At 64.7% G+C, this 91,641-nt stretch carries 68 protein-coding genes and 1 pseudogene (1 of these 69 running past the window's edge); 38 read left to right on the forward strand and 31 right to left on the reverse strand.

From position 1 onward, the window contains the following. Positions 1-294: the 3' portion of a superoxide dismutase gene (locus ABXH26_RS09550; RefSeq protein ID WP_353566831.1), read on the forward strand. The gene continues 327 nt to the left of window position 1, outside the view; only the last 294 of its 621 coding nucleotides appear in the window; its start codon lies beyond the left edge, outside the window; the stop codon is at positions 292-294. Positions 295-452: 158 nt separating this feature from the next. Continuing rightward, positions 453-1,439, forward strand: coding sequence for an alpha/beta fold hydrolase (locus ABXH26_RS09555; protein WP_353566832.1), 987 nt, complete (start codon positions 453-455; stop codon positions 1,437-1,439). Positions 1,440-1,442: 3 nt separating this feature from the next. Here ABXH26_RS09555 and ABXH26_RS09560 read toward each other — a convergent pair whose 3' ends face one another. From ABXH26_RS09560 to ABXH26_RS09570, 3 genes are read right to left on the reverse strand one after another with little or no spacing between them, the layout of a single operon-like run. Then, positions 1,443-1,847 carry a cupin domain-containing protein gene (locus tag ABXH26_RS09560; RefSeq protein WP_353566833.1) on the reverse strand — a complete coding sequence of 135 codons (405 nt, stop codon included), beginning with the start codon at positions 1,845-1,847 and terminating at the stop codon, positions 1,443-1,445. A 57-nt stretch (positions 1,848-1,904) separates the two neighbouring features. After that, positions 1,905-3,089 (reverse strand): hypothetical protein, encoded by a 1,185-nt coding sequence (locus tag ABXH26_RS09565; RefSeq protein WP_353566834.1) that lies wholly within the window; start codon positions 3,087-3,089, stop codon positions 1,905-1,907. 34 nt (positions 3,090-3,123) lie between these two features. Then, complete coding sequence (locus ABXH26_RS09570; protein ID WP_353566835.1) at positions 3,124-4,038, reverse strand: alpha/beta fold hydrolase; 915 nt, start codon at positions 4,036-4,038, stop codon at positions 3,124-3,126. Between the two features lie 148 nt (positions 4,039-4,186). Here ABXH26_RS09570 and ABXH26_RS09575 point away from each other — a divergent pair, with 148 nt between their 5' ends. The 5 genes from ABXH26_RS09575 to ABXH26_RS09595 all read left to right on the forward strand — a co-directional run bounded on the left by ABXH26_RS09575 (position 4,187) and on the right by ABXH26_RS09595 (position 9,317). Continuing rightward, positions 4,187-5,788 carry a SulP family inorganic anion transporter gene (locus tag ABXH26_RS09575; RefSeq protein ID WP_353566836.1) on the forward strand — a complete coding sequence of 534 codons (1,602 nt, stop codon included), beginning with the start codon at positions 4,187-4,189 and terminating at the stop codon, positions 5,786-5,788. 75 nt (positions 5,789-5,863) lie between these two features. After that, positions 5,864-6,556 carry a PEP-CTERM sorting domain-containing protein gene (locus tag ABXH26_RS09580; RefSeq protein WP_353566837.1) on the forward strand — a complete coding sequence of 231 codons (693 nt, stop codon included), beginning with the start codon at positions 5,864-5,866 and terminating at the stop codon, positions 6,554-6,556. Positions 6,557-6,677: 121 nt separating this feature from the next. Then, positions 6,678-6,821, forward strand: a complete 144-nt coding sequence (locus ABXH26_RS09585; RefSeq protein ID WP_353566838.1) for a hypothetical protein — start codon at positions 6,678-6,680, stop codon at positions 6,819-6,821. A gap of 82 nt (positions 6,822-6,903) precedes the next feature. Continuing rightward, entirely contained in the window at positions 6,904-8,124 is a 1,221-nt protein-coding gene (locus ABXH26_RS09590) for an MDR family MFS transporter (protein ID WP_353566839.1), read from the forward strand. Positions 8,125-8,231: 107 nt separating this feature from the next. Continuing rightward, entirely contained in the window at positions 8,232-9,317 is a 1,086-nt protein-coding gene (locus ABXH26_RS09595; RefSeq protein WP_353566840.1) for a PEP-CTERM sorting domain-containing protein, read from the forward strand. 222 nt (positions 9,318-9,539) lie between these two features. Here the strand turns inward: ABXH26_RS09595 and ABXH26_RS09600 are convergent. Next, positions 9,540-14,339: pseudogene (locus ABXH26_RS09600) on the reverse strand (CotH kinase family protein); the annotation flags it as partial. Positions 14,340-14,357: 18 nt separating this feature from the next. Here ABXH26_RS09600 and ABXH26_RS09605 point away from each other — a divergent pair. After that, entirely contained in the window at positions 14,358-15,071 is a 714-nt protein-coding gene (locus ABXH26_RS09605; RefSeq protein WP_353566841.1) for a PEP-CTERM sorting domain-containing protein, read from the forward strand. Positions 15,072-15,180: 109 nt separating this feature from the next. Next, positions 15,181-16,263, forward strand: a complete 1,083-nt coding sequence (locus tag ABXH26_RS09610; RefSeq protein ID WP_353566842.1) for a serine hydrolase domain-containing protein — start codon at positions 15,181-15,183, stop codon at positions 16,261-16,263. On the opposite strand, the gene ABXH26_RS09615 is transcribed toward ABXH26_RS09610, so the two are convergent. The 5 genes from ABXH26_RS09615 to ABXH26_RS09635 form a co-directional block, all read right to left on the reverse strand. Next, positions 16,235-17,698, reverse strand: a complete 1,464-nt coding sequence (locus ABXH26_RS09615; protein ID WP_353566843.1) for a M81 family metallopeptidase — start codon at positions 17,696-17,698, stop codon at positions 16,235-16,237. The genes ABXH26_RS09610 and ABXH26_RS09615 overlap by 29 nt on opposite strands. Before the next feature lie 4 nt (positions 17,699-17,702). Then, on the reverse strand, positions 17,703-19,028 hold the full coding sequence (locus ABXH26_RS09620) for a sulfatase-like hydrolase/transferase (RefSeq protein ID WP_353566844.1): 1,326 nt from the start codon (positions 19,026-19,028) through the stop codon (positions 17,703-17,705). 4 nt (positions 19,029-19,032) lie between these two features. Beyond that, complete coding sequence (locus ABXH26_RS09625; protein ID WP_353566845.1) at positions 19,033-21,036, reverse strand: S46 family peptidase; 2,004 nt, start codon at positions 21,034-21,036, stop codon at positions 19,033-19,035. A 15-nt stretch (positions 21,037-21,051) separates the two neighbouring features. Further along, positions 21,052-22,869 carry a hypothetical protein gene (locus ABXH26_RS09630; protein ID WP_353566846.1) on the reverse strand — a complete coding sequence of 606 codons (1,818 nt, stop codon included), beginning with the start codon at positions 22,867-22,869 and terminating at the stop codon, positions 21,052-21,054. A gap of 109 nt (positions 22,870-22,978) precedes the next feature. Next, complete coding sequence (locus ABXH26_RS09635; RefSeq protein WP_353566847.1) at positions 22,979-23,605, reverse strand: trimeric intracellular cation channel family protein; 627 nt, start codon at positions 23,603-23,605, stop codon at positions 22,979-22,981. 120 nt (positions 23,606-23,725) lie between these two features. Between ABXH26_RS09635 and ABXH26_RS09640 the strand changes: the two genes are divergently transcribed. The 17 genes from ABXH26_RS09640 to ABXH26_RS09720 all read left to right on the forward strand — a co-directional run bounded on the left by ABXH26_RS09640 (position 23,726) and on the right by ABXH26_RS09720 (position 40,737). Continuing rightward, a complete protein-coding gene (locus ABXH26_RS09640) occupies positions 23,726-25,066 on the forward strand; it encodes an ammonium transporter (RefSeq protein WP_434783423.1) in 1,341 nt (446 codons plus the stop codon). A gap of 142 nt (positions 25,067-25,208) precedes the next feature. After that, complete coding sequence (locus tag ABXH26_RS09645; protein WP_353566848.1) at positions 25,209-25,625, forward strand: hypothetical protein; 417 nt, start codon at positions 25,209-25,211, stop codon at positions 25,623-25,625. Positions 25,626-25,821: 196 nt separating this feature from the next. After that, the gene (locus tag ABXH26_RS09650; protein ID WP_353566849.1) at positions 25,822-26,238 is read left to right on the forward strand and encodes a hypothetical protein; all 417 of its coding nucleotides are present in this window, start codon (positions 25,822-25,824) and stop codon (positions 26,236-26,238) included. A gap of 550 nt (positions 26,239-26,788) precedes the next feature. Further along, complete coding sequence (locus tag ABXH26_RS09655; protein WP_353566850.1) at positions 26,789-28,303, forward strand: transposase; 1,515 nt, start codon at positions 26,789-26,791, stop codon at positions 28,301-28,303. 109 nt (positions 28,304-28,412) lie between these two features. Further along, a complete protein-coding gene (locus ABXH26_RS09660; protein WP_353566851.1) occupies positions 28,413-28,775 on the forward strand; it encodes an SdpI family protein in 363 nt (120 codons plus the stop codon). A 71-nt stretch (positions 28,776-28,846) separates the two neighbouring features. Continuing rightward, on the forward strand, positions 28,847-29,494 hold the full coding sequence (locus ABXH26_RS09665) for a TetR/AcrR family transcriptional regulator (protein ID WP_353566852.1): 648 nt from the start codon (positions 28,847-28,849) through the stop codon (positions 29,492-29,494). After that, positions 29,491-29,919 carry a VOC family protein gene (locus ABXH26_RS09670; protein ID WP_353566853.1) on the forward strand — a complete coding sequence of 143 codons (429 nt, stop codon included), beginning with the start codon at positions 29,491-29,493 and terminating at the stop codon, positions 29,917-29,919. The genes ABXH26_RS09665 and ABXH26_RS09670 overlap by 4 nt, the downstream gene beginning before the upstream one ends. Before the next feature lie 6 nt (positions 29,920-29,925). Further along, positions 29,926-30,381 carry an SRPBCC family protein gene (locus ABXH26_RS09675; protein ID WP_353566854.1) on the forward strand — a complete coding sequence of 152 codons (456 nt, stop codon included), beginning with the start codon at positions 29,926-29,928 and terminating at the stop codon, positions 30,379-30,381. 4 nt (positions 30,382-30,385) lie between these two features. Further along, complete coding sequence (locus tag ABXH26_RS09680; RefSeq protein WP_353566855.1) at positions 30,386-30,820, forward strand: SRPBCC family protein; 435 nt, start codon at positions 30,386-30,388, stop codon at positions 30,818-30,820. Further along, positions 30,820-31,296 (forward strand): VOC family protein, encoded by a 477-nt coding sequence (locus ABXH26_RS09685; RefSeq protein WP_353566899.1) that lies wholly within the window; start codon positions 30,820-30,822, stop codon positions 31,294-31,296. The genes ABXH26_RS09680 and ABXH26_RS09685 overlap by 1 nt, the downstream gene beginning before the upstream one ends. Positions 31,297-31,301: 5 nt before the next feature. After that, on the forward strand, positions 31,302-31,670 hold the full coding sequence (locus tag ABXH26_RS09690) for a DUF1428 domain-containing protein (RefSeq protein ID WP_353566856.1): 369 nt from the start codon (positions 31,302-31,304) through the stop codon (positions 31,668-31,670). 185 nt (positions 31,671-31,855) lie between these two features. Beyond that, positions 31,856-34,597 (forward strand): hypothetical protein, encoded by a 2,742-nt coding sequence (locus ABXH26_RS09695; protein ID WP_353566857.1) that lies wholly within the window; start codon positions 31,856-31,858, stop codon positions 34,595-34,597. A 154-nt stretch (positions 34,598-34,751) separates the two neighbouring features. Then, positions 34,752-35,387, forward strand: a complete 636-nt coding sequence (locus ABXH26_RS09700; protein WP_353566858.1) for a DUF2238 domain-containing protein — start codon at positions 34,752-34,754, stop codon at positions 35,385-35,387. 246 nt (positions 35,388-35,633) lie between these two features. Beyond that, positions 35,634-36,671 carry a DNA polymerase IV gene (gene dinB, locus ABXH26_RS09705; protein ID WP_353566859.1) on the forward strand — a complete coding sequence of 346 codons (1,038 nt, stop codon included), beginning with the start codon at positions 35,634-35,636 and terminating at the stop codon, positions 36,669-36,671. 200 nt (positions 36,672-36,871) lie between these two features. Beyond that, positions 36,872-37,468 carry an outer membrane protein gene (locus ABXH26_RS09710; protein WP_353566860.1) on the forward strand — a complete coding sequence of 199 codons (597 nt, stop codon included), beginning with the start codon at positions 36,872-36,874 and terminating at the stop codon, positions 37,466-37,468. A gap of 680 nt (positions 37,469-38,148) precedes the next feature. After that, positions 38,149-39,897 (forward strand): RICIN domain-containing protein, encoded by a 1,749-nt coding sequence (locus ABXH26_RS09715; RefSeq protein WP_353566861.1) that lies wholly within the window; start codon positions 38,149-38,151, stop codon positions 39,895-39,897. Between the two features lie 162 nt (positions 39,898-40,059). Then, on the forward strand, positions 40,060-40,737 hold the full coding sequence (locus ABXH26_RS09720) for a hypothetical protein (protein WP_353566862.1): 678 nt from the start codon (positions 40,060-40,062) through the stop codon (positions 40,735-40,737). A 60-nt stretch (positions 40,738-40,797) separates the two neighbouring features. On the opposite strand, the gene ABXH26_RS09725 is transcribed toward ABXH26_RS09720, so the two are convergent. The 7 genes from ABXH26_RS09725 to ABXH26_RS09755 form a co-directional block, all read right to left on the reverse strand. Next, entirely contained in the window at positions 40,798-41,451 is a 654-nt protein-coding gene (locus ABXH26_RS09725; protein ID WP_353566863.1) for an alpha-ketoglutarate-dependent dioxygenase AlkB family protein, read from the reverse strand. Positions 41,452-41,456: 5 nt separating this feature from the next. Next, positions 41,457-42,569, reverse strand: coding sequence for a bifunctional DNA-binding transcriptional regulator/O6-methylguanine-DNA methyltransferase Ada (ada, locus tag ABXH26_RS09730; protein WP_353566864.1), 1,113 nt, complete (start codon positions 42,567-42,569; stop codon positions 41,457-41,459). 180 nt (positions 42,570-42,749) lie between these two features. Further along, complete coding sequence (locus tag ABXH26_RS09735) at positions 42,750-43,082, reverse strand: MGMT family protein (protein WP_353566865.1); 333 nt, start codon at positions 43,080-43,082, stop codon at positions 42,750-42,752. A gap of 85 nt (positions 43,083-43,167) precedes the next feature. Continuing rightward, positions 43,168-43,815 carry a hypothetical protein gene (locus ABXH26_RS09740; RefSeq protein WP_353566866.1) on the reverse strand — a complete coding sequence of 216 codons (648 nt, stop codon included), beginning with the start codon at positions 43,813-43,815 and terminating at the stop codon, positions 43,168-43,170. Further along, positions 43,815-46,946, reverse strand: a complete 3,132-nt coding sequence (locus ABXH26_RS09745) for an HsdM family class I SAM-dependent methyltransferase (protein WP_353566867.1) — start codon at positions 46,944-46,946, stop codon at positions 43,815-43,817. The genes ABXH26_RS09740 and ABXH26_RS09745 overlap by 1 nt, the downstream gene beginning before the upstream one ends. Before the next feature lie 288 nt (positions 46,947-47,234). After that, the gene (locus ABXH26_RS09750; RefSeq protein WP_353566868.1) at positions 47,235-47,942 is read right to left on the reverse strand and encodes a hypothetical protein; all 708 of its coding nucleotides are present in this window, start codon (positions 47,940-47,942) and stop codon (positions 47,235-47,237) included. A gap of 1,574 nt (positions 47,943-49,516) precedes the next feature. Next, complete coding sequence (locus tag ABXH26_RS09755) at positions 49,517-54,193, reverse strand: PQQ-dependent sugar dehydrogenase (RefSeq protein WP_353566869.1); 4,677 nt, start codon at positions 54,191-54,193, stop codon at positions 49,517-49,519. 459 nt (positions 54,194-54,652) lie between these two features. On the opposite strand from ABXH26_RS09755, the gene ABXH26_RS09760 reads away from it, so the two are divergent. The 7 genes from ABXH26_RS09760 (at position 54,653) to ABXH26_RS09790 (ending at position 60,805) form a co-directional block, all read left to right on the forward strand. After that, a complete protein-coding gene (locus ABXH26_RS09760) occupies positions 54,653-55,063 on the forward strand; it encodes a GNAT family acetyltransferase (RefSeq protein WP_353566870.1) in 411 nt (136 codons plus the stop codon). Between the two features lie 105 nt (positions 55,064-55,168). Further along, positions 55,169-55,639 (forward strand): GNAT family N-acetyltransferase, encoded by a 471-nt coding sequence (locus tag ABXH26_RS09765; RefSeq protein WP_353566871.1) that lies wholly within the window; start codon positions 55,169-55,171, stop codon positions 55,637-55,639. Between the two features lie 222 nt (positions 55,640-55,861). Further along, complete coding sequence (locus ABXH26_RS09770; protein WP_353566872.1) at positions 55,862-56,356, forward strand: DUF5069 domain-containing protein; 495 nt, start codon at positions 55,862-55,864, stop codon at positions 56,354-56,356. 117 nt (positions 56,357-56,473) lie between these two features. Further along, entirely contained in the window at positions 56,474-57,514 is a 1,041-nt protein-coding gene (locus ABXH26_RS09775; protein ID WP_353566873.1) for a serine hydrolase domain-containing protein, read from the forward strand. A gap of 26 nt (positions 57,515-57,540) precedes the next feature. Then, positions 57,541-58,089 carry a GNAT family N-acetyltransferase gene (locus ABXH26_RS09780; protein WP_353566874.1) on the forward strand — a complete coding sequence of 183 codons (549 nt, stop codon included), beginning with the start codon at positions 57,541-57,543 and terminating at the stop codon, positions 58,087-58,089. A 179-nt stretch (positions 58,090-58,268) separates the two neighbouring features. Continuing rightward, a complete protein-coding gene (locus tag ABXH26_RS09785; protein ID WP_353566875.1) occupies positions 58,269-59,597 on the forward strand; it encodes a TolB-like translocation protein in 1,329 nt (442 codons plus the stop codon). Positions 59,598-59,689: 92 nt separating this feature from the next. Next, on the forward strand, positions 59,690-60,805 hold the full coding sequence (locus ABXH26_RS09790) for a hypothetical protein (RefSeq protein WP_353566876.1): 1,116 nt from the start codon (positions 59,690-59,692) through the stop codon (positions 60,803-60,805). A 55-nt stretch (positions 60,806-60,860) separates the two neighbouring features. Here ABXH26_RS09790 and ABXH26_RS09795 read toward each other — a convergent pair whose 3' ends face one another. The 6 genes from ABXH26_RS09795 to mutS all read right to left on the reverse strand — a co-directional run bounded on the left by ABXH26_RS09795 (position 60,861) and on the right by mutS (position 74,499). After that, positions 60,861-61,502 (reverse strand): hypothetical protein, encoded by a 642-nt coding sequence (locus ABXH26_RS09795; RefSeq protein ID WP_353566877.1) that lies wholly within the window; start codon positions 61,500-61,502, stop codon positions 60,861-60,863. A gap of 258 nt (positions 61,503-61,760) precedes the next feature. Next, positions 61,761-67,685: a LamG-like jellyroll fold domain-containing protein gene (locus tag ABXH26_RS09800; RefSeq protein ID WP_353566878.1), complete on the reverse strand. Its 5,925-nt coding sequence runs from the start codon at positions 67,683-67,685 to the stop codon at positions 61,761-61,763. A gap of 20 nt (positions 67,686-67,705) precedes the next feature. Continuing rightward, the gene (locus ABXH26_RS09805; RefSeq protein ID WP_353566879.1) at positions 67,706-69,148 is read right to left on the reverse strand and encodes a hypothetical protein; all 1,443 of its coding nucleotides are present in this window, start codon (positions 69,146-69,148) and stop codon (positions 67,706-67,708) included. Between the two features lie 215 nt (positions 69,149-69,363). Then, a complete protein-coding gene (locus ABXH26_RS09810) occupies positions 69,364-69,891 on the reverse strand; it encodes a DUF421 domain-containing protein (protein WP_353566880.1) in 528 nt (175 codons plus the stop codon). 93 nt (positions 69,892-69,984) lie between these two features. Then, positions 69,985-71,874 (reverse strand): alpha-amylase family glycosyl hydrolase, encoded by a 1,890-nt coding sequence (locus ABXH26_RS09815; RefSeq protein ID WP_353566881.1) that lies wholly within the window; start codon positions 71,872-71,874, stop codon positions 69,985-69,987. Between the two features lie 129 nt (positions 71,875-72,003). Continuing rightward, positions 72,004-74,499, reverse strand: coding sequence for a DNA mismatch repair protein MutS (gene mutS / locus ABXH26_RS09820; protein WP_353566882.1), 2,496 nt, complete (start codon positions 74,497-74,499; stop codon positions 72,004-72,006). A 95-nt stretch (positions 74,500-74,594) separates the two neighbouring features. On the opposite strand from mutS, the gene ABXH26_RS09825 reads away from it, so the two are divergent. Continuing rightward, entirely contained in the window at positions 74,595-75,005 is a 411-nt protein-coding gene (locus ABXH26_RS09825) for a cytochrome b562 (protein ID WP_353566883.1), read from the forward strand. 82 nt (positions 75,006-75,087) lie between these two features. On the opposite strand, the gene ABXH26_RS09830 is transcribed toward ABXH26_RS09825, so the two are convergent. The 4 genes from ABXH26_RS09830 to ABXH26_RS09845 all read right to left on the reverse strand — a co-directional run bounded on the left by ABXH26_RS09830 (position 75,088) and on the right by ABXH26_RS09845 (position 78,965). Next, the gene (locus ABXH26_RS09830; protein ID WP_353566884.1) at positions 75,088-76,350 is read right to left on the reverse strand and encodes a porin; all 1,263 of its coding nucleotides are present in this window, start codon (positions 76,348-76,350) and stop codon (positions 75,088-75,090) included. After that, entirely contained in the window at positions 76,347-77,045 is a 699-nt protein-coding gene (locus tag ABXH26_RS09835) for a DUF4956 domain-containing protein (protein WP_353566885.1), read from the reverse strand. Before ABXH26_RS09835 ends, ABXH26_RS09830 begins: the two co-directional genes overlap by 4 nt. Continuing rightward, positions 77,002-77,775, reverse strand: a complete 774-nt coding sequence (locus ABXH26_RS09840; RefSeq protein ID WP_353566886.1) for a polyphosphate polymerase domain-containing protein — start codon at positions 77,773-77,775, stop codon at positions 77,002-77,004. Before ABXH26_RS09840 ends, ABXH26_RS09835 begins: the two co-directional genes overlap by 44 nt. Before the next feature lie 197 nt (positions 77,776-77,972). After that, positions 77,973-78,965 carry a 2-hydroxyacid dehydrogenase gene (locus tag ABXH26_RS09845; protein ID WP_353566887.1) on the reverse strand — a complete coding sequence of 331 codons (993 nt, stop codon included), beginning with the start codon at positions 78,963-78,965 and terminating at the stop codon, positions 77,973-77,975. 144 nt (positions 78,966-79,109) lie between these two features. Here ABXH26_RS09845 and ABXH26_RS09850 point away from each other — a divergent pair, with 144 nt between their 5' ends. Next, entirely contained in the window at positions 79,110-80,153 is a 1,044-nt protein-coding gene (locus tag ABXH26_RS09850; protein WP_353566888.1) for an alpha/beta hydrolase, read from the forward strand. 24 nt (positions 80,154-80,177) lie between these two features. On the opposite strand, the gene ABXH26_RS09855 is transcribed toward ABXH26_RS09850, so the two are convergent. From ABXH26_RS09855 to ABXH26_RS09865, 3 genes are all read right to left on the reverse strand, one after another. After that, positions 80,178-81,047 carry an alpha/beta hydrolase fold domain-containing protein gene (locus ABXH26_RS09855; RefSeq protein WP_353566889.1) on the reverse strand — a complete coding sequence of 290 codons (870 nt, stop codon included), beginning with the start codon at positions 81,045-81,047 and terminating at the stop codon, positions 80,178-80,180. A gap of 1,368 nt (positions 81,048-82,415) precedes the next feature. After that, on the reverse strand, positions 82,416-84,470 hold the full coding sequence (locus ABXH26_RS09860; protein WP_353566890.1) for a DUF455 family protein: 2,055 nt from the start codon (positions 84,468-84,470) through the stop codon (positions 82,416-82,418). Between the two features lie 63 nt (positions 84,471-84,533). After that, complete coding sequence (locus tag ABXH26_RS09865; RefSeq protein WP_353566891.1) at positions 84,534-85,601, reverse strand: App1 family protein phosphatidate phosphatase; 1,068 nt, start codon at positions 85,599-85,601, stop codon at positions 84,534-84,536. Between the two features lie 202 nt (positions 85,602-85,803). On the opposite strand from ABXH26_RS09865, the gene ABXH26_RS09870 reads away from it, so the two are divergent. The 3 genes from ABXH26_RS09870 to ABXH26_RS09880 all read left to right on the forward strand — a co-directional run bounded on the left by ABXH26_RS09870 (position 85,804) and on the right by ABXH26_RS09880 (position 87,803). Then, the gene (locus tag ABXH26_RS09870; RefSeq protein WP_353566892.1) at positions 85,804-86,079 is read left to right on the forward strand and encodes a helix-turn-helix domain-containing protein; all 276 of its coding nucleotides are present in this window, start codon (positions 85,804-85,806) and stop codon (positions 86,077-86,079) included. Next, on the forward strand, positions 86,080-87,387 hold the full coding sequence (locus ABXH26_RS09875; RefSeq protein ID WP_353566893.1) for a type II toxin-antitoxin system HipA family toxin: 1,308 nt from the start codon (positions 86,080-86,082) through the stop codon (positions 87,385-87,387). A 209-nt stretch (positions 87,388-87,596) separates the two neighbouring features. Next, positions 87,597-87,803, forward strand: a complete 207-nt coding sequence (locus ABXH26_RS09880) for a hypothetical protein (RefSeq protein ID WP_353566894.1) — start codon at positions 87,597-87,599, stop codon at positions 87,801-87,803. Between the two features lie 1,059 nt (positions 87,804-88,862). Here ABXH26_RS09880 and ABXH26_RS09885 read toward each other — a convergent pair. Both ABXH26_RS09885 and ABXH26_RS09890 read right to left on the reverse strand, forming a co-directional pair. Beyond that, on the reverse strand, positions 88,863-90,044 hold the full coding sequence (locus tag ABXH26_RS09885) for a hypothetical protein (protein WP_353566895.1): 1,182 nt from the start codon (positions 90,042-90,044) through the stop codon (positions 88,863-88,865). Positions 90,045-90,068: 24 nt separating this feature from the next. Then, positions 90,069-91,004: a serine/threonine protein kinase gene (locus ABXH26_RS09890; RefSeq protein ID WP_353566896.1), complete on the reverse strand. Its 936-nt coding sequence runs from the start codon at positions 91,002-91,004 to the stop codon at positions 90,069-90,071. Positions 91,005-91,641: the final 637 nt, after the last annotated feature.

A 91,641-nucleotide genomic window follows, 5' to 3' on the forward strand; every position in this document is an offset into this window, starting at 1 on the left:
TCCTTCGACAAGTTCAAGGAGGAGTTCGCCAACGCCGGTGCGACCCGCTTCGGCTCCGGCTGGGCATGGCTGGTGAAAAAGGACGACGGCAGCCTGGCCGTCTGCTCCACCGCCAATCAGGACAGCCCCTGCATGGGCGAGTCCGTGGCCGGCTGCTCCGGCAAGCCGCTGCTCGGCCTCGACGTCTGGGAGCACGCCTATTATCTCAACTACCAGAACCGCCGCCCCGACTACATTTCCGCGTTCTGGAACGTGGTGAACTGGGACGTCGTCGCCGAGCGCTTCGCCGGCTGAGGGCTCCGCTCCTTGCTTTTCGCAAAAGGCCGTCCGGGAATGCCCGGACGGCCTGTCTTTTTGGGGGGAAGCCGGCCGGGAGGGTGAGGCGTGGCCGATCTCGCAATCGCCGCTCCGCAGGTTGCGGGGCGGGGTGGCCGCGGCATGTTGCGGGATTCATGAAAGCGACGCTCCTCCTCTCCGCCTGCCTGGCGGTCACCGCGGTGGCCCAGGATTTTCCCGCCCTCGATCAGCGGCTGACGAACTACGACTACCCCTTCGAGGTGCAGATGCACGCCTTCGCGTCGCAGGGGCAGGACCTCGAAATGGCCTACATGGACGTGAAGCCGGAGAGCCCGAATGGCAAAGCGGTGCTGCTGCTGCACGGGAAGAACTTCTCCGGTGCCTACTGGGAAAAGACGGCCAACCTGCTGGCCAAGGAAGGCTTCCGGGTGATCATCCCGGACCAGATCGGTTTCGGGAAATCGAGCAAGCCGCTGGCGTTCCAGTATAGCTTCCAGGAGCTGTGCACGGACACCAAGGGACTGCTCGACGAGCTGCAGATCCCGGGCGTGTCGGTGGTGGGGCACTCGATGGGGGGCATGGTCGCCACGCGCTTCGTGCTGATGTTTCCCGAGCGCTGCGAGAAGCTGGTGCTGGCCAACCCGATCGGCCTCGAGGACTGGAAGCGCATGGTGCCCTACCAGCCGATCGAGGAAGCGGTGGCGGCCGAAATGAAGAAGGACCCGGAGGCGGTGAAAAGCTACATGAGCCAGGCCTACTTCGACGGCAAGTGGGACGAGGCCTGGAACGACCTGCTGGCCATCCAGGCCGGCTGGACGAAGGGCGCCGACAAGGAGCACATGGCGAGGATCTCGGCGATCACCGCCGACATGATCTTCACCCAGCCGGTGCTCTATGAGTTCCCGGACATCACGGTGCCGACGCTGCTGATCATCGGCGAGCGCGACCGCACCGCGATCGGCAAGAACCGCGCCGACGCGAAGACGGCGGAGAAGATGGGGCTCTACGATCGCTTGGGCCAGAAAACGGCCAACGCGATCCCGAACTCGACCTACGTCGCGCTGCCGGGAATCGGGCACGTGCCGCAGGTCGAGGCGTTTCCGCAGTATGCCAAGGCGCTGGTCGGCTTTCTGGAGAAGTGACGCTCAGCCGCGCAGGCTTTTCCACGGCTCCTCGCCGCTGACATCGACGGCGAAGGGGCCCTCGCTGGCGCCCGGGGAAAGGATGGCCAGGATCATGGCATCGGCCTCGCCGGGATTGAAGGTGGCGTGGACGACGCCGGCGGGAATTACCGCCACCTGCCCGGCGGTGAGCAGGCGGCGCTCCTTTTCCACCCACTGCTCCACCTCGCCCTCCAGCACGTAGATCACCTCCTCCAGCTCGGGATGGGTGTGGAAATCATGCCCCTCGCCGCCCGGCAGCACGGCGCGGCAGATCTGCAGGGCCTCGCTGTCGGCGATCCCGGGGCGGCACAGCCAGTAGTTCGTGCGGCCCTTGAAGTCCTCTTTGAGAGCCTCCGCCTCGGTGATGAAGACGTGTTTTCCAGACATGGGCCGAGGAAACGTTCGCCGCGGGGGTGATGTTTCGCCCGGCCCCCGCCTCGCGGGCTACTGGGCGGGAAAGACGGGCACTTTTTCCCACTCGAACTCGTACGATCCGAAGCGCTTCCGGATGGCCTTGGCGTCCTCTTCATTGAAGAACGAGGTGGTGAAAAGCGGCAGGATCGGCCGGCCGCCGGCGCCGGTGCGGTATTTCTCGCCCTTCTTCTGCACCATCAGCACGAAATGCAGGTAGCCGCCCGGCCGCTCGCCGATCGCCAGGTCCATGTGGCGCTTCTGGCCCTCCTTGAAGGTCACCCAGTCGCCCACCACCAGCGGGATGCCGCCGTAGGGCGCGGGCCATTTCCCGGACTCCTCGGTGACCTTCCACTGGCTCAGCACCTCGTCGCCCATGTCCGGGCGGTGGCCGACCAGCGTCGGGTCGCCATCGATGAACACCGACTCGATGTCGTCCGCCATGCCGACGAAGCGGTAGGTCCCGGGCTCCAGCGCGACCACGTCTCCGGAGTAGTGCGCCATCCACATCCGCGGCTCCATGTACTGCTCGGCGCCGAAATACCGCGGGCCCTCGGAGGCCGGTTGCTGGGGAATGGCGAGGTTGGTGAGCGAAAGTTCGAGCGGAGCCTTGTAGTACCTCGCCAGCACGCCGCGGGAGAAATTCCGGCGCTGGATGGCATCGACGATCTCCGAGAACCGGGACGGGTCGCTTTCCTCCGCGGGGAAATCATTGCCGCGCCGGTCCTGCTTGAAGTCGTAGAGCGCCCCGGTCAACGCGCCGGAGATCTTGAGCGTGCTGCCGAAGCCGGTGCTGCCGCCGCCCATGCCGCCGCCGGACCCGCCGGAGTCGAAAAGCCCGTCGCCGAAATCATCGCCGCTGCCGAACTCGACGGTCGGCTCCTGGATCTCCACATCCACGGTGGGAATGGCCGTCGGCGAGGTGACCGCGGCGGTGATCACGCGGGCGGCGTGGGACGAGGACGGAGGCGCCTGCGGCTTGAGCTGGGTGATCTTCGTTTTCATCTCCATCTTCTCCTCCGGCTGGGTGGCGGGACCGGCGTAGGTGACGATCACCGGGTTCACACGGATCAGCGGGGCGAGCACCAGCAGGGCCAGCACCAGCCCGATCAGGACGATCACCAGCAGCGCGATCACGATCGATGTCAGGCTGGCGGTGCGCTGCTGGCGCTTCAGCCGGGCGAGGGCCTCGGGGGTTTGCTGGGCGTGGATGCTCATGATGGTCCCCCTAACGCCCGGACCGGCCGGCCCCTTAGGGGATTGTCGAAGCTTGTTTCCGGGCCGCGGCCGATCCGTCGCCGCCCGCCAGCCAGTCGAGCGCGGCCGCGGCGTAGCGCAGGGCGATGGAGTAGTGCCCCTCGCCCTCGATCCAGTGCCCTTCGGCGGTGGGAATGCGGGCGGCGAGCTTTTTCGCCACCTCGCAGGGCAGGTTGGCGTCGGCCATTCCATGCCAGATCCGCATCGGCACCCGGATGGCCTCCGGTTGGAAGTCCCAGGGCTCCAGATAAAGTTCGCCATCCGCCAGCATGCCATCGCGGCCGTGGCGGATGGCTTCCAGATAGCTGCGCGTCACCATGTCCCAGCCGCTGCCGGTGAAGAGCGCCTCGCGATCGACCGGCGGCACGCTTTTCAGCATCCATGACATCGGAGCCTTGTGCGCACCCCGGCCGATCATCCAGCGGCTCAGCGGGATGATGGCTGGCAGCGCGTGGCGGCGGGCGGACTTCATTCCGGCCAGGCTGCGGTAGGCCCAGTGCATGTGGGCGCGGTCCTCCTTTTTCGCCAGCGGCGGCGCGCCGCAGATCATGGCCGCCTTTTCCACCCGCCCGCCGAGCTTGGCGCAGGTGGCCAGCGTGTAGGGCCCGCCGCCGGAAATCCCGAGCAGCTCGAAGCGGCCGAGCCCGAGCGCGTCCGCGAAGTCCGCCACGTCCTGCGGCCAATCGCCGAAACGCCGGCCCGGCAGCGGATCGGACAGGCCGATGCCCGGCCGGTCCGGTGCCAGGATGCGCAGGCGGCGGTCGCGGGCTTTCCCATCCAGATACGCCGCCTGGTAGCGGCTGCTTGGCCAGCCGTGGAAATACAGCACCGGATGGCCTGCGGGATCGCCGTAGTCCGCGTAGCCCAGCCATCGCCCGCCGGGCAGCTTGATCCGCTCGTCTTCCTTCATCGGTCCCTGCAATCATGCACGGGATCCGCGCCTTGCCACCACCGAATCCTTGTCACGAAAACCCAAGGAAGCCGGCCCTCCCATTCGCTGCTTGTCATTCGCCACCGCTTCCCCCACCCCCGCGGCTCCTCGCAGCCCGACCGCTCCCATGTTCGATCTCTTTCAACGCAAGCAAGGCACCTACAAGGACGACGTCCTTTCCGGACTCACCGTCGCCCTCGCGCTGGTGCCCGAGGCCATCGCGTTCTCCTTCCTGGCCGGCGTCAGCCCGCTCATCGGCCTCTGGTCGGCGGTCTTCGTGGGACTGATCACCGCCTCGATGGGCGGCCGGCCGGGCATGATTTCCGGGGCCACCGGGGCGGTCGCGATCGTCGCCGCCAAGGCCGTCCACCTCGGCGAACTGGCGGGCGGCGAGGACATGGGGCTGAAGTACCTCTTCGTCACGCTGATCCTCGCCGGCATCCTGCAGATGGCGGCCGGTGCCCTGAAGCTCGGGCGCTTCATCCGCCTCGTGCCCCACCCGGTGATGATCGGCTTCGTCAACGGCCTCGCCATCGTCATCGGCCTCGGTCAGCTCGGGTTCTTCAAAAAACTGGCCACGGTGACGGACGACGGCACCCGCGTGATGGAGTGGCTGTCGGGCGGGCCGCTCGCCCTGATGATCGGGCTCGTCCTCGCCTCGATGGCGATCATCCATTTCCTGCCGAAGCTGACCAAGGCCGTGCCCTCGGCGCTGGCGGCCATCCTGCTGATCGGCACGCTCGGCTATTTCGGTGTCTTCGATACCCGTACGATCGCCGACGTGCTCAAGGACGGCGGCGGCGACGGCACCCTGAGCAACGCCTTTCCCGTCCCCGCCAACCTGGCCGGCCTCAGCTGGGACTGGCCGTTCCTCAAGACCATCCTGCCGATTTCCCTCACCATCGCGCTGGTCGGCCTGATCGAGTCGCTGATGACCCTGCAGCTCATCGATGAAATCACCGAGACCCGCGGTCGCGGCAACCGCGAGTGCCTCGCGCAAGGTGGCGCCAACATCCTCTCCGGCCTGTTCGGCGGCATGGGCGGCTGCGCGATGATCGGCCAGTCGCTGATCAACATCAAATCCGGCGGCCGCGGCCGCACCTCGGGCATCACCGCCGCCGTCGCGCTCGCCTTGTTCATCCTCTTCGCCGGGCCGGTGATCGTGCAAATCCCGATCGCCTCGCTGGTCGGCGTGATGTTCATGGTCGTCATCGGCACCTTCGAGTGGTCGTCGCTCAAGACCTTCGGCAAGGTCCCGTTCTCGGAAATCCTGGTCATCCTGGCCGTCACGCTCGTCACCGTGTTCCTGCACAACCTGGCGCTCGCGGTCTTCGTCGGGGTCATCCTCTCCGCGCTGGTCTTCGCCTGGGAAAGCTCGCGCCACGTCCACGTGGAGCTGGTCCACGACACGCCGGACGAGCGCATCTACTCGCTGGAGGGGCTGCTCTATTTCGGTTCGGTGCGGGATTTCACCGACCACTTCCAGGCCCGCTCGGACGTGATGAACATCGTCATCGACTTCGCCCGCGCCCGCGTCTGCGACCTTTCCGGGCTGGAGGCCATCAACGCGCTGGCCGAACGCTACCGCAAGGCCGGCAAGAACCTGCGCCTGCGGCACCTGTCACCGGATTGCCGCCACATGCTCGAGCGCGCCGGCACCATCGTGAACGTCGAGGTTCTGCCCGACGATCCCGACTACACCGTGGCCAAGCTCAAGGCCCGCGCCTGACCACGGCGGGGCCGGGATCGCTCCGCGTCGGCAATTGCATTGCACACGATGCCTCCGGGTGCTATGGCTCGGCCCATGTTGGATTCGCGCCTGTCCGTTGTGGCATCCTTCCTGTTCGCCGCCTCCGCGCAGGCCGCCTTCGTGATCCAGGTGGACACGGACGGTGCCGATGACGGGCCGGTCACCTACCCGGCGAACTTTTCCTTCGGGGGCGACACCACCACGGCGGCCTCCTCCACCGATGCGGGCACCGTGGGGACCCAGCCGGGGGACAGTCTCTTCGGCGGCGATGGCGTCAACCAGCCCGACACCTACGTCTACACCTATGAGCCGGGCCTCGATGGCGACAACACGCCGCTGCTCGCCGGCACCATCCTCACCGACGAGGGCGACACCGCGACCGGCGTGACGGCCGGCGGCTCCGGGCTCTACAACGTCTGGGCGACCTGGCCACGCACGTCCAACGTCAGCGGCGGCGACGTGCGCTACACCCTCACGGCCGGGCTCACGACGCTCTTCGACGTGCTGATTGACCAGAATGCTGAGAACCTGCCCGACGCGCTCGAACCCGGCAAGGATGCCGAATGGGTGCTGCTCGGCCAGGCGGACCTCGAGGCCGGCACGGCCTACCGGCTGACCCAGCAGGCGGGCCTGAACACCTTCGTTTCCATGCGCGCCTTCGCCGTGATGTTCGAGCCGGTGCCGGAGCCGTCGGTGCTGGCGCTTTCGGCGCTCGGCCTGCCCGCCCTGCTTCGCCGCAGGCGGTAAAAAGCCGGCCCGCTACCGATCCAAGGCGCCGCTGGGATCCTGGGCCGGGCTTGAGGCGGCGGATGAAAAAACTGGGAGCTTGGCAAATCGGGCGGATGTGATAGATCCCGCCTCCGCTCGCATGAATCCGCAAGTCCAAGCCATCCGTTTCCCCCAGCTCTCCCAAGAGGGCGCGGACAAGCGAGGCTACGCCTGCGGTGACCTGACCGCCCGCAACCACAGCTTCCTTTTCGAGATGGGCCACGGCGGGCCCGGTGAGCGCTAGATCCCGACTTTTTTAGGACCTCCTTTCCCACCAGCCCCGCCACCTCAGGTGCGCGGGGCTTTTTGTTTTCCCCGCTGATGACATGAATGCGCACGCCCCACCCCACGCCAGCCTCTGGAGCGACCTTCGAAGGCTTCCGAGATGCTATTGGATTCTTTTCAGTGGCACCCTGATCAACCGCTTCGGGCACTTCGTGATGCCCTTCCTGGCGCTGTACCTGAAGCGCCAGGGCCACGAGGCGTGGGTGACCGGGGCCAGTCTGGCAGCCTATGGCGCGGGGGCGCTGCTGGCCAACATCACGGGCGGCTACTGCGCCGACCGGATCGGCCGCAAGCCGACCATCCTGTTCTCCTGCACCAGTGCCGCGCTTTCGATGCTGGCGCTTTCGCAGGCCCATGCGCCGGGGGCGATCGTGGCCATCAGCGGCGTGGTGGGTCTGGCCAGTGCGATGTATTTCCCGGCCTCCAGCGCCTTGCTGGCGGACATGGTGCCGGCGGCGCTGCGGATCCGGGCCTTCGGCTGCCAGCGGCTGGCGGTGAACCTGGGCTTCGCGCTCGGCATGATCACCGCCGGGGCGCTGGCCGCGGGCTCGTTCTTGTGGCTGTTCGTGATCGATGCCGCCACCACGGCGCTGCTCGGGCTGCTGGTCCTCATCGGCCTGCCCGCCGGAAAGAAGCCCGCGCCGTCGAACGCCGGCTGGGGCGTGGCGCTGCGCTCGATGCGTGGCAACCCGCCTTACGTGCGCGCGGTATTCGCGGCCTTCTGCTCGGCGATGATTTTCTGGCAGCTCAGCAGCACCTGGGGTCTGCATGTCACCACCGTGGGCGGATTTTCCGAAAAAACCTACGGCTGGCTGATGGCGATCAACGGCCTGATGATCGTGGCCTTCGAGCTGCCGCTGACCTCGCTGACGCGGCGTTTCGCCCCGCCGCGGGTGATGGCGGCCGGCTACTTGCTGGTCGGGCTGGGCATCGGGCTGAGCGCCTTCGGCGGCGCGCTGCCGCTGCTGGTCGCGGTGATGGTGCTGTTCACGCTGGGGGAAATGGTGGCGCTGCCGGTGTCGCACAGCTTCGTCGCCAACCTCGCGCCGGACGACATGCGCGGCCGTTTCATGGGCGTGCTGGGCGTGGCATGGAGCAGCGCCACGATGATCGGCCCGGCCGCCGGGTTGGCCTTGTTCGAGCGCTCGCCGGAGTCGCTGTGGATCGCCTGCTTCGGCTTCGGGGCGCTGGCCGCCGCCAGCGTCGCGGGCATCCGCGAACGGCAGCCGGCGGCGGCCGCGCCGGTGCCGGCGGCGACCTGAGGGGCTTCCGGTTCTCGCTCGGCGGAGCGGCTGGAGCGGCCTTGTGCGGCTTGAACGGTCGACTTGATGCCGGACTTGGAACGGGGGCTGCTCGTCGGCAGGTTCCGATGAAGACCCGAGCCGCCCTCCTGATCCCCGCCGTTTCCGCCCTGAGTCTCGTCCCGCTGTCCGCCGCCACTGTGGCGGTGGAGGCCTTCAACAATGCCACCGTGCAGACCGGCGGTCCCCGATCCGGCAGCAGCGGTAAGGCCTTCTTCAACATCGAGGGCAGCAGCAACGGCACCTTCGCCAGCTACGGCGTGGCGGACTTCACGGTCGGCTCGCTGGGAGCGGTGACCGGCATTACCTCAGCGACCGTCAGCCTCACCCAGTCGAACGCCAGCTTCACCACCGACGGGTCGCTGGAACTCTTCCTCGACGCCTCGCCGACGCTCTCCAACATCGAGTCGGGCACCTCGCCGCTCGCCTTCGACGGCTCCGACCCGGGAACGGACACCGACGCGGGCGATGGCGACCTGGTTCTCATCCCGCTCGGCACCGTCTCCTTCACGCAGACCGCCACCGGCGATGTCGATGTTTTCAACCTCGCGCTTTCCCCGCTGGCCGAGGCCGAGCTGCTGACCCGGCTCAACACGAGCGACACCATCCGGGTCGTCTTCGGCACCGGCGATGCCACCGTGGCCGCGACCTACGCGGGCTATTCCAACACCACCTACGACGGTCCCACGCTGACCCTCACCTACGTCCCCGAGCCTTCCACCGGCCTCCTGGCAGCCGGCGCGCTGGGCCTGCTTTTCCTCCGGAAACGGAGTGCCCAAGGGCCTGATCGGAGCCGTGTTTCACGGCGTCCATACCGTGCGGATGCGGAGGAAACGGCGGGGCTCATCGGCGATGCCCGAGTCCCGGAACACGGCGTGCTCCAAGCCGCCGCCGAGGGCATTCGTCGAGGCCGGCAGGCTGGCCGCCACCGACCACGGCCCGGCGAGATCATCCGCGGCCAGCAGCTCGTAGGAAACGCCGAGCGGATTCTCCGGACGCTTCAACCGGACGGCGGCGTAGCGCTCTCCCGCTTCTTCCGCCCACACGAAACCGACCTCCGGCAGGTCGGCGACGAGCGGATCGGTGGCCAAGGCGTACTCCTCGAAGTTCGGGCGGCCATCGCCATCCGGATCGGCCTGGATGCCGGACACTGACGAAGCCGCCAGGCCCGCGGCGCTGAAGCGGGCTGACGCCCAGGCATCGAAGCTGCCGACCGCCGGCACGTCCTCCTCGCCGGGCGAGCCGCCGGTTTGCCCGCTGAGCCGCCAGCCGTCGGGATCGGAATCGGTCGCGGGCTCGCCCGGATGGCGCCGCACCAGCGAGGAGCCGGAGCCATCGGCCGCTGCGGGCCACGGGGCGTCGTCGCTGTAGTCGACCTGGCGCAGGACCTCATCGGCGGGCGTGAACAGGGTGAGCGTTTCGCCAGCGTTGTTGAGGCTGCCGGAATACTTGCCGGCCACCGGTTTCCCCGCGCCGTAGCGGAACTCGAAGGCATCGAGGTCGGCGACGACCAGCACGCGTGCGCCGGGAGCGAGCGTCCGGCCGGTGGCGGCACCGGTGAAGTTGAAGGAAATCGCACCGTAGAAATAGACGTCGTCGAGGTCGACATGGCGGCTGCCGATGTTCAGCAGCTCGACGAACTCGAAGTCCTCCGCATCGTCGAAGCCGGCGGCGATTTCCGCGGCGCCGGGGTCGGCCGGGTGGTAGTGGATTTCCGAAATGGCGAGGTTCGAGGGCGAGGCCGGCTCGGTATCGAGCAGGAAGGTCGCCTCGCTCATCGCGCTCCAGGTGGAACCGGCGCGGCTGCGCAGCCGCAGCGGTCGCTCGCCGGCACCGGTGAGAATCAGCGGAGTCGATGAGCTGGAGCGTGCGAGGCTGAGCCGGAGGTCCATGCTGATGTCCGAACTGTTCGGGCTGGCCTGGTGGATCTCGACGGCGATCACGTTTTCCCCCGCGACCAACGCGGACGGGTCGAACTGGGTGGTGGCCACCGTTTCCTCGATGGCATTGCCGGCGTAGAAGTCGGCGGGCGGATCCAGGGGCAGGTTGCCGGCGATGCGCGTGCCGTTCAGGTAGACGGCGTAGGCATCGTCGTAGAGCACCGAAACGTCGGCCGAAGTGATGCCGTCCAAGTCGGCCAGCGTGAAGCTCTTGCGGAAGTAGCAGGTGGCGGCCTTTTGCCCGGGGCCGACGTAGTGGATCGGGATGACGGTCGCCTCGTCGCCATCGCCGTAGCCCAGCTCGGCGGTGCCCACGGGCCAGTGGGAGTCGTCGTGAACGGGCTCGCGCCAGGCGGTGCCGAGGTCGCTGCCGTCGTAGAGGTAGCGCCAGCTGGGGCTCGACCAGGCCACGGGATATTCGGTGGAAACGCTGGCCGTGTAGACCTGCGCGCCGGACCGCAACGAACCGCCGACGGCGCGGGGATCCGAGCCATCGGCCATGTAGTAGGTGGTCGCGCCCGCCGGGACCGACACCGCGACCTGCACGCCGCTGTCCTGATAGCCGCCGAAGGGAATCGGCACCGGCGCATCGATCGCGGGATAGAGCGAGTCCGCCCGCAGCTGGCTGAGCACGACCGGTGCCCGCGGCGAAAGATAGGCGAGCAGGTTGTTCTGGGCGTTGATCCAGGTCTGGCGGGTCTTGGGGGTGGAGGTCTTGGCGTCCCCCCAGCGCGCGCTTTCCGCGATGATCGCCTGGTCGACGATGCCGGCGAGGCGGTTGATGCGGTTGCCCCAATTCACCGGATCCAGCGCGCCGCCGCTGAACATGTGCTTCTGGATCCGGTCCGCCCACAGGGTCCGGTACTCGCTGTTGTCCATCAGGTCCTGGTGCAGGAACAGCGGGTTCGAGTAGGCGAAGTCCGACAGGTTGCCCACGTTGTAAGGCCCGGTGCGGTCCTCGTTGACGTTGAAAAACGTGTGCTCGAAGTCATGGACGAAGAACTGGAAACCCTGCCGCGGATTGTTTTCGCGGCGGCGGCTGCCGAACCAGTTGTTGGCCTTGTCATTGCCGAGGAAGGCCGAGGTGCAGCCGTCGAGGTTGCCGGTCCAGAACGTCAGCAGCAGGTAGTCGGCGAGGTTCGCCGGATCGAGCAGCACCGGATCGGCGGTCGGCGTCTCCCCGTCCGCGGCCAGGCCCATCAGGGAAAAGTAGTGGGCGTTGGTCGGCGAGGCGCGGTGGGTCTTGCCCTTGGTCCACAGCTCCTGCCAGGCGGCCAGATTGCCATCGGTGGCACCGACCACGTAGCCGGATTCGCCCTCGCTCTTGACCACGTCCCACTGGTCCTTGTTTCCGCCGAAATAGGTCTCGGCAAAGGACGCCTCGGGGCGCTCGTCGAGGTTGTAGAGGCCCCAGTACTGGCCGTTGAGGTAGAGGTGGAAATAGCGCACCCGCGAGCCTTCCTGGCCCATGTCGAGGAAGGCCTGCCGGGTCGCCTCCTCGCGCAGGAAGGTGTTGGCGTCGTCGCCGCCGAAGGACCACGAGTAGTTCTGCGCCGTGCGCAGGTCGACCTGGTCGTACTCCGCCGCACCATAGCGGCCGAAGAGCGGATACTCGAGCTTGGTGGCCCCGTAGTCGCCGCGGAAGTAGAGCCGGAACGAGTGCTTCGGGTTGTCCGTCGCCCGGGAGTAGCCGCCGCGGATCCGCAGGCCGGCATTGATCTGGAACTCGCCGGTGCCGTTCGGGTGGTCGCCGTCGGGCGGATTGATCCACTCCACGGAAACCGGCCGCTCCCAGCCGAAGCCGCGGTTGCCGGGATTCGAGTAGATCCCCTGCGAGCCATCGATGTTGAGCAGGTTCGACAGGTCGGTGGTCAGGGAAACCGCCGGCAGCGAGGCCAGGGCCTGCCGCACCGATTCCTCGCCGCCGATGTCCGGATCGGTGTTGTCGACGATGTCCGGATCCATGCCGAAATCGAGGATCTGGCCGGTCCCGCTCCAGGCCGGCCAGCCCGCGGGCGCCGAGCCGTCGGGCGACTGCGCCAGCACGCTGTCGAGAAACAGGTAGGTCTGGGTGTCGACGTTGGTCGGCTCCCAGCCGGGCCGCACCGCGATCGCGCGCAGGGTGGTGGTCGTGGAAACGGTGAGCGGCCCCGTGTAGACCAGCCCGTGGGTCGCGCTCGGCGTGGAACCATCGACCGTGTAGCGGATGATCGCTTCCGGCGTGGCGGTGGTGATTTCCACCTCGATCGGCGCGGTGAAGAAACCGCGGTCGACGCTGAAGTTCGTGTCCTCGACCTTGCCGAACGAGGTCGGCTCGACGTTGATCCAGCCGGGCGTCGCCTTGCCGCTGCCATAGAATGCCGGCGGTGAGGTCGCGTCCGGCGCACCGGCGATGATTTCCGGCAGGATCAGGAAGCTGTCGTCCGCGGCCGCGCTCTTCATGCCGTGGATGGCGAGGACGTTATCGCCCCCGGCCAAGGCCGCCATTTCCGCGGTCAGGTTGAAACCGGAGCCGCGCAGGCTTTGCGTGCTGGTCCGGGAGGTCGTGGCCAGCGAGTTCCACGCGACCGTGCCCGGCGCGTTGGCGGAGGCCACCGGGTCGCCGTTCAGCCAGGCCACGAAGCCGTCATTGTAGCGGGCCACCAGCGAGAGCGAGGTCGCCCACGCCGGAGCGGCCGTGGTGAAGCCGGTGCGGAAATACGCGCCGCGCTGGTTGGCCAGCGTGGCGGCGAGGTTGGTCGCGACGAGCTCGCCGGCACCGTCGGAGGTCGTGGTCGCGGCCAGGCCGCCGTTTCCGGTATCGCCGACCAGCCGGAAGGCGGAGTTCCACGACGAGTAGTTCCCCGCGGCCGCGTAGAACTCAAGACCGTCGCCCCCGTTTCCCTGGAACATGACCACCTCGAACGAATGCGTGCCGGCGCTGAGGTAGCGCCCGTTCATGTGGTCCTCGGGGCCGTGGAAGGTATCGTCCGAATACAGCACCGTGTCATCGATCTTGGTCTGCGAGCCATCGTCGGAATTGACCCCGAAGGTATAAACGCCGGAGGTGGGGATCTCGACGAAGCCCGTCAGCCGGACCGCGTAGTTGTCGCCGTTTCCGCCCGGAAAGGTGGTGTTGCCGGAGAAGCGGCCGTCCGAGCCGCTGCCGAGGAAATTGGCGGAATCGACCACCGCCGTGGTCTCCGACAGGATGCCGGGATCTCCCGGCACCAGCGCGACCAGCGCCAAGGCGTCCGCGAGCCCGCCCATGCTGCCGTTTTTGAAAACCTGCCGCGCCGTGATGCCCGGAACGGTGAGCCCGCAGCCGAGCCCGCTCGGACCGCTGGCCCACGCACTGTCATTGAAGGACGGCTGGATCCAGCCCGCCGCCGGATTGGTGGAGCTGGTGGGGACACGGTAACGCGTGCTCGCGCCGGCTCCGACCAGCACCTCGGTATCGAACACCAAGCCATACGACTCATCGTCGTCCATTTCCGGAAACTCCGGCGCGAACTCCTGCTCGATCGTGGCGCCATCCGGATGCACCAGCGCCAGGTATTCGCCGCCGGCGGAGAGCGAAAAACTCGTGTGCAGCGGCTGGGCCGGCAAGCGGCGGTCCTTTCCCGAGGCCCACACCACGCGGAACTCGCCGGGCTGGAGCGTGATGTTGGGAAACCGCCACTTGGTCAGGTTGTTGTCGGAGTCGGTGAGATACCAATCGCCGAGCGAGACGGGGGCCGTGTCCGGGTTGTGGATTTCGATCCAGTCGGAAAAATCACCGTCCTCGTCGGCAACGGTGGACCCGTTCTTGGCCATGAACTCGGAGATTACGGGGGCGCCGGATGCCAGCCCGGGAGCCAGGCCTGCCACGAGCAGGACCAAGGAGGTGGGGAAAGGGGTCAAAAGCTTGGGTTTCGGGGTTAACGAATGAAGATGCCGGGGCCTTGGGAGCCCGACAATGATCGATTCTGGGCACAATCGGGCCAAGGGATACGCGCCGGCGTCCCGCTTGTTTCCGGCGAACCGGGATTTCCGACCCCCGCGCCGGCGGACCCTCCGCCGCGGCCGATGTTCCGCCTTCGGCCACCCGAGCGGAGCCGGGATGTCCCTCTCCCCACCGACGCGCTTCGCCGGACGCGGAGGAAAAAAATCAAATTCCAACCTTCCCACTAAACCCCGCCCCCGCCTCCGGGAGTGGCTTCTCGTGGTAATCGCCGGGCCACCCCTGCGTCCGCGATCCACCCCCCTCGCTTCCATCCAACCACCAACATCGACATGAACAGAAAACCCATCGTCCTCACTCTCGGCCTGATCGCCGGTCTCGCCGGCACCAGCCAGGCCACCGTGCTCGGCTTCGGCCAGATCGGCGGCAGCAACGCCACCGTGCCAAGCAATTACGGCTCGAACGCCGCCGCCGATGCCAGCGGCCTGGTCGTCACCAACGGCGCCACCCCCAACCTCACCCTCACCTGGGATGCCGCCTGGGACATCCACACCTCCCACTGGTTCGCCGGTGCCGAGTCCGCGACGGTCGGCGGGGGGGATTGGGACAACGAAGGCGGCATCCCCCGCATCGGCCAGCTCGATGAGGGCGTCCACAGCATCGCCTTCGGTGCCGATCCCGGTTACGCGCTGGTCCTGAACTCCTTCGACTTCGGGCTGACCAACGAGACCATCAACGCCACCACCTCCTGGACGCTGACCCTCACCGACGGGTCCTCGAACGTGGTTTGGAGCCAGAACGTCAACTTCGCCAGCGCCGCGGCCCAGAATGACGATGGCGACGTGCAGACCATCACGCCGAACTTCACCGGCAACCTCGGCGAGTCCTACACGCTCACCTTCACCCGCACGGCGGAGTCCTTCGGCTCGAACGGTCGTCACGCGCTCGACAACCTGAGCTTCAACCAGACCACCGTGCCGGAGCCCGCCTCCGCCGCGCTGATCGGGCTGGGTGCCGTCGGCCTGCTGCGCCGCCGCCGCCGCTGATCCAAGCGGGCAACTTCCATCATCCCTCCTCCGCTCCGGCGGGGGAGGGTTTTTGTTTTCCGGAAACAAGGCATGGTCCCCGCCGCCGGCATGCCCTAGCGTGAAAATCATGCCATCGCTCGTTCCAGTTTTTCTCGGCGCGCTGGGCTTTTATGCCGGGGCGCTTCACGCGGAAACGACGGAGATCGAGGCCATCCGCGGGCGCCACCAGCTGCCCGCCCTTGCCGTTCTCGCCGCCAAAGACGGCAAGATCCTCGAGCAGCTCGCCACCGGCGTCCGCAAGTCCGGCGACGACGCGGAAGCGCGGCGGGACGACCCCTTCCACCTCGGCTCCTGCACCAAGGCCATGACCGCCACCCTGGCCGGCATCCTGGTGGACGAGGGCTCGATCGGATGGGACACTTCCATCGCCGAGGTCTTCCCGAAGCTGGCGAAAAAGATGCAGCCGGACTACCGCGCGGTCACCCTCGACCAGCTCCTCCACAACCGCGGCGGCGTGCCCACCGAGCCCCCGCCCGACGCGTGGGAAGAGGCCTGGAAGGAGCGCGGCAGCCCGCGGAAACAACGGCTCCGGTTCATCGAGGCCGTCCTTGCCCAGCCGCCCGCGGCCCCGCCGGGAACGCGCCACGTTTACTCGAACTCCGGCTTCGCCATCGCCGGCGCCATGCTGGAAGAACGCGCCGATCTGCCGTGGGAAGAGCTGATCACGAAAAAACTCTTCCGCCCGCTCGGCATGACCACCGCCGGCTTCGGCCCGCCGGGGAAAAAGGGCAAAAGCGACGCTCCGTGGGGCCACGAACGCACGGCCGATGGCCTCGTCCCGCGCTGGAGCGACAACCCGCCCGCCATCGCGCCCGCCGGTCGCGTGCATGCCTCGTTGGCCGACTTCGCCCGCTTCGCCCTGCTTCATGCGGACGGCTCGAAGCTGCTCAAGCCAGCCACGCTGGAGCACCTCCACCAGCCCGCCGAGGGCGGCGACTACGCCTGCGGCTGGCGCGTGCTTAAACGCGACTGGGCCGGCGGCACCGCCCTCACCCACAATGGCTCGAACACCTTCTGGTATGCCGTCGTCTGGATCGCGCCCGCCCGCCACGCGGTCTTCATCGCCGCCACCAACGTCGCCGGCGAAGCTGCGGAGAAAGCCTGCGACGAGGCCATTTCCCTCATGATCGGGAAGTGGCTCCAAGACTGAGCGGCCCGTGCATGACCGCCCGCGGCGTCCACTCGAAGTCCCGGTCGAGCGGATGCATCGGCCGGGTCAGATGGCGGTAGTCGATCGACTCGAGATCCGGCTGCACCGCCCCGGGCGAGAGCACGAGGAAATGACGGCTGGCCATGGCGTGGAGTTCCGGTTCGAGGTAGCCGATCTTGACCACGGTGATCGTGCTTTCGAGCGGGTCGAGCCCGAGCCGGAGGAAGTCGTCGCGCTTGTGAAAGGGCGTCCGCCGGGTGGTCAGGATGACCTGCACGCCCCCGCAGCGCACGACCGCTTGGTCGCCGACCGATCGCACCAGCTCCGCTTCCACCGGCAGCTCGCGGCTGTGAACCGGGTCGAGCTTTCCGCCGAGGCGGAGTTTCAACCGATCGCCCGGCCGGGCCGCCCGGCATTGCTCGATGGCCGCCGCATCCGGGATCGAGGCAAAAATCGCCGTCCGCCCAGACCCGAAGGCTGGATGGGAAATCAGAGCCTCCAGCGTGTGGGTCACGTCGCCCGCCGCGCCCGCGGTCGGGTTGTCGCCGGCATCGCTGAGAAAGACCGCCTTTTCACCGCAGGCGAGGGCCTGCTCCAGACACCAGTCCACCGGTCCCGCTGGCGAGCCGAACTGAAACTCGTCGCGCGCCTGCCAGTAGCGCCGAGCGATCGACTCCGCCAAGGCGCGGACCGCGGACTCGTCGGTGCCGGTGACCACGCAGGTCGCCATCGATCGCGGCTGGTCGGCCCACGCGTAGCCGACCCACAAGGAGGCATCCATGATCCCTTCCCGCGCCGATTCCTCATCGAGCGGCGCGTAGAGCCGGGCACCCGGATCCACCCGCGTGCTCGACATTTCGCCGGACACCAGCACCGGGATTCCGACCCGCGCCCGGTGGACCGGCAGGCCCGCGGCCAGGCCGTCGAGCAGCAGCTTCACGGCCCGCTCGCGGGTCTCCATCCAGTCGACATGCGGGGCGGTGCGGTAGGCGGTGATGCAGTCGGCCTGGGCGACGAGGGCATCGGTCACGTTGCCATGAAGGTCCTGGCTGCAGGTCACCGGCGTGCCGGGTGGCAGGACCTCGCGGATGGCGCGGAGCAGGTCGGCCTCGGCGTCGTCGAGGCCTTCGACGGCCATGGCTCCGTGGACGTCGAAATAAAAGGCGTCCACCGGCCCGGCCTGCTGCAGGCGCTCGACGATCTCCGCCTTCATCGCTTGGTACGCCTGTTGTCGTACTTGCCCGCCGGGCAAAGCCCGGAAATGGGCCAGCGGCACCGGCTCGACGGAGGCGAAGGCAGCAGCTTGGAGAAACGGATAGCGCTCCATCATTTCCGCCCCGCGGGTGGCGAGGAAGTCGGACGCTTCGGTGAGCAGCGGGGAAAAGGTGCTGCTCTCGATGTGAATGCCGGCGATGCCCAGTCGGAGTGGCTTCATCGGATCAGTGCAGTGATTTCAGGTGCTCGACGAGGTCGGCGTGGCCGCTGGCGAGGTTTTTCATCTCGGACGGATCCTCGCCGGGATTCGAGAGAAACCACTCGCGATCCTCCGGCGCGAGCGGCGGGCCGCCGACCGTCAGCGGCTGGTGCAGCAGTTTCCACGGTCCCTCGCGCACCGCCCATTGGTCGCCGATCCGCCATTCGAGCCGCTGGTGCGGCGACGGCGCGTCGGCCGAACGGATCACTCCGGAGATGTCCATGCCATCGAGCTCGACCTCGGGCAGCTCGACGCCGCACAGCGACGCCAGCGTGGGGAACCAGTCGCAGCCGTGCACCATGGCATCGCGCGATTCGCCGGCCGGCAGGTGGCCGGGCCAGGAAATCACGGCCGGGATCCGGATGCCGCCCTCGAACAGGCTGAACTTCGCGCCGCGATACGGCCCCGCGCTGCCCCCGCCGCCGTGGGCGCGTTCCTCGGTCGAGTGGCCTTGGTCGGATTGATAGACGACGATCGTGTTGTCCCGCAGCCCGAGGCGGTCGAGCTCGTCGAGCAACGCGCCGATCCGCTCATCGATAGTCGACACGGCGGCGGCGTAGAATTTCCGCGGAGCGGGCAGGTCGGCATACTTTTCCAGCCACTTCGGGTCGCCCTGGTAGGGGTAGTGAGGCAGGTTGACGGCGAAGTACATGAAGAACGGCTCGTCCCGGTGCTGTTCGATGAAGCTCGACGCCTTCTCGACCATCAGGTCGGGGAAAAAACGGCCCGGCAGCCGCACGCGGCGGTTGTTTTCCCACAGGTCGTGCCGGTTCGGTCCGCCCCAGTAGACGAAGTGCGACCAGCTGTCGATGCAGCCGTTCATGTGGCCGAAGGAGTAGTCGAACCCCTGGTCGAGCGGCTTCGAGCCGGCGCCGTGGCCGAGGTGCCACTTGCCGATGTGGGCGGTGGCGTAGCCGGCCTGGTGGAACATTTCCGCCATCGTGACCTGCGCGCCGGGCAGCCCGCCCTGGCCCTTGCTTTTCGCCAGGTCTTCCAGCTCCTCCGGCGGCGCGGCCGGGCCGTTCCGCTCCAGGCCCGCCTTCCACGGGTAGCGACCCGTCAGCAGCCCGGCGCGGCTGGGCGAGCAGATCGCGGAGGCGGCATAGAACTGCGTGAAGCGCACGCCCTCGCCCGCCAGCCGGTCGATCGAGGGCGTCTGCAGGTCGGTCGCCCCGTAGCAGCCGGCATCCGCGCTGCCCTGGTCGTCGGTGAAAATCACGACCACGTTCGGTCGGGCGAAGGCCTGGCCGGCGATGACCAGCAGCGGAATGAGGAGGAGTCGGGCTTTCATGGTACTAGAAACCTAGTTCTTCGAGGATGCGGGTGGCGCCGTAGACCTTGCGCATGGCCTCGAGGATGCCGGCGGAGTGCACGGACACGGCGCGGCCGCGGTCCTCGGTGTAGGCGAAGTCGGAGACCAGGCTGGGCAGATTGCCATCGAAGATCAACCCGACCAGCTCGCCGGCGCGATTGACCACCGGGCTGCCGGAGTTGCCGCCGGTGATATCGTTGGTGCTCACGAAGTCGAGCGGCACGCCGGGATCCAGGTCGCCCGCGTGGGCGGCCCACTGCGGGGAAAAATCGAAGGGACTCACGCCTCCCTGTTTTTCATGACGCTCCAGCATGCCGCCGTAGTTCGTGCACCACGGCACGTCCCCGTAGCCTTTGGCCACTCCATAGGAAAGGCGCAGCGTGAAGGTCGCGTCCGGATACACTGAATCGCCCTGCTGCTCGAACTTTGCCCGTGCGATCTTCGCATGGGCCTGGGCATCGCGCTCGTCGAGCGCCTCGGCCTCGGCGCGCAGGGCGCGGGCTTCGTCGTCCACCAGGCGGGCCAGCGCGACCATCGGATCGTCGCTCGCCGCCACGCCATTCTCGTAAAGTTGTCGCCGCAGCGGGATGTCATCGAGCTGCGTCCCGTCCACCAGCTCGGCGGCCCGCTCGTCGGGCGACTTGCCGGCGAGGACTTTTTTCACCAGCGGGTCGTCCGCGCCGAGCTTGGCGCAGAGGAAGGTCAGCGAGGCCGCCATCCGCACGGTCTCCAGATCCTTGTAAACGGGCTCGTCCGCGAACAGGTCGAGCTCCAGCGATAGCCGCGACGAATCCTGGAACTCCGGCAGTCGCTCGCCGTCCGGCTTTTCCGCCTCCGCCTCGGCCCGCAGAAGCGTCCGTGCCACGTAAAACAGCCCGCTGCCAAAGGCGCTGCCGCCCTCCAGCAGGTCCAGACGCACCGCGATTTCCGACAGCTCGTCCTGAACCCGCGCCACCTCGTCAAACGCCGCCGCTTCCGTGGCCCGCAGCTCCGTTTCCGACTCCGACTTGGCCGCCATCACCGCGGGATCAAGCAGGCCGTTGAGCATCCCGCCGATGGCCTTGCGGCCGTTCTGGGTGCCGACGATGGCCTGCTTCGCGCGACGGGCGTTCTCGCGGTCGCGATCGGCCCAGGCCCGCAGCACGGTTTCGGCGCGGTAGATCTGCTCCATGCGGTAGGGAAAGCCCTCGTCGCGCAGGTGCTTCAGCTCCTCCAGCGTGTTCGAGCGGTCGGTCCGACCCGGATGGCCGGAGGTGAACACCAGCTCGCCCTCGGCCGGCCCGGTGGCACTCCATTTCAGGAAATCCGGGGTATCGGCCGGCTCGCCATCCACGTAGGCGCGGAAAAAGCAGCAATCGAGGCAGTAGCGGGGATACTCGAAGTTGTCGGCATCGCCGCCGAAGGCCGCGGCCTTCACGTCCGGCACGAACACCAGCCGGACATCGGTGTAGCGTTGGTAGCGGTAGAGATGATAGGCCCCGCCAAGATAGAGCGTGACCACGTCCGACCGCAGGCCGGTGGCGTCCATCGATTCCTTTTCAATCGCCGCAATCACCGCCCGCCGCGCGGCGGAGGCTTCGGCGGGCGATTGGTCCGGCGTCACCGCGGCTTCGACCCGGCGGGTGACGTCCTCGATGCTCCGCAGCACGTTCAGCTCAAGGCCGGGGCAGGGCAGCTCATCGGCCGGAGTCTTCGCCAAGTAGCCGTCCTCGAGCAGGTTGTGCTCCGGCGTGCTGAGCTTCTCGATCAGGCCTGCGCCGACGTGGTGGTTGGTGAGGATCAACCCCTGCTTCGATACGAAGGAGCCGGAGCCGCCGTTGTTGAAACGGACCGACGCCTCGCGGAGGTGATCGAGCCATTCCGGGGTGATCTCGAAGCCGTATTTTTCCTTCACCGGCTCCACCGGCGGGCGGTTGAAGAGCCACATGCCCTCATCGGCCGGGGCGGAAACAGCGAGCGGCAACAGGGCCGCGAGGATCGTGCGCATGGATGATTTCAAAAGCTACTGGGCGGCCCTCTCGATGCGCGCGCGGCGGCGCTCGATGTCCTTGACGATGCCGTCGTAGGCATCGAGGTCGTCCGGGGCGAGATCGCGATAAATGTCCGCCACCTTCTGCAGCAGCGAGAGTTCCATCTTGGCGCGGAAGAATTCCTTCGAGCCGGTGTCCACGTGGCGCTTGTAAAAACGCAGCACGTCGTGGGGCAGCTCGATGCGCACGTCGTCGAGGCCGCGGCCGGTCTTTTCGTAGGCGTCCATCATTTTCCCGCACAGCTCCAGGTCCTCGCCGTAGCGGCGGAAACAGGTCTTGTAGAAGGCGCGGAGGTTCTTGCCGGCGTCGGGGTCGGTGCTCTTGGCGATCATCCCGCCGATCCGCTGGATGGTGCTGAAGAGCGCCGAGCCCTGGGTGCCCACCTTGCGCGCCACGCGGCGCAGCTCGCGCTCGATCAGGCTCACGACCTCTTCTTCCGGCAGCCGGGAAATGAGGTGCTCGATCTTGAGGTCCAGGCTCCACTCGCGAACGTCCGGGTAGTCGCGGTATTCCCGCTCGAGGCGCTGGATGAAGTCCTGCCACACCTCCGCGCTGGCTCCGCTTTCCTCGAGCAAGGCCGCCTCCGCCTGCCAAAGCTCGAGGTTGAGGCCGGCTGCTTTTTCGCCGGCGGCGAGCTGGCTACGGGCGACGTCGTACTTGCCGAGCTCCATCGCCACCTTGGCCAGGCCCACCCCGATCAGCGCGGGCACGCGGCGGTCCGGGTCGAAGTCGCGCTCGCTCTCCATGACGAGCTGGCGCTCGGGCATGCGGGCATCGCGCTGGCTGCAGTGGATGTAGCCGTTGGTGATGCCCTGGTCGGCGTGGTGGGCCCACTCGTGGGGGCCGGGCATGTAGGAAATCCAGGCGTGCGCCCCGCGGTCGCCGGTGCCGCCGGTGACCATGGCGGCGATGCCCCGGACCTTGGCGGCATTGACCGAGTAGTGGGCCTGGTCGGCGCAGATGCCGCCGTGCTTCTTGATCTGCTCGAGCGAGTAGGAGTCGTAGGGGTTCAGCCCGTTGACGGCGCGCTCCATCAGATACTCGATGTCATCGTATTCGTTCCCGCACTGCGACGGCGGGCCGGAGATGTGTTTGTGGACCCACTCCGCCTCCTCGAGGGAAATGTTGAAGTCCACCACGCGGACCAGCTCGCGCACGGGGCGGTCCTTGCAGGATTCGGTCAGCTTGCCGGCCTCCGATTGGTCGCGCAGCCAGCGGTAGCGGTATTCGAGATCCGGCGTGGCGTGCTGCGGGTCCTGCGCCTTCGGCACCCCACCGGACTGGTCGTAGATGAGGGCCAGCGCCAGCGCCAGGTTGGCGTAATGGTTGCGGTTTTCCGGCTCGCGATCGCGACCCCAGAGTTCGGACCAGATTTCCAACACGCGGTCCTCACGGTCCTCGGGACGGATTTCCGCGAGCAGCGTCTCCAGTTTCCCCGGCTGGGTGAAAAGCCAGCGCAGGAACTCCGGAACGTAGCCGGAATCGCCGGCCATGTCCGCCACCGGAAAGCGCTCCAGCACGGCCCACAACAGCAGCCGCAGGCGGGTGGCCGGGTCGGCGAGGTCGAGCTCGGCGCCGGCTTCAAGGCTGCCGACGATGGTTTCGGCGTCCTTTTCCAGCATCCCCTGGAGCGCCCCGAAATCGCCGGTGGCGAGGCACTCGGCGAGCGCCGTGTCCTCGGACAGGCCCGGGATTTCCGCAGCGCGGGACGCCGGGATGGCCATCACGGCCGCCACCGCGAAGGTCCGCAGGCGGACGAGCGGAGGGAAAAGGGATCGGCCTGGATTCATGGGAGACGGTCGGCGCGGCAGCCTACGTGCCAGTAACGGGCACGAAATCTCCGATTTTTCGAGGAAAGCCGCGAAATGCCGGCGGCAGCGCTCGTCGGCTGACGGCTTGCTACGGTTCCCGGTCGAGCAGGCGCAGGCTCGGCAGCCGCCATTTCCAGCGCATCGCGGACAAGCGCAGGGCGAGGATCAGGGCCATGGCCAGCCAGCGGTGCCACTTCGCCGGCGGCTGGAAAAACCGGATCGCCACGAAGGCCACCGCCCCCGCGAACACCGCGGTGGCGTAGAGCTCCATGTCCTGACGGAACACCAGCGGGACTTCGTTGCGGAGCACATCGCGCAGGATCCCGCCCGCGACGCCGGTGACCACGCCCAGCAGCACCGCCACGATCCCCGGCGCGCCGAAAGCCAGCGCCTTCTCGGTGCCGGCGATCCCGAACAAGGCCAGGCCGATGGCATCGATCAGCGCCAGCGATTTCGCCGGCAGGCGGGCGAAACGAACCAGTACGAAGGTGGTCACCGCCGTGGCCAGCGCGGTCCAGACGTAGAGCGGTTGCTCGATCCAGAACAGCGGCCGCGCCCCGAGGCACAGGTCGCGGAGCGTTCCGCCGCCCACCGCAGTGACCAGCGCCAGCACCAGCACGCCGAAGAGATCAATGCCCTTGCCCTCCGCCGCCAAAACAGCGGAGGCGGCACAAGCGGCGACGGCGAGATACTCGATCCAGGCGGCGAGGGGCATGACGACCGCTGCTCTAAGCCCGGGCCCCACGGCGATCCAGCGGACGGCGGGTCATCCCTAACTCGCGCGATGACGGACTCTGATCTATGAATGGCGTTCATCGTGCTTCATTCGATGCCCATGTCTTGTTCATGTCCGCCCGCTTCAGGAACCCGGTCCATCCCCGGGCTCGTCCGTCCCGGCCCGCTCCGCGCCGTCCTGCCGCTGTTGTTGTTTTCGGCCCTGCCGGCGATGGCGCAGGACTCCGGGCCGGCTTTGGATACCGGTGACACCGCCTGGATGCTGGTTTCCACGGTGCTGGTGCTGCTGATGACCCTGCCGGGCCTCGCGCTGTTCTACGGCGGCCTGGTGCGGACCAAGAACGTGCTTTCGATCCTGGTCCAGTGCTTCGCCATGGCCGGCGTGATGAGCCTGCTGTGGATCACCTTCGGCACCAGCTTCGCCACTGGCAGCAGCGACCACCTGTTCATGGGCGATGCCTCGAAGGTGATGCTCAAGCACCTGACGCCCGAGCTGCTCAACGGCACCATCCCCGAGAGCGTCTGGATCACCTTCCAGATGACCTTCATCATCATCACTCCGGCACTGATCATCGGAGCCTTCGCCGAGCGGATGAAATTCTCGGCGATGCTCATTTTCACCACCATCTGGACCATCCTGTCCTACCTGCCGGTGTGGCACATGGCGTGGGGCGGGGGACTTTTCCACCACTGGAACGTCCTCGACTTCGCCGGCGGCACCGTGGTCCACATCAATGCCGGCGTGGCCGGCCTGGTGGCCTGCATCATGGTCGGCCGCCGCCGCGGCTACCCGGGGCCGAGCCTGGCGCCGCACAATGTCCCGTTCACCGTGATCGGCGCGGGCCTGCTGTGGGTCGGCTGGTTCGGCTTCAATGCCGGCTCGGCCTGCGCCGCCAATGCCTCCGCCGGCATGGCCATGCTCACCACCCACGCCGCCTCCGCCATGGGCGTGGTCGTGTGGGGCGCCATGGAGTGGATCATCCAGAAAAAACCGACCGCGGTCGGCGTGGCCACCGGTGCCGTCGCGGGCCTCGTGGCCATCACCCCGGCAGCGGGCTCGACCACCGTCGGCGGCGCGCTGGCGATCGGGGCCGTTTCGGCCTTCGTCTGCTATTTCACCGCCACCAAGGTGAAGCACATGCTGAAGGTCGATGACTCCCTCGACGTCTTCGCCGTCCACGGCGTGGGCGGGATCATCGGCGCGGTGCTCACCGGCGTGTTCCTGCGCGAGGGCGCGGCGGCCGAAGGCATGACCGTGGCCACCCAGACCTGGGCCCAGATCAAGAGCGTGCTGGTCACGATCGGCTGGAGCGCCGTTGCGGCGGTCATCGGCCTTACCGTGGCCAGGTTCACCGTCGGCCTGCGGGTCAGCGATGAGGAGGAAACCGGCGGCCTCGACCGCACGATCCACGGCGAGGAGGCCTACAACACCGAGGGCTGATCGCCTCTCTTTGCCCGGTTCTGCAAAGCCGCTCCGGAGTTCCTCCGGGGCGGCTTTTTCGTGGGATCGCCGGGGTTTGTGGGAGTCCCCGGTTGCGCCCGGCCCATCGTCATGCTCGGTTTTCTGAAACTCCCATGATTTCATGGAAAACCCTCTCCAGCCTCTCATCGCAACCCTCGCGGCGTTCTTGGTGCTGGCCTCCTGCGAATCCCGACCCCGCGAGGCGCCCGCTTCCTCCCGCCAGTCCGATCCCGTGAGAAGCGATCCCTCGAGTTGGAAGGCCTGGCACGACCTCATGCCCGGTCCCGGACCCCGCAAGCTCCACCTCCGCGGCAGCGTGACGGTGCCCTCGACGCTTGATCAGGCCCGCCTGGTCCGTCGCGATGCCGCTTCGTTGGAGTTCGAGGTCCAGGTCGAACAGCTGAAGGGCAGGGGTGCCCAGGTCATCACGCGCCGCGAGTTGGAGTTCAGCGCGCCGTATGAAGGCGATGCCCGCCAGTTGACCGTCCACCTGCCGGACGGCTCGTCGTTTCAGGTGGAAATCCAGGAAGTCCACTGACGGGCGGCAGATCAAGCCCGGCAGGAAAGTGGTGCAGGATGGGGAGGATGGGGAGGATGGGGAGGATGGGGAGGATGGGGAGGATGGGGAGGATGGGGAGGATGGGGAGGATGGGGAGAAATCCGACGGTGGATCGGGTCCCAGGATGTCTTGGTTCGGATGCTGGCTGACAAGCCCCCAATCGCATATCTCAAATATGCGATCCAGGGAGAATTCGTCCGACCCGTCCCCTCCTGCTCGTGAACTCCTACTTGCGGCCTCCCTACTTGCGGCCTCCCTACTGAACTCCCTGCCCGCGAACTCCCTGCTCGCGAACTCCCTGCTCGCGAACTCCCTTCTCGCGAACTCCCTTCTCGCGAACTCCCTTCTCGCGAACTCCCTTCTCGCGAACTCCCTTCTCGCGAACTCCCTTCTCGCGAACTCCCTTCTCGCGAACTCCCTGCTCGCGAACTCCCTGCTCGCGAACTCCCTGCTCGCGAACTCGCTGCTCGCGGACTCCCTGCTCGCGGACTCCCTGCTCGCGGACTCCCTGCTCGCGGACTCCCTGCTCGCGGACTCCCTGCTCGCGGACTCCCGGCTCGCGGACTCCCGGCTCGCGGACTCCTGCTCGTGAACTCCCGACTCGTGAACTCCCGACTCGTGAACTCCCGACTCGTGAACTCCCGGCTCGCGGACTCCCGGCTCGCGGACTCCTGCTCGTGAACTTCCTGCTCGTGACCTCCGACCTCCGAACTCCGAACTCCGAACTCCGAACTCCGAACTCCGAACTCCGAACTCCGAACTCCGAACTCCGAACTCCCGAACTCCCGAACTCCCGAACTCCCGAACTCCCGAACTCCCGAACTCCCGAACTCCCGAACTCCCGGCGGGGCGCCATTTCATTTCCGGGCTTGGTCGCCCTGTGACCACCCTGGCGCACCGCCAATTGGTCGGCCGCGTTCTGCGTTGTGATTCCAAGGCTTGATCGCCCCGTGGCGGTCGGTCGCTTGCCCGGCTCGCTTTCCGGACGCTCATGAGTTAACCTAAAGAGGAAAATGGAGAACTCGTCAGATGAGTTTAAATGACGCAGGCTCAAGGCCATGGAAGCTCCGGCGGCCTTGATTCCGGCTCACCCTGTGGGTGAGATCCAAACAGCCCCTCGAAATCCATCCGGCAGCTGGCCGGTGGACACTCCCGGCGGTCGCTTCCATGCCGAATGGGACGACCAGGCCCCCGTCACCCGCGAAGGCCAGCTCATCTTCTTCTTCCAGTTCCTCCACACCGGCGGACGGTGGGAAGAGTTCTTGCGCGGCTGCCCTCTCCTCTACACCGGCAACCGTGGCAGCGGCGCGCGCAACGTCATGGGCACCGCCATGCTGAGTATTCTCTGCGGCCACTGGCGCTACGCCCACATCAACGCCGTGCGCGGCGACGGCATCAATCCGGGGCTGTTGGGGATGAAAGGCACCGTCAGCGAGGACGCCGTGCGTCTCGGCATCGGCCGCATCGCCGAAAAGCCCGGCCTCGACTGGCTTTCCGGCCAGATTCTCGGCAGCATCGCCCCCGCGCTCGGCCTGCCGTGGATCCTCGACATCGACGTCACCGTCAAGCCGCTCTACGGCCACCAGCAGGGCGCGGAGATCGGCTACAACCCGCAAAAGCCCGGCCGCCCCAGCCACGTCTATCACAGCTACTTCGTGGCCAACCTCCGCATCAGCCTCGGAGTGGAGGTGCGCCCCGGCAACGAACACGCCGCCGCCAAGGGCCTGCCCGGCCTGTGGCAGACCCTCGAAAAGCTCCCCCGCCACCAGTGGCCGACCTTTTCCCGCGGCGACTGCGGCTACGGCAGCGAGACCATCATGCTGGAGCACGAGGAGCGCGGCCTGCCCTATCTCTTCAAGCTCCGCCACACCGCCAAGGTCAAAGACCTCGTCCTTCGCATGATGCGCCACGGAGCCGCCTGGCAAGACTGCGGCGACGGCTGGCAGGCGCTGGAAACCCAGCTCAAGCTCGGCCGCTGGAGCAAGCAGCGGCGCGTCATCCTCGTGCGCGAAACCCCGGCCACCGCTCCTGTCGGGGAGCCCGGCAACTCCCGCCGCGGCAAAGACCGCCAGAGCCGCCTGCCCCACGCCCGCGGCGAAGGCTGGGACGCTTGCGCCACCCCGTGGAGCGGGAAGATCGCCGTGCTCGTCACCTCGCTCGATGAGCAAGCCTTTCCCGCCACCGTCATACCCAAGCAGTATCGCGACCGTGCCGACGCGGAAAACTGCTTCGACGAGCTCAAGAACCAATGGGGCTGGAACGGCTACACCTCGCGCCGGCTTGCCTCCAGCCGGCTCATGGCCAACCTCATCGCCTTGGTTTACAACTGGTGGTCGCTCTACCTGCGCTTCTACGACGCGGAGCACCACCGCGAGGCCATCCGCACCCGACCCATGCTGATGTCCGGCGTCGGCCGACCGGTCCGGAGTGGAGGCCAGCGCACCGTCAAGGTCAGCGTCCTGCACGAAAAGGGCGACCTCATCGCCCAAGCGGTCACGCGCATCAGCAACGAGTTGCATCACATTTGCGCCATCACGGAGCGATGGACCGTCGAGCAACGCTGGACCCTGCTGCTGACCCGCCTGCTACGCCGCTGGCTGGGCGGGAAATGGCTGCCCGGCCTTCCGGACGAGGTAGAACTCCTGCTCAGCGGATGACCCAAGCCCCGGATCGCAACCCCCCGGCCCCCCCGTCAAGCACCCCGCTTCGTGGTGCCAAACGAACGCGCCCATTTTCCTTTTTAGGGTTAACCATTCTCGCCGGAATATGAGCCTTTCGAGTCACGCATGGATCTTCCTGGGTGCCGGCCTGCTGGTGGCCCTGGTTGCTGTTCCGCTGATCCTGAAAAAGGTTCCGATGAACCGATGGTACGGCGTCCGTTTCCCGCAGTCGTACCGCTCGGACCGGCTGTGGTATGAAATCAACCGCCACGGCGGCGGATATTTGCTGGGGACCTCGCTCGCGTGGATGACATATGGCGTTTGCGGCTTGGTAGAACCGGGGATCTGGAATGAAAATGCCCCGCGTTATGCTTTCTTCGGCATGGTTGTGATGGTGGTTTCCACCGTGGCGGGGACCATTGCCAGCTACCTGAAAGCACGACAACTCGCTTCTTCCGCAATCGAATAGCAGAGCGGATCTTTCTCAAAAGAATCTCCTTGCGCTCCAGGCCTCTGCATCTTACATACCGGTCAGTTGGTATGGATAAGCCCAGTCAGAAAAAGCGCCGCCGCAATCCGGAGGAGACCCGCGAGGATCTCGTTCAAGCGACGGTGCGTCTGATTTTGCGGCAGGGTTTTTCCGCGACGCGGGTGGACGAGATCTGCGCCGAGGCCGGCGTGACCAAGGGGGCGTTTTTTCACCACTTCAAAGGCAAGGAGGAGGTCGGCGAGGCGGCGATCGAGTGGTGGGGACGCATGGGCGGCGGCATGTATGAGCCGGCGTGGACCGATGACGGTCGCGATCCGCTGGAGCGGCTGCGCCAGATGCTCGAAATCATGGCCGGCTTCACCGAGCGGCCGGAGGCCTGCGTGTGCGTGGTCGGCATGATGTCGCAGGAGTTCGCCCAATCGAACGAGAGCTTCCGCCAGGCCGCCGATCGCGAGCTGGTCAGCTGGAACGACCAGGTGACCAAGCTCCTCGCCGATGCCAAGGCGGCGCATCCGGGGGCGGTCGAGTTCGATCCCGAGCAAGTCGCGTGGTTTCTGAACAGCCTGTGGCAGGGCTCGATGCTGGTTTCGAAAACCCACGGCGACCCCGAGATGATCCGTGCGAACCTGCGGATCGCGCGCGACTACGTAGACGGACTTTTTCTCCCTGAATCCCATAACCTGACCCTGAAATCATGAATGCCCCGAAAATCGAACCGTATCTGATGTTCTCCGGCCGCTGCCAGGAGGCTCTGGAGTTTTACAAATCCGCGCTTCACGCCGAGATCGGCATGGTGATGCGCTTCCGGGAGAGCCCGGATCAGCCGCCCATGCCACTGCCCGAAGAGTGGAACGACAAGGTGATGCACAGCGAATTCACCATCGGCGAGTCGCGGATCATGGCGTCCGACGGCTGCCCGAGCGCGATGGAGCCGATCCAGGGGGTGATGCTTTCCCTCACGATGCCCGACGAAGCCGCGGCCAAGCTGACCTTCGCCACGCTCGTCGATGGCGGCGAGGTGCTGATGCCGATCGGCGAAACGTTCTGGTCGCCCTGCTTCGGGATGGTGAAGGACAAGTTCGGTGTGGGTTGGATGATCACCGTTCCGGAAACCCAAGCCTGACCTCCGATGAGCTACGAACTCTCCATTTCCCGCGAGATCGAGGTCGCGCGCGAAAAGCTCTTCCGCTGCTGGACCGAGGTCGAGCTGCTCGACGAGTGGTTCTGTCCGAAGCCCTACCGCACCCGCCACACGGTGATCGAACCTCATACGGGCGGACGCCTCGATACCGAGATCTTCGGGCCGGATGGTGACGCGTTTCCGAACGTGGGCGTGTTTCTCGAAGTGGTGGAAAACGAACGCCTCGTGTGGACGGATGCCTATCGGGCCGGCTGGGAGCCGAACGAAAAGCTCTTCATGACCGGCATCGCCACCTTCGAGGATCTCGGCGGCGGCCGCACCCGCTACACCATGGCCGCCCGGCACTGGTCGAAGGAAGCGATGGAAAAGCATCTCGCCATGGGCTTTCGTGACGGCTGGGAAAAATCCGCCGACCAACTGGTGGAACTCGCAAAAACCCTCTGATGCCATGTCTGACGACGACCTGACTTTCGTCAACCAGCGGCTGATCGCGGCCACTCCGTCCGAGATCCTCGCCGCCTTCCGCGAGCCCGAACGGCTGGCGAGGTGGTGGGGACCGGCGGGCTTCCGCAATACCTTTCACGACTTCGATTTCCGCCCCGGCGGGGACTGGAAATTCACCATGCACGGACCCGAGGGAGGCGACTATGAAAACCACTGCCGCTTCCAGTCGATCGGCCCCGACCGGCTGGAAATCCTGCACCTCGGGAGCGTCCATGCCTTCCGGCTCACCCTCACGCTCGAAGCCAGCGAGGCGGGCACGCGGCTCACCTGGCGGCAGACCTTCGAGCTGCCGGAGGACTACGAGCGCGTGAATACCTTCGTGCCCCGGTGCAACGAGGAGAACCTCGACCGACTTGAATCCGAACTCCAACGACCATGATCCCGAAAATCCGACCCTGCCTGTGGTTCGACGGCGATGCCGAAGAAGCCGCCAACTACTATGTTTCCCTGATTCCGGACTCGCGCATCGACCGCGTCGGGCGCTCGCCCGCCGACAATCCCTCCACCCCGGAGGGCGAGGTGCTCACCGTCGAGTTCACGCTCGCGGGGCAACCTTACTTCGCGCTCAATGGCGGGCCGAACTATCACTTCACCCCGGCCGTTTCCTTCCAGATCGACTGCGAGGACCAGGCCGAGACCGACCGCCTGTGGGCCGCGTTGTCGGAAGGGGGTGAGGAGGTCGCCTGCGGCTGGCTGACCGACCGCTGGGGCCTTTCCTGGCAGATCATCCCGCGGCGGCTGACCGAGCTGATCTCCCATGACGATCCGGACATCGCCCGCCGGGCCATGCAGTCGATGATGACCATGGTGAAGATCGACATCGCCCGGCTTGAAAAGGACGCCCTCAACCCCTGACTGCCATGAGTGACGAAAGATATACCGACGGGTTCCTGATCCCGGTGAAGAAGTCCAAGCTCGATGACTACACGCGTGCCGCCGAGAAGTGTTCGGCCATCTGGAAGGAATACGGCGCCCTCGACTACGCGGAGACCGTGATCGACCACGATGGCATCCCCAACATGCGCGCCTTCGCGGATGCGGCGGGTGCCGGCGAGGATGAAGTGGTGGTTTTCTCCTATGTCGTCTACCCCTCCAAGGAGGTGCGCGACGCCGCCAACGAGAAGATCATGGCCGACCCGCGGATGAAGGAAATCTGCGAGGTCTCCGCTCCGCTTTTCGACTGCAGACGCATGGCCTACGGCGGGTTCCGTACTTTGGTCCGGGCCTGACCCGGCGCTCGGGCCGCCGCCGGGGCCGCCGGATCGTTCCGGTCGTGGCCGGGGAAAAAAGATGCGACCGTGGAGCGGCTTCCCGGGCCTTCCGGGGCTCCGCCACGGGACCGTTCCAAACGCGACCTTGCCGACCCGGGGCTCGCCTGATTGGATGCAGGGTGCCCTCTCGGGGCATCACCGCCATGAATGCCATCCTTTTCCGCGGCTTCGCCATCACCGCTTGCCTGATCACCGGCATCGCGCTTTTTCCCCGGACATCCCGCGCCGCCGAGTGGGAGTCCTCGACCCTCGATACCGGCCCGAACGAGGGTGAGGTGGTCGCCGTGGCGAGCGATCGCGCCGGGCGCCGGCATGTGGCGTTCTCGAGCGACGATGGAGGCACCTTCAACTTGGAGTATGCGGTGCGGGACAACCCGCTGGCCGGAGTGGCCACCCGGCTGACCTTGTTTTCGACCAGCGTCGCCGCCTCGGAGGTGAAGCATCTCGCCATCGATGTGGGCTCGGATTTCACCGTGGTGGTGGCGGTGGTGACCAGCGGGGGCAGCCTGCTGGTCTATGAGAAAACCGGCGCTTCCTTCGTCCAGACGCTGAGCCGCAGCAGCGCGGCGCTGGCGGACTTGGATGGCGGCGTGAGCGTGGTGGCCTCGGGCAACGAGGTGTCCTACCACTCGATTGCCTACACCGCCAGCGACGGCAGCGCGAAGTTCATCGAAAAGACGCTCGCCGGCTGGTCGAGCGCGCAGAGCGTGACCAGCGGCGCGGATTCCGGACTCGGAGCGCGGCTTTCCACCACTTACGGGGGAGTGCTCGCGCCGACGATCACCCCGCGGGTGGTGGTCAGCTACAATGCCGCCGCCGACCGGGTGCAGGCCTCGTTTTTCTCGCTGGGATCGAGCACCTGGCTGGCGCCGGAGACCATCGAGTCGGTGGCGGACTTCACGCGGCCGGACGTCGATTGCTTTTACGGCAAGATCGGCGTCAGCTACGTCCGCTCCGTGCCCTCGGGCGACACCACGGTGCAGGAGGTCCGCTATGCGGAAAGTCCTGGAGGTGGACCGTGGACGCTACAGACGGTCGCCAGCGGCAGCAGCGAACTCGCGGATCTGGAATACTACGCCTTCCGTACCGGGATGCGTTTCGATGCCGGCGGCCACCCGATGGTCGCTTACAAGCACGACATCTTCGCCATCCTCGTGTTCGGAACCATCGACGTGCGGGTGCGGCGGTACCTCCCGGGCGTGGGATGGGAGCTTTCCACGTTGCTTGGCACTTCGGGCTCGTACAGTCCGTCCTTTGACTTCGATGGCGACCGCCAGGGCGACCCCGTGCTGGCGCTGCCCTCGGATCCGGGTTCCGCCGATTCGACCCTGCGGCTGTTCCAGATGGCGATCGCCCCCTTTTCCTGCGAGGTCCCGCCGGCGTTGCTGAACGGCTTCAGCCACACCTTTTCCCCGGGCCTGGCAAGGGGGCCGGATGGTACGATGTATCTCGTAGCAGGCGTCGCGACCCAGGCCGGGGTTTTCGATCCCTACGTTTATGGCTTCCCGCGGCTGTTCGCCTTCAAGGGCAACCAGGTGACGACCACGACGCTCACTTCATCGAGCAACCCGCACGTCTCGAACGCGGTGTGCGTGGGGAACGACGGCACGGTCCACGTCCTCTCGCTGCGGGTCGTGGATACTTCCAGCACCCAGGGCGATCTGATCTACTACCGCGTCCGCAACGGCGTGGTGGTCGCCAGCAACCTGGTCAACAACGGCGGCAACCAGGTCGGCATCTCCGGCCGCCAACCCTCGCGGATCGGCGTGGATGATGCCGGCAACGTCTACGTCACCTACCACGCGCCATCCGGAGATGTCGGCATGCTGGCCAGGCTGCCCGCCGATGTGGATCCGGCTTCCCCGTTGCCGTGGGTGAACCTCGTTTCGCTCGGTGGCGTGACCACCGGGCTGGACCTCGCCGTGCGCGGCGATGGCGGCTATGCGGCCTCGTATTTCGAGACCACCACCCGCGCGGTGCGCGTCTATTCCAACGTGGACCCGGCCACCGGAGCGATCACCAGCACTCCGACTTCCGGGTCCTACAAGGCGCTCTCGCCGGGCGACGCGGATCCGCTCAATGTCTCCTGCGCCTTTGGTCCCTCCGGGAAACCCTACGCCGCCGCCGTGATCGGGGGGGCCGTGTTTCTCTGCGATCGCGCCTCCGGATCGGCCCACTCGGCGAACTTGGACACCGGCTACACGGATGGCAGGGCTGACCTGCTCTATCGCAACGGCGTGTTCGAGGTGTGCCTGCAGTCGACCGTGGACGGCGGCCGGCTCGATTGGATCCGTTACCAGGTCCTGCCCTCGACGATCACGCTGGATGTCGGCACCATCGCCACCCCTGCGGTCGGACTGAGCGGGATCGGCGGCGACTTCGAGGCCGCGCTCGATGGCAACGGCCTGCCGTGGATGGCCTACGGCTTCGTGTCGGGCGGCTTCCCTCTGCTCCTGTTCTTTCACGACGTTCTGTTGTGTCGGGCATCGGACTCGCTGGACCTCGACAACGACGGCATCCCGCTGCTCTCGGAATACGCTCACATGGGCGCCGACAACTTTGCGGACGCAGGATATCCGCCGTATTTCGATCCGGTGTCCGAGTTCGAGCCCGGATTCTCCTTCCGTCATCCGGACGTGCCCCTGAGTTCGGTCATTCCCTTCGCGGCCCAGCAGTTCGGGGTGTTTCGCTACGCCCTGAAGAATTCGGAAGACCTCGACGTGTTCACGCAGCCCTCGGCGGCCCAAGGCGGGCCGGGCGTCCAGATTCTCAGCTCGCCCGGCTCGGGCATCGGGCTGCGGCGGCTGTGGTTCGCCTACAACAGCTCGTTCGTGGCGTCGCACCCGCGCCATTTCATCCGCATGGAGGTCTCCCGGGAAAGGTGAGCCAAGCCCTCGTCCGAGACCTTCAAGGGTGCCGCCAAGTGACGGGGATGACGGAAAAATCCGCACGGACCATCGTCCGCAGGCCGGTCTGCGGAGGGGAAACGGTCGCCGTCAGGCTTGTGACGGCTCGTCGGCCGGGCGAGGATTTCACCCGATGAAATGGCATCCGAACCTGACCGTCGCCGCGGTGGTGCTGCCGGTGCTCGCCTGGTCGGCGTGGCGGCCGTTCGATGGCACGACCTGGTGGCTGGAGACGGCGCCGGTTTTCATCGGTTTCGCCGCCTTGTTCATCGCCCAGGCGAAGGGCTGGCGGCTGTCCGGCTTCGTGCTCGGGTGGATCGCGCTGCACATGATCGTGCTCATCGTCGGCGGCCACTACACCTACGCGCGGGTGCCGCTCGGAGAGTGGGCGAAGGAGGCGTTCGGCTTTGAAAGGAATCACTACGACCGGATCGGCCACCTGCTCCAAGGCCTCACGCCGGCGCTGGTCACGCGGGAGCTTTTCATCCGCCATCGGGTCATCCAGCGGCGCGGCTGGCGGAGCTTTCTCATCGTCTGTGTGTGCATGGCGATCAGTGCGATCTACGAGCTGATCGAATGGGCCACGGCCTTGGTTTCCGCGGAAGCGTCCGAGTCGTTTCTCGGCACCCAGGGCGATGTCTGGGACACGCAATCGGACATGTTCTGCGCGCTGCTCGGCTCGTTGGGCGCGCTGGCGCTGCTACGGATCCCGCACGACCGGTCGCTGGCGACACTGCCATCGGAGGGGGAATCGTCGGTTCAGCGGTGAAGCGTCGGAGTGCAGGCATGGCGGCAGTTTTTTGACCGCGGCGCAGAGGAAAGGCGGGAGGGCACGGAGGGAAAAAGGGTTTGGGTTTTGTTTGCCGGATCGTGCCAAGGGTCGTCCGACTTCCATCATCTCGGCTGCCTTTTCCTCTGCGCTGCGGTCCCTGAAAAAGCCCGCCCTCCCCCGGAAACGTGCGCCCCATTTCCCCGCGACATCGCACCGCATCCCCACCACACTCCGCCTGCCGGCATGCGCAAGATCATCCACATCGACATGGATTGCTTCTATGCGGCCATCGAGGAACGCGAGGATCCCGCCCTGCGCGGCAAGCCCGTCGGCGTCGGCGGCCGCTCGCGCCGCGGCGTGCTCACCACCGCCAACTACGAGGCCCGCAAGTTCGGCTGCCGCAGCGCCATGCCCGTCTTCAAGGCCAAGGAACTCTGCCCGCACCTGGTCCTCGTCCCCGTCCGCTTCGATCTCTACCGCGCCGAATCCGCCCGCATCCGTGCCATCTTCGGCCGTTTCACGGAAAAAATCGAACCGCTCTCGCTCGACGAGGCCTACCTCGACGTCTCGCATCTCCGCACGTCCGCCGCCGCGATCGCCCGCGAAATCCGCGCCCAGATCCGCGAGGAAACCGGCCTCACCGCCTCGGCCGGCATTTCCTCCAACAAGCTCATCGCCAAGATCGCGTCCGATTGGAACAAGCCCGACGGCCAGCACGAAGTCCCCGAGGACCGCATTCTCGACTTCATGCGCGAGCTGCCCGTCGGCCGGCTGTGGGGGATCGGCCCGAAAATGCGTGCCCGGCTCAACGCCATGGGCATCCACACCTGCGGCGACCTCCAGCGGCTCGACAAGATCGAGCTCGCCCGCCGCTTCGGCTCCTGGGGCCTCGAGCTGCACGAGCTTTCCCGCGGCATCGACACCCGCGACGTCAAGACCCACCGCATCCGCAAGTCGCTCTCCAGCGAGAACACCTTTTCGGAAAACATCGAGACCCTCCCCGCGCTCGAGCCCGTCATGCTCGGCATGCTCGAGGGCGTCCGCGAGGACCTCGCCCGCAAGCACGCCGACCGCGCCATCCGCTCGCTGGTCGTGAAGCTCAAGTTCGCCGACTTCACCCGCACCACCGCCGAGCGCGCCAACCCCGCCCTCGATCCCGCCCTTTTCAGAAGCCTCCTCGCCGAAGCCTGGAGCCGGGGAAACAACCGCCCCGTGCGGCTGTTGGGCGTCGGCGTCCGCTTCCGCGACCCCGAGGAAAAGCAGCAGCTCGACCTGTTCTGAAACCGAAGGCGGGCGCCCCGACCCCCAATCCCCGAGGCGCTCACGATTGAGAGAAATCGCTGCGCCGTTTCCACCGCCCGCCGTCAGGGCTTCTCGGCCCGCTTCGCCTCCGCACTTATCTTCAAGTGGAAAGAGTGCCGACGAAAAACCTCGTGAAGCGTTTGACCGCTCTATCGAAAGAAGCGATGGAGACGCCGCCTATGAAATCAAACACCACGTTCACCCTGTTGATCCTTTCCGCTGTCGCCCACGCTGGCGAAACGATGGCGCCGATGCCGCCTCAAGAGCCCATGTCCGCTCCGCTGTGCGAAAGCTCGTGGTTCGCCGGTCTGGGTGCGGAGTACCTCCTCGATGCCGAGGAAATGTATTACACCGGGCAATTCGGTTACGACATGGGTTGTGGTCACTCCTTGTTTCTCGAAGCCGGCTGGGTGCAGGAGGATGATTCGCTCGGTGGATTTCCTTTCGGCGTGAATGTCGAAGTCGACGTCATTCCGGTCACGCTCAACTACAAGTATGAGTATGCCTTCACCCGCCAGCTCGGCTTTTACATCGGGCTCGGTGCCGGTGCTTCCTACACGGACATCGAGGTTTCCGCCGGTCCCGTGGGTGCCAGCGATGACTCCTGGTCGTTCACCGCGCAGGCCTTTGCGGGCTTGACTTATAACGTGTCGGAGAACTTCTCCATCTATGGCGGTGCCCGCTATCTCTGGCTGGACGATCCGTCCGTCTTCGGCGTCAGCGTCGGCAACCTGGACGATGTCGGCCTCGGCGGCGGCGTCCGGTTCAAGTTCTGATTGTCTCCGATCTCCTTCATCACGGCCGTCCTCCTCACGGGGGGACGGCCGTTTTCGTGTTCGCCAATGCGCTCTAAGCCGTCGAGCACCGGAAGGGCGGGCTGAAGATCAGGGGTTGCTCGCCTGAGTTTCTTGCGAGCCTTCCGCCCCATCCGGAGCCCTTCTGAGGCTTTCATCGGCCAGCTGCGGGTGGTCCGGCTTCCCTCAAGAGTCACGCGCCTCCGAGTCGGGAAACGCTGAGATCCAAGGGTGTCGGGCGGCGATCCATTGCCTCGGTGAGTTGGGCCACTTCGTCCGCGCCGCCGTTAGGATGAGGAATCGATTCACCTCCCGGGATAAATCGGGGGATTTGAACAAGTACGTAGATTTTTCTTGTGCCCGAACGATCCTCTATCTAGTCGAGAGGTGAATATTCCATCAAGAGTTTCCATCCAGGCGGAAGCTTGCATTCCATCGGTCTGATGCCATCAAGACCACTCATGGTGGAGATGCTCTGTCTTTTACTTTGGTTCAAGTTTGACTCCACGCACGCACCGGACGAGGCGACGGCTGAGTTCATGTCCTGCGGAAATTGCGTCCTCGTGCAGCCCGCATCCTCGCGCGCCGGAGACGTGTGCCCTTTTGGTTCGACGAGATGAAGTCATCTCGTGGGACCGGAAACCCAATAACCCATGAATCCCATGAAAAACAACAAACCGACCGTGCCCCGGCTCTTCGGGGCGATACTGTCCTTATTCCTGTTGGCCTTCCCCGCCGATGCAGCCCGCGAGCCGAGCTGCGGGATCTACGGTGGCGGCCCGCTCTACAAGCCGGGTGCCGCCGCCAACATCAATGAACTCGCCAACTCCGGGTTCAGCGAAGTCATTGTATGGAACATCGCCATCAATGCCGCCGGCGACTTGAACTTCAACTACGAGTTCCCCGTCTGCCAGGGAGGAAATTATGTCGGCAACAGCACCTATCCCGACTTCCCGCTCCACATGGCGGCGTTGAAGCGGGGCAAGGTGAAGCGCGTCACCTTCGGACTCGGATCATCGAACATCGGCACCTTCCAGAGTATCCGCGATCTGGTGAACTCCCAGGGCACGGGCAGCAACAGCATCCTTTACCGAAACTTCCGGGCTCTGAAGGACGCGGTCCCGTCCGTCGACGCGATCGATTTCGACGACGAGAACTGCTATGACCAGAGCACCATGGTCAGCTTCGCCGTGATGCTCGGCGACCTCGGCTACAAGGTGACGCTGGCGCCCTACGTCCTGCCCTCGTTCTGGACCTCCGTGGCTTCCCAGGTGAACAGCCAGCGGCCGGGCACCATCGATGCCATCCACCTCCAGTGCTACGACGGCGGAGCGGGAAACAACCCTGCGAACTGGAACTTCGGAGGCATTCCGGTTTACCCGGGCCTGTGGAACCAGACCGACAGCCTCAGCCAGATCCAGACGAAGATGACGAACTGGCGGACATCCGCCAACTGCAGCGGGGGGTTCCTGTGGATCTATGACGGCGTGGTGGGCAATGCCGCGGCCTACGCCAATGCCATCAACACCGCCTTCCAGAACTCGCCCTCCGGCCTGCCGCTTTACATGATCGTCAACCGGAACAGCGGCAAGTCCCTCGACCTCATCTCGGGAAACACCGGCAACGGCGCCGACATCAACCAGTGGTCGTTCGCCTCCGACAGTGCCAATCAGCGCTGGTTCATCGTTCCGACCGAAGGCGGCAACCACGTGAAGATCGTTTCCGCCGTCTCCGGTCGCTGCCTGTGCATCGCCGGAGATTCGACCGCGGATGGCGCCAAGGCGCATGCGTGGTACTACATCGCGGGCAATCCCGCCCACCAGTGGGACCTCATCGACGCCGGCAACGGCTGGTATGAGATCCGCAATGTCAAAAGCGGCAAGATCCTCGAGGTTCAGAATTGGAGCACGGCCGACAATGGACGGGTGCAGCAGTGGACGGACGCATCCGCCACCAGCCAGCAATGGCGCCTGCTGCCATGGGGTGACTACAACATCCGCACGGAGAGCGGGAAATACATCTGCACCCAAGGCGGCGGCAATACCAATGGCAGCCAGATCATCCAATACACCTATGAGAACAACCCGTGGTTCAAGTGGCGCTTCGATGGCGTCGGCAACGGCCACTTGAAAGCCGCCAGTCTCCATGCGCTGGGCCGGGTCATCTCGGTGACCAACAGTTCCAGCTCCGCCGCGGCACCCACCCAGTTGTGGGATTACAACCCGAACAACATCGGCGATCAAAAGCTGCGCATCCGGCCGCTGACGAATGGCAAGGTGAAGTTCTACTTCAACCACACCGGCATGGCATGGGATATCCCTGGCGGAAGCACGGCCAATGGCGCGCCACTCCACCAGTATCCCGACAACGGCTTCGGCTGGCAGCAGTTCAGCCTGGAGCGCATCCAGTAATTCCATCCATCCCGCAGATGGCCGCCGATGCGGTGTCCATCTGCGGGTTGATTTTTTCGACATGGCATGAATCGAACGGTCGTTGCAGGCATTTTGGTCATGGGGCTCGCAGGGGTGCTCCTCTGGGGTCGCTTTCTGTCACAGCCTCGCGAGGCATCGTCGGTGGAAACGTCCCGCAGCGAACACGCGCCGCGGACCGCCCTGAACCACGAGACCCCTTCGCCCGGGCGCCCCGCGGTGTCGGTGCGGGAGGTGCCCTCGTTTTCCGATCGTGCTAAGGAGGTGGACGGCGTGCCGCCGGGGACCGAGCGGGAGAACGCGCTGCGCGAACTCGCCCAACAATGGACCGGCGCGGAACCGGAGGATGCCGAGCGCTGGGCGGCAGGGCTTCAGGATCCGGCCGAACGCCAGAGCGCCCTCGAACACGTGTGTCTGAAATTGTCAGACCGCGACTCTCGCGAGGCCGTCGCCGTGGCAGGACGCCATGAGCTGGGCGGGGCCCTGACGGAAGCTCTCGCCGCGCGCTGGGCGGCGGCCGATTTTCCTGCCGCGGCAGCGTGGGTGCAGACCTTGCCGCAGGACGAAACGAGGGAGGGCCTGCTGGCGCGGGTCGCGATCTCGCAGGCCGCGGTCGATCCGGCCGAGGCCGCCACCCTCATTGCGGAAGATCTCCAGCCCGGCGGGGTTCAGGAAGAAGCCGCGATGGCCGTCTTGCACCAGTGGCTTGGGCAGGACGCACCCGCCGCGCGCGCCTGGGTGGACCAGTTTCCCGAGAGCGAGTTCAAGACCCGCGCCGAGGAGGAGGTCTCCCGCGCTTCTTCCGATGACGTGCCACGCTAGCCGCGGAAGGCATCTGCGAGGTGGGACGTCCCCGTCCCGCGAACGGAAACCGCATCGCCCTCACCGGATCGCTCCCGATTCGTCTTCCCCGGCGATCCGGGTCTCGGCGATGAGCATCCGGCGGAAGGTCAGGTTGACTCTCGGTTCCGTGACTCTCATGGCCTTCGGCACCTGATGCTGCCAGCAAGCCTGGGTGCGCCCGCGCATGATCAGCAGGCTGCCCGAGGGGAGGAAAACGGACACCTTCTCCTTGCTGAGCTTGTGCCTGAAATCGAAGCGCCGTTCCGCGCCGAAACTCACCGAGGCGATGTCCGAATCCGGGCCCAGGCCCTTTTCGTCATCATGATGCCAACCCATCCCCTGACTGCCGTCCGCATACAGGTTCAACAGGCAGGAGTTGTAGCTGGAGCCACCGAGGCGCTCCACCTCCTGCTTGATCGCAAGCAATTCGGGCGTCCACACCCGGGCCGTGCGGGTCTTCCCCGAGTAGGTGTAGTCGTAGCGGGCGTCGCCATACCAAGCCACCTTGCGGGCCGTGACGATGTGCTTTCCGAACATCACCGCCTCGTCGTGCTGCCACGGGATCGATGCCAGAAAGCATCGCAGAAACTCCTCCGCCTGCGCCGTGGAAAAGATCCGTCCGTAGTAAAGGCTTTCCCCATCGTAGGGGAGAAGGTTCCGGGGCAGGTCGGCCTCTGGGAAATCGAGTTCCATCGCTCTCAGATAAAATCTTCGTCAGGACGCTCCCTCTTCAAGAGCTGCTGCTTCCTTTCCACTCCCCACCGGTATCCCGACACCGACCCGTCCCGCCGCACGACGCGGTGGCAGGGGATCGCGATCGCGAGCTTGTTGGCCGCGCAGGCACTGGCCACGGCACGCACCGCGCCGGGCGTGCCGAGTCTTTCCGCCAGCTCGCTGTAGCTCACCCGGGCCCCCGAGGGGACATCCTGCAAGGCCCGCCAGACCCGCTGTTGGAAAGCCGTGCCGCGGAGGTCGAGCGGAAGGTTCCAGTCGCCCGAGGCCGAATCGATCAGGCCGATCACGCGGGCGACGAGCCGTTGATAGTGCGGATCGCCTCCCATCAGCTCCGCATGGGCAAAGCGCCGCTCCAGTTCTTCCACCAGCTTCTCCGGGTCATCGCCCAGGGACAGAGCGCAGATGCCCTTCAGCGACGATGCCACCAGCACGGCACCCAGAGAGCAGGTGCCGACGGCGAAACAGATCTGCTCACCCTTTCCTCCACTCCGATAGGTCTTCGGACTCATGCCGAGAATCCGAGTCGCCTCCTCATAGAACTGCCGGCTGGACTGATAGCCCGCCTCGTAGATCGCCCGCGTCACCGACCCGCCCTCCGCCAGCTTTCCCCGCATTCGCTCCGCCCGGATTTCCTTCCGATAGGCCTTCGGCGTCATCCCCATCCGTTGAACGAACAGGCGATGAAAGTGGTGCTTGCTCATCCCCACCGCCTTGGCCAGCGCCTCAAGTGAGGGATCGTCCTCCGCTGCCTGAAGGAATCGGCATGCCTGCTCGATCGTCCGGGCGTGCGGATCGGCTTCAGGTTGGTCCGGCTGACAACGCTTGCAAGGCCGGAAGCCCGCCCCCTCCGCCGCCTTGGGGCTTTCAAAGAAGACGACATTCCTCCGCAGCGGAATCCGCGAGGCGCATGAGGGCCGACAATACACCCCGGTCGATTTCACCGCATAGAAGTAGTGGCCATCGGCCTGCGGGGCGTTGCGGGCAACTCCGTCCCAGCGCTCGTCATCCGTCCGAAAGCGTGACTGGGACCTCGCCACGCCTCTTTCGCTCGTGGCACCTGCCGTGACCGATTTCATGCCAGAAAACTGCCACAAGCCCGGGAATCAAAAACTCCGATTCTTGCTTTCTCATTTTGTCCGAAGTCGGCGCTAGGAGGTGAGACGCCTTCGTCCCACAACGGAGAGAGCGTAAAAGGAAAACAAAATCGCGAATGAGCGCGAATGGAATGTGACCGAGCCGCTCATGCTGAGGATGCGTCAGAGCCAGCTGCCGCCACCGGTAATCTCTTCTTGGATCCTAAGTTCGGTATTGATGCGCCTCGTATCCTCGGAGTCGTGCTTGGAAGCGACATCGCCCATTTTGGCCACACGGTGAAGCGGAACTTCGGTGTCGTGGGTGAGGAAGCCATAGAGCCGCCGTCGGAGCCATGCAATTTGACGCGCCGAAACGGCTGTTCCGGCCGCTAAGTTCGTCAGCTCTGCAATCCGGCCGTAGGAGGCCAGCATTCCTTTAGGGATCACATTGATCTGGTTGTAGGCGGCCCTGCGCCACAACGTAGCATCGAGAAAAGCATCGAGATCTTCCTTCATGAAGTCTGATAGCCTCACGATCTGGAGATCTTCAAGCGTTTCGATTCGGGCAATGCTGCAACGATGGAGGCCTGTGGCATGAAAGTCAGCATTCTAGGAAAATATGAAAGAGGCGAAGCGGCAAACCCGACCCGCGCTGGTGAGTGCTCTCGAGTTCACCCGCGATCGCTTGAATGATTGAAACCTCGGCAAGTTCTGAGATCACACTGAGACATGGAGAAGGCGACTTGGAATCCTCAACGAAGGCCCTTTGCAGTTCGCTTTGCCAATATTGGAGGGTTTGATTCTCGATCAGACCGATCATGGCGGCCTCTGGAGCCTCGCCGGCATAGCGACCTGAGATGAAGTCGCCCATACCGCCCGATCCGACGTATTTGCCGATGGGAAGAGAGTTTGTTCTGAGCCGTTTTGCTTCGAAGATGAAGGATAATCGCGGGCGAATGCCGCTGCGGATCACTGTGATGTCGAGGCGAAGTCGCTTGTTTCCCAGTTGGCCGGCAGGACTTCGCGGCATCTGATCGCCAATGGTGTAATGAAGGTAGGCGTCGGGCGTAGATGGATCATTGAGCCGGTTCTCCATCGCCTCGGCGAGGAGGCCGGTCATGTCCGGTTCGTCGAGGCCGGGAACGAAACGATGCCGCACGTCCTGATAAGCCCAGGCGAGCAATTGATGGGAGTGTTGGCAGAATACCTCTCCGTACACATTCCACAGGCCGCTCAGTTCGTCCCTCATCACGCGCCGTTTCGATTGGATTCGATGCCTTCGGCGATGATGTCATCGGCGTCCACCATTGCTTGAGTTTCCGTCCACTCCAGGCGGCGGGGAGGCTTGATGAGATGAAGGGTGTCGCCGTCGCGAAGCACCACGCTGCGTTTCACATAGGCCCACTGGCAGTATTTTTCTTCGGCCGCATCCAAAAGTGAACGTAGGGTTTTCGCTTCGGTCCCTTTGGCCTCGCGGACTTCGGTAGAAAATGGCCCGCCGTTCCGGGTCAACGTCACGGAAACACAATTCCCATGGCGAGAATGTAGCACGAGAATGCGGTGATGGGCTTTGCCGCTGAGAAAACCGTCGAGTTCGCCCCGGAGGCGATCGGCGTAGGAGGTCAGTTCGGATTCTTCGGGTTGGACGCGGAGGAAAGAAGGGTTCTTGCCTTGGACCAGTTGATATCGAGTGCGGAAGAACTCGCGGACGACAAACGACACCGATGGGGGAAGGCCTAATGCCTCCTCGACTTTGCGGTCCAGCAGGGCTTTCACTTCGCCGAAATCCGCACCTCGTTGCTCCAACGCAGCAGCGGCTTCCCATGCCTCGTACAGTTTCTTTTCACGTTCGGTTGTCCATTCCGGGAAAGGCAGCTTTTCTGCATCGCCTTTGTCGATCTGGCTGCGATCAATGCCCCATGCCGCAGATGTCACGAAAAACAACAGGTAGCTGACGTAGCTGGATGACCAAATCGCGGCAACCGCTTTCGCTGCTTTTGGCGACGCGCCACTGAGACCAATTTTATCGTGAAGTATGATAAAAGGTTTGTCCGAATAGGCAGCGAAGTTATTCCACAGAAACAAACGCGGGCCCTTAGTAAGGGTAAGGCCTTTGGTTCCGCCCCTCTTGCGAATAAAAGCACCGACAGTGTTTTCGATTAGAAATCTCGGATCGATCACGAGGCTCCCTTTGCCATACACGAAGGCTTTGTGATCAAGAAGCTTCAGACCATGAAGTACGTTCGCTCCTGAGTCATCAAAAACCTCTTCGTAGGGATTCTTCTTTGTGCCGCAATCTGATCGAAGCTGAAGGCCAAGTGCGAGTTTCCAACCTTGTTCGTCTGAGATCTTTCCTAGGGTAGTGGAGAAGATGCTGTGAAGCTTCCGAAGTGCCACCTCATCGCGAACCCCAGCCCAAAGCGCCTGCTTCCAAACCAACGCCTTCCCGGACGCCGCACAGGTCTCAGGAATAATCTTAATCTCCGTGTCCGAAAAACCAACGGACCAAGACCGGCGTTTGCTACCTCGCCGTGGTACAGTTGACCGTTGATTGGCGAGGAATGGTCCAAAGTGGAGAATGTTGCCTGACAATTCGCTGGATTTCCGCTTGGCATAAATGAGCGTAGCGCACGCGGTCTTCGCCGATGGAAAGAGAACATACGCGAGATTAGCGAAGTTTGTGACGCGGCGAACTCGCACTTCGCTGAAGAATCTCGTTCGCCAAGTTTCGACCTGGTCATTCGTCAGGGTTTTGGCATGCAGGATGAGTCCTACAGTGCCATTTTCTGCCAGACAATCCATGACCCGCCAGGCGAATGCTTCTCCGGTTCGCTTGCGTGGAACAAGAAACTCTGGATGGTCCTTCACCCACTGAGCGTAGTGATTGGCCTTCTTGTGATTCTCAATCAGTTCCACCCATGGGGGATTACCAAGGATGGCGTCGAAGCGGAGGGCAAGCCCATCTTGAGAGACGATATCCCGCCAGAAGCGCCCGTTTTCGTTGAAAAAATCCTCCGCGAAGAGGTTCTTGCCGACGAGAGTCGGGAACTTAAATGCCTTGTTCCGGTGCAGCTCAGGTGGGTCCACATAACCGAGCATGGTGAGGATGAGGCTGAAGCCCGCGATCTGGCAGGCGATCTTGTTCCGCTCGACCGCGTAGATGCTGGAGACCAGAAGCTCACGAAGCTCCCTAGGGTTTAAGTTTTCCCGGTTTTGCTCACGGCAGCGCATCTCCACAAGACGGCGGAAGGCGACAACGAGAAACACACCGGAGCCGCAACAGGGATCCAGCACAGTCATGCCCGGACGCAATGGACGCACCGAGTGAAGCTCTGAAACGAGATACTCGGCGAGCGGCTCGGGAGTATAGTGAGCACCTCGCTTCTCCGGATCGGAGGCCGCCGTGGAGGGAGATTCGTCGTTATCCGGTTCCCCATCGTTCGAGTGAAGAAACTGCTCGTAGATGGAGGAAAGGAACTCGACTGGGATGGCGGAGAAGTCATAGGCGCGGAAGCCTAGATGAGTTTGCCCTGTCGTTTCCTCTCCGGCGAAGACTTGAGCGACGAGCTGCACCGCCCGCGATCTCGGAGCTCTGCGGCTGCCCCAAGGAATGGGGAAAATCTGTCCGTTGAAACGCTTTTCGAGGGCTGTCACCAACTTCCGAAACGCACCGAGTGTCACGGATGGAGCGAAGGCTTCGCCGCGGAAGAGAGCCGCCGGTTCCACTCCAGCTGCATCGCGGAGCCATGGATCAGACAGGATGTCGCGGGCCCGCAGATAAGCCAGATAGACGAACTTTCCGATCAGGGAATGGCAAGTCGCCCGAGGCAGATCGAAGCGAGTATGCAGAGTCTCGGCAAGGCTGCGGAGGTTTTTGAGTAGGGTCGTGTCCACCCGCTGCTCTGATCCGAGGAAGGCGGCGTTACGATCCCATATTTCGCCGCGGTTGATGGCGTCAGCCGTGAAGGCGGAAAGCGCTTCCACCACTCGCGCGGCACCCTCCTCGGTGGGGATGGGTTTGGTGACGGCCCCAGTTTCTTCTGATTCGGGATCGAAAGCGAAGCCGCTGTAAACCCTGACCTGCCCCGGGAGCAGGACGATCAGGAACGGGTTAAGGCCCTGATTCCAAAGTTTGCGATGAATTTCCCGAGCCTCCTTGGGTGTGTCCGCCCGCGCCAAATGCACTGCTGGCCGAACGGTGGCTTTGGATTCCTTGGCGTCGGGCGTCGTCTTGAAGAAGTAGGTGCCGAGGACACCCGCGCTGCGGGCTGCCCTCAGCCAATGTTGGTCTTCCGGGGCCAACAGACCCTCGGCATTGTCCTCGCGGTACAGCGGGGAATCGTCATAGCCAAGGGAGTTGGAGAGTTCCGAGAGAAGCACGGCGGGATGAAGTGGCTCCGATGCTGACTAGCTACGAGGGGCGCGGCAATACCCGAGAGGGACAAACCTCGCTCTTGGATAGGACCAGTTCTCACGTATTCAGGGCCCCCACGAAGTGGCGGTTGGAAGGGGCTCAACGGTGTCGGTCCAGTCTGCGATGAACTCGAGGCCCGACCTCGCGAAGTTGCCGGTTTTGTCTGAAGCGTCGTGAGATCCCGGGTCCGTTGCTGTGAGAGATGGTGGTATGGAATGTAGCCGCACGAACCGGGTGAGGACTTCACCTCGCAGTCAGTCCAGGGGTGGAGCGGGCTCCGGCTCCTCATCGCTCCGCGTCGGATCTTCGAGGAGGGACTGGTTGAAGTAATCGGTGGTGCGTTCGGGGTGGCCGAGGTGGTGGAGGGCGATGGTGAGGATGTTGGTGCCGAGCTGGAGTTCGAGGACGCCGCGGGCGGCGGCGAGGTTGGCGCGGGCTTGGGCGAGTTCGCCTTTGGCATCGACCTGGCCTTCGCGGGCGTTGCTGAAGGTCGCTTTCAGCGCGGTGAACTCGGCAAGGAGTTCGGGGCCGAGCTGGGCCTGGTATTTTTCCGCGGCGGCGATGAGGCGATCGAGCAGGCCGGGGATTTGACCGAGGCGGGCCCTGTTGTACTCGGTCAGTCCGCGGGGGTAGAACTCGACATAGGGGCCGCTGCCTTTGGCGAACTTGTCGCGGATGCGGCCTTCGCGCTGGCGGACGGTGGTGCGGAAGAGCTCATGGGCCTCGTCCTTGGTGATGGTGCCGCCGGATTGGGTGGCCTGGAGGATGGTGCGGGCGGAAAGCGCCTGGTCGAAGGCTTGGAAGGCCGTATCGGTGGGTGCCACAAGGGCGGCGAGGGGAGCGGGGAGATCGGGCAGGGCCCGGAGTTTGCCGAGATGATCCTCGGCGAATTGGCGGACTTCCTCGGAGCTGATCTTGCGGTCATCGAGGTGGTTTTCGAAGTAACGTTCGATGTTCATCATAGCAACCGGGCTTCTAGCAGAAATTCCGGTGCGTGCAACCTGCAACCTGACTCATTCGGTCATACGGGGAATTCGTCTTCTGCTGGAGTGCAGGTATGATGGGAGTTTCATCCGCGTGACCCGCGCGCGAATGGGGTGCTCGGGTTTCCGGGAGGGGACCATTCCAGTTGGCCGAGGGTATCTTCCGTTTTTGAACCGGCCATTTTCGGTGGGCGGAAGGCACTTCGGATTTTGGAATGGTGCGTCTCCCATGGGCGGAGGGCATTTCCGATTTTGGAACGGGGCATTTCCAATTGGCGGAGGGCATTTCCGATTTTGGAACGGGCTGTTTCCAATTGGCGGAGGGCATTTCCGATTTTGGAACCGGCCATTGCCAATTGGCAGGGGGCAGTGCCGATTTTGGAACCAGCCATTGCCAATTGGCAGGGGCAGTTCCGATTTGGGACCAGGCCATTTTCAAGCGGTTGATGGGCTGCGAGGATCTGTTCGGGGTCGCTCCGCATGAAGGTGCCCTTTTCCGGTGCCCCTGCCGGGGCCGAATTTCTTTGGGGGTCGGGGTCCGGTGGTTGTCACCACCGGCTAATTTCCGAAGTCCCTCCGGGACGGAAGAAGCCGCATCGGAGTTCAATCCCGTGCCATTCGGGACCGACTTGGACGACGAGCCCGAACGACGGGGCCCGAACGACGAGACGCGAACGACGAGACGCGAACGACGGGCGACGGGAGCCGTTGGCGATCCACCCCTTTCCGATGCCCCTGCCGGGGCCGAATTTCTTTGGGGGTCGGGGTCCGGTGGTTGTCACCACCGGCTAATTTCCGAAGTCCCTCCGGGACGGAAGAAGCCGCATCGGAGTTCAATCCCGTGCCGTTCAGGACCGACTTGGAAGACGAGGCCCGAACGACGGGGCCCGAACGATGAGCCCGAACGACGAGGCCCGAACGACGGGGCCCGAACGATGAGCCCGAACGATGAGGTCCGAACGACGAGACTCGAACGATGAGGTCCGAACGATGAGGCCCGAACGACGGGCGACGGGCGACGGGCGACGGGAGCCGTTGGCGATCCACCCCTTTCCGATGCCCCTGCCGGGGCCAAATTTTTTTGGGGATCGGGGTCCGGTGGTTGTCACCACCGGCTAATTTCCGAAGTCCCTCCGGGACGGAAGAAGCCGCATCGGAGTTCAATCCCGTGCCATTCAGGACCGACTTGGACGACGAGGCCCGAACGACGAGGCCCGAACGACGAGGCCCGAACGACGAGGCCCGAACGACGAGGCCCGAACGACGAGATCCGAACGACGAGCGCCGAACGACGATCTCCGACCGATGAGGTCCGACCGATGAGGTCCGAACGATGAGGTCCGAACGATGAGGTCCGAACGATGAGGTCCGAACGATGAGGTCCGAACGATGAGACTCGAACGACGAGACTCGAACGACGAGGTCCGAACGACGAGGTCCGAACGACGAGATCCGAACGATGAGGCCCGAACGATGAGGCCCGAACGACGGGGCCAGACCGACGAGACCCGAACGACGGGGCGAGCCGCTCCTCTAGCACCGAGCGCTGCTCTTCAGCGTTGTTCGATGTCGAAGCGGAAGAACTGGCTCCCCGAGGCGGCGGGGCCTTGGAGGGTGTGGATGCCGGCGGGATCGAGAGGGATGCCGTCGTTTCCGGGAATCTCCCACGGAGCCCAGGAACGGAGGTCGGTGGATTGGTGGATGCGGACGGAGCGATCGCCCAGGCCAGCGAAGCTCCAACTCACTAGATCCCCGCTGTGGTGGAAGGCGGGCCGCCAGCGGTCGGTAGGGTCGTGGGGATCGGTGTGAGTGAGGTATTCGAGGTGGTTCGAAACGGTATCGTGGTCGGCATCGAAATCGGGCGCGCCTTCGGGCGAGTCGGAGCTGCCGAAGCGGGCGAGGCGCCACCCGGCGTACGTGGGATGGGGGTCGACCTCGGAGGCGATCCACTCGGCGAGGAGCTGGAGGCCTTCGAGATCGACCTCGCGGGTGGCGAGGGGGGGCATGCGGGTGTAGCCGTTCTGGGCGGCGGCGCGGTTGTAGAGGATGGAGTGATCGACTTGGCCGGGGGTGACGAGGAGGTCGCCGGGATGCAGGGGGGCATCGACGGGCACGCCGTGGACGAGGCCGGTCTGGGCGAGGGTGAGCAGGCTGCGGCCGTCCCAGCTGCCGCCGCCGGTGCCGCCGGCCTGGTGGCAGTAGGCGCAGTTGACCTCGAGGTAGGATCGGACGCGGGCTTCGCGGGAGTAGACGGTTTCATCGGGCCGGAGATGCCGTGGCAGGGTGGCGGGATCCTCGGTGAGACCTTCGAGGTAACCGGCGAGTTCGAGGGCGGAGATGAAATTGCCGGCGTGGGGGCCGACGATGCCGTCGCGGTTGAGCTGGCGGGTGTTGAAGGAGAGCGAGTGGCCGGCCTCGGAGGTGTGGCAGGTGAGGCAGGCGCTGCGGGAGGGGATCTGCCAGTCGATCGCGGCGGGCACGCCATCGAGGGTGATGGGCACGCTGAAGCTTTCGCCGTTGTTCTCGGCGAGCAGGGCATCGGTCTGGGATTCGTTCCAGCGGTAGCTGATGCCGTAGGCTCCATCGGCGTTGCGAACGAGGAAGCGGGTTTCCAGCCGGACGCGGGGTGAGGTGGAGGTCGGGCGGCGGTCGGTCACGGACTCGCCATCGATGGTGCGGGTGAAGGTTTCCCAGGCGGTGGGGTAGTCGAAGTGCTTCACGAACACGGTGCCTTCCGGCGAGGTCCACGAGGCTTCGGGGCGGTAGCTGAATTTGCCGGCGGCGTCGGCGATGAGGAACCAGCGGGATTTCTCGGCGAAATCGGACCAGAAGCGGAGATTGGGCGTGTAGGCGATGCCGCCGGGATTCGGGGTGAGGTCGCCGAGATCGGCGAAGAAGTTGGTGGCGGAAAGCGTGCGCGGAAAGGTGGTGTCAGCGGTGCCGACGGTGATGCGCTTGATCGAGCCGGTGCCCTGGTTGCCGCCGATGTTGCCGCGATCGAGCAGCAGGATGGAGCTTCGGTCCGGGCTTTCCATGAGGGCGACGAGGGCGATTTCGCCGCCGATGCGTTCGATGGTGGGTTCGGGCTGGGTGCGTTCGAGCGACCAGATGTTTCCGGACACGTAGTCGGCGAAAAGGTATTTCCCGGTGAGGGTGGGAAAGGTGGTGCCGCGGTAGAGGAAGCCGCCGGTGACGGAGGCGCCCTGGAAGGCTCCGCCGCCGTGGCCGTAATCCCACAGCGGCGGGGTCAGGGTGGCGGCGGATTCGGGCGCTCCATTGAGCAGATCTCCGGAGCGGATGCCGGCGGAAAACCCTTCGCGCCAACCCCAGCCGGCGTTCTGGCCCGCGGTGTAGACGCCGACTTCCTCACGGGCGCTGCGGCCGACGTCGGCGACCCAGAGCTCGTCGACGCTGCCATCGTCATCGAGGTCCTCGGGCGAGAACTGCCACGGGTTGCGGAAACCGCAGGCGTAGATCTCGGTGCGGACCTGGCCGGGGTCCACGGTGATGCCGTTGAACGAGGTGGCTCCGACAAAGGGGTTGTCGGCGGGGATGCGGAAGAAGGCCTCGCCGGAGGAGCCGCCTCCGACGCGGGGGATGTCGGAGTCGGGATTGGGGATCAGGTTTTCCGGGCGCCGGTCGACATCGATGCGGATGATGCAGGACCACAGGTCCTTGTCGATGTGCTGGGAATTGTCGAAGCCGTCGCTCTGCGTGCCTTCATCGCCGAAGCCGACGTAGAGGTAGCCATCGGCGCCGAAGTCGCAGTCGCCGATGTTGTGGTAGATGTCGGCGTTGTCCTGATCGATGAGGATCTGCTCTTCGCCCGCGGTGTAGGGCGGGGTGGTCTGGCAGGTGAAGCGGGAAAGCCGGACGGTGGAGCCGGTGCTATTGTAGGTGACGTAGATGTAGCCGTTCTCGGCCCAGTGGGGGTGGGCGGCGATGCACTTCATCGCGAGTTCGTTGTTGTCGTGGAGGACTTCGTCGGAAAGGTCGAGGATCAGGATTTTCTCGGGCGTGGCGGCGGCGATGTCGGGGATGAGGAAAACGCGTCCGTCTCCCTCGGTGACGAAGACTTTTCCCGTATCTCCGGACACGGTGCAGAAGCCGTGGGGGGAGTCGAAAGTGAGGCCGGGAAAGGCGTCCTCCACCACCAGGGTGGTCGCGGGCGGTTCGGCCGGCAGGTGGGCGTAGCGGGTGTCGAAGCGGGTCTCGCCGCTGATGGTGACGAAGACCGTGGCGGTGGCGCTGAGATCGCCCTCGGCGCTGCGGATGCGGTAGGTGAAGGAATCGGAGGCGGCCCCGCTGTCGGTATGCTGGTAGAGAACTCCGCCGTCCGCGCCGAGTGTGGCGGTGCCATGGGTGGGCGGGCTTTCGATCGCGACGGTGTAAGGATTGATGGAGCCGGTATCGTTCGCGCCCACCAGGATGCGGGCCTTGCCGAGATGACCGAGGGTGACGTGATCGTCCACGGCCACCGGCGGAAGCTCCTCCAGCGCGGCCCAGGAAGTGGCCACGCGGACGTTGTCCCACTCGACATCGCCATCGCCTCCGGAGCCGAAGCGGATGGAGGTGGAATCGTAGTCGGTGGGGAAATCGTAGTGGGCGACGGGGGTGGCGGCGCTTTCCGGCTGGGAAAGATCGGGCTCCAGGTAAAGCGCGGCTTCGTTGGCGTCGCAGTCGATCTTCGCGACGAGGAGGTAGGTCTGGCCGGCGACGGGCTGGATGCCGGAGTAGGCGTGCTCGTCGAGGGCGAGGTCGTGGATGGCGAACTCCCGCTCGCCGCTGGCGGGATTGGCGGCACCGGGGACGCCGAAAAGGAAGCGCTCCGCACCGTAGTCGTAGCTGCTGGCCCCGGCCCATGTGGCCCCGGCGCGGCGGGTCATCTCGAAGCGGTAGTAGACTTGGTGGTGTTGGTCCGTGGCGCCGTCGTTGACGGTGCCGATGGCCTCGGGGTTGCCGTAGGGGCGGTCGGTGGCGCTGTTGCGGGTGACGAGCGCGCCGCCTGCCACCTGGGGATCGCCGCCGACGCCTTCCCATTTCGAGGAAGTCATCGTGTGTCCGGTGAAGGAATCGACGCCCGTGTCGTTGTCGAAATCCCAGTGCATCCCGCCGGCGAGACCGAGCACCGAGCCATCGGGGTAGTCGAATTTTTCCACCCCGATCAGGCCGGGCCGGGCATCGGCTCCGGGGTAGCTGGCGGGGTTGGCGGGGTTGGTGCCGGCGGCTCCCTCGAGAGCGTCCTTGAAGCCGTCCCCGTCGCTGTCGTCGCTCTGCGGGTTGGTTCCTTCGGCGAACTCGAGCGCGTTGGGGCGGCCGTCGCCGTCGGGATCGCCCAGAGGGCCGTTGGGGCCGTCCTTCGCACCGGGGGAGCTTTCGCCCGCGGTGCCATCGTCGGTGTCGTCGAGGCCGTACTGGGTTTCCCAGTAGCCGGGAAGGCCGTCCGAATCGAGATCGGCCACCGTGGATTCCAAGCCCACGCCTTCCGGATCGAGGGCGACGACGAGATTGTCCCACAGGGTGATGCCGCCGCTGGCCAGCCGGACGGAGGACGACCAGTAGCCATCGGTGTAAGCGCGGGTGACGTCGGCGCTGTTTTGCCCGCCTTGGGGATTCCAGTAATCGTCCGGGCCAGGATTGACGAAGAGTCCGGCGAGGTCGTTATCGAAATCCAGCACCGCGACGTAGGTATAGGCGACGTTGTCGGTGACCCGGATGTTGGAGAGGGAAACGCCCTCGCCGGTATGATCGATGCCGGCGGTATCGCCGCCTGCATCGGCCCCCGGGACGCCGAAGAAGATCCGTTCCGCGCCGAAATCGAACGAGCTGGCGCCGCCCCACCCGGCGCTGGGGGTTCGGGTCATCTCGAAGCGGTAGAAAACCTGTCCGCTCGCGCGGACCGTGCCGCTGCGCTCGTGGTCGTCGTCGTCATTGTTCACCGCCTGGCCGGCACCTTCGCGGAAGCCATTGTATTCGCGCAGGGCGCCGCCTTCCGAAGTGACCAGTTGGCCGCCCTGCACGCTGACCGTGCCGAAAAGCTCGTTCCAGTCGGAGGTCGTGCCGGTGATGGTGCCCAGAAAGTGGTTCCGGTTGAAACCCGTGCCGCCGGTTTGCCCATCGATGGGGCCATCCGGATAATCGAAGGCTTCGGTGCCGATGATCTGGGCGGAACTTCCCTGCCCAAGCAAGGTGAGGAGAAGTGCCAAAGAGGCGAGGTGGCGATTCAGCATGGTGATGGAGAAAAGCGATGGAGCGGGGTAGGGACGCCGGGTTTTTGGAAACGGCGGGGCAATACGGTGGACCCTATAGCCCCTGAGTTCACCCATGCGTCGTGGGCCGGAGGAATCCGCCAGAAGGTTGGGTTTCTGTCGTTTTTGTCACCCGCCCGGCACGCCGGATGTCATCGGGCCTGCGGCCCCAACTGGACGTTTTGCGATCGAAGGAGCCGGGTTCCGGGCGGCCCACCTCGTCAACGACGGGACAGCGCTTCAGTCCGACTTGGAGATCCGCCAGAACGCCGCTTGGTTCCCGCAAAGAACCTCGACGGTTCATCTCCCATCGGACGGCCGGATTTCCGTGAAGGGAATGGCGGTGCCATGGGGCCGATCGGGAGGCTTGACGGGGTCGGCATCTGGGTCCGAGCATGCGTCCTTTCCGAAGAAATGAGCCGACATTTCATCGCGCCATTCGTGAATCCGGAACACCGCGGGGAGGTGATCGCCTTGTGGCGTCAGGTCTTCGGCTACGAGGACGCGCACCACGAGCCCAACCTGGCGATCGACCGGAAGCTGGCCCTGGACGACGGCTTGTTTTTTGTCGCGCTTTGCGACGGGGCCGTGGTGGGAAGCATCATGGCCGGCTACGACGGGCATCGCGGCTGGTTGTACTCGCTGGCCGTCCTGCCGGACTTTCGTCATCGGAGCATTGGCTCGGAACTCGTCGCGAAGGCGGAGGAAGCGCTGGCACGCAGAGGTTGCATGAAGATCAATCTCCAGATCGTGGAGGGGAATGAAGGCGTGCAGGCATTCTACGCCTCCCTCGGCTACTCCACCGAGGTGCGGATCAGCATGGGCAAGCGCCTCACCCAAAACATCCCATGAGCACCGAAGCACGCCTCATTGAACTTGGCTTGACGCTTCCCGCGACAGACGCGCCATCCGGCAAGGGGCCGGCCGATCTTAAAGCCCCCGATAGAACACTCCGTCATGGAAATCATCGTCGATGACCTGTCTGGCCCGGAAATCGCGGCGTTTCTGGAAGAGCACATCCGCGACATGCGCGCGGTCTCTCCGCCGGAGAGCAAACACGCGCTGGACCTTGAGGGCCTCCGGACTGCCGAGATCACCTTCTGGACCCTATGGCACGATGAAATGATCGCGGGATGCTGCGCATTGAAACAGCTCGATGACCGGCACGGGGAAATCAAATCGATGCGGACCTCGGGGGCTCTGCGCAGGCAAGGCATCGCCGCGCGCTTGCTCGACCACCTGATCCGCGAGGCAGGGATGCGGGGTTATGGTCGCCTAAGCCTTGAAACCGGTGCGATGGACTTCTTCGAGCCGGCGCGTCGCCTTTACCGGAAATTCGGTTTTGAGCCGTGCGGACCCTTCGCGACTTACAAGGAGGATCCGAACAGCGTGTTCTTCACGAAGGTCCTTCCCCGTGACTGCGGATGAAAAACCATAGCGCCGACCTTCGGCCTACCTTCCCAAATGAATCCCTTTTCCCGAGCGCTCACCGACTTCCATGCGGGCCGGAGCGATGCTGCCTTCACGATTCGGCGAGATGATGGCTTCCAGCAGGTGGTTCCATCGTTCCATGCCGTTCTCCAATCATTTTCAACCCATGCTCTGGTGTCATCCTGAAGCAACCCCGTCACTCTGCTAGTATCTACAACGATGGATCCGATACCCCACACCTCCATTGCAGGCTGTTTCGTAAAGACCCGCGGTCTTTTTTACTTCGCCCGAATGTGCTCGAAGATCCGGCTGCATGCCGAGGGGTTGCTGCCCGAGGAATACCGGGAAATGCTCGGGCAGGGATTTGATGGAAGAACCTGCCGTTATCTGAAGGTCGAATACGACGATGTCATCAAGCAGGTCGCGAACGGGAAAACCGATGAGGAGGTGCTCGACTGGTGCTTCGGCCACGGACGTTCGCTCAACGATGAAGAGGTCCTGATCTACAATAGCTTCATGAGCAAGCGAGGATGGCATGATGATGAGTCTGAAGCATTCATTCCGGAAATGATCGCGAAATATGGATTGCCTGACAACGGCAGCGTGCTGACGGACTTTGATCTCATTGAAATGGATGAGGGGCGCTGGTATCCGGATATGTGGAAGGACGCTTGGGCTCAAGCACCTGAGCCAGGCGTCCCGGCCCAGCTCTAGTTGTTTCACCTTAGTCCCCGTGAACATTTCCTCTTCGCAATCGCCTCACCGGATCCATTCGATTTCACGTCGGGCGGCGTCGTCCGGGCATCCATTGATAAAAACCGCGGGCGATTCATGAGCGGGAAGGACGAGCAGCAGGCATTCCGTGAACTTCACGAGTTGCTCGAATCGGATTCGTTCAGCGGGGTGGCCTTCGTGATTCGGGAAGGACGCCCTCTCGTCGAGTTCGCTGGTGGTCTGTCGAATCGACAGCGCGGGCAAGCCATCCGTTTTGACACCCGATTTGCCACGGCATCGGTCAGCAAGATGTTCACGGCGATCTGCCTCGCGAGATTGGCTGACGCCGGTGTTTGCAGGTTCGAGCAGCCGTTGATCGAGATCGTGCCTTGGCTTGGGGCGCACTTCGACCGCCGGATATCGCTCGCCGCGCTGCTTTCGCACCGCTCGGGACTTGGGGACTATCTCGACGACGAGGCGGAACTTCCCTTTGTCGGGATGGATGTGGCGACGTTGGACTGCCCTCGCGCCTTCTTGCCCCATGTCCTTCAAGTTTCGCGTGGGGACGCAGGCGGGTTTTCCTACAGCTCCGCGGGATTCGTTTTACTGGGAGTGGCGATCGAGGAGTTGACCGGAATGTCCTTTCCCGATGCGATGGCTCATTGGGTGCTGGATCCTGCGGGTCTTCAATCCACCGGCTTTCCTGAGATGGACGCTCCTGCGGAGGATTTCGCCCTCGGTTATTTGCCGGACGGACGGCCCAATACCGGGCATCTCCCACGAGTGGGAGGGGCGGATGGCGGGATCGTTACGACGGTCGCCGACTTGAAGCGGCTGTTCAATCGCTTGAGAACGGAAGGCTTTGTCAGTGAGACGGCGCGTCGGTTTCTATGGCAGAATCTCGGTCGGATCAGTGAGATTTCTTCCTATGGGCACGGGTTTTATCTGACCCGGGTCGGCGATGAATGGTGGCCGGGTCACACCGGCAGTGATCCCGGCGTTTCCGCGCGGGTGGCTTTTTCTCCCAAGTCGGAGTCATCGATCATCATCCTGTGCAACGGCAACGAGATGGCATTCCGCGTGTTTCGACTTGCTCTCGATTGCTTGCAGAAATGGCACCCAGAGGGTGACGACAAACTCCGACCAGAATCCCTATGATCCCGACTTTACATGGCGAACACGTCATGCTGTCGCCGTTCTCCCTCGATGACGCAGCCCTCGTGCAGCGGTATGCGGGCGATCCGCAGGTTGCGAGAACGACATTGCATGTGCCTCACCCCTACCTCGACGGCATGGCGGAAAAATGGATCGCATCCCATCTCCTGCAGTATTTGGAGAAGAGGAACGTGGTATTCGCCATCCGATCCCGAGCGGGCGACTTGTATGGAGCGATCAATCTCAGCTTGAGGATGGGCGACCAGTGGGGGGAACTGGGGTATTGGATCGGGCTACCGTTCTGGAACAAAGGCTATTGCACGGACGCCGCCCGAAGGGTCGTCCGCTTTGGATTCGAAGAAATGGGGCTGAACAAAATCTATGCGAGGTACCTGGAAGGAAACGGCGGTTCCGGGCGTGTCATGGAGAAAATCGGGATGATAAGGGAAGGGATCCAAAGACAGCATGCCATGAAGGACGGAGTGCTGCGGGATGTGGTGGAGTATGGAATTCTGAGATCAGAATACACGTGCGGCTGTTCGATACGTTCCGGAAACCACTTCCGAGGCGCACCGTAGGGCAGGGATTCGGCCCGCCGTCGGCGGACGCGGGCGAAGTGGATCCGACGGATGAAACAACAGACGGGCAACCCGACCGATCTCGATCCGATGGGGGGCCCGGTCGCCGGCCGAGCAAATCATTGAAGGCCCGCGGATTTCATGCGAGTCTGCGAGTCATCCCCTTTCCCCCTTGCCCGATGTCCTTCGTTTTCCGGATCACTGCCGCCATCGTCGCCCTGCCCGCCGCCGTTTCCGCCCAGGTCGTTTTCGCGGCTCCGTCCACGGGGGGAGGGATCGGCCTCTTCGAGCAGCGCGGCGCGCAGATCGTTCCGCTGGTGACCGGCCAGAGCGAGCACTACTACCCGTGGATCTCGCGCAGCGGGCGCTACATCTCCTTTTCCGCGCCCGATCCCACGACGCTCGGCTCGAATCCAAGCTCGGACGTCTATGTCTATGACCGGAACACCGGCATCAACCACCGCGTGATCAACCACAGCACGGCGGTCGATGGCTTCGGCGGCTTCATTTCCCAGCGTGCGATCTCCTCCGCGGTGTCGCCCGATGCCACCCTGCTCGCCTACGGCGTGGTGATCCAAGGGAGCGCGCAGGGTGCCACCTCTGCCGGCCGGGCGCTCAATGTGGTCAGCCTTTCCACCGGGCTGTCGGCGGGTCCCGGATTCGGCGTGAAGGAAACGCCCTCGGACTCGCTGCAGGCGGAGTTCGTCGGGATTTCCTGGGATCCCGGAGGAAACTCGTTCGTCACGCCGACCTACGTCACCGTCAGCCCGCCGTCGCCGGTGGTCCCGCAGCTTCCCGGGATCGTCCGCTGGATCCGCCAGGGAAACGGAAGCTGGGCCGGTGTGCCGCTGAGCGCCCCGCAAGTGACCAATGGGGGGTTCGGCGCGATCTTCCACATCTATCCCGCGATCTCGCCCTCGGGTGCCGGGCTGGCCTACTTCTCGATCCATTATCCCGATCTCTTTGGCAGCAGCCTTCCGGCGCAGGTCTCGTTGGTCCGCGCCAATGCCGATGGCTCCAATCCCGTGGTGCTCGGCACCTTCACGCCGAGCGGCGGCGGCGACACCTACTATCCGGCAGGGCTCGACTGGTCGGCTGATGGCAGCCGCCTGGTGTTCTCGATCTGCCAGCAGGTCTTCACCGGTTCCGGGTGGACCACCGCCCCGAATTTCCTCACCGCGCAGACATCGTCGGTCAATTCATCGACCGGGCAGGACTTCCGGAGCGAGCCGGGGCTGGCGGGCGCCTTTGGCGTGTCGGTGGGTCCCATCAACAGCTTCACGCCGGCTCAGCCGCCCGCCCTCCAAATGTCGCCGGACGGCAGCGGAAACTTCGTCCTGCGTGCCACCGGCATCGACCCCTCCGCGACCTACCATCTTCGGAGTAGTCCGTCGTTGCAGGCCGGATCGTTCGGCAATCCGCAGTCCTTCACCGGCCAGCAGCTGATGAACGGCATCACGGTTCCGAAGTCGGGCGAGCGGCGGTTTTTCCAGCTTTTCGATCCGTGAAGCGCGGAGGATGGTGGGGTCCAGGACCCGAGCTGCCTGGCGGGGCTGCTTTTCAGGTGTCTTGCGGGGAGATCGAGGTTAGGCAGTGGGTCATGAAATGCTTGGCTTTCCTGGCGCTGATGCTGCTCCCGGCCGGTGCCGACACGATCCTTGAGTTCGACACCCGCGCGGCCGGCGAGGACAAGGCGATCCGGCACTGGGGGATCGATGCGACCTGGGCGAGCCCGGACAACACCCGGGAGTCGATGACCCACGGCGAGCCGCTCATCGACTTCGTCCGCATCGGCGTCTACATGCACCGCCCGCTCCAGGAGGACGGGAGCCTCAGCGACGCCCAGATCGCGAAGCTGACCCACGCCCTCGGCTGCGCCGAAATCGTCGCCAAGGATGTCCCGATCATGCTCAGCCCGCACAACGAGGAGGGCATCATCGGCTGGTACAAGAACGGCGACGGCAGCGCGCACCTCGACCGCTGGCTGCAGGCGATCGCCGCCACCCGCGAGTGGGTGCAGGGCAAGGGGCATCCCGTCGCGATGATCGAGGCCTTCAATGAGCCGGACTACGAAAAGTGGAACATGGGCACGCGCGAGGACCTTGATGAACTCTCGCGGCGGATGAAGCCGTGGCAGGTGTTGCGGGTCGGCCCCAGCACCATGAGCACGGCCTCGGCCGGGCCGTGGTATGGGGAAATCCACCGCCACGTCGATATCGGCAGCACCCACACGCTCTACGGCACGATGCGGGAGTTCATCGACTTCGCCAAGGAGGTGAAACGGGACCGCAACCAGCTCTTCTGCCCGGAGGCCCACTCGATCGCCGAGGTGATGGTGGGGGCGGAGGTCGGGGTCGATTACGCGGCCTGGTGGGCGGCGATCAGCGAGGCGCGCGGCAGGTTCATGCGGGCCTGCCAGGGGAAGCGGCTGGCCTATGCGGCGGTCGAGGAAAACTGGAGCGCGGGCTCGGTCTATCGCGCGCCGGATGGCTCGCTGCACGCCTTCGTCGGCGCGACGGAACGCGAAAACGGGATCACCACGAGCTACCGGATTGTCTGCCGCAACGAGGACGTGACCTATTTTCCCGACGGCGATCGCGAGAACGGCCAGCCCCGGAAACGCGGCGAGGCCTATGAGGTGGTGGCCAAGCCCGCGGGCGGGAGCATTTCCCGGTGGATCGAGATCGTCCCGGCAAGCCCCGCGGGGACCCGGTAGGGCCGGAGCCGCGCCGGGAAAGGCGACACTCCGGCCCGTGGGGGAAGATCAGGCTTCAGCGACGGCGGCGCAGCACCAGGGTGGCACCGAGGGCGGCCAGGCTGAGCGCCGTCGGCTCCGGGACGACGGTGGTCGAGAAGGTGAGCGACTGGGTGGCGAGCTGCATGTCCCCGGCGGCGAAGTAGGGGGTGATGGCGGACGGCGTCAGCGCTCCGAACATCTGCTCGAAGGTCTGGCCGCTGCCGGTATCGGTGAAGGAGAGGTTGAAGTTGGGATTGAAGGTCACGCGGGAGGTGAACTCCGTCGGGTCGAAGGGTGACATGGAGGTCACCTCGAGGGTCGGCATGCCGTCGCCATCGGCGATGAAGCGCATCGAGCCGAAGTCGGCGTAGATTTCGCCGCCGTTGCGCAGCGAGAAGGTCCCCGAAGCAGGATCCCAGGTGCCGGTGTTGCCCGGATCGCGGGTCATGCTGAAGGCGGTGATGGCCGGAGTGAAGTGGGCGTAAAGGGTGCTCGGGTTGTCATCCACGCTGCCGCCATCCACGGTGAACTGATAGTGGAAGACATCGCCGGTGACGATTGCCCCGGCATTGAGCGAGGACTGGGCCATCGAGAACGAACCGGTGACGAGATAGGTCGCCGCGCCCGCGATGCCGCCGCCGAGAAGGATCCCCGTGACGGTCATGCTCCGAATCATGTGTTGATAGTTTGTTTTCATGTAGTGTGTAGCAGCGCGGTTCCTAGGTTTCGCCCGCGAGGCCGGCAATTTCCATGACTGCGCAAGATCGCGTGCGGGAAACCACGGGCCGGCACGGTTCGCTCAACTCCTTGTGGATCAACATGCCTGTCCCCGGAACTGCCTAAAAACGCTCGGTTTTTCGGAAGCTCACGCCGACGGGCCCCCTCGCTGGAGTGATCGTTTGCCACTCCGCCTCCCGCGCGGCAGAGGTGGCCCCTACTGCCGCGGCGAGGAGAAGTGCTGGAACTTGATGCGGATGTCCTTCACGTCGGCGAGGCCCGCCGGGGAAAGGTTGGTGGTTGGAATCTCCAACTCCCAGCGGGTGGCGGCCACGCTGCGCTCGCGGAAGGCGGTGAACTCGGTCTCCGGCGCGATGGCGGCGTCGTCGGAGGTGGGGTTTCCATCCTCGATTCGCTGGCGCACCGGGATCGAGATCGGATTGAAGCGCACCTGGACGTAGCGGTTCGGCAGTAGCGAGGTGCCGCTTGAATTCCAGGCCCCCAGCGCCCAATCGCGGTTGATGTAGGTGATGAACTCGCTCTCCAGCTCATCGGCACTGGCGGGATTGGGGAAGCCCGCGGTGCGATCGCGGAAGTAGCTGACATCGCCGTAGCGGATGCGCGCGGTGATCCGGTTCGAAGCGGGGGTGCTGCCGAAGGTCATGAGCATCTTGAACGAGCCGATCTTGTCGAGATACTCGTTGGTGCTGAAGAAGGCCCCTCCCGAGGGGGTGCGCAGGGTGGAGAAAACCAGCCGGTAATAGGGTGCGCGCGGGCCGGACTCGACGAGTTCGAAATGGTTGCGGAACTCGCCGTCGCCGCCGGCGGTGGTGGGTTCGATGCCGTAGCTGTCCTCGCGCAGCGAAAACCAGTCGTTCTGCTGGGTGTCGGTGGCCCCGGTGGCGTTGTCGAAGGCGATCAGGGCCTCGTAGTAATCTTCCAGCTCGGGGTAGCTGCGGATCTTGAAGAGCGTGTCGAGGGTGTTGACCCCGTCGTTGAAGGGCCCGTTTTTCTTGTACTCGAGGGCGCGGGTGGCAAAGAACAACCACTGCTGGGCAAGGCGGAAGTCGAAGAGGTAGTCCTGATACTCCTGGCTCACGCGGAGCCGCTGGGAAGGATCCGCATACACGCGGTCCTGGATGGTGGTCTGGGCCTCCTCGATGTTCTTGAGCAGCCGCTGGATCTCATCGGTGAGCGCCGCGAGGCGGCCCGCCTCCTGGCGCAGGTTCTGGGCGGCGACCTGTGAGTCGAGGTCGAGCTCCTTCATGTCGAGCAGGCGGGTGGCGATGAAGGCCTTGCTGTCGATGTCGAGAGATTCGTTGTCGAGCGCGGTCTCATCCTTCATCTGCTGGGTGGCCAGCTCGTCCTTCTGGCTTTCCAGCTCGGCCTTGCCGACCTCGGCCCCGGCCTGGGCGGCGACGTTGAAGAGCTTGGCGCCCAGCACCGCCAGGCCGAGCGGGCCGCCGGAGATCAGCTCGGGGTCGAGCGCATCGGTAATGCCGCCGAGCGCGTTCTGGCTGATCTCGATGGCGGCGATCTGGTCGTCGATCTTCGAGACCTTGTCGCCATACTCGATCACCAGGTCGTCGCGCTTGATGTTGATGCCCTTCTGGTCCTCGACGCGCTTGATTTCGATGCGGATCTCCTCGTTGAGGTTGTCGATGTGGATCCGGTTGCGGGTGATCTCGCTCTTGGCGCGGTCGATGTTCTGGAATTGTTCCCAGAAGGCGCTTCCGACGTTGAGCCACGGGGTGTCGAATCCGGTTTCCTCCGGGTATTTGCCGGTGATTTCCCGCAGGCGTTCGCGGGCCGAGCTGATGAGCTTGGTCGCCTCTTCGGTGAGCTTGTCCTGGGACTCCTCGAACTGGCCGTTGGAGTCCACCGCGGCTTGGAAGGAGTCCTTCGCGGACTTCATCGGGCTGCCGGACTTGGTGGGGTCGAGGATTTTGATGAAACCATCGAAGGAGTGGAACTTGAGGTTGCCGGTGAGGGTGGCGATGTCCGAGTTGGGCAGGAGCATCAGGAAATCGTTGGCGTAGCCGATGGGGTTGGTTTCGCCCTTCAGCGCGGACTGCGCGGTGCCCAGCTCGGAAAGGGCCTGGCGCCAGTTGGCGACGGAGCGTTCGAGGCCCGGCGTCGTTTCGGGAGACATCACCAAGTCATCGCCAAAGACCGCCAGCAGGGCGTCACCCCAGCCTTGGAGCTTCACCTGGCTCCGGTTGGCGATCTGCAGCGCCAGGTCCCGGTCGGCGGGAAGGCTTTCTTCCCCTTCGATCCGCTCGTGGAGGTTGCGGCGGACGAGGGTCTCGACCAGCCGGCTGGCTCCCCGGCCGTAGTCGTCGAGCAGCTCGAAAAGCAGCGCCAGGTCCCGGTAGCGGGTGGATTCCCACGCGACGAGTCCGGACACCCCGGCAGTGGTCGCCGCCGGCACGGCTTGGTAGGTGCCGGCATCCGCATAGTAGTAGGTCTGGTAGGGGATGCTTGGGACCAGCTTGCGGAAGGCCTGGAACACCACCGGCTGCTTGAGGCAGTCGACGTAGCCCATGATGCCCTGCTCATAGAAGCCGAGCGCGGCGGTCAGCTCGTCGATTTCCTGGCTGAGGTTGGTCGAAACAAAGCCGGGATCGAGCGGGGCGGAGACGCAGTTCTGGTAGGCGGAGTCGCCCTTGATGCCGTAGATCGAGGCGAGGTGGTGGAGGCTGTCGAGCAGCAGCCGCTGGGTGAAAACGGAATCGGGATCGGCCGCCGCGCGGGCCTTCAGCGGCGCGAGGGCGGCGACGAAGGCGGCGACCTTGGCATCGGTGGCGATGGTCGTATCGAAGAGGTCGTAGCGGGGTTTCACCAGCGGGCCTTCCTTTTGGTAGAGAAGATACTGGTAGGCGGTGATGGCGTCGTCGTTGACCGCACCGGTGATGGGATTGATGTAGGTGAGCAGGTCGAGCGTCGCCGAGGTTTCCGCCAGCAACTCGGCCGAGGGGAAGCCGCCACCGTAGAAAGGTCCGTTGTTCACGCCGGCGATGGGTGCGTCGAAGGGGTTGTCCGTCGCGTTGTCCGAGATGTTTCCGGAGAGGATGCTGTCGCGGAACGACTCCACCCGCGCCTCGTCCCAGGCGAAGACCGCCCCGCCGTATCCCGCGGCCTGGGAGGTCACGCTGGTCGAGCCGTCGGGGTTGATGCGAAGGCGCGATCCGCCGGTGCCGCCGACCGCGCTGTTGTCGAGGAAGCCGGAGTTTTCGATGCGCAGGTTTCCGCGATAGATGAAGATGGCACCGCCAAGTGCGGCGCTGCCGCCGCCGACCTTCGGGGTCTCGAACCCCGCGGCACCGTCGCAGGCGCCGAAGCCGCCGACACCGCCGAGGGTGCCGGTGTTGGCCCCGCCTTCATTGTAGCGTCCCCCCGCGGCGCCGCCTTGGGCGAAGGATCCATCGCCCCCGCTGCTGCGTTGGTAGAGGGGCGGCCGAGGGGAAACGAAGTCGATGTCGTCCGAGGCCCGCTCCGGCGCGGCGCCGAGAAGGACGGTGTTGGTAAAGCCGAGCTCCACGCCCAAGGGCCGGGCATTGGCTCCCGGAGTGGTCACGAAGTTGGGGAAACTGCCGCTGGCGCCGGTGTTGGTGTTGTTTTTGAAGACGCAGTTTCTCACGAACACATCGCCCGTGTGAATATCGAGGGCGCCCGCGAAGCCTTGGCCGGCGCAGCCGTCGAAATACAGGTGGCGCAGCTCCACGCAGGCGCCGCCGTCCACCCCGATGCCGCAGGAATTGGTGAATACCAGCCGCCCCGGCGGGATGTCGGAGGGTCCCTCGACCACGGTGTTGCGCAGCAGGGCAGCGAAGCCCGAATTGACGAGACGGAAGGTGTTCGCCGAGGAGGGAGCCGCCGTTCCGGGCAGCTTGAGGCCCCGGAGGTCGAGGTAGTTCACCGTGCCGTCATTGGGCTCGGCATTGATGGCGGTGATCGCCGCGCCGATCGCCGATTCGGCGGAAAACGAGAAGGATTCCTGGAAGGGCACGCGCCATACGTTGCCGCTCCGCTGGACGACGGACACGGTTGAGTCATAGCGCACCTCGAAGGTCTTGCCGGCCGTGGGCAGCAGCGATGTCGCCTCGCGCGAGCAGCCGATGGCGTAGTAGCCGGTCTTGAGGACCTCGTCCGGGCCCACGGTGAGATTGCCGAAGTCCACCAGCGAGCCGTCGCGGTCGATCGTGGCGACGATTTCGTAATCCGAGGTCCGGGTCGGCCGGAAGAGCAGATGGTGGGTGAGGTGCGGGGGGACGGTGAAGTTCTCCCGCGGGTCGACCGACATGTGGTAGTCGAACGCGAGGTGCACCTGCGTCCCGGTGAACTCGGTGCGGACGTCGAAGAACCACTCGCGGGGGATCACGCTGGCGATCGTGGCGGGGATGAAGCGCCCCTTGACCGCGGTCTGGTTGTGGGCGGCGAGGAACGAGTTGGAGGTGATGACGCCGCTGCCACCGGAGCTGCGGAGGAAATCCACGTCCTCGAGGGTGAGGCCGCCGCCGGTCGAGGCGTCGTGCTTGCTGGAGGCGGTGTTCAGGATGCCGATGAGATCGAAGTCGTAGTCGCCCATCGAGGGATCGTCGCCGGCGAAGAGATCGATGGCCGGGCGGCTCTTGCCGAACTTGGCGGAGAGATAGTTGGTGACCAGGGTCGCCTCGGGGTCTTCAAGGCGGCGGTTGTAGAGGATCACCTCGCCGATCTCATGGGCCGGCCCGCTGCCGGAGAAGAGCGAGTCGTTGCCGATCGAGAGGGTGTCGAAGCCGCCGGTGGGGTTCGGGTTTCCCGAGGCGATCACGCGCCCGTCCTCGCGGATCACGTTGATCGCGCCCCCGGAGCCGGTGATCATGCTCCAGATCCGGAACTGGTCCTTGGAGGGGAATCCGGGCTGCTGATAATCACCGCGGATCGTCCCCGCCGCCGTGTCGTAGCCGGAGAAAACGGAACCTCCCAGGTGGAAGGAAACCTTGCCGTTGCGATCGGGGATCTGGGCGAAGAAGTTTCCGTTCGTGCTGCGCAGGACCACGCTCTGGGTTTCCCCGTCCTGATAGACCGGGGCATCGTAGCGGCTGACCGCGAACAGGGACATGGTGTCGCTGACCGCCATGGTCGGGGCGCTGCGGGCGGTGTCGCGGTTCGAGGAGTTGAAGCGGACCGCCGCGCGGTGGTTGAGCGGATGCTCCTTTGCGGTCTCGATGATGTCGACGAGTTCGTAGTCCAGGATCTGCGGGTTGGCGGGACCGGCATGTCCGTAGACGTGGAGATCGGCGATGGCACCGTGGAAGCCGTCGCTGAAGCCGGGCACCTTGGCCACGTAGTAGCGGGTATTGGACGGCGGGGTGAGGTTGGTGTTGATCTGGAGGGTCGAGCTGTTCGACGCCTGACCGAAGACTTCGCCGCCGTTCAAACGGATCTGCACCGTCTTGCGGGGGGTGCCAAAGGGGAAGCGCACGATCATGTGGATGTGCGTCCACTCGTGCGCCTTGATTTTGAGGTTGGTGAAATCGTAGGCCGCCACCGCCCAATCGTTGACCAGAAGATGATCGCCATTGAGCGCCAGGGCGAAGCCACCGCTCGCTGACGGTTCGGCGGTCAGGATCGGCTGGCGGCCGACCAGCGAGGAAGGCTTGATCCACACGCTGACCTCGTAATCTCCGGTCAGGGCCTCGAGCGCGCCGTTCGCCGGTAGGCTGACGCCGTTGGTGCCGTCGAACTCCACCCCGGAGCTGCCGTAGAATTTCATGCCGGCCACGGGATGGCCGAAGTAGGTCCCGCTGCGGCTCGAATCGAAGCGGTCATGGGCCGGCCCGTCGGTCGAGGATTCGTTCAGCTTCAGCGCCAACACGCAGTCGGTGGCGGTCAGCGCCTTGGAATCGCGTGAGGTGGCGTTGTCGCGGATCACCTGCGTCACCACCCCGCGGTCGGTCGCCGGCGACAGGACCGATCCGTCGGCGAAGTTGCGGATCAGCCGCGGCGAGCTGGTCACCAGGTCGTAGCCGGCGCGGCTGTCCATCCAGAGGCGGAGGTCGGAGCCTCGGACGCCGACGCCGCCCGGGCCATCGCCGGCACGGAGGAGCGGGGCCAGGGCGAAGGCGGCCAGAAGCGCGAGAGAGGTTGTCGTTTTCACGAGTAGGACATGGTGGGGGCTCAGTGGGCCGGGGTGATGAGGGCCGCCTTGCCGTCCGCCGGGGGCAGCGGCCGCTTGATGATGGCGAAGCGCCCGTCGACCGTGGTTCCGAGGTGCGCGCCGGATGTGGGCGGCGGCAGCGCCTCGGTGGAAATCATCAGCCGGTAGGCGTTGCGGGCGCCGGAAAACCCGTAAACCTGAATCGTGCTGGTCCCTCCGGCCGAGACGAAGGTGAACTGCTCGTGGTCGGCGGTTCCGTTCGAGAACTCCACCGAGGTGCCGCCGCCGTCGTAGCGGGTCATGTCGAGGTCGCCGTCGGCATGCGCGAACTCAATGCGAATGTTCACCGTGGCTCCGCCCGGGGAGGTGAAGCGATAGAAGTCCGGGTCGCCGTTGATCGATAGCCCGTTGAGGGCGATCGTCGGCTCCGCCGGGCTGAGCGCCCCCAGGTCGGTGGCGCTGGGCAGCGAGTCGTTCCCGGCCTCGGCGTCGAGGCGGTCGGTCGGCGGATCGACCGCCGGGTTGATGCGGCCCACATGGTGGACCAGCACCGCATCGCCGAGGTTTTCACCTTCGAAATACCGGCCGTCGCTGCCGGAGCGCACGAGGCCGTCGAGGGTCAGCTCGTAGTAGGAAGGGAACCCGAACGCATTCTCGTCGCCCAGCCGGGTGGCACTGCCGATCGTCACGGAAATCGAGGAATCGTCGAAAGTGCCCGAGCTGACCAGCGGACCGGCGCCCGCCGGGAAAAAGCTGGCTCCGTCCCGGTTCACCAGCCTCAGCGAGCGCCCGCCGGCTTGGACGATGTCCTCCAGCACGAAGGTCAGCTCGCCCCCGTCGCTGTCGGTGAACACGCCATCCCACAGCTGGTCGTTGTCGGAGATGTCGTAGGAGCGGGTGAAGCTGGAGCCGGCCTCCGGGCTCACGCTCAGCGTCACGAAGCGGCCCCCCGAGACCGCGTCGTCATCCGCCACCGAAAACGGGATCACGGCGGAGGTGGCGTGGGTCAGGTTCAGCGTCCCCTCCAGCGTCGAGCCGTCGCTCCGCAAGATGCTGTAGGGCACCGAGCCGGTGAAAGGCGCATCGAAGGTCACGGGAAAGCCCGCCGTCCCGCCCTCGGCGAAGTCGTCGGTATCGAAGGTCACGATCACCTCGCCATCGAGCAGGATCCGGTAGAAGCGGCGCTCGCCCGCCGGGCCGGTCGGCCGGGGAACCGTGACCGAGAACGCCGAACCACCGACCAGCGAGAAACTCGCGCCCGCCTCGACGTTCCAGTTCGTGGCGGACAAGTCCGGATTGCTCTCCAGCGCGAGATTCGCCAGCGGCGTCCCCGGGGGGGCGGTGAAGGAAATGGCGACTTCCGTGGAGGAAACCGAATCGACCTTGGGGGAGGTCACCTGGGCCGGCACGGGTTGCAGCACGAGAGGCATGAACAGGGCGAGCCAAGGTCCTGGACGTTTCATGGGAGGCGAAGCATGGGAGGATTCCGGAAATTCTGCACCGAATGCCTGAAAAGCCCCACCGCCGAAGAAATGTCAATGATCGAGGGGAAACCTTCGGGTCGGCTGATATTCGAATGACGGGTCCAATCGCCGGACCGGCCGCGGGTCTCCACCCGCGGCAGGCGCGTCATTCCCGCCGGCCGTTCCCCGCTTTCCGCGAGCGAACCGGGCCGCGTTCAGCAACCGTGGCCACTGCGGACGTCCTTGAGCAGGGCGGCCTCCGGGCGGCCGCCATGGAGGACCGAGATGTCGCCGGTGGTTTCGAGGATCACGGCTTCCGCGGCGGATAGCTCGAGGACGTTGGCCTCGCGCAGCTTGGCGAGGATGTCGGCCTCGGTGACGCGGCATGCGTCCATCCTCGCCTGGTCGAAAACACCGCGCCGCATCAGCACGACGGGCTCGTTTTCCAACACCCCCATCACTCTCCGGCTGCGGCGCCGCAGGAAGGTGAGCAGGGCCTGGAGGCCGAGCAGGGCGAGGATGGAAAGCGAGGCCTGCAGGTAGTCCGACCAGCTCGTGGCCTTCGCGCAGGCGGCAAGCAGCGAGCCGGTGGCCAGCGTGCAGACGAAATCCACGGCCGTCATCTTGGAGAAGGTGCGGAGGCCGATCCGCCGCACCAAGGCGTTGACCCAGAGCAGGGCGATCGGCCCCAGCAGCAGAACGCGGAGCCCGATTTCGAGGACCGGTAAATGGGGGGCGAACATCCTCCAATAGGGCATCCGCGGCCCGCCGCTGTCAAACGACCGCAGCGCACAGCGCCGATCCGTTCCCGGTGGGCGGGCGGTCCTCCAGGCAGATCAGCGCGTTCCGGGGCGGGCCGGCTCCGACGCCTGGGCCCGGTAGATCACCAGCGAGCGCGGCGGGGCGGAAAAGCGGTCGGTGGCGGTGCGCGGGCCGCCACGGCCGATGACGGGATCGCCCCGCCAGTTCGCGCCGCGCGGCAGCAGCGGGGAAACCTCCAGCGGTCCGGTGAGGCCCTCCTTCGGGGAAAGATTGCAAACCACGATCACGCTCGCCCCGGGCTCGTCCAGCGTGCGGGCGAAGGCGAAGAGGCCGTCGTCCTCGGCCGTCCCGTCACTGTCACACCACAGGGGCCGGAAGCCGCCTTCGCGTAGCGCGGGGAACTCGCGGCGGGCCCGGGCCAGCCGCTGGATGGCCCGGAACGACTCGTCTTGCCGAAGCTTTTCCAAGGTCGGAGCGGCCCCGTGCCTCCACAGGGTCATGCGGCCGGTCTCGCTGTCCTGGCCGATGTTTCCCCGGCCATCCTGCAGCGAAACCTCGGCGCCGTAGTAGAGGCAGGGAATGCCGGGCAGGGTCATCACCAGGCCCTGCGCGAGCTGGTTGCGGCGCTCGGTGATGCCTGCCACGCGGAAGCGGTTGATGCTGTCGTGGTTCTCTACGAAGGTGACGGACTTCTGCAGCGAGTTCAGGCCGTCCGCTCCCGGGGTGCGGTTGTAGAAAAAGCGGCCATCGGGGAAGCGGCCGTCGCTGAAGGCGGACATGGCGGCCTCGATCGGGCGGGCATTTCCATACGCCTCCCCGGGCCGCAGCAGGTAGTCCCGCAGGGCGAAGCAGAGCTGGAAGGCGAGCACCGAGTCGAGGCAGGGCGAGGGGTCGGCCGGCGCATCGGTGCGCCAGGTGTACTCGCCGAGCTTGGCCGGGCTTCCATCGAACACCTCGCCGAACAGGATCTTGTCCGCGGCCTCGCTCCCCAGCCGCTGGCGCAGGCGGCGGGTGAAGGCGTCCCAGAACTCGTGGTGGACGTGCTTGACGGTGTCGATCCGCAGCCCGTCCACGCCCACATCGTGCAGGTAGAAGTGGTAGATGGAGACGAACTCATCGACCAGGCGGTCGAAGTTCGCGCCCTCGGGATCGGTCCACAGGTCGCGCAGCGAAAAGAAATCGCACATCACCTCCTCGCCATCGTTCTTGCCGAGACTGTCGGGCGAGAAGCCCTTGCGGCCGTAGGCATCGAGCCGGCCGAGCACGCCGCTCAGGGCGAGCCGCCGGCCCAGCAGCTCGCGTGGCCCGGTGGGTTCGGTGCGGGCCATGTTCCACTGCGGCAGCCCGGCCCAGCGCGCGTTGTCGTGAAAGCCGCGGCGCTCGAAGGGCTGCACCCACTCGTCCTTGGAGCCGGAGTCGAAGACTCCATCGCCATCGGCATCGTAGTAAAACACGGGTCCGGCGTGGTTCAGCACCACGTCCTGGACGACCCGGATGCCCTTGGCGTGGGCCAGCGCGACGAAGTCCCGGTAATGTTCCATGCGCCCCTCGGCACCCTCCGGGTAGGGCTTTCCCGCGAGCGAGGTGGCGCTGGTGAGGTGCGGGTCGATATCGAGGAAATCCTGCGCCCAGTAGCCGTGGTAGCCGGTCTTCCAGCCGCCGGCATCGTAGCCGGAGCGCCACACGTTCCGCACCGGCGGGGTGATCCACAGGGCGGTGACGCCGAGTTCGCTGAAATAGCCGCCCTGCAGGGCGAGTTCGAGGCCCCGCAGGTCGCCGCCATGATAGAGGTTGATGTTTTCCTGCGCCGGATCGTCGAGCGCGGGATCGCATCCCGGCGGCGTGTTGTTGGATGGATCGCCGTCGTGGAAACGATCGGTGAGCGCGAAATACAGCACCTCGTCGGACCACGATCGCGCCGCGGCGGGGGCGATCGCCAGGGCCAGCAGGAGAAGAGCTTTCACGGGAGGCATATGGCGCGGGCGGGCGGTGGGTTGTCGCGGAATGCGTTCCCATCCGGCAGGAAGGCCTCCGCATCGCCAGCCGATGCCGGGCCGGTGACGTGCGAGCGCGGCCCCCCAGGCACGCTGCCTTCAGTCGAAAAGGTCGAGCTGCGGCGGGTTCGGCTCGGGCATGTCCTTGGGGCGCGTGTTCTTCGCCTTGGGGCCGCGCTTCTTGGCGTCGGGCTTGGCGGAGTGCATTTCGAGGTGGCTCAGGATGTCACGGGCGCGGTCGATGACCGGAGCGGGCAGGCCGGCGAGGCGGGCGACCTGGATGCCGTAGCTTTTGTCGGCGGCGCCGGGGAGGATCTTGCGCAGGAAAATGATCTCCTCGTTCCACTCGCGGACGGCGACGTTGAAGTTCGCCACCGAGGCCTTGGTTTCCGCGAGGTCGGTCAGCTCGTGGTAGTGCGTCGCGAAAAGCGTGCGGCAGGAAATCGAATCGTGCAGGTGCTCGGCCACCGCCCAGGCGATGGAAAGGCCGTCGAAGGTGGCGGTGCCGCGGCCGATTTCGTCGAGGATGACCAGGCTCTTGTCGGTGGCGTGGTTGAGGATGAGCGCGGTTTCGTTCATCTCGACCATGAAAGTGGACTGGCCGCGGGAGAGGTCGTCCGACGCGCCGACGCGGCAGAAGATGCGATCTACCAGGCCCACCGTAGCCGAGGCGGCGGGGACGTAGGCGCCGATCTGGGCGATGAGGGTGATGAGGGCGACCTGGCGGATGTAGGTCGACTTGCCGGCCATGTTCGGGCCGGTGAGGATCTGGACGAGGGACTCATCGGGATCGAAGGTCGAGTCGTTCGGCACGAACTTCTCGTCGACGAGGGTCTGCTCGAGGACCGGGTGGCGGCCGTCGGTGATCTCCAAACGGCGGCTTTCCTCAAGAACGGGGCGGCAGTGGTTGTGGGTTCTCGCGGTTTCGGCGAGGCCGGCGAGGACGTCGATTTCCGCGACGGCGGCGGCGGTTTCCTGGAGGGTGTCGAGGTGGGTGCAGACCTGCTGGCGGAGCGAGAGGAAAAGCTCGTATTCGAGCTGCTTGGCGCGCTCTTCGGCGCCAAGGACCTTGCTTTCCATCTCCTTGAGCGCGGGGGTGATGAAGCGCTCGGCGTTGGCCATGGTCTGCTTGCGCGTGTAGTCGTCCGGGATGGTGGCGGTGGCCAGCTTGGCGGCGGAGATTTCGATGAAGTAGCCGAAGACGTTGTTGAACTTCACCTTGAGGGAGTCGATGCCGGTGCGCTTGCGCTCGTCTTCCTGGAGCTTGGCGATCCACTGCTTGCCATCGCGCGAGGCGGAGCGGAGTTCGTCGAGCTCGGGGCTGTGGCCATCGCGGATGATGCCGCCGTCCTTCAGAGTGGCTGGCGGCTCTTCGGCGAGCGCTTTTCCTAACAACTCAGTCAGTTCCGTGAAGTCGTGCAGCCGCGGGAAGATTGTAGATTGCAGATTGCAGATTGCAGATTGGGAAAGGGAAGAAAGGTCCTCTTTGAGTTCGGGGATGTGGTCGAGGGAGGTGGCGAGGGCGAGGAGGTCGCGGGCGTTGCCGGCACCTTGGGAGAGGCGGACGGTGGTGCGCTCGACGTCGCGAATGCCGGTGAGGGATTCGCGGATCTTCGAATGGAGAAAAGGTTCGGCGAGGAAGGCGGCGATGAAGTCCTGGCGCGCGAGGAGCGGCTCCATTTCGCGCAGCGGGTGGAGGATCCAGTCGCGCAGCAGCCGCGCGCCCATGGGGGTCTTGGTGCGGTCGAGGACGCCGAGCAGGGTGTGCTTGCGGCCGGAGCGGGAGTCGATGAGGTCGAGGTTGGCCTGGCTGGCGGCATCGATGAGGACGGTGCGGGCGTCCTCGCGGACCTTGAGGTTGCGGACGTGGTCGCAGGGTCGGCGCAGCTGGTGGATGAGGTAGTGGAGCACCGCGCCGGCGGCCCCGGTGGCGGCGTGCAGGCCGGCGCAGCCGAAGCCATCGAGCGAATGGACGCCGAAATGGTCGCACAGGAGCTGGCCCGCGGGCTCGGGCAGGAAAGCGAAGGCGTCGTAGGCCTGGCCGGCGCGGAAGTCGCCGAAGTGATCGTGCTGTTCGTCCGAAAATAACAACTCGGAGGGCGTCAGGCGGGCGAGTTCGTCGAGCAGCGCGCCGCGGGCATCGAACTCGGCGACGCTGAAGGCGCCGGTGGTGTGGTCGATGCAGGCGAGGCCGATTTTTTTCCCGGAAACAAAGACGGCGGCGAGGTGGTTCGGGCGCGAGTCGTCGAGCAGGTGCTCCTCGATGACCGAGCCGGCGGAGATGATCCGCGTGATCTCGCGCTCGACGATTTTTCCGGGAACCGGATCGGTGGTCTGCTCGGCGATGGCGACGCGCTTGTTGGCCTTGACCAGGCGGGAGATGTAGTTGTCGGCCGCGTGGTAGGGCACGCCGCACATCGGGACCGAGTTGCGGCGGGTGAGCGCGACGTTGAGGATGGGCGCGGCGGTCTGGGCGTCCTCGAAGAACATCTCGTAGAAATCGCCGAGCCGGAAGAGCAGCAGGACGTCGGCGGGCAACGAGCGGCGCATTTTCTGGTACTGCGCCATCATCGGGGTGAGCTGGGTGCCGGACATCGGCGGGAGGATGAACGGCGATTTCCGCTTCGCCAAGAGGGGAAGCCACGAGGGTGCGTTGACAGGTCGGGGCGGCTGCGCGTGTATGGCGGGGTATGAAAAAACTGCTCTTTCCGCTGTTCGCCCTGGCGCTGGCCACCGTGATCCCCGCTCCCGCCGAGGAGGAAACGCCGCTCGGCGAGCAAATGGAGGCCTTCAATGATGCCTACAAGGCGATGCGCCGGGTCGATGACAGCGCCGAGGGGGCCAAGCTCGCCCGCGAGGCTCAGGAGGCGATCCTCAAGGCCTTCACCATGACGCCCGAGCTGGTCGAAAAGGGCGGGCACCCCGGCAGCAAGGAGGCCGCCATGGCCAGCTATCGCACGCAGATCGCCCGGGTGCTGGTCACCATGTGCGAGATCGAGGCCGCGTTCGTGGCCGACGACAAGGACAAGGTGAAGGAACTGGTCGGCTCCCTGCGCGACGCCAAGAAGAAGGGCCACGACGAGTTCATGGAGGACGAGTGACCGGTCCTTGAAAGCGCTTTTCTCAAAGGGGCCTCCGGTTGGATGACCGGGGGCCTTTTCGCGTCCCGGCCGGGCCGGCTTTTTAAAAATACGTCCGGAACGCGATCAGGTAGCTCCAGGCCGAGACCTCGCCCTTGCGGGTGTCGAGGTTGGTCCGGGAGATGCCGCCCATGATCTTGGCGTTGTTGTCGCAGATATAGTAATTCAGCCCGGCGTAGAGCGTGCGGCTGCGGTCGCCGCGGCCGTTCTCCACATCGATCAGCGGATCGTCGTGACGGGCACGGATGTAGCGGCTGTCGAGGCGGATGCCTTCCTCCTCCTGGGCCCGCTGATATTGATAGGCGCAGACGAACTGCAGCTTGTCTTCCAGAATCCAGTACCACGGCATCACCACGCCGCCCCAGAAGTCGCCCTGTCGGCGGGGGTTGGCGTTGCCTTCCTGATCGCCGCCGTTGTCGCCGTAGACGCCGTTGACCAGGATGCCCCAGTCATCTTCTTCGTAGACGCCGGACAGCGAGCTGACCCAGGCGAAACCGAGCGCCATGTCGCGGTGGTGCTGGTCGTTCACCACTTGGTCGAAGACGAAGCGCCACTCGTCCTCCGGCTCCCAGGCCAGGCTGGCGTAGTAGAAAAGGCCGTCGTTCCAGGAGCCCAGCACGTCGGCATCGTCCTCGCCGCTGAAGACGCCCAGCGTCAGGTCGAAGTCGTCCTTGCCGATCGCCAGCACGCCGCCGGTCGGCCGGCTGGCATCGCCGCCGATCCGGTCGGAAATGGCGGAGCGCTCGATGGTCAGGATCTCGCGGGAGGACTGGTGGTTTTCCTCGCCGACCTTGAGCTTCATCTTGCCGTAGGTCAGCTCCAGCTTGTCGAGCCAGTCGAGGTCCAGCGCCTTGTCGAGATCCAGCTCGAGCGTGAGCGTGTCGAAGGTGTCGTAGCCCCAATCCAGCTCATACGGGTAGCTGTCACGAAACCGGCGGTCATCGACGAGGTTGACGTTGACCTCCGCGGTGAAAAAGCGGGCGAGCTCCCACTTCGATTCGATCCGCGCTCTACGGTATTCATCGTAGGTGTCGTGGAAATGGCGGCCGTTGATGTCCTTGCCGCCGAGGTAGGCGGCCTGGTAGTGAAACCGGCCGCCGATCTCGACCTTGTTGAGAAACCACGAGTCCTCGTCTTCGTAGAGCACGCCGGGATCGTCCTGGATCCACTCGCAGAAATCCCAGCCCTTGGCCTTGGGCTTTTTCTCCTCCTTCGCGTCGGGCGCCGGCTCGGATCCCGCCTGCGCCGCGGCGGTGGCCAGAAGGGTGGAGACCAGAAGGCGGCGGGCGGAGCGGGCGGGCGTCATGAGTCGAATTCCTTTTCGGTCGGCGCCAGCACCACGCGGTTGTTGCCCGAGGCGAGCTGGAGGGCCTCAAGGAACTCGGGCGTGCTGGCATCCTCCTTCAGCTGGATGCCGTAGCGCAGCTCGGTCATCATCCCGGCTTGCGCGGAGGAAACCCGAACCAGCTGGGTGCCCACCGTGAACCGGTCGAAGATCGGCTTGAGCGCCTTTTCAAAGTCGATGTCGTTGGTCAGGCGCATCGTCAGCAGGTGCGAGGCGCGGCGCGGGGCGAAGGCGTTGGTGACGGAAAGCAGGTAGATCGCCAGCCCGACCACGCCGATGATCACCGCGGCCATGGCGTAGTGGCGGGCGCCGACCACCATGCCGATGGCCATGGCGAAGAACACGAAGGCGAGGTCCCGCGACTGGCCGAGCGTGCGGCGGAAGCGGATCACCGAAAAGGCCGCGAACATGCCGAAGGCGATCGCTCCGTTTCCACTGACCACCATGATCAGGATGGTCGTGACCACGCCGATGATGATCAGGGTCTGGACGTAGTCCTGCGAGTAGCGTGTGCCCTTGTAGGTGCCGCGGTAGATGGCGGCGATGATCAGGTTGAGCAGCAGGCTGTAGCCCATGGCCAGCGCGACTTCCGCCGGGCCGGGGACGGCGCTGTTACTGGATGCTGCAATGTCTTCGAACAGGTTGCTCAGGATCATGAAGGGGCAGGGGTGGGTTTTTCCCAAGTTCGTAACGTTCGAGGGCGACGGCGTACTTGCTGAAGCCCTGCGGGGAAATCGAGTGTTTGCCGATCAGGCTGCGGAACCAATAGGGCACGGGACCGATGGTCTTGACCTCCATGATCGCCCAGCCCTCGTCGAGCAGCGGCAGCTCGGGCTCCGGAGCGTCCTCGCACAGCCGCACGTGGGCGAAGCCGCAGCGGACATCGGTATCGAAGGTGATGCGGATGGTGCCATCCACGCCGCTGTCATAGGCGAAACGGTGGTACTGGATGCGGACCACGGGGCTTTTCGGGGGGCGTTGGAGCAGCTCGGCCAGCTCGGCGTGCACCCGCAGGTCCTCCTCTTCGGCCTGCTCCGGCAGCTCCCCCTTCACAAACGCCTCCAGTTCCTCGTCGCAGGCGGGCAGCCGTCGTTTCACGGTCAGTCCGTCCTGCTTGTGCTTGATTTCGATGAAGCGCGTGAGCGCCCGGCCGCTGCCCGGCGTGCCATAGACGCGCGTCCGGATCCGCCGGCGGTTGGGCAGCCCGAAGACCTTCTCCCAGTAGCTGTCGCGATCATCCGAGTCGAAATACTCGGACAGGATCCGGTAGCCGTCCCGCGCGCCGCGATCCACGGAAAGAAACTCCGCCACCTCCGCGCGCACGACTTCGAATTTCTCCCGCGGCAGGAGGAATTTGAACTCTCGGCGATCTTGATGGGCGTCCATTTCAATATTGTGACGGATTCGTCACACCAGCACTTTGCAAAAACAACCAGTCAGGGCCAGACCCTTTCCCGGTTTTCCCGTAAGCGTTTTAACGCAGGCAGGGGCCCGAATCTAACCATCCATCGTGCGTTTGGTTGCATTCATGACACAGAACGTGAACGAGCCCCGCCGGCCCGGGCCCCGGCCGGCTGGCCGGTTCATCGGCTCCCGACCTCGGTCGCATTCCCGGCGTCCCCCCGCGAAAAGGCGTCGAGGTTGCCCAGCGTCACACGGGTGATGTTCGCCAGCGCCTCGGCGGTGAAGAATGCCTGGTGCGAGGTCACGAGGACGTTGGGAAACGTCATCAGCCGCATCAGCACGTCGTCGTCGATCACCTCGTCGCTGAGGTTTTCGAAAAAAATGCCCGACTCCTCCTCATAAACGTCGAGGGCCAGGCCGCCGATCTTGCGGGATTTCAGGTGCCGGATCACCGCCTCGGTGTCCACCAGACCGCCGCGCGACGTGTTCACCAGCAGCACGCCGTCGCGGCAGCGGGCGAGGGCCGCGTCATCGATCAGGTGGTGGGTTTCCGGCGTGAGGGGGCAGTGGAGGGTGATCACGTGGGACTCCGAGAGCAGCTGCCCGAGCGGGACATAGCGGGCACCCAGCTCGATGGCTTCTTGGTGCGGATACGGATCGTAGGCCAGGATGCGACAGCCGAAGCCGCGGAGCAGGCGGCAAAAGATGCGCCCGATCCGGCCGGTGCCGACCACCCCGACGGTCTTGCCGTGGAGGTCGAAGCCGAGCAGGCCCTTGAGTTCGAAGTTGCCCTCCCGCACCCGGCTGTAGGCCTTGTGGATGTGGCGGTTCGCCGCCAGCAGGAGGGCCAGGCAGTACTCCGCCACGGCGTGCGGTGAGTATTCCGGCACCCGCATCACGCGGATGCCATGCTCGGCGGCCGCGGCGAGATCGACGTTGTTGAAGCCGGCGCAGCGCAGGGTCACCAGCTCCACCCCGCCGGCGGCAAGCTGCCGGAGCGTGGCCGCGTCGAGCTCGTCGTTCACAAACACGCACACCGCCCGGCAGCCGTCCGCCAGGCTGGCCGTCTCGGGCCGCAGGCGGTTCTCGAAAAAAACGAACTCATGCTCCGAGGCCGCCTCGGTGAGCGACTTCCGGTCGTGGGGCTTGGTGGAAAAAACGGCGACTTTCACGGCCTCACGTCGCCAGTTCCGATCGGACCACGCAAGCCGAACCGGCCGCGGTGGCCGCGCTGGCGGGCACTTCGGTGACTCCATCGAAAGGCCAGGCGGCACGGAACCGTTTCAAGCGGTCCCGCTCTTCGCCCGTCCGCGCCGATGAATCCCACGATCCCGTTCCGCCGCTTCGTCCCTGCCTTCCTCGCCTCCCTGGCGGCCTTGGCCTTTCCGGCCCGCGCCGCGGATCCCGCCGACGATGGGAATGGCGACCACCTGATCGGCCCGGACTACCCCATCGATCCCGACCTGACCGACCGGGGAAACCCCACCGGCAGGTCGTTCGAGTTCCGCATGCCGTTGGCGGACAGCCGGATCTTCCATGGCGATGACCCGACGCTCGACCCCTCCAAGAAGGTCCGCACCGAACGCCGCATCTTCGTTTACATCCCCGCCGCCTACGTCGGCGGCACGGAGGCTCCCCTCCTCGTCATGCACGATGGACCTTCCCAGCTCGACCTGGTGCGCCACGCCCTCGACAACCTGACCCTTTCCCAGGATCCGGCTCGCCGGCTTCCGGCCTTCATTGTCATCGCGGTCGAAAACGGGGGCGACGACAGCAAGGGCAGCGAACGCGGGCTGGAGTACGACACGATGTCCGACCGGCTCGCCCGCTTCATCACGGAAGAGGTCCTTCCCGCCGTCCTCGCGAACGAAGAGATCCGCGCCGCCTACCCGAAGCTTGCTTTCACCTCCGATCCGTGGGGCCACGCCGTCATGGGTTGCAGCTCGGGCGGGGCCGCCGCCCTCACCATGGGCTGGTTCCGGCCCGACCTGTTCCGCCGCATCATCGCCTACTCCGGCACCTTCGTCGACCAGCAGGATGATGACGCCCCCGAGGAAAAGGCCTTTCCCCTCGGCGCCTGGGAATACCACTCCGGCATGAAGCTCATCGAAAACTCGGCCACGAAGCCGCTGCGGATCTTCACCCACGTCTCCGAGCACGACCTCGGTGCCGAGCGCCCCGAAGCGAGCCATCACAACTGGGTCCTGGCCAACGAACGCACCGCTGCGGCCCTGAAGAAGAAGGGTTACGATTACCGCTTCGTCTTCAGCCAGGCCACCGGCCACTGCGACCGCAGGGTCTTCGAGGCCACTCTGGCCGACACCCTGGTCTGGATGTGGCACGGCGGCCCCGACGAGTAGCGGTCGCCTGTAACCCCGGCCGGCTCAGGGCGACTCCTGCTTTCCCGGCATGAGCTGCTCATTCAGGAATCGGATGGCTTCATCGATCGCCCCACCGGGGAAGGCGAGGGTGGCCAGGTGGCCTCGGCCTTCCACCCAGTAGGTCCGGAAGGGTCGGCCGTCTCCCCGGTAGGCGGCGGCCATCCGGCGGGCTTGGGCAGGTGCCACCCGGTGGTCGGCGGTCCCGTGGAAAATGAAGAGCGGCGGACTCGTCGGCCCCACGAAGTTCACGGGCGAAGCTTGGTGGAAGCGGGCCGGGACCTCGTCGTGCGTCCCGCCGAGGAAAGCCGTCACGGCCTCGTCGTTCGGATCCAGTTCCAGATCGAACGGAGCACCGCCGGCCACGATGGCGCGGATCCACTCCGGATTTCCCTCACGGAGGGCCAGCAGGGCGGCGAGATGGCCGCCGGCCGAGTACCCCAGCGTGGCGATCCTTTCCGGGTCGATCCCATAGCGCCCGGCATGGCGGCGCATCCAGCGGACCGCCATCTCGAGGTCGCGGACGGCGGCGGGATACGGGTCGTCCGGCGTGCCGCGATAGGTCGCGTTCACCACCACGTAGCCGGCGCGGGCGAGCGCTTTGGAGATCGGCTCCATCGACCATCGCACATCGTCCGCCTTCCAGCTGCCCCCATGAATCACCAGCACGGCCGGCGCAGGCGGCTGGCGCGGATGATGATAAACCGTCGCCGGCAAACGTTGAGGCCAGGAGGGAGGGGAAAAGATCACGTTTTCCCGCTCCACGCCCGCCGGGAGGGGCCGGAAGCCAGCTCCCATGCACCCTGCCAGGAAGGCGCAGGGTAGTAGGGCCAGGGCTCGGCGGAGGAAGGTGGGGGTGAGGATTCTTGATTTCATGTCTCACCGTCGATGCATGGGGACGAATGCTTCAAGGTGTCGCGGTTTTCGGGTGGATGCGAGCCTTCTTCCTCCCTGTGCGGGCAAGCGCGGAGAAATGCCGGGCGATCCGTAAGCCGTCATCAGCGGGAGACTCCTTCAAGAGAGGGCCGAACCTGCGCGGGGCGCCGCGGACGCCTTGGAGCGGCCGGTGGGGTTGTGGTCCATGATGGTGAAGTCGGAAAGACGCCCGCCCTCGGTAGCTCGAAGCGGAACGCGCCCCGCCCAACCGATCATTCAGAAGCCCTGCACCCCGCCCGGCCCCTCCACGAGGAATGCCCGCCGGGGTCCTCGGAATATCCGTCGGGGTTCTCGGAATATCGGTCGGGGATCTCGGAATATCGGTCGGGGATCTCGGAATATCGGCCGGGGATCTCGGAATATCGGCCGGGGATCTCGGAATATCGGCCGGGGATCTCGGAATATCGGCCGGGGATCTCGGAATATCGGTCGGGGATCTCGGAATATCGGCCGGGGATCTCGGAATATCGGTCGGGGATCTCGGAATATCGGCCGGGGTTCTTGGAATATCCGTCGGGGTTCTCGGAATATCGATCGGGGATCTCGGAATATCGGTCGGGGTTCTCGGAATATCGATCGGGGTTCTCGGAATATCGGTCGAGGTTCTTGGAATATCGATCGGGGATCTCGGAATATCGGTCGGGGTGCTCGGAATATCGATCGGGGTGATCGGAATATCGATCGGGGTGATCGGAATATCGGTCGGGGTGCTTGGAATGTCGGTCGGGGATCTCGGAATATCGATCGGGGTGCTTGGAATGTCGGGCGGGGTTCTCGGAATATCCTCGGGGGTGGACAAGCTGGGCGTCGAGTCTCGCACCTGCTTTCAGGCAACCCCTTCAAAATGCTTGAGAGCGACAAGAGCCCGAGCACGAAGCTCGGCAAGCTCTGCACCCCACGGGCAAGAAGCTGCGGGCGAATCCGGCCTTCGCGCCCGCGCGCGCGCCGCCTCTTCAGTCCCGAAGGGACGCAGGACCTTAGCCCCGGGGTTCACCCCGGGGAACCCCGCACGCCCAAGAACCCGAGCCCCGGCAGGGGCGACGGAAGCAGTCGGAAACCATTTGCCCTCTTTTCCCGTGCCCCTGCCGGGGGTGAATTTCGTCGGCCGCTGGTTCGTTTCGGGTGAGGCGGGCGGGGAGGGACTCGAAGTGAGACCTCAGGGGGGTGGAGTTCGGGGGGCCTGCCCGGCGGTCGATGCCCGCCGCCCCCATGCAGGGGCGGCGTGCCTTCGGTCGCCGTTTTCTTCAGGCGTAAATAAGCGACCGGGCCGAGGGTGGAAATTGGGCCGGGAAATCAGAGGCGGGTCCGCTAGGGCGAGGCGGTGCCGGTTTCATCAGCGGTGCTCCAGTGGGCGAGGAATTGCCCGGCTTGGGCGGGGTCGTTGAGGAACAGCCCGGGGCCGCCGGCGAGGGCGGAAATCGCCGCCGGGGTCATCGTGGCTTTTCGCAGGAGGGAAAGACGGGAGGGGCGGTTGCCGCTGCGTTTCATCCACTCCCAGGCGAGGCGGCCCATGGTGAAGCGGACGTTGAGTTCGACGATGGCTTTCAAAGCCAAGGACCCATCGGCGCGGCGGTGGACCATGGCGTCGATGCCCAGCGGGCCCTCGTAGCCGGGAAGGAGGTCGGCGAGGAGCGGGGCGAGTTGGCTTTTGTAGAGGTCGAGGATCTTGGCTTCGCGGAAAACGAAGGTGGCGAGGTCCGGCGATCCTGCTTCGCCGAGGCTTCGGCGGAAAAGGAGGTGGCCGAACTTCGGAGCCACGCGGATGCCGAGGAAGCGGCCGGCGGGGTCGTTGTCCATGAGGGCGAAGCCGAGGAGTTCGACGGCACCGCCGCGCTTTGCGTCGTAGAGGGCGGAGAAGTCGAGGACGCGGTCGAGCCACGGTTCGACGACAACCGCGCCGTGGGCGGCGAGGGTGTTGTCGATCCAGCCGCGGGTTTTGGCGGGGAGGCTGTCGGTGTTCACGCGCAGGTGCCCGCGGCCGGAACAGGCGAAGGGGGCTTTGAGGAGGGCCTGGCCGTGTTCGAGATGACGGGCGATGGCGGCCTCGACGGATTCGCGGTCGTGGAGGAGGACGCCGGTTTCCGAAACGGGGCCGAGGGCGTGTTCGAGCCGGAGGCCGATGGCTTTGGAGAACCACTCGTTGGGAATGGGTTCACGCCACGGGTGGTCCATGCCGGGGGCGATGGCGTCGCGGAAAGGGGCGAGGGTTTCCGAGGCATCGGGCGACCAGGCCCAGGGGCGCAGGCCGGAGAGTTTTCGGAGGGTGGAGGTGGGGGCGGGCGCGGAGGGTTCACAGGCGGGACGCCTGTGCTCCTTTGGGATGATCTCCGGCAGCTCGAAGCCCGCTGCTTTCAAGCCCGCCAAATGCTCCACCGACGGCAGCCGGCGCATGAGCACGGCGTCATCGCGGCGGCAGCAGGCGAGCATGAGGGCCTCGAGGTCGTGCTCGAGGGCGAGCGAGACCTTGTCGGGCTGCCAGCGTTTGCCCATGGCGGCGGCGCGGGCGTGCGACTCGGCGCTGGGGTTGAACCAGTGGAGGACCGGCGTGCGGCCGCGCGAGATCTCGCAGACCTCGAGGTGGCGGATGAAGTCCTCGTCGAGCCCGGCGAGCCGGCGGCTCTCGGCATGGAAAGGGGCGAGCCCTTTCGCCCGCGCCGGGGTGAGCGGAAAAGAAAGGCAGCGGCGGAAGCCGTCCCAATCGGACTCGCCGCGCTGCTTCCAGCGGCGGAACCACTTCACGCCGTGGCCGACGTGGCCGATCTCGTCGAGGTGGATTTTTTCCAAAACCGCGGCGGTGGCCGTGTCGCCGACCTGGCGGAAGAGCGCGGCGTAGTGCTTGGAGAAATCGAGGTTGGCCTGCTCGAAGGTGAGGTTGAGGCGGGTGACGAAATCGAGCGGCGTTTCCATGGGCGCGACGACGCGCCAGAAATAGTGGCTGACCGGCAGCTCGCCGAAGGCGATGCCGCACTCGCGCATGCGGCGGACATACATGAGGGCGTGGGCCTGCTCCTCGCGCATGGCCTCGTAGACGCCGGCGCGGTATTCCTTGGGCGCGTCGGGAAAGCGGAGCAGCACGAGCGCCATTAGCTCGGCGGCGAGCAGTTCGTGGTTGGCCAGGAAATGGAGCATCACGCCGCGCTCGCGGTCGTCATCGAGCCGGTTCGGGCCGGGAAAGCCGGCCTTCACGCCATCGGCGCGGATCCTCAGCTCGGCCGGCCGCCCGGGAGCATCGGGCAAGGCGATGGCGGGGCCGGGCGAATCGTCGGACGCAGTGAGCGGCCCGGGGGCGAGCTTTTCCTCGAGCGACTCGGAAAAGAGGACGCGCTCGGCGAGGTCGCGCATCGTCGTTTCGCTCCGGCTCATGCCCGATGATGTCGGCGCGGCGCGGAGAAAGGGAAAAGGAAAAAGCGGGGATGGCCGCGGTGCTCACGGCACCAGGCCGGCGGCGCGGGCTTCGCGGACGGCGGCGCGGGTGTCCTCGACCAAGTGGAGCGGCACGCCCTGCTCCAGGCAGGCCATGGCGAGGCGGGCGATCTCGTCGGCCCGCAGGCTGCCGGTGACATCGCGGATGAAGATGGCGGCGACCCGGCCCGGGTGCTCGCGGACGATCGCGGAGTAGATCTCGGGGTCCTGCTCGCCGCTGTCGCCGATCAGCACGGCGGGCAACGGGTCGTGGAAATCGAGCAGGTGGCGGATGACGTGGAGCTTGTGTTCGTGATGGCCGGGCTTGAAGAGCTTGGCGCGATCGATACCCCAGTCCGTCATGAAAAGCGGGCCGCGCGGAGTGCCGCGAAGCTCGAAGATGCGGAGCAGAAAATCCCGCAGGTTCCACGGCGAACTGGTCACATAGTAGATCGGATTCCTCTCGTTTCCCGACCCCCCGCGCTGCAGGTCGGCATAAAATCCGGACACGCCTTCGAACACCCTCCGGGTGTGCTCGTTTTCCAACAAGGTGGTCTTGAGCAGTTGCCATAACTTGGCGGCTCCGGTCTCGATCACCGTGTCATCCACATCGCTGATGATCACGCGGCGCGCCGACGGCCGGACCATGAGAACCAGGCCGGAAGTGCGCGGCTTTTCCGTCCCGGGCTCCTCCGATCTCGAAACGGTCGCGGAAAAGTCGAACTCGAAGTCGGCGGGTTCGTGCGCCAGCTCGAGGCGGTGGAGGAAATAGCCTTCGTCGTCGGCCGTAGCCTCGAAGGTCTCGCCGGCGACCTCGCCGTAGATCCTCGCGTGAGGGATCTCGCGGGTGAAAAAATTGGCCGCCATGGTGAGGAAGTTCCGCCGCCGCGAGTCATCGATGTCCGACGGGCGCAGCTCCCGTTTCATCTCGACCCGACCGCGGACGATCACCGTCCGGCCGCGACCATAGGCCTCGAAGCAGCGGACGATGGATTTTTCGCCCACGATCCGCTTCGGGCGGAGCCGATCGATGACGCGCTCCAGCCGGATCAGGCCGCGGTGAAAGGCACCGGGTTGGGTTTTCCCGGACATCAAGCAATCGGCGGCGCGGGTTCACGGGCAGGCATGCCGGAACATGGAGGGCGCGAGGGAAGGTGCAAGCCGTGGTGTCGCCCCATCGGCAACCGGAACCTTCGAGTCCGGGGCTCCCCTTGATAGCCCCATTTCCGTATGGAATCCTTTTATCCCCATTTCGTATAAAACCACTTTAAACGAAAAACCGTATATTGACCAAATGGTCGCTTTTCCGTATAAGAAGCGGGTGGAAGCTCTCATTCGCGAAACGAGACAACTCGGCAACGTGATCCGCCGGGTTCGGAGGCTCAAAGGATGGAGCCAGAGTGATTTGGGCGAGAGGTCCGGCCTTCGTCAGGCGACGATCTCGGGGATTGAAACCGGCAAAGCCGCCAAGCTGGAACCCGTCTTGTCGATTCTCGCAGCACTCGATCTCGAACTCTTCATCGCACCAAGGTCGACCTCGCAGCCAAAAGAAATCGAGTACCTCTTCTGAATGCCCCGCAAACCCCGCCATACGCCCCTTCGGGTTCTGTTGAACAACAAACCCGTAGGAAGCTTTCTCAAGACCTACGGAGGCTCCATCGAGTTCCAGTATGCCGAAAGCTGGTTGGCTTGGGAGAATGCCATTCCCGTCTCCCTCTCCCTGCCCTTGCGGGAAGACGCCTACCGGGGGGAGCCCGTTGCCGCGGTGTTCGACAACTTGCTTCCGGATGCTCCGGAACTCAGACGACGGGTGGCCGAGAGAGTCGGCGCCGAGAGTACGGATGCCTTCGGACTCCTGTCGGCGATCGGACGGGATTGCGTGGGTGCCCTGCAATTCATCCCGGATGATGCCCCTCACGAGGATTCCACCACCCAGATGGCTGCGGAACCCATCAGCGAAAGCGATCTCGAAAAACTCCTCTGCAACCTGGCCCAAGCGCCCTTGGGAATGACCAAGGATGACGGGTTCCGGATCTCTGTCGCAGGGGCACAGGAAAAAACCGCCCTCCTCAGACACGAGGGCCAGTGGCTGAAGCCGCTGGGCACCACTCCCACCACGCACATCTTCAAGAAGCAGATGGGTCATCTTCCCAATGGGATCAACCTGACCCACAGCGTGGAGAACGAATACTACTGCCTGAAACTCCTGGAAGCCTTCGGCCTGCCCGTGCCTGAGGTCGAGATCGGGACCTTCGGGAAAGCGAAAGCCCTCATCATCGAGCGCTTTGACCGAAAGCGTACGTCCGATGGACGGCTGATCCGCCTCCCCCAGGAAGACTTCTGCCAGGCACTTTCGATCCCACCCACCCGGAAGTACCAGAGCGAAGGCGGACCGGACATGAAAGCCTGCCTCAGGCTCCTCAATGGCAGCGACACTCCGGCGGATGATTGGAAATGTTTCCTGAAGGCGCAGGTCATCTTCTGGCTGATCGGCGCCACCGATGGTCACGCCAAAAACTTCAGCATCTTCCTCAGGCCGGGAGGTCGCTTCGCGCTGACTCCGATCTACGATGTCCTGACCGCTCAACCCTGCGTCGATGCCCGGGAAATCGAGAGGAAACACTTCAAGCTGGCCATGTCCGTCGGGAAGAACCGCCACTACAAGATTTCCGACATCCGCGGTCACCATTTTCTCCAAACCGCGGAAGGCACCGGTCTGTCGAAAGGCATCGTCCCCGCCGTGATGGAGGAAGTTGCCCGGCACGCCGGAACGGCTCTGGAAACCGTGGCGAGCCGGATCTCCGGAGTGGTCCCCGAGTCGATCCATGACTCGGTCTCCAAGGCGATCAACACCCGGGTTCGGTATTTGTCCGACTGAAGGCCCGCGAGCGTGTTCGGGAGCTATCTGCTCGAGACCCACTGCAACGATGGGGTCTATGACCGCGCCGAGAACCAGCTCGCCGCCCTCGGTTTCCGAAGGGGCGTAGGAAAGCGGCAAGCAATCCCCAGGCTCAAAAGCTCCCGTCCAGAGGCAAAACCGCCCGGGAATCCGAGCAGCGAATCGCCTGCAAGCCATTGATGGTCAGAATGCTGACGCGCTCCATCCCACTAAATGCCAGGCATCTTATCTCCTCGGCATCTTATCTCCTCCCCGCCGTGATGGAGGAAGTGGCCCGGCAAGTCGAGGCGGCCCTGGAAACCGTGGCGAGCCGGATCTCTGGAGTGGTCCCCGAGTCGATCCATGAATCGGTCTCCAAGGCGATTAACACCCGGATTCCGCATTTGTCCGACTGAGTGCCCCGGCCGTGTTCGGGAGCTGGCTGCTCGGCACCCGCTGCAACGGTGGGGTTTCCGACCGCGCCGAGAACCAGCTCGCCGCCCTCGGTTTCCGAAGGGGCGTGGGAAAGCGGCAGGGACCCCCAAGCTCAAAACTTCCTTTCAGAGGCAGTTCCGCCCGGGAATCCGAGCAGCGAATCGCGTGCAAACCATTGATTGCAAGCATACTGCCGCGTCCTGATTCACAAAATGCCCGGCACTGTATCTGGTCTCAGACTTTACTTCACCGATCGCTGGACTGCTCAATTTGCGTCTGCCAGATTTCCCGAAAGCGATACTCGCGAGAACGATCAAAGAACTAAAAGCCCAACGACTCTCGGAATGCAGCCGACCTCACATAAATCAGGCACATCACCGAAGAACCCCCGGCCGGTGGCATCACCATTTTCAACAGAGGCGTCCCTAGTCGATAGCATAGCCTCGGCGATCGGGCATGATTCTGGCATCGAAATTGTTCGGGAGTTTGATTCCCTGCACGGGATCGCAGACCTGGTGCTCTTCCGGGCCTCAAAGGCGTGGGAAAGCCGACTTTCTCTGGCGAGCGTTCCGTCACAATGGGCGTTTCTGTTGAGGTCACTCCCCTATCGGCGAGCTATGAGCTTTGACTACTTCTGGGGCGCCACACACGCATCGAAGGCTACAGCGAAGCGACTTGCCCGATGCTTTTGCTCTGCTGGCTACCTTGAGCAGAATTCTAAAACCCGCACTTTTACAAAAATCCGGCAACCCCAGCCTCTCATTTCGGAAATTGTAGCGATTGAAGCGAAACTCACCAAGTGGCGTGATGCGCTTCAGCAAGCAAGGAGGTACCAGCACTTCGCCCACAAAAGCTGGGTTGTGCTCGATGCAACGCGGGCTCGCCCAGCCATCCAAAATCTCGAGCTTTTTGAGCGGTCCGGAATTGGGCTAGCAACTTGTGATGAAAACGGCTCGATGATTCATCACATTAGTGCCAAGCGAATTCTCCCCAAAACAGATCTATTGTATTGGAGGGCCAACGTGGAGCTATCTCGAAAGCTAGTCTCTTAGATGCTCTCTGGCGAAGCGATTGATCGCTGAGAGCCAACCCTGGATGTGCTCTCCCTTTCCGTGACGCTCTAGGTCAATTAGCGCATCATCAATTTCGGAGTAAAAGCGATCTGCATTTCTTAGCTTGGATCGAAGCGCTGCATGAGCTTGCAATGGTGACAGGGTGCCAAGCTCGTTGACCGCAGCCTGCATGTTGGAAAAGTGGTGCATATACAGCTGGCTTTTCCCGAAATGCCAAGGAGTTGGCGAGCTTAACGCTTCTTCGCTATCTTCCGTCGGTCGATAGATTTCTTGCCATACCTCTGGAGCTGAATCTCGGATTTCACGCGCCTGTTCCAATTGCACCCAATTATGAAGGCCGTCTAGGTAGATTCTCGCTCTTGGCCCCCTTTGGTCATCATCGCTAACCACAAACTTATCTATCGAGAAAATGCGTGTGTTCTCATACGCGCCAAAGGTGACCTCGACTCCTTTGATTAAAGAAAACAACAAGCTCTCCGAGTTGCAGTAGCCAACAAGAACTTTTAGCCCGGACAATCGAAGTTCTCTTACAAAAGACAGAATTTCAAACATTACATCGCCGTTGCAGACCTGTTTTGTATTCCGATCGTCAGACACAATCAGGTAGATTCCGTCTATTTCCGGGTAGCTTGTGGCCCAGTTCAACAGCTCCATCCGATAGCCTTGATCTGAAACCATGTGAGTTGTAACCGGAAGGGTGAGGTAGATTGGACGGTCGTGTCCGTTTCTCTCTCCCAGAGCCGTCAAGTGAGGCACCACCGAATAGGCCTCCTGCCGTTGGCAATAATCGGTAACCATCTGTCCGAAGAATCTCGCCGGGATCACGACCCGCTCGAATTCCTGTTCCAATTGGAAGTCAATACACTGCCGCGCGGCATCGAGCGCCCGCACCTCAAACGTCGAAGTTTGGAAGCCTTGGGCCACTACATCGGGGAAAAACTCATATTCCTGCAGCTTGTTCTTCTGAGAATTCGGGAGGTAAAACTGGGGATCAAAAAGTGCAGATCGCTTGATTTCTGGATCGTAGGACTCCACTTGGGAGATTCGTTCGTGCACAGGGCTCAGGATCAGACCGTCGCCATCACCTCGTTCGGTGAACGACGTGCGATTCCAGACCGCATTGTGGCCGCATTGGTGGAGGATACGCATATTCTTGGGTAATGTGTTGCTCAATTAGACGAATAGCCGCTCTAGGTCGGATACTAGATCAGCAATCCGCCGATGCCGCTGGAATGGTTGCTTGCTTAGCATGCGGTCGATCAATTCGGAATACATTACATCGCTTCCAGTAACTTCCCTTAGAGGATCCTGGCGATGATTGCAGATCCTATCGATAACCTCTCCAAAATGATCGCCTACCGCACCAAACGGATTTCGGCCGGCCGTCAACTCGTATGCAATAATGCCAAGGGAGAAACAATCACTGCGGTATGAAATCTTGCGCTTCTGGTTCATCGCCTGTTCTGGGCTGGCATAAAGAATACTGCAGGGCCCATACGGAACGAACGAATTCGTCAAGCCATCGACCCCCTCTTCCCGAACGATGCCCAAGTCGATGATCACGACGCTTCCGTCCTCTCTGATCAGAATATTATCAGGCTTGAGATCCCGGTGAATTAAGCGAGCGGGGTGCTCCCACATTATCCTCAATGCTTTGATCGCATTTAGGAGGAAGTGGCGGACATCGGAGGGGTCTCGGTAGGAATCCATCAGCGCCGACAAGGGCTGGGCATCGACGCGCTGCTCGATAGTGATAAACAAGAAGCGGTCCAGTGAGCTCCCATCTCTTGGGTCATGCCGATATACTTTATCGTAGTACAGGGTAGGGTATGCATCGCTATTGATCGCTCCCAAGATTTCGACCTCTTTTCTCAGGTAAGCCATCGCGTTCGGGCTGCCGCTCTCGCTCACTTTGACGACAACTGGTCCCCACCCGACGGCATCTGGTAGTCGAGGGTCAATCGGCTCCTGATCAGCCTCGCCTTCGAAATGGCAAAAGTAGACAACTCGTTGCCCAGAAGCCTTTGCAGGCCCCTCGATAACTAACTGAGGACCGGGGAACATACTGGTTACCAGATCCCGCAAATCATCTGAATCATTGAGCGGCATAAAAAAGATATTAGAGATCTAGTGGATTCGAGCCGGTGTGGAAACCACTATTTCGCAAAGATTTCGGAAAGAGATTCGTCTCTGTGAATGGGGTCCGTGAAATGCGCTGTTGGCGACGGCAACGGCTTTCCTACGCCCCTCCGGGGCTCAGGTGGTTGGGGGCGCGGAGGTCCCGGGGTGAACCCCGGGGCTACTTCCCGGCGTCCCTGCGGGACTGAAGAAGCGGCAAAGAACCGTGAAGAGGGCCGCTCCGCGGCAGAGCCGAGTGATCAGCGAGCGGTTGGTTTGGAAGGGGTCAGTAGTACCAGAGTTTCGCAAGGGGTTTCAGAATGGGGTCGGTCCGAGAAAACGAGCATTGGCGAGGGGGTCGATCCTGGTCGGGGATCAGTGAAAAGCGCTGTTGGCGACGGCAACGGCTTTCCTACGCCCCTCCGGGGCTCAGGTGGTTGGGGGCGCGGAGGCCCCGGGGTGAACCCCGGGGCTACCTCCCGGCGTCCCTTCAGAATGGGGTCAGAATGGGGTCGGTCCGAGAAAACGAGCATTGGCGAGGGGGTCGATCCTGGTCGGGGATCAGTGAAAAGCGCTGTTGGCGACGGCAACGGCTTTCCTACGCCCCTCCGGGGCTCAGGTGGTTGGG

It is taken from the genome of Haloferula sargassicola, from assembly GCF_040362925.1.
Taxonomy (GTDB): Bacteria; Verrucomicrobiota; Verrucomicrobiia; order Verrucomicrobiales; family Akkermansiaceae; genus Haloferula; species Haloferula sargassicola.

Bases quoted from the DNA above. Each gene is read 5' to 3' on its own strand.
- ABXH26_RS09555 (WP_353566832.1), top strand. From the start codon at position 453: ATGAAAGCGACGCTCCTCCTCTCCGCCTGCCTGGCGGTCACCGCGGTG.
- ABXH26_RS09560 (WP_353566833.1), bottom strand. From the start codon at position 1,847: ATGTCTGGAAAACACGTCTTCATCACCGAGGCGGAGGCTCTCAAAGAG.
- ABXH26_RS09565 (WP_353566834.1), bottom strand. From the start codon at position 3,089: ATGAGCATCCACGCCCAGCAAACCCCCGAGGCCCTCGCCCGGCTGAAG.
- ABXH26_RS09570 (WP_353566835.1), bottom strand. From the start codon at position 4,038: ATGAAGGAAGACGAGCGGATCAAGCTGCCCGGCGGGCGATGGCTGGGC.
- ABXH26_RS09575 (WP_353566836.1), top strand. From the start codon at position 4,187: ATGTTCGATCTCTTTCAACGCAAGCAAGGCACCTACAAGGACGACGTC.
- ABXH26_RS09580 (WP_353566837.1), top strand. From the start codon at position 5,864: ATGTTGGATTCGCGCCTGTCCGTTGTGGCATCCTTCCTGTTCGCCGCC.
- ABXH26_RS09585 (WP_353566838.1), top strand. From the start codon at position 6,678: ATGAATCCGCAAGTCCAAGCCATCCGTTTCCCCCAGCTCTCCCAAGAG.
- ABXH26_RS09590 (WP_353566839.1), top strand. From the start codon at position 6,904: ATGAATGCGCACGCCCCACCCCACGCCAGCCTCTGGAGCGACCTTCGA.
- ABXH26_RS09595 (WP_353566840.1), top strand. From the start codon at position 8,232: ATGAAGACCCGAGCCGCCCTCCTGATCCCCGCCGTTTCCGCCCTGAGT.
- ABXH26_RS09605 (WP_353566841.1), top strand. From the start codon at position 14,358: ATGAACAGAAAACCCATCGTCCTCACTCTCGGCCTGATCGCCGGTCTC.
- ABXH26_RS09610 (WP_353566842.1), top strand. From the start codon at position 15,181: ATGCCATCGCTCGTTCCAGTTTTTCTCGGCGCGCTGGGCTTTTATGCC.
- ABXH26_RS09615 (WP_353566843.1), bottom strand. From the start codon at position 17,698: ATGAAGCCACTCCGACTGGGCATCGCCGGCATTCACATCGAGAGCAGC.
- ABXH26_RS09620 (WP_353566844.1), bottom strand. From the start codon at position 19,028: ATGAAAGCCCGACTCCTCCTCATTCCGCTGCTGGTCATCGCCGGCCAG.
- ABXH26_RS09625 (WP_353566845.1), bottom strand. From the start codon at position 21,036: ATGCGCACGATCCTCGCGGCCCTGTTGCCGCTCGCTGTTTCCGCCCCG.
- ABXH26_RS09630 (WP_353566846.1), bottom strand. From the start codon at position 22,869: ATGAATCCAGGCCGATCCCTTTTCCCTCCGCTCGTCCGCCTGCGGACC.
- ABXH26_RS09635 (WP_353566847.1), bottom strand. From the start codon at position 23,605: ATGCCCCTCGCCGCCTGGATCGAGTATCTCGCCGTCGCCGCTTGTGCC.
- ABXH26_RS09640 (WP_434783423.1), top strand. From the start codon at position 23,726: ATGTCTTGTTCATGTCCGCCCGCTTCAGGAACCCGGTCCATCCCCGGG.
- ABXH26_RS09645 (WP_353566848.1), top strand. From the start codon at position 25,209: ATGGAAAACCCTCTCCAGCCTCTCATCGCAACCCTCGCGGCGTTCTTG.
- ABXH26_RS09650 (WP_353566849.1), top strand. From the start codon at position 25,822: ATGCGATCCAGGGAGAATTCGTCCGACCCGTCCCCTCCTGCTCGTGAA.
- ABXH26_RS09660 (WP_353566851.1), top strand. From the start codon at position 28,413: ATGAGCCTTTCGAGTCACGCATGGATCTTCCTGGGTGCCGGCCTGCTG.
- ABXH26_RS09665 (WP_353566852.1), top strand. From the start codon at position 28,847: ATGGATAAGCCCAGTCAGAAAAAGCGCCGCCGCAATCCGGAGGAGACC.
- ABXH26_RS09670 (WP_353566853.1), top strand. From the start codon at position 29,491: ATGAATGCCCCGAAAATCGAACCGTATCTGATGTTCTCCGGCCGCTGC.
- ABXH26_RS09675 (WP_353566854.1), top strand. From the start codon at position 29,926: ATGAGCTACGAACTCTCCATTTCCCGCGAGATCGAGGTCGCGCGCGAA.
- ABXH26_RS09680 (WP_353566855.1), top strand. From the start codon at position 30,386: ATGTCTGACGACGACCTGACTTTCGTCAACCAGCGGCTGATCGCGGCC.
- ABXH26_RS09690 (WP_353566856.1), top strand. From the start codon at position 31,302: ATGAGTGACGAAAGATATACCGACGGGTTCCTGATCCCGGTGAAGAAG.
- ABXH26_RS09695 (WP_353566857.1), top strand. From the start codon at position 31,856: ATGAATGCCATCCTTTTCCGCGGCTTCGCCATCACCGCTTGCCTGATC.
- ABXH26_RS09700 (WP_353566858.1), top strand. From the start codon at position 34,752: ATGAAATGGCATCCGAACCTGACCGTCGCCGCGGTGGTGCTGCCGGTG.
- dinB (WP_353566859.1), top strand. From the start codon at position 35,634: ATGCGCAAGATCATCCACATCGACATGGATTGCTTCTATGCGGCCATC.
- ABXH26_RS09710 (WP_353566860.1), top strand. From the start codon at position 36,872: ATGAAATCAAACACCACGTTCACCCTGTTGATCCTTTCCGCTGTCGCC.
- ABXH26_RS09715 (WP_353566861.1), top strand. From the start codon at position 38,149: ATGAAAAACAACAAACCGACCGTGCCCCGGCTCTTCGGGGCGATACTG.
- ABXH26_RS09725 (WP_353566863.1), bottom strand. From the start codon at position 41,451: ATGGAACTCGATTTCCCAGAGGCCGACCTGCCCCGGAACCTTCTCCCC.
- ada (WP_353566864.1), bottom strand. From the start codon at position 42,569: ATGAAATCGGTCACGGCAGGTGCCACGAGCGAAAGAGGCGTGGCGAGG.
- ABXH26_RS09735 (WP_353566865.1), bottom strand. From the start codon at position 43,082: ATGAAGGAAGATCTCGATGCTTTTCTCGATGCTACGTTGTGGCGCAGG.
- ABXH26_RS09740 (WP_353566866.1), bottom strand. From the start codon at position 43,815: ATGAGGGACGAACTGAGCGGCCTGTGGAATGTGTACGGAGAGGTATTC.
- ABXH26_RS09750 (WP_353566868.1), bottom strand. From the start codon at position 47,942: ATGATGAACATCGAACGTTACTTCGAAAACCACCTCGATGACCGCAAG.
- ABXH26_RS09755 (WP_353566869.1), bottom strand. From the start codon at position 54,193: ATGCTGAATCGCCACCTCGCCTCTTTGGCACTTCTCCTCACCTTGCTT.
- ABXH26_RS09765 (WP_353566871.1), top strand. From the start codon at position 55,169: ATGGAAATCATCGTCGATGACCTGTCTGGCCCGGAAATCGCGGCGTTT.
- ABXH26_RS09770 (WP_353566872.1), top strand. From the start codon at position 55,862: ATGGATCCGATACCCCACACCTCCATTGCAGGCTGTTTCGTAAAGACC.
- ABXH26_RS09775 (WP_353566873.1), top strand. From the start codon at position 56,474: ATGAGCGGGAAGGACGAGCAGCAGGCATTCCGTGAACTTCACGAGTTG.
- ABXH26_RS09780 (WP_353566874.1), top strand. From the start codon at position 57,541: ATGCTGTCGCCGTTCTCCCTCGATGACGCAGCCCTCGTGCAGCGGTAT.
- ABXH26_RS09785 (WP_353566875.1), top strand. From the start codon at position 58,269: ATGTCCTTCGTTTTCCGGATCACTGCCGCCATCGTCGCCCTGCCCGCC.
- ABXH26_RS09790 (WP_353566876.1), top strand. From the start codon at position 59,690: ATGAAATGCTTGGCTTTCCTGGCGCTGATGCTGCTCCCGGCCGGTGCC.
- ABXH26_RS09795 (WP_353566877.1), bottom strand. From the start codon at position 61,502: ATGATTCGGAGCATGACCGTCACGGGGATCCTTCTCGGCGGCGGCATC.
- ABXH26_RS09805 (WP_353566879.1), bottom strand. From the start codon at position 69,148: ATGAAACGTCCAGGACCTTGGCTCGCCCTGTTCATGCCTCTCGTGCTG.
- ABXH26_RS09810 (WP_353566880.1), bottom strand. From the start codon at position 69,891: ATGTTCGCCCCCCATTTACCGGTCCTCGAAATCGGGCTCCGCGTTCTG.
- mutS (WP_353566882.1), bottom strand. From the start codon at position 74,499: ATGTCCGGCACCCAGCTCACCCCGATGATGGCGCAGTACCAGAAAATG.
- ABXH26_RS09825 (WP_353566883.1), top strand. From the start codon at position 74,595: ATGAAAAAACTGCTCTTTCCGCTGTTCGCCCTGGCGCTGGCCACCGTG.
- ABXH26_RS09830 (WP_353566884.1), bottom strand. From the start codon at position 76,350: ATGACGCCCGCCCGCTCCGCCCGCCGCCTTCTGGTCTCCACCCTTCTG.
- ABXH26_RS09835 (WP_353566885.1), bottom strand. From the start codon at position 77,045: ATGATCCTGAGCAACCTGTTCGAAGACATTGCAGCATCCAGTAACAGC.
- ABXH26_RS09840 (WP_353566886.1), bottom strand. From the start codon at position 77,775: ATGGACGCCCATCAAGATCGCCGAGAGTTCAAATTCCTCCTGCCGCGG.
- ABXH26_RS09850 (WP_353566888.1), top strand. From the start codon at position 79,110: ATGAATCCCACGATCCCGTTCCGCCGCTTCGTCCCTGCCTTCCTCGCC.
- ABXH26_RS09855 (WP_353566889.1), bottom strand. From the start codon at position 81,047: ATGAAATCAAGAATCCTCACCCCCACCTTCCTCCGCCGAGCCCTGGCC.
- ABXH26_RS09860 (WP_353566890.1), bottom strand. From the start codon at position 84,470: ATGAGCCGGAGCGAAACGACGATGCGCGACCTCGCCGAGCGCGTCCTC.
- ABXH26_RS09865 (WP_353566891.1), bottom strand. From the start codon at position 85,601: ATGTCCGGGAAAACCCAACCCGGTGCCTTTCACCGCGGCCTGATCCGG.
- ABXH26_RS09870 (WP_353566892.1), top strand. From the start codon at position 85,804: ATGGTCGCTTTTCCGTATAAGAAGCGGGTGGAAGCTCTCATTCGCGAA.
- ABXH26_RS09875 (WP_353566893.1), top strand. From the start codon at position 86,080: ATGCCCCGCAAACCCCGCCATACGCCCCTTCGGGTTCTGTTGAACAAC.
- ABXH26_RS09880 (WP_353566894.1), top strand. From the start codon at position 87,597: ATGCTGACGCGCTCCATCCCACTAAATGCCAGGCATCTTATCTCCTCG.
- ABXH26_RS09885 (WP_353566895.1), bottom strand. From the start codon at position 90,044: ATGCGTATCCTCCACCAATGCGGCCACAATGCGGTCTGGAATCGCACG.
- ABXH26_RS09890 (WP_353566896.1), bottom strand. From the start codon at position 91,004: ATGCCGCTCAATGATTCAGATGATTTGCGGGATCTGGTAACCAGTATG.